This is a genomic window from Streptomyces sp. NPDC093018 (genome assembly GCF_040684035.1).
Classification (GTDB): domain Bacteria; phylum Actinomycetota; class Actinomycetes; order Streptomycetales; family Streptomycetaceae; genus Streptomyces; species Streptomyces murinus.
Genome location: NZ_JBFBFF010000019.1, coordinates 65,174 through 179,201 on the forward strand (window position 1 = coordinate 65,174; position 114,028 = coordinate 179,201).

Here is a 114,028-nt window from a genome sequence, read left to right on the forward strand (position 1 = left end):
AGCGGGACACCGGCCCATCAGCACAGTGAGCCGATCAGCGGGACACCGGCCCATCAGCACAGTGAGCCGATCAGCGGGACACCGGCCCATCAGCACAGTGAGCCGATCAGCGGGACACCGGCCCATCAGCACGGTGGGCCGGTCCGGGGCGCCGGTCGGCTGAGCCTGGCCGTCGGGGCAGGTTGCCAGAAAGGGCCGGGTGGGTTGTCGTACAAACCCGCCGGGCTGCCCCGCAGCGCAGTGATCCGACCGGAGCGGGCCGGCGAACGGACCGCGTGAGTCACGGCGCGTGAGCCGGCCAAGCCGCCCCAAGGACAAGCCTGCCCGGCCCACGCCCCTCAGATCAGCCTCACCCGAACCGCGCGGGGCAGGCCGATCCCGGTATGTCGAGATGCCCGAAAGGGGGCCAGGTCCACCCCGCCCGCCCCTCCCGCCCCGCGCGAACGGCTTCAGTCGATCCCGCACCGGCCGGGACACCCGCCCCGGCCGGCCACAGGCGTCACGCGTCGATCCGTGACCGGTCCAAGGTCGCCGCCGAGCCGGAGATGAACTCCTTGCGAGGGGCCACGTCATTGCCCATCAGGAGGTCGAAGACCTGTTCGGCGGCTTCGAGGTCGGAGAGGTTGATGCGGCGCAGGGTGCGGTGGCGGGGGTCCATGGTGGTCTCCGCCAGCTGGTCGGCGTCCATCTCGCCGAGGCCCTTGTAGCGCTGGATGGAGTCCTTGTAGCGGACGCCCTTGGTCTGGAACTCCATGAGCTTGTCGCGCAGCTCGCGGTCCGAGTACGTGTAGACGTACTTGTCCTGGCCCTTCTTCGGCTGGACGATCTCGATGCGGTGCAAGGGCGGCACCGCGGCGAAGACACGGCCGGCCTCGACCATGGGCCGCATGTAGCGCTGGAACAGCGTGAGCAGCAGGCAGCGGATGTGCGAGCCGTCCACATCGGCGTCGGTCATCATGATGATCTTGCCGTAGCGGGCCTGGTCGATGTCGAAGGTGCGGCCCGAGCCCGCTCCTATGACCTGGATGATCGCGCCGCACTCGGCGTTCTTGAGCATGTCGGTCACCGACGAGCGTTGCACATTGAGGATCTTGCCGCGGATCGGCAGCAGGGCCTGGAACTCAGAGTTCCGCGCCAGCTTGGCGGTGCCGAGCGCCGAGTCGCCCTCGACGATGAACAGCTCGCTGCGGTCGACGTCGTCACTGCGGCAGTCCGCGAGCTTGGCCGGCAGCGACGAGGACTCCAGAGCGGTCTTGCGCCGCTGGGCGTCCTTGTGCTGGCGGGCCGCGACACGCGTCCTGGCGGCGGCGACCACCTTCTCCATGACGACCCGGGCCTGGGCGGCGGCGTCCCGCTTGGTGGCGGTCAGGAACGCCTTCAGCTCCTTGGTGACCACCTGGTTCACGATGCGACGGGCCGCCGAGGTGCCGAGGACCTCCTTGGTCTGGCCCTCGAACTGCGGCTCGGCCAGGCGCACGGTGACGACGGCGGTGAGGCCCTCCAGGGCGTCGTCCTTGACGATGTTGTCCTCGGCCACGCGCAGCATCTTCTTGGCGCGCAGCACGTCGTTCATCGTCTGGGTGAGGGCCTGCTCGAAGCCGGAGACGTGCGTGCCGCCCTTGGGGGTGGCGATGATGTTGACGAAGGAGCGCAGGTTCGTGTCGTACCCCGTGCCCCAGCGCATCGCGACGTCGACGCCCAGTTCGCGGGCGACCTCGGTCGGGGTCATCTGGCCGTGCTCGTCCAGGACGGGGACGGTCTCCTTGAAGGTGCCCTTGCCGGAGAAGCGGAGCACGTCGCAGACCGGCTTGTCAGCCGCCAGGTACTCGCAGAACTCGCTGATGCCGCCGTCGAAGCGGAAGGACTCCTCGCCCTTGCTGCCGCCCTCGCCCAGGCCGTACTCGTCGCGGACGACGATGGTCAGGCCGGGCACCAGGAAGGCGGTCTGCCGGGCGCGCTGGTGCAGCGTGCCCAGGGAGAGCTTGGCGTCCTTGAGGAAGATCTGCCGGTCCGCCCAGTAGCGCACGCGCGTGCCGGTACGGGCCTTGGGGATCTTCTTGGCCTTGCGCAGACCGCTCTTGGCCTCGAACTTCGCGTCCGCCCCGGCGCCCGAGAAGGCACCCGGCACGCCGCGCCGGAAGCTGATGGCGTGGGTGTTGCCGTCGCGGTCCACCTCGACGTCGAGGCGGGCGGAGAGGGCGTTGACCACGGAGGCGCCGACGCCGTGCAGACCACCGGAGGCGGCGTACGAGCCGCCTCCGAACTTGCCGCCCGCGTGGAGCTTGGTCATGACGACCTCCACGCCGGACAGGCCGGTCTTGGGCTCCACGTCCACGGGGATGCCGCGGCCGTTGTCACGCACCTCCACGGACGCGTCGTCGTGGAGGATCACCTCGATGTGGTCGCAGTAGCCACCGAGGGCCTCGTCCACCGAGTTGTCGATGATCTCCCACAGGCAGTGCATCAGGCCGCGGCTGTCGGTCGAGCCGATGTACATGCCCGGACGCTTGCGCACCGCCTCCAGGCCCTCGAGGACGAGCAGGTGCCGCGCGGTGTAGTTGGAGCCGTCGCGGTCTGCTCCTGCCAGCAGCGCTGTGGACGGCACGGACGTATCGGCGGTCACGCGGTTCGCTCCTCGCTGAATTTCAGGTTGCCCCCTTCTGGGTAAGGGGGAGGCTTCAGTTGCCCGTCAGAGGGTACCGAGGCCTGGTAGAGCCGGTGTAACGCCACCCTCGTCGGCTACTCAGACTAGTCCAGACTCGTATACACGTTCGATCCCTCGTTGGGGTGAAGTGCATATCACGTTCCCTTGGAGGCATGAACCATTTAGGCTCCGGGCACGTCCTCATGAACAACCGGCAAGCCAGCCGGGAGGACCGAGATACTAGACAGCGCGAACCCGTAAGCATCCCCAACACGCACTACGGCACATTCGCCGCCAACCGGCAGCAGACAGCCGCCCCGGAAGATTTTTTCCAGGAAAAGCCACGAGCGGGAACGTTTTCGGGCTGGTTGGATGTTGACCCTGGTACGACAGCTCGTCGAGCTAGAGAAGAGGCGACGTGACTACTGTTCTGACCCCCGCGAGCCCGCTGACGGCCGCTGATCGCTGCGACCGCTGCGGCGCCCAGGCATACCTGCGCGTCGTCCTGCTCAGCGGCGGAGAGCTGCTCTTCTGCGCCCACCACGGTCGCAAGTTCGAGCCGGAACTCAAGAAGATCGCCGCTGAGATACAGGACGAGACGGAGCGGCTGACGACCGCGCCGAGCACCGCTTCCGAAGAAGAGCACTGAATCTCCTACGGACGACGAGCCAGCACCGGCACAGGCCGATGCACGGGCGGCCGCTCCTCTCGGAGCGACCGCCCGTGCTCATACCCTCATCACCCCCGCGCAAGGCCCTCAGGAGCTTCTGAGGGGCCTCTCGCGGGCTTTCGTGGGCGCTTTCCCGTCCCCGCCGTCGCCGCCCGTCCCGAGGGCGCGTACGACCTCGGAGACACGGGTGTAGACGCCGGGGCTCCCGGCCCGCCCGCAGCCGCTGCCCCAGGACACGAGCCCGATCAGCCGCCCGCCGGCCACCAGCGGGCCGCCACTGTCCCCCTGGCACGCGTCCGGGCCCCCGGCGGCCTCTCCCGCGCAGAGCATGCTGGTGGCCCGGTAGACGCCGTCCGGGCCGCCCGGATAGGCGCGGCCGCAACGGTCGTCGGCGAGCACATGCACATCCGCGGCATGGAGCCGGTGCGCGTAGGCGCCGCCGCCGGTCAGGTCACCCCAGCCGGAGACCAGGGCCTCGGTGCCCGGCGTGTAGGCCGGGTCGCCGGGTCCCGCCATGGCGATGACCGCGCTCTGCGGCAGCGGCTCGGCGAGCGTGACGACGGCGAAGTCGCCGGAGTTCGTCGCGCTGTCGAAGCCCGGATTGACCCGCACGTCCCGTACGGCGATCTCCTGCCCCTCGTCGGACAGCAGGTCCGTGCGGCCCGCGATGACCTTGAGGTCGCGCACATGGTCGGGCGGCGCCCCGAGGACGTCGTCGTTCATGCAGTGGGCGGCCGTGAGCACCGTGGTGCGGGCGATCGCGACGCCGCCGCAGAACTGGCCCGCGCGGGTGCCTCCGAACCGGTCACGGCTGGACAGCGCCACCGTCCACGGGGCCTGCGAGACATCGATGGGGAATCCCCCCACGACCACACTCCGGACCGCCGTGGGCGCCGCCGGGGACGCGCTCATCAGGGGTATGGCGGTGACGGTGGCCGCGAGGACGAGCGGCCGGATCAGTGCACGGCCGGGAAAACGGCGCATGTCGACTCCTCACTCAGGGTGGGAACTGGAAAACCCAGAGTGATCCACATGGTCTCCGCTCGCAGCACGAAGGCCCGGCTCCCACGAGGGGAACCGGGCCTTCGGTGTCGTACGACCGGCCCTGCCAGCCGAATCGCGGACCAGCCGGCCGGATCGCGGACTAGTCGAGGTAGTCGCGCAGCACCTGGGAGCGCGACGGGTGGCGCAGCTTCGACATGGTCTTGGACTCGATCTGGCGGATGCGCTCGCGCGTCACGCCGTAGACCTTGCCGATCTCGTCCAGGGTCTTCGGCTGGCCGTCGGTGAGGCCGAAGCGCATGGAGACGACGCCGGCCTCGCGCTCGGAGAGGGTGTCCAGGACCGAGTGCAGCTGCTCCTGGAGGAGGGTGAAGCTGACGGCGTCCGCGGGGACGACGGCCTCGGAGTCCTCGATGAGGTCACCGAACTCGCTGTCGCCGTCCTCACCCAGGGGGGTGTGCAGGGAGATGGGCTCGCGGCCGTACTTCTGGACCTCGATGACCTTCTCCGGGGTCATGTCGAGTTCCTTGGCCAGCTCCTCCGGGGTGGGCTCGCGGCCCAGGTCCTGGAGCATCTGGCGCTGCACACGGGCGAGCTTGTTGATGACCTCGACCATGTGCACCGGGATACGGATGGTGCGGGCCTGGTCGGCCATGGCGCGGGTGATCGCCTGACGGATCCACCAGGTGGCGTACGTGGAGAACTTGTAGCCCTTGGTGTAGTCGAACTTCTCGACGGCGCGGATCAGACCGAGGTTGCCCTCCTGGATGAGGTCCAGGAAGAGCATGCCGCGGCCGGTGTAGCGCTTGGCCAGGGAGACCACCAGACGGAGGTTGGCCTCCAGCAGGTGGTTCTTGGCGCGGCGGCCGTCCTCGGCGATGATCTCCAGCTCGCGCTTGAGCTTCGGGGCGAGCTTGTCGGCGTTCGCGAGCTTGTCCTCGGCGAACAGGCCGGCCTCGATGCGCTTGGCGAGCTCGACCTCCTGCTCGGCGTTGAGCAGGGGGACCTTGCCGATCTGCTTCAGGTAGTCCTTGACCGGGTCGGCGGTGGCGCCGGCCGCGGCGACCTGCTGCGCGGGCGCGTCGTCCTCGTCCTCGTCGGACAGGACGAAGCCCGCGTTCTCGGTGCCCTCGGGCTCGTCGCCGACCTTGGTGTCCTCAAGGACCTCGTCCTCGAGGATCTCGGCGTCGTCCTTCTTGCCCGAGGTCTTCTTGGCCGCCGTCTTCTTGGCGGTGGTCTTCTTGGCAACCGCCTTCTTGGCGGTCGTCTTCTTGGCCGCGGCCTTCTTGGCGGGCGAGGCCTCATCGGCGGGATCGGCCGGGGTGGCGGACGCCTCGGGGGCGGCCGTGGTGGCGGTGGCCTTCCTGGTGGTCACCGTCTTCGCCGCGACCGTCTTGGTGGCGGTGCGCTTGGCCGGGCTCTTCGCTGCGACGCTCTTTCGGGTGCGCTTGGGCTCTGCTGCACTGACCATCAGCGTCACACCCTCTTCCTCAAGAATCTGGTTGAGGCTGCGCAGTACGTTCTTCCACTGAGTGGCCGGAATCTGGTCAGCTTCGAAGGCCCGACGCACATCGTCGCCGGCGATCTGCCCCTCAGCCTTTCCCCGCTCAATGAGCGCCATGACAGAGACGGACTCGGCGATCTCCGGCGGGAGCGTACGGGATGTGCTGGCCGACACGAACAACCTCTCGGAACGTTGGAAAACGGCTTCCGGCACCGTCCACTGCGGACGGGAACCGACCACCGGCCTGGGGATGGGCCGACGGCGCGGGCGCGGGCCGGGAAGATGCACAGCGCCATGTCTGGCGTCCGTATTCCCTTCGCGGCTGTCACCTCTTAGGTCATCGCGCTGTTCCCATGAGTGTTACGCCCATTCTGCGTGGCCCGAGTCACACCCCGTAAGCGAACAAAGACGGTCAGACATGGGCAAAAGATATCGCCCGCCGCATCGCCGGACCCCGCCGGGCTCCTGAAGGGATCCGGCGGGGTCCGGCGATGGCGGGTACGACGGCCAGCACCCGGGCCGACGCGCCATGGGAACCGCGGGGACGCCGCACACCGGCGACCGCACCGCCCGTGGGGCGGGTCAGTGCTCGCGCGGGGCGGGGACCACCCGCTCCACCTCGGGGTGCGCCGTGAGCAGCTGGCGCATGGCGGCCTCCGCCGCGCCGCCGTCGCCGGTGCCGAGGGCGTCGACGATCCGCGCGTGCTGGGACAGGGACGCGTCGTTCGGCCGATCACAGGCCGTGACCGGGCCGCCGGAGACCTGGAGGGCGGCGCCGACGATGCCGGAGAGATGCTCCAGCATGCGGTTGCCCGCGAGCTGGATGAGCAGTCCGTGGAACTCGGTGTCGGCGCGCGAGTAGGTGAGCGCGTCGCCCTGCGCCATGGCGTGGCTCATGATCTCGACCATGTCGGACAGGCGCTGCTGCACCTCCTCGCGGCCGTGTCCGGCGGCGAGACGGGCGGCGAGCGGCTCGATGGTCCAGCGCAGCTCGCTGAGCTCGCGACGCTGGTCGTCGCGCTGGGGGCCGAAGGCCCGCCACTCGATGATGTCCGGGTCGAGGAGGTTCCAGTCGCTGACCGGACGCACTCGCGTGCCCACGTTCGGCCGGGCGCTGACCAGGCCCTTGGCCTCCAGGACGCGGAGGGACTCGCGGACGACGGTGCGGGAGACCTCGAAGCGCTGGCCGATCTCCTCGGGCACCAGCGGGCGGTCCGCGCCCAGGTCGCCCGAGACGATCATCTGACCCAGCTGCTGGACGAGTTGGCCGTGCAGCCCGCGGCCGCGGTTGCCCGCGGGCCGCCGGCCGACCCGGCCCAGCTCGGATTCGCCTCCGTCCCAGGCGGGCGTTCCGACGCGATCGCCCACCGGGGCGTCGCCGTAGGAGTAGCGGTCGAGTTCGCCCGGACCGACCAGACCGGAGTCGGTGGAACGGGCGGCGGTCATCATGGTGTGCGCAAGGGTACTCACGGATCCTTTGTCGGCGTCGCTTCCAACTCCCTTGAGGTCTTTGGTGAAAAGCACACGAAAGGGTGATCGCTCACCCCGTCGCAATTGACGCCTTATCGGAAAGAAACGAGCTGCCCACGGGGAGTTGTGAGCACAAGCGGCATCAGAACCGTAAGCACCCCGGTCATCAGGCCCTGGCGCGCAGGGTTGTGAACAGATACGCGCACAGCAGTGCCGCCAGGGACAACACCATTGCGCCGCCTACGGGTTGGACGAGCAGCCGCGCCACCGCGATCAGGTACCGGTCCCCTCCGAACGGCCACTGCAGCAGGAACACCTCCCGCATCCGCAGCGGAAGATCGGCCATCGTGCGCTCGGCCGGGCCCCGGAACGCCGTGTGCATGAGGGGTACGACGGCCACGGGTACGGCGAGGACGGCGGCGAGCCCGCCCGAGGTGGACCGGAAGACGCCGGCCGCGAGCACACCGGCCCAGGCGCACCCGATGACGAGTGCGATCCAACTCGCGCTCAGCGAGAGCCAGTCGTCGGGAACCTGGGTCAGTTCCCTGCCGTAGACGAGATAGAGCGCCTCGGCGTCGCAGCCGGCGACGAGGAAGGCGAGCAGCGCCGCGGTGGCGCCGGAGACGAGGAGTTTCGCGGTCAGCAGCCCGAGTCGGCGGGGCACGGTGCCGCGGTCCGCGGCGAGGGCGGGGTGGCGGAACTCGTCCCCGAAGGCCAGGGCTCCGAGCAGCCCGGCGGCGAGCGCGACGGGCGGCAGCGGCAGTTCCCGGGGCCAGGCCGCGAACAGCCGTGCCTGCGGGGTGTGGCCGATTCCGGCCAGCGCCACGGCGGTCAGCACGGACAGCACGAGCACCGCGCCGCAGATCAGGAACCCGGTGCCGACGCCTGCCGCTCGCCGGATCTCGTACCGCAGGGGCCGCAGCGGGGTGGGGGCGGGGCGGACGGAGATGGGGGGCGGGAGGGGTGAGTCCGTATCGAAGGAGTGAGCGCGGTCGTCGTTCCCGCCGGTCCGCGTCTCGGGGTCCACCGTCCACGACTGCCGGGCGAACGGTCTCCTGGCTCCGGGCAGGAGGGTGCGGAGGGCGGAGATGCGGGTCGTGGCGATGCGGGTGGTGGCGATGCGGGTCGGGACGATGCGGGCGTGGGTGAGGCGGGTCAGGCCGGTTTCCGGCCTTCCGGGGCGGCGGGCGGTGGTCTCGGCGTCGACGGCCGCACGTGCCTCGGCCCGGTGCGGGGCCTCGGCGGGTTCGGCCGGGGCCGAGGCGGTCGAGAGCGCCGGGGCTGCCGAGGAGCCGGACCGAGGCGGCTTCTGCGGGGTGTGGGCCGAGGCGGTGGACTCCGTGCGCGTCATGGTGGGCGGATCCGATGCGGAGAAACCGAACACGGTCTTCTCGCGCTCCGGTGGCGTACGACCGCCCGCCGGGCCGCCCGCGGTCGGCGTGCGCTCGGGCAGCGCGCCGTCCGCGGCGGAACCGGGCCCCATGTCGCCGATCTCGTCGGCGAGTTGATGGACGAGGATGCCGTGCCGGAAGGCCGTCTCGCCGATGACCGAGGTCGTGGTGCCGTACACGGAGAGGCGGTTGCCGCCCTCGCGCACGACCTCGACGGAACGGCGGCCGGTGCGGGCCTCCTTGGTGAGCGCGGCCGCGAGGCGCCCGGCGTACGGGCTGCGCACGGCCACGCGCGGGCGCAGCCGGGTGCGGGCGAACTCCCCGGCCGCCTGGTCGGCGACGAGCCTGCCCGCGTCGAGCGTGACGACCCGGTCGGCGATGCGCGCGGCCTCCCTCGGGTCGCCCGTGGTCGTCAGTACGGTGCCGCCCTGGTCGGCGTGGGCGCGCAGCATGCCGTGCAGCCACTGCGCCTCGCCGGGGGAGAGACCGCGGGTGGGGTCGTCCAGGACGAGCGTGTGCGGGTCGGGCAGCAGGGCGCAGGCCAGGCCGAGCCGGCGGTCCATGCCGCGTGAGAGTGTGCCGAGCCGTTCCTCACGGAAACTGACGAGGCCGACGGCTTCGAGGACCTCGTCGGCGCGGCACCCCGGGACGCCGGACGCCGCGCACAGCATGCGCAGATGTCCGCGGACCGAGCGGGCCGGATGCCCCGGTACGTCGCCGAGCAGCACGCCGACCTCGCGTGCCGGATGGGCGATCCGGTACAGCGGCCGTCCCCTGAAGTACGTGATGCCGCGACCGGGCCGCAGGGCGAGCATCAGCCTCAGGGCCGTGGTCTTGCCCGCACCGGCGGCTCCCAGGAGCACGGTGATCCGGCCGGCGCGCGCTTCGAAGGAGACGTCGTCGACGGCGGGCGGCCGCGCCTTGCGGGAGGTGCTGGTCAGTCCGAAGGCTTGGATCACCTGCAGCAAGATAGCGTGCGATGTCCGGTTTTTTGGTGTATGGGGCGGTTTGGCGATGCATGCCACGCCCCTGCGCCGGTCCCTGTCCACCGTTCGATGCAACGAAGACCCTGCCCCTGGGCTCGCGACGGGCTCAGCGGCGCGCCGGTCAGACCTCGGGGCGCAGCATCGGCGGGTTGAGCAGCGTGGCACCACCGGCCCTGAAGAGCTGGGCCGGGCGGCCGCCCTGGCGGGTGGTCGTGCCTCCCGTCGGGACGAGGAACCCGGGGGTTCCGGTGACCTTGCGGTGGAAGTTGCGCGGGTCGAGGGCCACCCCCCACACCGCCTCGTACACCCGGCGCAGCTCGCCGACGGTGAACTCGGGCGGACAGAACGCGGTGGCCAGCGAGGAGTACTCGATCTTGGAGCGGGCCCGTTCCACACCGTCGGCGAGGATCTGGGCGTGATCGAAGGCCAGCGGTGCGACGGGCTCGCCGTCGCGGCCGTGACCGCCCTGCTGGAGCAGTTCCTCGACCGGGGCCCAGCGCGCGTTGCTGGCGTCGCCGCCCGCGCGGGGTGCGGGCAGGTCGGGGGCGAGCGCGAGGTGCGCGACGCTGACCACGCGCATCCGCGGGTCCCGGTCGGGGTCGCCGTAGGTGGCGAGTTGCTCCAGGTGTGCTCCGTTGTCCTGGGCGGGGGTCGAGGGGTCGTGCGCGTGCAGCCCGGTCTCCTCGGCCAGTTCGCGCGCCGCCGCCTGGTTCAGGTCCTCGTCGGCCCGTACGAAGCCGCCGGGCAGCGCCCACCGACCCTGGAAGGGTGACTCGCCCCGGCGGACCGCCAATGCGCACAGCGCATGGCGGCGAACGGTCAGCACGACCAGGTCCACGGTGACGGCGAAAGGCGGAAAGGCTGACGGGTCGTAGGGCATGCCGCGATCATAGTCGTCTGCCTGACGATAAACACGCCCTTCGCCGGCGGCACCGCCGGTGCTTCCGCTTCGTCGTGTTATGGGAGGCGAGACAGGCCCCCGTCGGGTTCAGGTCGTGGTCTCCCCCGTCCTCTTGGTGGGCAGGCGGGTGCCCGCCGGGTGCCGGTTGCTCGCGCGCGGAGCCCGGCCGGCGGCCGGAGGGGGGCTCGCCGGACGGCGCCGTTGGCCGGGCACGCGGGCGGCGCGGGGGCCGTCCCCGGCAGCGGCGAGAGCGGATCGCAACCGGCGACGGCGGCGCATGCGCGCGGCCGGATCCGGTTCGCCCGCGGGTGTCGGGCCCGCCATGTTGTCCGTGCGTCCCGTGGGTTCGGTCGTCCCCGGTGCGTCTGCCGAAGGTTCCGCGCCCGGCGCTCCCCCCGGCCGTCCCGCCCGCAGGCACCGGCGGATCGACTCCACGTCCAGTCCCTCGTTGCACGCCTGGTGCAGGAGGCGGGCGAAGAGGTAGTCCGGGTCGGCGCCCAGCGCCATGGCCAGGGCCTCCCGGGCTTCGAGTTCGTCGCCCGTGGACCAGGCGACCCAGCCGGCCAGGGTCAGCGGAGGGGCGGCGTGCTCGGCGTACGGCCCGACGCAGCGGCGGGCGAGGGCGCGCCAGAGCCGGAGCGCGGGGGCCGCTTCGTCGCCCTCCATCCAGGCGGCGGCGCGGTCGCGGGTGTTGCGGTCCTGGAGGCCGAGGATCAGGCGTGCCGCCTCGTCGTGTCCGATCAGGCCGTCGTCGCGCAGGTCGGCCGGGAGGGCGCCCGCGACCGGGGTCGCCGCGGCGAGGCGGTGGATGGCGCGCTCGGCGAGGACGATGGTCTCCTCGGACACCTCCGCGCGGCCCGCCTCGTCGAGGATGCGGGGCACCAGAGCCAGCCCGCCCGCGTCGAGCGCGGCCTCCTGTTCCCGTGCCGCGGCGGCCTCCCAGGGCTGGAGGCGGGCGCGCAACTCCTTGAGGGTGCCCCGGACTTGGATGCCCGCGTAGGTGGCCGCGGCGGCGAGGACCGAGGTGCCGGGCAGGCCCATCGGCGTACCGTCCTCGGGGCAGCAGTCCTCGGCGGGGCAGCAGTACGACCAGTAGCGGCCGTCGGAGATGCAGAGTGCCTCGATGACCGGCACGTCGAGGTCGCCGCACTGGATGCGCAGCAGATGGGCGAGGCGGGCGAGACGGCGTTTGACGTCCCGGCCGCGTTCGCCCGGGGCGGGTTCCTGGCAGACGTAGGCCACCAGCTGTTCGGGTTTGGCGCCCCGCCGCTCGCTGCTGGCCACCAGGCCCCGGGCCAGCTGCCGAGCGGCCTCTTCCCAGTCCTCTTCGTGCGCGGGGATGCCGAGCCGGGCCCGGCCGCCGAACCTGCCCTTGCCCCCGCTGTCGTGCAGGGCGACCAGGACCATGCTGTCCTCCGGCCGGTAGCCCAGCAGATAGGGCAGAGCGTCGGCCAGTTCGGCCGGGGTACGCAGGGTGACCTGCGCGGTGGTTTCGCTGTGATTCGTCATGCGCCGACGATCTCGCGAATCCCTCGAACCCGCTCGGGCCTGTGGATAAGTCGAATCAGGGACACGACAAGCCATCGAGGGTTGTCCACAGATCCGCGGCCGGCCCGCCCGTTCGTCGGTCCCGTCCTGTTGTATGGAACGCATGGAGCACGAGCACACGAGCAACGCGGATCTCCGGGCAGGGGCGGATGCCGTCCTCGCCCGGCTCGTCGGGGACACCACGGGCGCCGCCCGGCTGCGCGAGGACCAGTGGCGGGCGATCGAGGCGCTGGTCGCCGACCGGCGCCGGGCGCTGGTCGTGCAGCGCACGGGATGGGGCAAGTCCGCGGTGTACTTCGTGGCGACCTCGCTGCTGCGGGCCCGGGGCAGCGGACCGACCGTGATCGTCTCGCCGCTGCTCGCGCTCATGCGCAACCAGGTGGAGGCGGCGGCCCGCGCCGGTATCCACGCCCGGACCATCAATTCCTCGAACACCGAGGAGTGGGAGGACGTGCAGGCCGCGATCGCCGCCGGCGAGGTCGATGTCCTGCTCGTCTCGCCCGAGCGGCTCAACAACCCCGACTTCCGCGACCAGGTCCTGCCCAAGCTGTCCGCGGCGACCGGACTGCTGGTCGTGGACGAGGCGCACTGCATCTCCGACTGGGGCCACGACTTCCGCCCCGACTACCGGCGGCTGCGCACCATGCTCGCCGACCTCCCGCCCGGCGTCCCCGTGCTGGCCACGACCGCGACGGCCAACGCCCGGGTGACCGCCGACGTCGCCGAGCAACTGGGCACCGGCGGCGGCTCCGACGCGCTGGTGCTGCGCGGCCCGCTGGACCGGGAGAGCCTGAGCCTCGGGGTGCTGCGGCTCCCGGACGCGGCGCACCGGATGGCCTGGCTCGCCGACCATCTCGACGATCTGCCGGGCTCCGGCATCATCTACACCCTCACGGTCGCCGCCGCCGAGGAGGTCACCGCGTTCCTGCGGCAGCGGGGCCACACCGTCGCCTCGTACACGGGCCGGACGGAGAACGCCGACCGGCAGCAGGCGGAGGAGGATCTGCTGGCCAACCGGGTCAAGGCGCTGGTCGCCACCTCCGCGCTCGGCATGGGCTTCGACAAACCCGACCTCGGCTTCGTGGTCCATCTCGGCTCGCCCTCCTCCCCCATCGCCTACTACCAGCAGGTGGGCCGCGCAGGGCGCGGGGTGGAGCACGCGGAGGTACTGCTGCTGCCGGGCCGGGAGGACGAGGCGATCTGGGAGTACTTCGCCTCGCTCGCCTTCCCCTCCGAGGAACTGGTGCGGCGCACCCTGGACGTCCTCGCCGGCGCGGACAAGCCCCTGTCCCTGCCCGCGCTGGAGCCACTGGTCGAGCTGCGCCGCTCCCGGCTGGAGACCATGCTCAAGGTCCTCGACGTGGACGGGGCGGTGCGCCGGGTCAAGGGCGGCTGGCTCGCGACCGGGCAGCCGTGGTCGTACGACGCCGAGCGGTACGCGTGGGTGGCGCGGCAGCGGGCGGCCGAGCAGCAGGCGATGCGCGCTTACGCGAGCACCACCGAGTGCCGGATGGAGTTCCTGCAACGGCAGCTGGACGACGAGGGGGCCAAGCCGTGCGGCCGCTGCGACAACTGCGCGGGGCCGCGCTTCACGGCCGACGCCTCCTCGGCGGCGCTCGACGCGGCACGCAGTGATCTGGGCCGCGCCGGGGTGGAGGTGGAGCCACGGCGGATGTGGCCGACCGGGCTCGGGGCCATCGGGATCGGCCTCAAGGGACGTATTCCGGCCGGTGAGCAGGCGGGGGCGGGGCGGGCGCTGGGGCGGCTCTCGGACATCGGCTGGGGCAATCGGCTCCGTCCGCTGCTCGCGCCGCGGACACCGGACGGGCCCGTGCCGGACGACGTGGCCCGCGCCGTGATCGAGGTGCTGGCCGACTGGGCCAAGGGACCCGGTGGCTGGGCGCCCGGGGCCGAGAGCGCCCAGGCGAGGCCGGTCGGGGTGGTCACCGTCGCCTCACGCACCCGGCCGCAGCTCGTCCACTCCCTGGGCGCGCGGATCGCGGAGACCGGGCGGCTGCCGCTGCTGGGGTCCGTGACGTACGACGAGGACGCGCCCCGGGTGTCGCGCAGCAACAGCGCGCAGCGGCTCAAGGCGCTCGACGGCGCGTTGGCCGTGCCGCCCGCCCTCGCGACGGCACTGGCCGAGGCGAACGGTCCGGTGCTGCTGGTCGACGATTTCACGGAGACCGGCTGGACCCTCGCGGTCGCGGCGCGTCTGCTCCGCCGGGCCGGTGCGAAGGGGGTACTGCCGCTCGTCCTCGCGGTGCAGGGGTGACGGGGGTGGGGGCGCGGCGCGCGGCTTCGGCTCGGTAGCGCCGGGTGTTCGACTCGGGGGGAGGGGTGAGCGGCTCGGGGGTCAGGGGTGCGCGGCTCTGAAGGGGGTGACCGGCTCGGAAGGTCGGGGCAGCTGGTGTCGGGTAGTCGGGAGCGTTCGGCCCGGTGGTCAGAGGGTGCGCCGCCCGGGAGGGGAGGTGACCGGCTCGGTAGCGCCGGGTGTTCGGCCCGGAGGCCAGGGGATGCGCCGCCCGGAAGAGGGGCACCGGCCCGGAAGGTCGAGGGCGGCCGGCTCGGAAGGTCGAGGGAGTTCGGCCTGGCGGTCAGGGGAAGTTCGGCCCCGGAAGGACGAGGGCGATCGCCTGGCAGGTCGAGGGGGACCAACCCCGAAGTTCCGGGGCGGCCAGCTCGGAAGGCCGGAGGCGGCTGGCTCGGAAAGCCGAAGGCGGCTGGCCCAGAAGGTCGGGGCGGCTGACCTGGCAGATCCGGGCGGCTGGCCCCCAGCTTGGCCGGTGTCGACCCGAACGCCGGGCGGTGTCGACCCGCAGCTCAGCCCGTGTCGGCCCGGGGGCCGGGCGGTGTCGAACCCAAACTCAGCCGGTGTCGGCCCGCAGCTCAGCCGGTGTCGACCTGAAGCTCGGCCGATGTCGGCCCGGAGTCCACGCGCTGACGGCCTACTGCTCGGCCCGTGCCGACCCGAAGTTCAGCTGATGTCGAACCGAAGGCCGGGCGGTGTCGCCGCGCAGCTCGGCCCGTGGCGGTCCGGAGGTCGGGTGATGTCGGCCCGGAGTCCACGCGCTGTCGGCCTACTGCTCGGCCCGTGCCGACCCGAAGTTCAGCTGGTGTCGAGCCGAAGGCCGGGCGGTGTCGCCGCGCAGCTCGGCCCGTGGCGGTCCGGAGGTCGGGTGATGTCGGCCCGGAGGCCGGGTGATGTCGGCCCGGAGGCCGGGTGATGTCGGTCCGGAGGCCGGGTGATGTCGGCCCGGAGGCCGGGTGATGTCGGTCCGACGGGCGAGGCGTGTTCGGGGTAGACGGTTGGGAGACGCGTGGGCGCTCTATGCGTCATCCGGCTGAGGCTTGGGTAGGGATATAAGCCACGCACCACCCGATACCCGGCGGCGGCCCCAATTGCTCGTTGCCGCATTCCAGTTCGACAGGAAGAATTGAGATCCGCTCCCCGCACGGTCGGTCCGTGATCCGGTTGGGCTTCGCTGCGGTGCGCGGTCCCCCGAATCCCACCTTGCCCGCTGTGTGGGCGCGTAGCCGAAGGGAGGAACGTGACCTTCGGATTCGCCTCGTCCCCGGCGGCCTCGTTGTCGACGTCCGCCGCTTCCGCCAGCCGTGTGCTGGAGCCGGCGGAGTGGGCCGCCGCGGGGATCCCGCTGCTGCGCAACCCCCGTGAGGTCGTCAGCGGACTGCACGCCCGGCATCATCCGCGGCCGTCCACGGCGGTCGTGGCCGTCCTCGATCCGGACGAACGGCTGTGTGCCAGCGCCTCGTTCACCCGCCGGGCCGCCCCGGCGGACGGCTGGATGTTCCGCAACGCCCTGCTGTCCCAGCTGCGCCGGGTCATACCGCACGACCTGCGCCGCCGTACCCCGGTGCGCACCGCCGTCCTGCTCTACTGCCGTGAGGGCGACGCGCGTTGGACCGAGGAGGACGGTGCCTGGATGTGGGGCCTGCGCGACGCCTGCACGCTGCACGGGCTGCGGTGCGGGGCGTACATCACGTTGACCCACGACGGCTGGCAGGTGCTGGGCGAGGGGCGCGGTGGCCGCCGTCCCCATGCGCACTCGGCGCCGGAGCCGTTCGCCACGGCGGATGCCCCGCCGCCCGTACCGCGCACCGGCGGACCGGTCTCGGAGGTACTGCGCCGCGCGGCCGCCCGCTGAGGGACGACGCGGGGCCAAGTGCCCCGGTACGGAGCCGACGGCAGGTCCGGCGGACCGGGCCAAGCGGCAAGCTCAGGCATAGGCGGGCATGGACAGGCCCTGCTCGACATGCCCTGCTCAAGCTCCACGGACCACCCGGCACCACGATCGACCCAGGCGACCGTGAGGCCCGGCCGGCCGGTCGGACGACCGGCCGTACTCCGCCGCAAGGCGTCCCGGGGCCTGCCAGGTGCCTCCCCCACAGGGATGTCCCCAGGCCCGTCAAGGCGCTGAGGGAGGCACACGACCGGCCGGCATGCCGAAGGGCGCACCCTGCGGTGCCCCCTCGGGCGGTTGCCGACTCCGGGAGCCCGGCGCGTGGTTCAGACGCCGGTGCCGAGGACCGAGTTGATCTGCTGCGGGTCGCCGCAGACGATCAGCAGGGCTCCGGCACGAGCGTGGGCCAGCGAGAGGACGTCGGCGGAGGCGGCGCCCCCGTTGACGGCCACGACGACCACCGGGCGGGAACCGGCGCGGGAGGCGATGGCGGCGTCCGTGTAGAAGACGTCGTCACCCGCGTCGTGCTGCGCCCAGTAGGCGGTTTCGCCGAACGACAACTCGTGGTCGGCCCACGGGTGCTGGGCACCCGTGGTGATCACCAGCACGTCGCCGGGGGCGCGGCCCGAGTCCAGCAGCAGGTCGACGGCCTCCTCGGCGGCGTCGATCGCACCCTCGGCCGAGGCCGGGATCAGCTGGATCTGCGGGCCCGCGGCCGCGGCGGGGACAGCCGGACCGGAGGGACCGGGCTTGGCCGGAGCCACGTCACGCGGCGTGCGCTGCACCGGCGGCACAGGCCGCTGAGGGCCGGGACGACCGGGGCGGGACGGCGCCGCGGGACGGGGGCCGGGTACGGGGCGAGGGGTCGGCGCGGTGCGGCCGCTGGCCGGCGTGACGCGGGGACCCTGGGCACTCTCGTGAATCTGAGGCTCCTCGGGAATGAGAGGCATGAGCTGATTTTTATCAAACGTTGAAGTGGCGCTGATGAACGGGGTGGCACATCAGTGCGATCGGAACCGTCAGAAGTCGAAGCCGAGCTGACCCTCGATCTCCGGAACGCTTCCGTCCGCCCAGTTGCGGGCCTTCTTGAGATGCCGCCACTGGGGCAGCGCATCAAGATACGCCCACGACAAACGGTGGTGCGGGGTGGGGCCCCGCTCTTCCAGTGCGGCCTTGTGCACGGGTGACGGATACCCGGCGTTGTCCGCAAACCCGAAGTCTGCATGGTCGACAGCCAGTTCGGCCATCATTTTGTCGCGCTGAACCTTGGCGATCACCGAGGCCGCCGCGACGGCGACGCACGAGCGATCGCCCTTGATCACCGTACGCACCTGCCACGGGGCACCGAGATAGTCGTGTTTCCCGTCGAGGATCACGGCGTCGGGGCGGACCGGCAGTGCGTCCAGGGCGCGGACCGCGGCGAGCCGCAGCGCGGCCGTCATCCCCATGCCGTCGATCTCCTCGGGGGAAGCATGCCCCAGCGCGTAGGCCGTCACCCACGCTCGCAGGATCTCGTCCAGCGCGGTGCGTCGCTTGATGGTCAGCAGCTTGGAGTCGGTAAGGCCCGCTGGAGGTCGACGCAGTCCGGTGATCGCCGCGCAGACGGTGACGGGCCCGGCCCAGGCGCCGCGTCCCACCTCGTCGACACCGGCGATGACCTTCGCTCCGGTCGTGGCGCGCAGGGAGCGCTCGACAGTGTGAGTGGGAGGTTCGTACGGCATGGCGCCCTTAGATTACGCCGCCGCGGGCGGTGGGCGACACCCCGGTCGGCCGGAGAGCGGCGGAAGCACCGGCGGACGGGGGGTCGTAGCGGAATCCGAATCGCCAGATTTGCTTGCGCATATTGATGGACGCGATCATCCGGCGACCTTCGGCGGGGCGAGGAGGAGGGAGCACCGGCCACACCCAGGACTCAAGTCTATTTTGCCACACCGAGCTTGCCTCAGAGGAAAGGTCCCGTCGCCCATCCCGACCTCACCCGCACCCACCCGCACACCTCACCGTGGATCGCAATCGCAAATCACACTCTACGATCCGCGAGGCGGGCCGGAGCAGGGCGGGCTCACGCGGTCTCGCTGCGCGGGACGTACCGCACGCTGAGGGCGATGACGGCGAAGAAGCAGGCCGCCACCAGGACGACGCCCAGGCGCAGGCCGAGCAGGGTGTCGCGCATGCCGATCAGGGAGCCGAGCAGGGCCACGCCCATCGCCATGCCCACCTGGCGGGCGGTGTTGAGAACGCCGGAGCCGAGGCCGGCGTAGGCCGGGTCGATGGCCAGCAGTGCGGCCGCGTTCAGGCTCGGGGCGAACACACCGCAGCCGAGGCCGGTCAGGCCGGTGCCGACGACGAACAGCGGCCAGGTGCCCCGGTCGGTGACGCCGAGGAGCAGGGCGCTGCCCACGAAGGAGGACAGCGCGCCGGTCCACAGCAGGAATCGGGGCCCGCGATGCAGGAAACGCCGATTGAGGACGATCGTGCCGAACACCCAGGCGACGGAGAAGGGCAGGAAGTACACGCCGGTCCGCTCCGCGCCGAGGCCCCACCGCTGCTGGAGGTAGATGGCGAGCATGAACTGGAGCCCGTAGCCGCCGAACTGGAACGCGAAGCCGTTGGCGACCGAGGCGGAGAAGGCGGAGCGGCGGAAGACGGCGAGCGGGAGCATCGGGTGCGGGGAACGGGCCTCGACCGCGACGAACGCGACGGCGGTGATCGCCGAGACCGCAAGCAGCAGGAGCGGTACGGGGGCGGCCCAGCCCAGCGAGCCGCCTTCGATCAGGTAGGCGACGCTCGCGGAGAGGGCGACGATTCCGGTCAGCTGGCCGGGCAGGTCGGCGGCGCGGGACTCGCGGCGGGGGGTCTCACGGGCGTGGCGCCGGGCGAGGTGGAGGGTGACCAGGCCGACGGGCACGTTGATGAGGAAGATCGAGCGCCAGCCGAGCAGTTCGGTCAGGGCGCCGCCGCCGAGCGGACCGGCGACGAGGGCGACTCCCCCGGTGGCACCCCAGACGGTGATGGCCTTGGCACGCTCCAGCGGGTCGGGGTAGGTGCGGGCGATGATGGCCAGCGTGGTGGGGAGCAGGCCACCGGCCGCGATGCCCTGGAGGAAGCGGCCCACCACCAGGACGGTCAGATTCGGGCTGAGCGCGCACAGCAGGGACGCGGCGGTGAACCCGGCGAGCGAGAGGACGAACAGCCGGCGCGCTCCCCAGCGGTCGCTGATGCTGCCCGTCGTGAGCAGGAGGGCGGCCAGCGGGATGGTGTAGACGGTGACGACCCACTGGAGGCCGGCCATTGAGCCGTGGACGTCGCGTTCGATGGCGGGCAGGGCGACGTTCAGCGCGCTGCCGTCCAGCAGGATCATGAAGAAGCCCAGGCAGACGGCGGCGAGGGCGAGAGCGGAGTGGCACACCGGAGCGACCGAGGGGGCCGACGGGGCCGACGGTAAGGATGGGGCTGCTGTCGGAGGTGGGGGCGGGGCTGTCGGCCGCCGGGTCGCGTTCGTCGGTGCGTCGGGGGCGGTGGTCATGGCACGGCCTTCTTTCGGTCGCGGTGCGGAGCGATGACAGGCGGGGGTGCGGACTGGACCCGGACCCGTTTCAGACCTCGATCCCGGCCAAGACACCCTTCGCCGCCTCGGCGGCCCGACGGAACGCCGCCTCGTCCCGCTGAGCGCGCGCGAGCACGTACCCGCCCTCGACCACGGCGACGACGAGCGAGGCCATGGCCGCGGCATCGGTGTCCGCGCGCAGTTCACCGTCGCGCACGCCCTCGGCGAGCACATCGGCGATGCGCTGGTGCAGCCAGGTGAAGAACTCCGCGACCGGAGCGCGGAGTCGGTCGTCGGCGACGACATCGGGGTCCTGGACGAGCCGGCCGACGCGGCAGCCGGCGAGCGGGGCGCGTTCCATGTCGAGGAAGGAGCCGAGGCGTTCCAGCGCCGTCGTGCCGCCGCCGAGCGCCGCCTCCGTGGCGCGGCGCAGCTGCTCCGCGGAGTGCCGGATGGCGGTGGCGGCGAGGTCGGCCTTGCCGGAGAAGTGGTGGTACATGCTCCCCTGGCCGGCGCGGGAGCGCTTCTGGATCATCGCCGGGCTGGTCGCCGCGTAGCCGCGCTCCCACAGCAGTTCTGCGGCGGCCTCGACGAGGTGGTCCTTCGTCGGGTTCACGCTCCGACCGTACATACTAGTAGGTACAGAACGCAAGGCGGTGCGGCGCGCGGCAGCGCAACGTACGACCGGCAACCCGATCTCGCATGCCAAGACGCCCGATGAGACGCCGTCATGACCCTCCGGGTCAATCTTGGTTCGCGGTGTAATTTTGCATCGCACTCGCACCACGCACCTCAAACCCGCCTCGCCCCCGCCACCCTGCCCTGCCCTCCCCCGGGCCTTGCCCAGGGCTCTGTTCCTGCCCGTTCCCGCTCGGCGAGGCGGTCGTGTTCTGTTCTCATCGGCTCTGATCGAAGGTGAACGTACGTGGAGCACTTCCCGTGCGCAGGTGGCGTCCCCATAGCCGTCGTCGGCATGGGGTGCCGCTTTCCTCGCGCCAACAGCATCGGGGAATTCTGGGATCTCCTGATGGCCAACTCCCAGGCCGTGTCCCGGATCCCCGAGGACCGATTCGACATCGACGACCATTACGCCGGGCGGCTCCCCGCCCCCGGCAAGACCGTCTCCCGGGACGGCGGTTTCCTCGATGACGCCTTCTCCTTCGACGCGGCGTTCTTCGGGATCTCGCCGGTCGAGGCCCGGAGCATGGACCCCCAGCAGCGGATCCTGCTGCACGTCGTATGGGAGGCACTGGAGTCGGCGGGGATCGCGCCGTCCGGTCTGGCCGGTTCCCGTACCGGCGTGTTCGTGGGCCAGGCGACCGCCGAGTACGGCGAATCCGGCCGCCCCGAGGAGGGCCCCGGCGTCCGCGACACGGTGGGCGGGCGCCTGCGCGCGGTCACCGCGGGCCGTGTCTCCTACGCGCTCGACCTGCGCGGACCGAGCCTGGTGCTGGACACCGCGTGCTCCTCCTCCCTGGTGGCGGTGCACACCGCCCGGCAGAGCCTGCTGACCGGCGAGAGCGCTCTGGCGATCGCGGCGGGCGTCAACATCATCGTGTCCCCGCAGGACTCCATCGCCTACTCGCAGGGCGGCATGCTCTCGCCGGACGGGCGGTGCCGGTTCGGTGACGCCTCGGCCGACGGGTTCGTACGCAGTGAGGGCGTCGGCGCGGTCGTCCTCAAACCGCTGCCGGACGCGCTGCGCGACGGCGATCCGGTGCTCGCCCTGCTGCTCGGCAGCGCGGTCACCAACGACGGTCAGGGCAGCGGGCTGTTGCTGAAGCCCGCGGTGTCCGGCCAGGCCCAGATGCTGCGCGACGCGTGCCGCAGCGCGGGCATCGAACCGGCCCAGTTGGACTACGTCGAGGCGCACGGCACCGGCACGCCGACCGGCGACACCGTGGAGCTGCGGGCGCTGGCCGAGGCGACCGGCGGCGAACGGCCGTTGCGCTGCGGCTCCGTGAAGACCAACATCGGGCACGCCGAGGCCGCCGCCGGTATCGCGGGACTGATCAAGACGGTGCTGATCGCCCGCCACGGCGTCATCCCCGCCTCCCTGCACCTGTCCGACCCGCACCCGCTGCTCACCGGTGAACGGCCGCCCGTCTCCGTCGTCACCGGGAACACCCCGCTGGCCAAGGCCGGTCCACAGGGGCTGCTGGGCGTCAGCTCCTTCGGCCTGTCCGGCACCAACGCCCATGTCGTCGTAGGGGAGTTCATCGACGAACGGGAAGCGGCCGAGCCGCCGGTGCCGGTGCCGGTGCCGGTGTCGATGTCGATGTCGATGTCGATGTCCGAAGGTCCCCGCCTCCTGGTCCTCTCCGCCCGTTCGGCCGCGGCCCTGCGCCGTCTGGCGGCGTCGTACGCGGACCACCTCGGACCGGACGGCGCGGGCCGCGGTCAGTCGCTCGGCGACATCTGCGCGACCGCGGCGACGCGTCGCGACGCGGGTCCGCACCGGCTGTGGGCCATCGGCGCCTCGCACGACGAACTCGCCTCCGTTTTGAGGGCGTTGGCGGCTGGCGAGCGGACGCCCGACGGCGGGTTCGGCGAGGCGGGGTTCACCGGTCCGCGCCGCCGCGTGTTCGTCTTCTCCGGGCAGGGCTCGCAGTGGCTCGGCATGGGCCGCGGTCTGCTCGCCACGAACGACGCCTTCCGTACGACGCTGCTTGCCTGCGACCGGGCCGTGCGCGAGGAACTCGGCTGGTCCGTGGCGGAGTTGCTGGCCCGGGACGCCGATCGCTTCCCCGGCGGGGTGGAGATCGTCCAGCCCACCCTGTGGGCGGTGCAGGTGGCCCTGGCGGCGGCCTGGCGGGACCTCGGTGTGGAACCGGAGGTGTGCGTCGGGCACAGCATGGGCGAGGTGGCGGCGGCCTGTGTCAGCGGCGCGCTGTCGCTGCGGGACGCGGCGACGGTGATCTGCCGCCGCAGCCGGCTGATGCGCCGGGTGGCGGGCGGCGGCGCGATGCTCGTCGTGGAGTTGTCCGCCGACCGCGCCCGTGCGGCCGTCGCCCGGATCCCGTCGGTGTGCGTGGCCGCCGAGAACTCCCCCACCTGCACCGTGCTCGCGGGCGATCCGGAAGCCCTCGCGGACCTCTCGGCCCGGCTGGAGGCGGACGGGGTGCTGTGCCGCCCGGTGGACGTCGATGTGGCCTCGCACTCACCGCAGATGCGCCCGCTGCACTCCGAACTGGCCGCCGCTCTCGCCGAGTTGTCGCCCCGGTCCGCCGACACCGCGCTGTTCTCCACCGTCCGCCGCGCCCCGGTGACGGGGCCCGAACTGGATGCCGGGTACTGGGCGGACAACCTCTGCGAACCCGTGCGGTTCCAGTCGGCCGTACGACAACTCGCCGCCGCGCCGGACGGGTTGGAGAGCGTCTTCCTGGAGATCAGCCCCCACCCGGTGCTCACCACCTCGGTCGCCGACACCCTCGCGGACGACGGGGCGCCCGGCACCGCCGTACCCTCGCTGCGCCGCGACACCGACGAGGCGGCCGAACTCCTGCGCGCGGCGGGCCGGTTCTTCGCGGCGGGCGGCCCGATCGACTGGTCGCGGTGGTACGGCCACCCGGTGCGACCGGTACCGCTCCCCCCTTACCCGTGGGAGCGCACCGAGTTCCGCCGGGCCCCGGCCACCGCGCGCCCGGCACCGAGCACCCTGGTCGGCCGGGTGGAGCTGGGCCCGTGGGGCATCGCCGCGTGGGCGGAACAGCTGAGCGTGGCCGGGACGACGGTCCTGCCGCCCGCCGTGCAGATCGCCGCCGTACTCGACGCGGCCGCGCGCCACGCCCCCGGGACGATGTTCGAGGTACGGGACGTACGGCTCGCCCCCGCCCCGGTCCCGCTCCCCGATCCCGAGGCGGCCGCACTCGCCGTCGCCCTGGAACGGTCCGGTGACGGCTGGCGGGCGGTCGTGGAGCTGGAACAGCCGGACGGCGCCGAAGGGATCTTCTGCTCCTCGGCGCGGCTGTGCCCGGTGGACGGCAGCGAGGGCCGCCGGGCGCCGGGCGAGCTGGACCGCGCCCTGGCCCGTTGCCACGGGTACCTGTCCGCCGCCGGGTTCCGCCGACTCGCGGACGGATATGGGCTGGAGCTCAGCGAGGCGTCCGGCGCCGTGGAGCAGCTGTGGCGTCGGCGCGGTGCGGCGGTGGCGCGGATCCGGCCGGCCAAACCGGCGCCGGGCCTGTGGGAGACGGCGCTGCTGCCGCTGCTGGCGGCCTGGCCCGAGGCGCGCAGGACCGGTGAGCAGGACCGCGGCTTCGTGCCGACCGGCTTCGAGAGCGTCCAGCTCTACGGCGAGCTGCCGGACGACTTCTGGAGCCTGGCCGCCGTCACCCCCGGGCCCGGCGCGGGCGAGGCGCGCGGTGAGGTGCTGGTGCTCGACGGGGACGGGCGGGTGCTGGCGGAGTTCCGCGGGATCACCCTGCGCCGCACTGGACACCCACGCCGCCCTGGGCATCCACGGCGTTCGGGACACCTGGAGCATTCGGAGCGCCCGGAGCACCCGGCCCGTCCGGACCGACCGGACCGTCCGGCGGCGTCCTCGCTGGTCCACGCGCTGCCGGTCCGGCTGCCCCTGCTCGGGCTGTCCCTGCTCGACGCCGCCCTGCCGGGTCCCGCGCGACCGCTGCTGTCCCGGTTCGCCGCCCTGATCCGGCCGCCGATGACCGGGTGGGGGCCCCGGCCCGACGAGCACCCGGTAGCGGGATCCGCGCCGGTCCGGGCGGAGCGTCGTACCGCACCCCCGGCGAGCACCGGCACGGCACCGAGGGCCGCCGCGGACACAGAGCCCGCGCCCACCGGCCCCGCCGACCTGGTGATCGCCGCCGCCTCCGAGGTGCTCGGCGTCGCCAGGGCGGATCTGGACCCGCGCCGGTCGCTGCGGGATCTCGGGCTCGACTCGCTCATGGCCGTGCAGTTGCGCAAGCAGTTGAAGACCGGATGCGGGGTGGACATCACCGCGGGTCGGCTGCTGGGCGGGGAGAGTCTGGAGCGGATCGTCCGGGATCTGAGGGTGGCGGCCGAGCCGGTGTGATCCGGGCCTGCGGGTCGATTCCGTTCCGCAGGGCAGGGGTTACGGGGCCGTCGCGCCGAACTGGCGTGTCGGCCCCGCGACTTGTCCGCGACGCCGAAGCCGCCCCCGCGCCTACGAGCCGCTCTCGCCCTCTCTCCAACTACCGCTGCCTGAAGACCACTTCAGCCCGTCAGGCCGTCCGTGTCACCCAGTCGGGCAGTGCCTCCGCCCGTCGCGCCCACTCGGCGGGCGGCGCCCCGGCCTTGCCCGCGGCGAGGACGCCGCCCACGATCGCGCAGGTGGTGTCGACGTCGCCGCCCACCCGGGCCGTCGTCCAGAACGCCGTCTCGAAGTCACCGAGGCCGCGCGCGGCGGACCACAGGGCGAAGGGCACGGTGTCATGGGCGGTCCTGCGGCGGCCGCAGCCCAGCACTGCGGCGACGGTGCCGGCGTCGCCGTAGTCGAGCATGTCGCGGGCGCGGCGCAGGCCCTGGCCGACCGCGCTCTTCGGGACGAGCGCGATCACGCCGTCGAGGAGTGCCTCGGCGGTGGGCGGGCCGTCCGGCGAACCGGCCAGGGCCGCGGCCGCCGCCACCGCCATGGCGCCGACCACCGCCTCCCGGTGCTGATGCGTGGGGTAGGCCGAGATCTCGGCCTGATGGGTGGCCTGCTCCGGGTCGTCCGCGTACCAGGCGCCCAGGGGTGCGGTCCGCATCGCCGCGCCGCTGCCCCAGGAGCCCCGCCCGTGGAAGAGGGCGGCGGCGGGCCCCCGCCAGTCCTCGCCCTGCCGGACGAGACTCAGCAGCCGGCTCGCGGTGGGGCCGTAGCCCCGGTCCGGGTCGTGGTGGTCGGCGAAGGAGCGGGCGAGGGCGTCCTGGTCGATGCGCTGGTGCGCGGCGAGCACGGCGAGCACGGAAGCGGCCATCTCGGTGTCGTCCGTCCACGGCCAGGGGCCGGGCGGCAGCTCGCGCCGCTTGAGCAGGGGGTGATGGGCCGGGACGAAGAACTGGGCGCCCAGGGCGTCCCCGACGGCCAGTCCGCGCAGGCTCGCCAGGGCGCGCTCATGGCGTCCGTGGGTGGAGAAGTGTGCGGTCATCGCTCCCCCATTCTATCCGGTGGCCCAGTCCGGCACCGGTTCACGCCAGCGTTCGAAGGGCCGGTCGAGTGTGTAGCGGCCGTCCTCGCCCAGTACGAGCATCCGCATCTCGGCGTTGTCCGGATTGGACAGGGATTCGAATTCGGCGACCGTCCAGTGGAACCAGCGCATGCAGAACAGCCGCATCGCGAGGCCATGGGTCACCAGGAGCACATTGGGCGGGTGGTCGGGTGCCTCGAAGCTGCGGAAGAGGCTCTCCAGGAAGCCGCCGACCCGGTCGTAGACGTCGGCGCCGGACTCGCCCTGCGGGAAGCGGAAGAAGAAGTGGCCGTAGGCGTCGCGGTAGGCCTTCTGCAGGCGTACGTCATCGCGGTCCTGCCAGTTGCCCCAGTCCTGCTCGCGCAGCCGGGGCTCCTCGCGGACGCGTATGAGGCCGGGGTCGAGCCCGAAGGCGCTGAGGGTCTCGTGGGTGCGGCGGTACGGGGAGACGTACACGCTCACGCGTTCGGGGCCGAACAGCTCCCGGAGCCGTTCGCCGGTCTCCTCGGCCTGCCGCCGGCCGAGGTCGGTCAGCGCCAGGGCGTGGTCCGGTTCGCGCTCGTACACGGAGTCGTCGGTGTTGCCCGTCGACTCGCCGTGCCGGACAAGGACGATGCGCCGTGGTCGTGCCATGCCGAAACCCTAGAGCGAGGGGCGGTGAACCGGGGAATCGTACGGGGTCCATACAGCGCACGTCACAGACCCGGTTTCCGGACCGACCGGCCGGTATCTCGCCGCTAGACCGTCCAGGACGGCTCCAGGTCGACGATGTCGCCGGAGAGGGCCGCGATGTCCGCCTCGGTCTGGGCACGCAGGGCGAGGCGTTCGATCCGTTCGGTGCGGTACTTGCCGTGTTCGGCGGCGGCCCGCCACATCGACAGGATCAGGAACTCCTGGTCGGGGGCCTCGCCGAACATTCCGCGGATCATGCCGGGCGATCCCGCCATGGCCGGGTTCCAGACCTTCTCCTGCATGAGGGTGAAGTGCTCCACCCGCTCCTCGTGGACCCGGCACAGGGCGAGTCTGAGCAGGTCGGAGTCGGTGAAGCGGGGTTCGAAACCGGTCTTCACGTCGAAGCGGTACTCGAACAGTCTGACCTGGGCGTCCTTGAAGGTGCCGGCCTGGGCGGCGGCGAGGCGGTCGTGGGAGCGGGCCATGAAGGAGTCGTAGAAGGCGCGGCTCTCCCAGAAGGCGACGATGTGCGCCACGTCGGGCCGCCGCCGGCTCCAGCCTCCGCCCTGTCCCCGGAAACCCGGCTCTCCCGGGAGCCCCGCCCATTTCCGCTGCCCCCGCTCGAACCCCCGGCGGTCCACCACGGTGCAGCGAATCCACTTGACCAGCACCGCGCCATCGTAAGGCCACCGGGCGTGGCGTCGGTCACGCTCCGGTGGAGTTCGTCCGCGCGCGCGGGGCCGGGTACATGGCACGATGGGCAAGGATCCTCGGCTGAACGGTAGTTGGGGACGCGGTGCCCACAGGGAAGGGGAGGCCCGGTGACCGGTTTCAGCAAGGGAATGCACAAGGTCGAGGTCGCGCTCAAGTGGGACCCCAGTCCCACGGGTACGGCGCCCACGGATCTCGACATCATCGCGGCGACCTTCGACGCGCGGGACCCGTACGGCGCGCCGGCGTATCTGGTGCACTTCGACAGCCGTTCGCCCGACGGCACCATCTTCCTCAACCGGGACAGCACGGACGGGCGGGGCTTCGGCTGGGACGAGGTCATGACCCTGGAGGTCGAGCGGCTCAGCGAGCGGTACGGCCGCGTGGTGGTGGGCGTCGTCATCCAGCAGCAGCCCGTCCGCCGTACGTTCTCCGGGGTCCTCAACCCCGCCATGCGCGTCCGCGAGGGCTACACCGTCCTGTCCGAGGACGACTTCACCGCCGTCCATGACGCTACGGCCGCCACCATCGCCGAGTTCGTTCGCAACGAGTCGGGCGAATGGATCTTCCATCCCGGCGTCCACGGCTTCCAGGAGGACCCGGAGAGCTTCACCCGGGTGATGGGGCGCGCGCAGTAGCGGGCGTAGGCCGGTCGTCGGTGCCCCTCGCTTCGGACGACGCGCGCTCGGCCGCCCACGGCACCGTCGCCGCGTCCCTCGCCCTGCGAAGTGACCGCCGTCTGGGCGAACTTGTCGATGCCGCCGTGCCGCTCGGAACCGGTATCGGTGGCAAGTGCGCGTTGCTGGAGGTCGAGGGCAAGCCGGTCTTCGTGAAGCGGGTGCCGCTCACGGAGTTGGAGCGACGGCCGGAGCATGTACGGTCCACCGCCAATGTGTTCGGGCTTCCCGGCTTCTGCCAGTACGGCATCGGCGGGCCCGGTTTCGGGGCGTGGCGGGAGCTCGCCGTTCAGATCATGACGACGAACTGGGTGCTCGGAGGGCGGTTTCGGGGGTTTCCGCTGATGTACCACTGGCGCGTGCTGCCGGACACCGCGCCCGTACCGGCCCCGGAACTCGCGGACGTGGAACGGGCCGTGGCCTATTGGGGAGGCGGGCCGGAGGCACGACGCCGTATCGAGGGCCTTCGGCAGTCGTCCGCGAGCCTGGTGCTGTTCCTGGAGCACATCCCCCGGACGCTCCACGAGTGGTTCACCGAGCGGGTGCGGGCCGGTGCGGAGGCCGCCGACCGGGCCTGCGCCCTGGTGGAGCGCGAACTGGCGGCCGGCACGTCCGTCCCGGTGCAGTCCGAGGAAGCCGGTCTCGGACCGTGAGAGATCGAAGCGGGAGGAGAGGGCGAGGCCGAAGTCGGCGAAGTAGAGGCGTCGGCCGTCGGTCAGGATGTTCTGGAAGTGGGCGTCGAAGTGCACGAGCCCGTGAGCGTTCATGAACCCTGCGCCCGGCCGGATCACGTGGGGACTGAGCGGACGAGGGTCAGGGGTGCGGCAGGCTGGACCTTGAAGCCACTGCGTCCAAGGCGATGTCGCCCGACTGGTTGCGCCGGGACGTCCGCCCTGGACATTCAAGGGTGACCGCCCCAGGCGCAGGCCTGGGGCGTGCGGCACTCGGCACACGAGATGCCGTCGGACACGACGACAGTGGGCGCCGGCCTTATGGTCGGCGCCCACTGTCGTCAGGGCTCAGTGGAGCGCGTCGGACCGGGTGGTCGACGCGGTCCGGTCAGGGTCAGCTGCAGCCGCTCGTCGAGCCGCAGCCCTCGCAGATGTAGCAGGAGCCGGCGCGCTGCATCTTGGTGCCGCAGGAGAAGCAGAGCGGGGCGTCGGCCTGGATGCCCAGCTGCATCTCGACCAGTTCGGCGCTGGTGTGAGCCTGCTTCGGGGCCGGCTCGGTGGCCTTGGGCTCGGCCTTCGGGGCGGCGGTGACGGCCGCCGGCTCCTGGGCGCGGGGCGCCGACTGGGCCAGGCCCTCGACGTCGACCTCGTCGTCGGCCGGCTCGTAGGAACCGGTCTCCAGGTGCCGCTGACGCTCCTCGGCGGAGTGGATGCCGAGCGCGGAGCGGGTCTCGAAGGGCAGGAAGTCCAGCGCCAGGCGGCGGAAGATGTAGTCCACGATGGACTGCGCCATCCGCACGTCCGGGTCGTCCGTCATACCGGCCGGCTCGAAGCGCATGTTGGTGAACTTCGAGACGTACGTCTCCAGCGGCACGCCGTACTGGAGGCCGACGGAGACCGCGATGGAGAAGGCGTCCATCATGCCCGCGAGGGTCGAGCCCTGCTTGGACATCTTCAGGAAGACCTCGCCGAGACCGTCGTCCGGGTAGGAGTTGGCGGTCATGTAACCCTCGGCGCCGCCGACGGTGAACGACGTGGTGATGCCGGGACGACCCTTCGGAAGGCGCTTGCGGACCGGGCGGTACTCGACGACCTTCTCGACCGCGGTACGGATCGTGTCCTCGGCCTTCTCGGTGATCTCGGCCTTCTCCTCCTCCTTCTTCTTGGCGGAGAGCGGCTGGCCGACCTTGCAGTTGTCCCGGTAGATCGCGAGCGCCTTGACGCCGAGCTTCCAGGCCTCGAAGTAGATCTCCTCGACCTCCTCGACGGTCGCCGTCTCCGGCATGTTGACCGTCTTGGAGATCGCGCCGGAGATCCACGGCTGGATCGCGGCCATCATGCGGACGTGGCCCATCGGGGAGATGGCCCGCTCGCCCATGGCGCAGTCGAAGACCTCGTAGTGCTCCTGCTTGAGACCGGGGGCGTCGATCACATTGCCGTGGTCGGCGATGTGGGCGACGATCGCCTCGATCTGCTCCTCCTGGTAGCCCAGGCGGCGCAGGGCCTGCGGCACGGTGCCGTTGACGATCTGCATCGAGCCGCCGCCGACGAGCTTCTTGAACTTCACGAGCGCGAGGTCGGGCTCGACGCCGGTGGTGTCGCAGGACATCGCCAGACCGATGGTGCCGGTCGGGGCGAGCACGGACGCCTGGGAGTTGCGGAAGCCGTTCTTGTCGCCGAGGCGGACCACGTCCTGCCAGGCCTCGGTGGCGGCGGCCCACACCGGGGTGTCCAGGTCGTCCATGCGGACGGCCTTGCCGTTGGCGTCGGAGTGCTGCCGCATGACGCGCTTGTGGGCGTCCGCGTTGCGGGCGTAGCCGTCGTACGGGCCGACGACCGCGGCCAGTTCGGCGGAGCGGCGGTAGGCGGTGCCGGTCATCAGGGAGGTGATGGCGGCGGCCAGGGCGCGGCCGCCCTCGGAGTCGTACGCGTGGCCGGTGGCCATCAGCAGGGCGCCGAGGTTGGCGTAGCCGATGCCGAGCTGGCGGAAGGCGCGGGTGTTCTCGCCGATCTTCTGGGTCGGGAAGTCCGCGAAGCAGATCGAGATGTCCATCGCGGTGATGACCAGCTCGACGACCTTCTGGAAGCGCTCGGCCTCGAAGGACTGGTGGCCCTCGCCGTCGTCCTTCAGGAACTTCATCAGGTTCAGCGAGGCGAGGTTGCAGGACGTGTTGTCCAGGTGCATGTACTCGCTGCACGGGTTCGACGCGGTGATCCGGCCGGACTCGGGGCAGGTGTGCCAGTTGTTGATCGTGTCGTCGTACTGGATGCCCGGGTCGGCGCAGGCCCACGCGGCCTCGGCGATCTTGCGGAAGAGCGACTTGGCGTCGACCTCCTCGATGACCTCGCCGGTCATCCGGGCGCGCAGCCCGAAGTCGCCGCCCGCCTCGACGGCCGTCATGAACTCGTCGTTCACACGGACCGAGTTGTTGGCGTTCTGGTACTGGACGGAGGCGATGTCGTCGCCGCCCAGGTCCATGTCGAAGCCCGCGTCGCGCAGGACGCGGATCTTCTCCTCCTCCTTGACCTTGGTCTCGATGAAGTCCTCGATGTCGGGGTGGTCGACGTCGAGCACGACCATCTTGGCGGCGCGGCGGGTGGCGCCACCGGACTTGATGGTGCCGGCGGAGGCGTCGGCGCCGCGCATGAAGGAGACCGGACCCGAGGCGTTGCCGCCGGAGGAGAGCAGTTCCTTGGAGGAGCGGATGCGGGACAGGTTCAGGCCGGCGCCGGAACCGCCCTTGAAGATCATGCCCTCTTCCTTGTACCAGTCGAGGATCGACTCCATGGAGTCGTCGACGGCCAGGATGAAGCAGGCGGAGACCTGCTGGGGCTGCGGGGTGCCGACGTTGAACCACACCGGGCTGTTGAAGCTGAAGATCTGGTGCAGGAGCGCGTAGGCGAGTTCGTGCTCGAAGATCTCCGCGTCGGCGGGCGAGGCGAAGTACTTGTGGTCCTCACCGGCCTTCCGGTACGTCTTCACGATGCGGTCGATCAGCTGCTTGAGGCCGGTCTCGCGCTGCGGGGTGCCGACGGCGCCCCGGAAGTACTTGCTGGTGACGATGTTGACCGCGTTCACCGACCAGAAGTCGGGGAACTCGACGCCACGCTGCTCGAAGTTGACCGAGCCGTCGCGCCAGTTGGTCATGACGACGTCACGGCTCACCCACTCGACCTCGTCGTACGGGTGTACGCCGGGGGTGGTGTGGATGCGCTCGATGTGCAGTCCCTTGTTTCCCGCCTTGCCGCCCTTGGCGCGGGAACCTCGTGCCGGACCGCTCGCCGTCTCTGTCATGCCGCCTCCCTGTAGGGCAAAAACGCCCAGAAGTGCCCCGTTTGTTCCCGTGGCACGGTGTTCTGTCTTGTGCTGCGGGCACCCTCACCAGCCGCCCGCAACAGGTCTTCGGTAGCCGCCTCGCGGCCGGGGTCCGGGCCCTCTCCCGGTCTCCCGCGCGCCGGTCAGTCGGCGGCTTGCGCGGGCTGGGGGACCTGGGAGGTCCCGCCGGTCCCGCGTTCGTCTTCCTGGCTCCCCGCGGCCGCGGCCGTCTCGTCCGCCGGGCCCGTCCCGTCAGCGGTGGGGCCGTGTGTCGCCTGCCGCAGTTCCGCGACGGCGGCCTCGAAGTCGTCGAGCGAGTCGAACGCCCGGTAGACCGAGGCGAACCGCAGATAGGCGACGAGGTCGAGCTCCTGCAACGGGCCGAGTATGGCCAGGCCCACGTCATGGGTGGTCAGCTCGGCGCTGCCGGTGGCCCGCACCGCCTCCTCGACCCGCTGGCCGAGCTGGGCGAGCGCGTCCTCGGTGACCGGCCGCCCCTGGCACGCCTTGCGCACGCCGTTGATGACCTTGGTACGACTGAAGGGCTCGGTGACTCCGGACCGCTTCACCACCATGAGCGAGCACGTCTCCACGGTCGTGAAACGACGGGAGCAGTCGGGGCACTGGCGGCGCCTGCGGATCGACGTGCCGTCGTCGGTCGTACGACTGTCGACCACACGGCTGTCGGGGTGCCTGCAGAAGGGGCAGTGCATGATCTCCAACCCTCCTCACAGCAGACTCGATGGCCTCGCCGAGCCCCAGGGGCCTCGCGAAGCAGCCCTAAGCATAGGCGATCGCAGAACCGTCTCCGACCCGGGTCACCACAACTTGTGGGCTGCTGTAGCCATCCAACCACTAGATGTGGGGATCGGCTTATTCATCGAGGCCGGGGCGCGTGTCGCGCGGGAACGGCGGTCCGGGGCGCCCCGCGGGGTCCGAGCGGGCCGGCCGGAAAGGACACGCGGGCGCGGAACCGTACCCCTGTGGCGCATACGGAGATACCGTGGGCGCCGCACGGAGGATGCGTAGGACTCCGGCGCAGAACGGACCCCGCGTCCCGGTGGGACGGGTTCCGGATGGCAGACTGGGGAAGCGCCCACGAGGTCGGCGACCCCGGCGGGAAAGAGTACAACGCACGACAAAGAGCACTTTTGCCCGCCCCGTGCCGCGTCAGCCCATACACCCAAACACGCGATCGCAACAGATGAATCGCACTTTTTCACTCGAACGTGTGTTTGGCGCAACCTTTCGAAAGCAACTACCGTTGTCCAGCAGGGAGACCATCGAGAGGGGCCGACGTGACCACCACCGCAGACAGTGCCACCATCACCGCCCAGGACCGCTCCCAGGGCCGGGTCGAGCCGGTACATGCGATGAACGAAGCCACGAATCCCGAGGGGCCCCGGCGCTCCCTGCCGGGCCGACCTCCAGGCATCCGGGCGGACAGCTCCGGACTCACCGACCGGCAGCGCCGGGTGATCGAGGTCATCAGGGACTCCGTGCAGCGGCGCGGATACCCGCCGTCCATGCGGGAGATCGGCCAGGCCGTCGGCCTCTCCAGCACGTCCTCCGTGGCACACCAGCTGATGGCGCTGGAGCGCAAGGGCTTCCTGCGCCGCGACCCGCACCGCCCGCGCGCCTATGAGGTGCGCGGCTCCGACCAGGCCGTGTCGGTGCAGCCCACGGACACCAGCGGCAAGCCCGCCGCGTCGTACGTCCCGCTGGTCGGCCGGATCGCCGCCGGTGGGCCGATCCTCGCGGAGGAATCCGTGGAGGACGTCTTCCCGCTCCCCCGCCAGCTGGTCGGCGACGGAGAGCTGTTCGTCCTCAAGGTCGTCGGCGACTCCATGATCGAGGCCGCGATCTGCGACGGCGACTGGGTCACCGTGCGCCGCCAGCCGGTCGCGGAGAACGGCGACATCGTGGCCGCCATGCTCGACGGCGAGGCCACGGTGAAGCGCTTCAAGCGCGAGGACGGCCATGTCTGGCTCCTCCCGCACAACGCGGCGTACGAGCCGATCCCCGGCGACGACGCCACCATCCTGGGCAAGGTGGTCGCCGTACTGCGGCGCGTGTGACGCCCGCGGCGAGCGGCCCCCCGCTCGCCCCCTGACCGGGCCCCGGAACCTCTGCGCCGGTTCCGGGGCCCTGCCTGTGCCTGGTGCCTGGCGTACGAGGGGCCTGGTGCCTGGTGCCTAAGAGGGGCCCTCGGCTTCCTCCGTCTGCTTCGCCGCTTCCTCCGCCTGCTTCGCCGCCGCGTCGATCGCCGAGAGCGACCTGCGGGCCTGGTTGCGGTCCGTGGTGTACCAGAACTCCGGCAGGGACGCCTTGAGGTACGAGCCGTACCGCGCCGTGGCCAGGCGCTGGTCGAGTACGGCGACCACGCCCCGGTCCCCCGACGCGCGCACCAGACGGCCCGCGCCCTGGGCCATCAGCAGGGCGGCGTGGGTGGCGGCCACCGCCATGAATCCATTGCCGCCCGCGTCCTCCACCGCCTTCTGGCGGGCGCTCATCAGCGGGTCGTCGGGGCGCGGGAACGGGATCTTGTCCATGACGACCAGCTGGCAGCTGGGTCCGGGCACATCCACGCCCTGCCACAGCGACAGCGTGCCGAACAGGCAGGTCTTCGGGTCGGCCGCGAAGTTCTTGATCAGCTCGCCGAGCGTCTCCTCGCCCTGGAGCAGGATCGGGTACTCGGGGATCCGCGCGCGCAGGTCCTCGGCGGCGAGCTGCGCGGCCCGCATGGAGGAGAACAGCCCGAGGGTACGGCCGCCGGCGGCCTGGATCAGCTCCGTCAGCTCGTCGAGCATGTCACCGCGATCGCCGTCCCGCGCGGGGCGGGACAGATGCTTGGCGACGTACAGGATGCCCTGCTTGCGGTAGTCGAAGGGGGAGCCGACGTCGAGGCCCTTCCACTGCGGGAGGTCCTCGCCCTCGACGCCCTCGGGGCCGAGCCCCAGGGAGGCGCCGACGCCGTTGAAGTCGCCGCCCAGCTTGAGGGTGGCGGAGGTGAGGACGACGGCGCGGTCGGCGAACAGCTTCTCCCGCAGCAGCCCCGAGACGGACATGGGGGCGATGCGCAGGGAGGCGCCGAAGCGGTCGTGCCGTTCGTACCAGACGACGTCCCACTCCGAGCCGTTCAGGACGCGTTCCGCCACGTCGTGGACCGTCTCGACCGAGGCCAGGGCCTGCTTGCGGACGGCGTCCTCGTCCTGGACGGACTTGTCGCGGGTGGTGCCGAGCGCGGAGATGACCGTCCGGGAGGCGTCCCGCAGTGTCATCAGGGCGTAGCCGAGGTCCTCCGGGATCTCCTCCAGACGGCCCGGCAGGGCCAGCTCCATCAGCCGCTCGAAGCCCTCCGCGGCGGTCTGGAGCTGGTCGGCCGCCTTCTCATTGACGAGTTTCGCGGCGCGGCGCACGGCCCGGTTGACCTGGCCGGGGGTCAGCTCGCCGGTGGCGACGCCGGTGACCCGGGAGACGAGTTCATGCGCCTCGTCCACGATCAGCACCTCGTGCTGGGGCAGCACCGGGGCGCCTTCGATGGCGTCGATGGCCAGCAGCGCGTGGTTGGTGACGACGACCTCGGCGAGCTTGGCGCGCTCGCGGGCCGCCTCCGCGAAGCACTCCGCGCCGTACGCGCACTTGGTGGCGCCCAGGCACTCCCGCGAGGACACCGAGATCTGCGCCCAGGCGCGGTCCGAGACGCCCGGGGTGAGATCGTCCCGGTCGCCGGTCTCGGTCTCGTCGGACCAGTCGCGCAGCCGCAGCAGGTCCTGGCCCAGCTTGCTGGTGGGCGCGGCGGCCTCGAACTGGTCGAAGAGGCCGTCCTCCTCGTCCTGCGGCATGCCTTCGTGCAGCCGGTGCAGGCACAGGTAGTTGGAGCGGCCCTTGAGCATCGCGAACTCGGGGCGGCGGCGCAGCAGCGGGTGCAGGGCGTCGACCGTGCGCGGCAGATCGCGCTCGACCAGCTGGCGCTGGAGGGCGAGGGTGGCCGTCGCGACGACCACTCTCTCCCCGTGCGCGAGCGCGGGCACGAGATAGCCGAGCGACTTTCCGGTGCCGGTGCCGGCCTGGACCAGTAGATGGGATCCGTCGTCGATCGCTTCGGCGACCGATTCGGCCATGGTCACCTGGCCGGGGCGCTCCGTGCCGCCGACCGCGGCGACGGCGGCATGCAGGAGTTCGGGGAGGGAGGGCTTTGTCATAGCCCGACCACCCTACGGCCCGGGACCGACAATCGGAGGCCGTTCACACCCATGGTGAGACCCCGCTCACTCGACGCTACAGCACATCGCGCAGCACCCGGTCCCGGATCATGAGCGCGGCCCGTTTGCCGGGCAGGTCGACCTCGGCCGCGTACCGGAATCCGGCGCCGAGGAACGCGGCGAGCGAGGGGGTGTTGCGGTGATCGGGTTCGGCCACGACGCGGGCGCAGGCGGGGCGCCGGTCCAGGACGAGGTCGGCCACGGCCCGCAGCAGCGCGGAGCCCAGTCCACGGCCCCGGTCCCCGGCGGCGCCGAGGAGCAGGTGGATGCCGGTGTCATGGGGCAGGACCGGGCAGTGGAGGGCCAGCGGGTCCAGGTCGGCGCGGTAGATCTCCCAGTAGCTCATCGGGGTGCCGTCCAGGACGCCGAGGCAGGGCACGCTCCGGCCGTCGCCGTCGAGTTGGGCGCGCAGATGGTCCGCGGTGCGGTGGCGGGGTCCGGCCAGTTCCCAGAACTCGGCGACGGCGGGGTCGTTCATCCAGGCGTGCACGAGGGGGAGGTCGCGGTCGAGGCGGACGGGGAGCAACTGGAAGGTGCCGACGGGGGTTCGCACCGGCTCCCAGGAGGCGTGGAGGCCGTCGAGGAGGTCGTCGGTGAGGTCGAGAGTCCTGGCGGTGGATTCGATGGTCCCGTCGGTGAATTCGACGGTCATGTCGGTGAATTCGACAGTCCCGTCGTTGAAGAGGTCCAGGAACTCGGTGGGGGCGGTGCGCACATCGGTGGGCGGCACGGCGGGTTCCTCTCTGCTCTGCCCAAGGGCCTTACGGGTGCAGGGGGTTGGCGATGGCGACGTACACGGACTGGGTGTCGACCGGGCCGACGAGTTCGTCGAGGCCGTGCAGCCGGGTCAGCAGGTTGGCCTTGCAGCGCAGGACGGGTGAGTCGAGCAGCCGGGCGGGCAGGGGGGTGCGCAGGGCGGTGGGGCCGGTGGCGAGGTGGGTGAGGAAGCGGCGGAACGCGGCGAGCAGCAGGCGCTCGTCGGCGAGGTGCTGGGAGCCGAGGGCGCCGATCAGGCCGAGGACGTTGTTGACGGCGAGGTAGTAGGCGAAGCGTTCGTCGGTGACCTCGTCGGGGACGAAGGTGTCGCTGTGCTCGCCGATGCCGGGCAGCCGGGCGTCGAGTTCGGCGCGGCGGGACGCGCGGAAGTAGTAGCCCTGGTTGTCCCGGTAGCGGCCGCCCCTGGGCCAGCCGTCGGGGTCGAGCAGGACGAGGGTGTTCTGCTGGTGCGCTTCGAGGGCGATGCCCGCCTCGGCGTCCAGCCAGAGAACGGGGCGGACGACCTGCTCCAGATAGCGCAGGAACCACTCCGTGGCGACGGCGGCGACGGGACGGCCGGTACGGGCGGCGAGCCGGGCGACGAGCAGGGCGAGCCGGGAGCGCATGGGTGGGAAGGGGGCGTCGGGAGCTCCGGGGGCACCGGAAGCACAAGGGGTGCCGGGGTCGAAGGGGGCGCCGGGGTCGAGGGCGGTGGCCTCGGTGAGCGGCCGAGGAGAGATCAGTCCCGCGAGGCAGCCGACGTCGTCGGCCGGGGTGAAGGGGTTGTGCCGGATCATCACGTCGAGGCCGGGCACCGGCCGCCCCTCGGGGTCGTCCACCGCGAGCCAGGCCGGGTCGCGCACGATGTCGAAGCCGGGGTGGGCGGCCCCCCACTGCTTGAACAGGCCCGCGCGCAGCAGCCGGTGCACCTCGACGCCGCGCCGCAGCTCCTTGCGCAGGTTCTCACGGCGGGAGTTGGTGATGCGCAGGCCCAGCGACAGCTTGAGCATCGCGGGGGCGCCGGAGCGGTAGACGGTGCGCACGGAGGAGGTGGGGTGCCAGGCGGGGCCGACCGGGCCGAGGTCCCTGAGGAGTCCCGCGTCGAGCAGCGCGGCGACGGGGGCGCGGTGCCGTACCTCGCGGGCCTGCCAGGGGTGCAGCGGGAGGGCGGTGTATCCGTCGGGCAGGGGCAGGGCGGTGCCCGCCAGGTGCCGGGTGAGGTGGTCGGCGGGGACGGGGCGGCCGCGCTCGGTCCAGGCCGAGTCGGTGGCGAGCAGCGCGGGGGCCACGGCCAGCCAGTGCAGTGCGAAGGAGCCGCGCGTCTCGGGCGAGTAGAGGCCGGCCTCGGCCTCCGTCAGGCCCTCGCGGCTCTTGGGGGTCGGGTGCAGGGGGTGGCCGAGGAGGAGGGCCTGTTCGGCGCCGAGGAAGAGGTCGGGGCCGTCGGCGGGGCGGGCGCGCCGGTCGCGGATGAAGACGGCGGTACGACGGAGGGAGTCGGCGACCCGGGCCACCAGGTCGCCGTCGTCACCGCCCGCGCTCTCCCTGGTGAGCAGCGCCGCGAGGGTGACGGCGTCGACGGGCGGGGCGGTCTCGGGCGCGTCGGCGAACCGGGGCGGTCCGAAGCGGTGCCAGCCGGCCGGGGACCAGTACCGGACCGGGGCGAGCAGACAGGTGCCGGTGGCGGGCAGCACGATGCGCAGGGTGCCGGTCGTCGGGGCGCGCAGGCCGGTCTCCCGCACCCAGCAGCGCAGCAGGTTCTCCGCGGCGGCGGCCTGCGCGGCGGCCGAGGCGTCGGGATCGTCCAGCGGCTCCGCGCCGGGCTCGGTCCACCGGCTCGGGTCCACGATCCGCCGGCGCTGCTGCGGAACCGCCTCGACGTACGGCGCGCCGGTCCCGGGCGCCCCGCGCTCGTCGGGACCGCCGAAGGGGCCGTCGGGTGTGGGGGTGGCGTTCAAGACGGCTCCTCGGGAGGGGTGCGGGGCCGGGGCGGCGGGACCGGTTCGGCGATGTCGGGGAGGGCGGCTGCTCTGAGGGGCGGGGCGGGTACGGCGGTGTGGCGTGGGCCGGGGCCCGTGCGGTGGCCGGAGGCGTCGCACGGGCAGCAGGTGGCGGCCCGGGGTCGTCGGCGGTCTCGGGGCGGTCGGGCGGGCGGCTGGGGCGGCCGGGGCGCGGCAGCCCGGCCGGTCAGTCCGTGCTCGTGCCCGGGTCCAGGTCGTGTCCGCGTCCCCCGTGGGGGCCGTGCCTCTCGTCGGACCGGGCCACCGCCGCCACCGCGTCCGTCAGCCGGTCCAGTACGGCCGCCGTCTGCTCGTCGCTGATCGTCAGCGGCGGCAGCAGCCTGACCACCGAGGAGTGCCGCCCGCCGAGCTCCACGATGAGCCCCCGGCGCAGGCACTCGCGCTGGACGGCGGCGGCGAGTCCGGGGGCGGCGGGACGAGGTGCGCGGACGGGCACGGTGCCGAAGTCGTAGGCGCCGGGCCGCATTTCAAGGGGCGCGGCGCCGGGGTCGTACGCCCCGCGCTCCCCACCGGAAGGCACGGCACCGAGGCCGTAGGCCACCCGATCCCCGCCGGAAGGCACGGCGCCCGGGTCGGGGGCCACCCGTTCCCCACCGGAAGACACGGCACCACCGCCCCGGCCGAAGGCGGCGCCGGGCCCTTCGCCGGTCCCCGGCGCCCCTGTCGTCCCCGTCCCCTCCGGTTCCACCAGCTCCACCCCGATCATCAGACCCCGCCCCCGGATCTCCCCCACGCACGCCAACCCGCCGATGTCCGACCGCAGTTGCTCCATCATCCGGATTCCGAGCCGTCCCGCCCGCTCCGCAAGGCCGTTCTCCCGGACGTACGCCAGCGTGGCCGTGCCCGCCGCCATCGCGAGCTGGTTGCCGCGGAACGTGCCCGCGTGGGCGCCCGGCTGCCAGACGTCGAGGTCGTCGCGGTAGACGATGACGGCCAGCGGGAGGCTGCCGCCGATGACCTTGGAGAGGACCATGACATCGGGGGTGATGCCGCTGTGGTCGACGGCCCAGAAGGCGCCGGTGCGGCCGACGCCGGTCTGCACCTCGTCGGCGATCAGCGGGATCGCGCGGTCCGCGGTGAGGCGGCGCATCCGGCGCAGCCAGTCGTCCGGGGCCGGGAGCACCCCGCCCTCGCCCTGCACCGGTTCCAGGATCATCCCGGCGGGCAGCGGCACCCCGGACTTGGGGTCGTCCAGGAGCGACTCGGTCCAGCGGGCGGCGAGTTCGGCGCCGTACGGGCCGCCGACGCCGAAGGGGCAGCGGTAGTCCTGTGGGTAGGGCAGCCGGGCGGCCTGGACCTCGGGCGCGCCCCCGGAGACGGCCAGCGCACCGGCCGTCATGCCGTGGTACGCGCCGGTGAAGGCGAGGACACCGCTGCGGCCGGTCGCGGTCCGGACCAGTTTGAGCGCGGCCTCGACGGCGTCCGTCCCGGCCGGTCCACAGAACTGCACCCGCGCCCGCCCGGCGAGACCCGGCGGAAGGGTGCGGAACAGCTCGGTGATGAACGCGTCCTTGACCGGGGTCGCGAGGTCGAGGACCGACAACGGGGCGCCGGAGTCCAGGACTTGGCGCACGGCCGCCAGGACCACCGGATGGTTGTGGCCGAGCGCGAGCGTGCCCGCGCCGGAGAGGCAGTCCAGATAGCGGCGGCCGTCCGCGCCCTCGATGGTCAGCCCGCGCGCCCGCACGGGCACGATGGGCAGGGCCCGTGCGTAGGTGCGCGCCGAGGACTCGCGCGCCGACTGGCGCCGCAGGATCCCCTCGTGCACGGCACCCGCCGGCCCGTGCGCTTCTTCCGCCAACGACTCGGTCACGGCCACGGCTGGCTGTCCTCCCGCTGTAAACAGGCGAGTTGATCCACGGGGACCAAGGACAGGCAGCGGGCCCCCCGCCGCCTACAACCGCTCACCGGGCGCCGGGGTCACGGCCTCGCCCCGGATCGATACGCCGGTCCGCGCGCCGCTCGTAGCGAAACCGTTGCCGTACCGGCAAAAGTCGGGGGCGCCGAACGCATAGGGTGTGATGCCGTTCCGAAAGGTCGAGGCACCGGCCCGAACTCTCCCTGAGGGGACCGCCGCTGTCCTGGCCGAGCGCCGAAGTTCCGTCACCACACGGGGAGTCACGAGCATGCGATCCATACGGCCGTCGTCCACCGACCGGCGAGGAAGGGGCATCCGCACCCGCCGCGCCTCGACCTCGCTGGCGGCGGTCGCCCTCGCCTCGGCACTGGCGCTGACCGCCACCGCCTGCAACGGCGACGACCAAGCCGACGGCAATCCGTCCGCCTCCGCGGCCGCGGCCGGCACCGGCGACGGAAAGATCAAGATCCCGGACGATGTGCGCCAGAAGCTCAAGGAGCACGGGATCGACATCGACAAGTGGAAGAACGGCGCCTGGAAGGACTGGAACCGCAAGGACTGGCTGCGCGAGGCCAACGACTTCATCAACCCGATCATCAAGGGCCTGTGGGACCCGGACCGGATGCGGCACGCGGGCGACCCGGACAAGGGCGTCCATGACAACGACATCTCCGGTGACCAGGGCGTGACCGACCCGACCCCGCAGCCGGTGAAGGCGCAGCAGGTCGCGGCGCCGTACCACGCCAACGCGGCCACCTCGGGCAAGGTGTTCTTCGACTCCCCCGAGGGCCACATGGTCTGCTCGGGCACCGTCGTGGAGGACCCCGCGCACCCCGGCAAGTCCAACCTCGTGTGGACGGCGGGCCACTGTGTGCACGCCGGCAAGAGCGGCGGCTGGTACCGCAACCTCGCCTTCGTGCCGTCGTACAACAACGCGGCCCAGTCGGTCGACCAGCTCCAGCACGCCTCCCGGGAGCAGATCGCCCCGTACGGCGTCTGGTGGGCGGACGCGGCGCAGACCTCCCAGCAGTGGATCGACAAGGGCGGCGAGACCGGTGGCGACGGGGCGCCGTACGACTTCGCGGTCATCCATGTGACGCCGGAGCAGGGCAACGGCGGCAAGTCGCTGGAGGAGACCGTCGGCGGGGCGCTGCCGGTGGACTTCGACGCGCCCGCCGTGCCGAAGGTGCGGGACATGACGGCCTCGGGCTACCCGGCGGCGGCGCCGTACGACGGTCAGCTGCTGTACCAGTGCCAGGACAAGCCGGGCCGGCTGTCGATGGACCAGGCCGACCCGACGATGTACCGGATCGGCTGCACCATGACCGGTGGCGCCTCCGGCGGCGGCTGGGTGGAGACCGGTTCGGACGGCAAGCCCGAGCTGGTGTCCAACACCTCGATCGGCCCGGTGACGTCCGGCTGGCTGGCGGGTCCCCGCTTCGGCGATGTGGCCAAGGGCGTGTACAAGTCGGTCAGCGACAAGTTCGCCGGACAGTAAGCCCTGCGGACCGTACGACGTGATCCTTCACGGCCGTAGCCTGTACGGCCGTGAGCCGGTACGACGAAGGCCCGCCGCCCCCGAGGGGGTGGCGGGCCTTCGTGCTGCCGTGGGTCAGGCCGCGGAGACCGGCGTGTACGGCGCCAGGTCCGCCGCCAGCTCCTCGTGCACCCGGACCTTGAGCAGGGTGCCCTCCGCGGTGTGCTCCTCGGAGATCACCTCGCCCTCGGTGTGGGCGCGCGCGACCAGCTTGCCGTGGGTGTACGGCACCAGCGCCTCGACCTCGACCTCGGGGCGCGGCAGCTCCTCGTCGATGAGCGCGAGCAGCTCGGCGATGCCCTGGCCGGTGCGGGCCGAGACGGCGATGGAGCGCTTCTCGACGCGCAGCAGCCGCTGGAGGACCAGCGGGTCGGCCGCGTCCGCCTTGTTGATCACGACGATCTCGGGCACGCCGGTGGCACCGACGTCCCGGATGACCTCGCGCACGGCGGCGAGCTGCTCCTCGGGGACCGGGTGCGAGCCGTCCACCACGTGCAGGATCAGGTCGGAGTCGCCGACCTCCTCCATGGTGGAGCGGAACGCCTCGACCAGGTGGTGGGGCAGATGCCGGACGAAGCCGACGGTGTCCGCCAGGGTGTACAGCCGACCGCTCGGGGTCTCCGCCCGGCGCACGGTCGGGTCCAGGGTCGCGAACAGCGCGTTCTCGACCAGGACGCCCGCGCCGGTGAGCCGGTTGAGCAGCGAGGACTTGCCGGCGTTGGTGTAACCGGCGATGGCGACGGAGGGCACCTTGTTGCGCCGGCGCTCCTGGCGCTTGATCTCGCGGCCGGTCTTCATGTCCGCGATCTCCCGGCGCATCTTCGCCATCTTCTCGCGGATCCGGCGCCGGTCCGTCTCGATCTTGGTCTCACCGGGACCACGCGTGGCGAGGCCGCCGCGACCGCCACCCATCTGCCGGGACAGCGACTGGCCCCAGCCGCGCAGCCTCGGCAGCATGTACTGCATCTGGGCGAGCGCGACCTGTGCCTTGCCCTCACGGGACTTGGCGTGCTGGGCGAAGATGTCCAGGATCAGGGCGGTGCGGTCGATGACCTTGACCTTGACGACGTCCTCCAGCTGGATCAGCTGGCCGGGGCTCAGTTCACCGTCGCAGATCACGGTGTCCGCGCCCGTCTCCATGACGATGTCGCGCAGCTCCAGGGCCTTGCCGGAGCCGATGTAGGTGGCCGCGTCGGGCTTGTCGCGGCGCTGGATGACGCCGTCGAGCACGAGGGCGCCCGCCGTCTCCGCGAGGGCGGCCAGCTCCGCGAGGGAGTTGTCGGCGTCCTGCACGGTGCCGGTGGTCCACACGCCGACGAGCACGACCCGCTCCAGACGGAGCTGGCGGTACTCGACCTCGGTGACGTCCTCCAGCTCGGTGGACAGACCCACCACGCGGCGCAGGGCCGCGCGCTCGGAGCGGTCGAACTGCTCGCCGTCCCGCTCTCCGTCGATCTCGTGGCTCCAGGCGACGTCCTCTTCCATCAGGGCATCGGCCCGAAGACCCTCGGGGTAGGCGTGCGCCGTGCGCTTGGCGTCCTGGGAAGGGGAAGAAGAGGAGGTCATTGGATCCTTACGTCGATGGGAGTGCCATGGCGGCGTCGGTACGGCGGCCCGGCAGGGCCGCTCGTCGTGGTCAACGCTCGGGTACCCCGGGAGATTCCCGTGTCCCGCGCGGCGCCGACCCGAAGATGGTCGCACGTGGCGGCGCGTCGCGTCACCGTGTTATCGCGGGGGCGGATCGTGACCGCCGCCCCGGTTTCCCGGGGCCGGGGCGCCGTCCGCCGGCTCACCTGTGGGCCGGTCGCTTGGCCGCCTTCGGGGACTTCGCGGGCGGGTCGGCCGGCTTCCAGTCCGGGTGGCCGGGCATCGGCGGGGTCTTCTCGCCGTACAGCCAGCCGTGCAGGAAGCCGCTGAGGTCCCGGCCCGCGACCTCGGAGGCCAGGGCGATGTAGTCCTCGGTGGAGGCGTTGGCGTCGCGGTGGTCGCGGACCCAGAGCCGTTCCAGGCGCTCGAAGGCCGGGCGGCCGATCTCCTGCCGCAGGGCGTAGAGGGCGAGGGCCGCGCCGTCGTAGACGCTGGGCCGGAAGATGCTGATCTTCTGGCCGGGCGCGGGCAGCTTGGGCCGGGCGGGCGGGCCGCCGGAGGCACGCCAGCCGTCGGAGGCGGCGTAGGCGGCCTTCATCCGGTCGATCATCGGCTGGTGGCCCTTCTCCTGCGCGTACAGGGCCTCGTACCAGGTCGCGTGCCCCTCGTTCAGCCACACGTCGGACCAGGTGGCGGGGCTGACGCTGTCGCCGAACCACTGGTGGGACAGCTCGTGCACCATGACCGACTCGACGTACCACTTGGGGTAGGCGGGCTCGGTGAACAGGTTCTTCTCGAAGAGCGAGAGGGTCTGTGTCTCCAGTTCGAACCCGGTGGTGGCGTTCGCCATGATCACGCCGTACGTCTCGAACGGGTAGGGGCCGACCTTGCTCTCCATCCAGGCGATCTGGTCGGGCGTCTTGGCGAGCCAGGGTTCGAGGGTCTTGCGGTCGGCGCTGGGCACGACATCGCGCAGGGGCAGTCCGTGGGGGCCCTCGCGGCGCGGCACGTCGGAGCGGCCGATGGAGACCTGGGCCAGCTCGGTGGCCATGGGGTGCTCGGTGCGATAGGTCCAGGTGGTGCTGGAGCCGGTGCGCCGCGATCCGGTGGGCAGGCCGTTGGCGACCACGGTGTAGGCGTTGGGCGCGGTGATGCGGAAGGTGAACATCGCCTTGTCGGAGGGGTGGTCGTTGCACGGGAAGACCAGGTGGGCGGCGTCGGCCTGGTTCGCCATGACGAGTCCGTCGGTGGTGGGCACCCAGCCGCCGTCGCCCTTCTGGTCCGCGGTGGGCCGGGGGTCGCTGGTGTGCCGCACGGTGATCCGTACCCAGTCGCCCCGGCGCAGCGGCTGGACGGGGGTGACGACCAGGTCCTCCCCGGCGCTCTGGAAGTCCGCGGGGACGCCGTCGACCTCGACGGAGCGGACGGTGCCGCGCGCGAAGTCCAGGTTGAGGCGGTCCAGGTCTGCGGTGACCCAGGCGTCGATGGTGGTGACGGCCTGGAGCGGCTTGTCGTTGGCGCCGGGGTAGGTGAGGTTCACGTCGTACGACGCGACGTCGTATCCGGGGTTGCCCAGCGTCGGGTACAGCCGGTCGCCGATGCCGAGCGGCTCGGGCGGGGCGGCGGCCCCGAGCAGGCACAGGGAGCAGACGGAGGCGGCGGAGGCGAGCAGGACGGCCTTGCGGCGGCGGGGGGCCGTCCGGCGCCGGGGGGCGGGGGCGGAGGCGGGGGTGGCCCAGTGGTGGGTGGCGGGGACAGGAGCAGGGGCAGGGGTGGCCCGGTGGCGGGGGTTGAGCAGCATGGACCACCGCTACCAGCGCCCGCCCACCACACGTCGGCGACGCGCGCCTGTCCCACCCGAACGGGTTGCCCGCGGTGGGCGGGGCGCCGGAACATCCGGCCCGGCCCTGAGCGGCCGCCCCGGCCGACCGAGCGGGCCCTGCGGGTCCGGACGCCCGGCGCACCTGGGAACGCTCGCCGAGAGGGTTCGCAGGCGCGGTGCGGCGGCCCGCTGAAGGGGTTCACGGGCGTGGTGCGGCGGCCCGCCGAGGGGATTCGCGGGCGCGGTGCGGCGGCCCTTCCGCTACGGCAGCCTCGGGGCCGGTGCCTGGTTCTGGGTGCGGCTCACGTCGTAGACGCCCGGGACGTCGCGCATGGCGCGCATGAGGGCGGGCAGGCCCGCGGCGTCGGGGAGTTGGAGGGTGTAGGTGTGGCGCACCCGCTGCTCGCTCGGTGGTTCGACCGTGGCGGAGACGATGTCGCCGCCCGCCAGCGCGATGGCCTCGGTGAGGTCGGCGAGCAGACCCCGGCGGCCGAACGATTCGGCGACCAGGGTGACCCGGCACGCGGTGCTCTCCCCCCAGCGCACTCCGATCTCCGTGCGCCCCCTGCTCTTCATGTGCGCCACCGCGACGCACTCCACCCGGTGCACGGTCACCACTCCCCCGCGTACCGGGAAGCCGGTGATCTCGTCGGGCGGCACGGGCGTACAGCATCCGGCGAGGCGTACGGCGGCGCCGGGGCGGTCGGTGCGGACGTCGGCGCCCTGCGGGCGTCCCCCGGGCCCGGACTCATGGCCGCGCCGTTCGCGGAAGTCGGCGTCGGCGCGATACCCGGCCGGCTCGTCGGCGGGGGCGCCGCCGCCGGGGTGCGTGGTCAGCCAGCGCTGGATGGCGATGCGGGCGGCCGGGGTGTGGGCGTGCTCCAGCCACTCGCGGGAGGGCTCCGAGGCGGGGTCCTGGCCCATGAGGAGTTCGACGGTGTCGCCGTCCTTCAGGACCGTGCTCAGCCTGGCCAGGCGGCCGTTGACGCGGGCGCCGATGCAGGCGTGCGCGTCCTCGCCGTACTGCCCGTAGGCGGCGTCCACGCAGCTGGCGCCCTCGGGCAGGCCCAGGGTGCCGCCGTCCGGGCGGAAGACGGTGATCTCGCGGTCCTGGGCGAGGTCCTCGCGCAGGGTCGACCAGAAGGTGTCCGGGTCGGGCGCGGCCTGCTGCCACTCCAGGAGGCGGGAGAGCCAGCCGGGCCGGGTGGGGTCGGCGCGCTCGCCGTCGGCGGGGTCCTCGGCGCCCGGACCGTCGGTGGTGGAGGCGTCGGTGCCGGAGGCGTAGGGGTTGCCGAGCGCGACGACACCGGCCTCGGCGACCTTGTGCATCTGGTGGGTGCGGATGAGGACTTCGACCACCTGCCCGTCGGGGCGGGCGACGGCCGTGTGCAGCGACTGGTACAGGTTGAACTTGGGCACCGCGATGAAGTCCTTGAACTCCGAGACCACCGGCGTCATACAGGTGTGCAACTCGCCCAGCACGCCGTAACAGTCGGCGTCCTCGCCCACCAGCACCAGCAGCCGGCCGAAGTCGGCGCCCCGCAACTGCCCGCGTTTACGGGCCACTCGGTGCACGGAGACGAAGTGGCGCGGGCGGATGAGGACTTCGGCGGAGATCCCGGCCTCGCGCAGCACCCCGCGCATCTCCTCGGCGACCACGGCGAGCGGATCGGCGGTGCGGGCCGCGTTCTCCGCGATGAGTTCCCTGGTGTGCTCGTACTCCTCGGGGTGGAGGATGGCGAAGACCAGGTCCTCCAGTTCGGTCTTCAGCGCCTGGACGCCGAGGCGTTCGGCGAGCGGGATGAGGACGTCGCGGGTGACGCCCGCGATCCGCTCCTGTTTCTCGCGGCGCATCACACCGAGGGTGCGCATGTTGTGCAGCCGGTCGGCGAGTTTGATCGACATCACGCGCACATCGCTGCCGGTGGCCACGAGCATCTTGCGGAAGGTCTCGGGTTCGGCGGCGGCCCCGTAGTCGACCTTCTCCAGCTTGGTGACGCCGTCGACCAGGTAGCGGACCTCCTCGCCGAACTGCTCGCGCACCTGATCCAGCGTCACCTCGGTGTCCTCGACGGTGTCGTGCAGCAGCGAGGCCGTCAACGTCGTGGTCTCGGCGCCGAGTTCGGCGAGGATGAGGGTCACGGCGAGCGGGTGCGTGATGTACGGCTCGCCGCTCTTGCGCATCTGGCCGCGGTGCGAGGACTCGGCCAATACATAGGCGCGGCGCAGCGGTTCGAGGTCGGCGTCGGGATGGTGGGCGCGGTGCGCCTCCACCACATGGCCGATCGCGTCGGGCAGTCTGTCCCGGGCGGTCGGCCCGAGCAGCGCGGCCCGGCCGAGCCGGCGCAGGTCGATCCTGGGCCGGGACTTCCGGCGCACCGACGCGGGTGCCACGGCGGCCGTCGCGGCCGTGGGCACTACCGGGACCGGGGTCGAAGGGTTCGTGGCCTCCGCACTCATGGGCACCTCCGGCTCGTGGACCGGCGGACGGAGCCCCAGGGCATGCGCGGCTCAGGGTGCCGACGCTCCCCCGTCCGTGCCGGTGCTTGATGCTATCGAGCCCACCACGTGTGACAGACCGCCTCTCGCCGAGCGTGAAACGGATCACCCATTCGAGCGACGAAAAGGAGGTTTAAGTTTTGCGCCACCTGCCCTGGCCTCGTCCGTGGATTCGATCCGGCCTCGGCCCCCGGAACCGCTGCTCCGGCTGCCCGAGGCCGTCACGAGGGCGGTTTCGGCAGGTCAGCGAAGCGCGTTTTCCAGCCACTCGCCGTCGATCACGCCTTCGGCGACGATCACCGCGGGGCCGGTCATCTCGATCTGTCCGTCCGTCCGTTCGGTGATGACCAGGCGGCCGCCGGGCACGTCCACGGTGTACGTCGCGGGGGTGCCGGTGACGGCCGGGTCGGCGCCGTCCCGGCGGGCGGTGGCCACGGCGACGGCGCAGGCGCCGGTGCCGCAGGAGCGGGTCTCGCCGGAGCCGCGCTCATGCACCCGCATCGCGACATGGCGGGGGCCGCGGTCCACGACGAACTCGACGTTGACACCGTCCGGGTAGGCGCCCTCGGGGCTGACCGGCGGCGGGCTGTACAGGTCACCGGCGTGCGCGAGGTCGGCCACGAAGGCGACCGCGTGCGGGTTGCCCATGTTGACGTTCCGCGCGGGCCAGCTGCGCTCGCCGACGCGCACCGTGACGTCCCCCTCGGGGAGGCGCGCGCCGCCCATGCCGACGGTCACGTCCCCGTCCTTGGCGATGTGCGCGCTCTTGACGCCGCCGCGGGTGGCGATGGTGAGGTCGCCCTCGGTGACATGCCCGGCGTGCTGGAGGTAGCGGGCGAAGACGCGGACGCCGTTGCCGCACATCTCCGCGATCGAGCCGTCGCTGTTGCGGTAGTCCATGAACCACTCGGCCTCGCCGGCCAGCTCCCGCGCCTCGGGGTGCGCGGCGGAGCGCACCACATGCAGCACACCGTCGCCGCCGATGCCGGCCCGGCGGTCGCACAGGGCGGTCACGACGGCCGGGGACAGCTCGATGGCGTTGTCGGGGTCCGGGACGATCACGAAGTCGTTCTCCGTGCCGTGACCCTTGAGGAAGGCGATCCGCGTGCTCATTCCTCGATCGTACGGGGTCGGTCCGACAGAGCTTCCACGACGACCACGGGGGCCGCGGCGGCATGGGCATCCTGCTCCGGGGGCCTGCTCCGGGCCCCGCCCCGAGGGGCTTGATTGATCCGGCGGTTCTGCTTCGGCGGGCCCGCTCCGAGGGGCGGGTTCTCCGGCTGGCTCGCTCCGAGGGGCTGGGCCTGCTCCGGCGGGCCCGCTCCGGCACGGTCAGCGCAGCCGGGCCACCCGCCATACGGCGAGTACGGCCACCACGGCGACCAGCAGGGCGTAGCCGAGAACGACGCGCCAGTCCGGGCGGCGGCCGGAGCCGCGCGGGGGCAGGCCGGGCCAGGTGTAGCCCACGCGGCGGGCGGCCATCATGCCCCAGCCGGCGGCGCAGCAGCAGATCAGCAGGCCGAGCATGGCGATGACGGCGCCGCTGTCGCCGTCGAAGGCGAGCGGGAAGGCGAACATCAGGGAGCCGACGGCGGACAGTCCCACGATCGGCGCGAGCTGCCAGATGCGCAGCCGGCGCTGCGGACGCAGTTCGACCTCGACCTCGGGGCCGCTGGTGTACATCTCCTCGGGCGCGGGACCGTCCTCGGTCACGCCGTCCGTAGTGTCGTCGGGCCCGTCGTCGGCGAGCCGGTCCTCGCCCTCGGGCACGAGACCGTCGTCGAGATCGTCCTGAGGACCTTCTCCGAGGTCCTCGCGCAGATCCTCTTGGGGACCCTCGTCCTGGTCCGGTCGGTCACCCTCGGTGGTGACGCGCTCGGCACCCGGTGCGGTGTCGCGAGGGCCGGCCTCCATCGCCACGCGCCCTCCCAACTAGGACTCCACTTGGTCGATCGAAGCACGATGATGGCACGGCGCCGAACGCGCCGATGACCGGCGGCGCATCCCGATGCCATCACGTGATCAGGCTGTGACCGGTCGTTCGACCAACGTCAGGGCCTGCCCCGGAAGTTCCCCCCGGTCGGCTTCGGCGCCGCTCAGCCAGTGCACACGGGGATCGCGGCGGAACCAGGAATCCTGCCGGCGCGCGAAGCGCTTGGTGGCGCGCACGGTCTCGGCGCGCGCCTCCGCTTCGCTGCACTCACCGGCCAGCGCCGCGAGCACCTGCTGGTATCCCAGCGCGCGCGAGGCCGTACGCCCCTCGCGCAACCCCCGCGCCTCCAGCGCGCGCACCTCGTCCACGAGACCGTCGTCCCACATCCGGTCGACACGGCGCGTGATCCGGTCGTCCAGCTCCGGGCGGGCCACATCGACACCGATCTGGACGGTGTCGTAGACCGAGTCATGGCCCGGGAGGTTGGCGGTGAAGGGCTGGCCGGTGATCTCGATCACCTCCAGGGCGCGGACGATACGGCGGCCGTTGCCGGGCAGGATCGCACGCGCGGCCTCGGGGTCGGCGGCGGCCAGGCGGGCGTGCAGGGCGCCGGAGCCGCGCAGCGCCAGCTCCTCCTCCAGGCGGGCGCGGACCTCGGGGTCGGTACCGGGGAACTCCAGGTTGTCGACGGCGCCGCGGACGTACAGCCCGGAGCCGCCGACGAGGATCGGCCAGCGGCCCTCGGCGAGCAGTGCGTCGATATGGCCGCGGGCCAGCTTCTGGTACTCGGCGACCGAGGCGGTGGCCGTGACGTCCCAGACGTCCAGGAGGTGGTGGGGTACGCCGCCGCGCTCCTCGGGTGTCAGCTTGGCGGTGCCGATGTCCATCCCCTGGTACAGCTGCATCGAGTCGGCGTTGACGACCTCGCCGCCGAGTCGCTGGGCCAGGAAGACGCCGAGATCTGACTTTCCGGCCGCGGTGGGTCCGACGACGGCGATGACGCGGGGGGCGGGGGATGCGCTGCTCACCGCACCAGTCTCGCAAACCTCGCGACGGGGTCTCGAACGAGTTAGGTGACGGAGCCTGTCGCCGGGTCGTTGCCCGGGGCGAGGTGGCCCGTGCGGGCCGTACGAGGCGGTGACCCGGGCGGCGTGGGCCGTGCGCACCGTGTGACGCGGGAATTCGCCCGCGCGAGTACCGTATGGAGTGGATATGGGCATGATTTCACGGCTCCTGGGCAGGTCGAAGACGACTCGGCAGGTGTCGGTGGAGGCGGCCGAGGCGGAGGAGACGGAGCCGGTGCGGGCGACCGGCGCGGACGAGCCGTCCGCGGCCACCCAGATCCCCCGGCAGCAGCCCGCCAAGGGCGTCAGCAAGTAACCCGCGAGGGAAGGTGGATCATGGGTCTGTTCGACAACATGAAGGCCAAGCTCGGCCCGGCCAAGGACAAGATGTCCGACCTCGCGCGCCAGCACGGCGACAAGGTGTCACAGGGCCTCGACAAGGCGGCCAAGGCCGTCGACGACCGCACCAAGCACAAGTACAGCGACAAGATCCAGGCGGGCACGGGCAAGGCGAAGGACGCCATGGACCGCCTGGCGCACATGGACGAGCATCCGGACGGCACGCCGGGCGCGCAGCCGAATCCCCCCACGCCGCCGCAGGGGCCGCCGCCGGCCTCGTGAGCGAGGACCTGGGCCAGGACCGGCTCGCGAACCTGGGCTAGGACCAGCTCGCGACCAGGTATCCCACCCCGTAGGGCGCGTCCTCGTACAGCAGGCTGCCGTCGAGGTCCGCGCCCTCGGCGGCACCGGCCAGGATCTGCCAGGGGGCGCGGCCCGATGACTTCAGGGTGCGGGCGAGGTCGGCGTCCAGGGAGAGCAGGGCGGGGAGGTCGGCCGCGGCCAGGGCGCGGGCCGCCGCGGCGTCGTACGGGGCGGCGCGTTCGTCCAGGTAGCCCGGGGCCTTGACCGTGCGGCACGCGCTCCCGTCACCCAGGACGAGGAGGGCCACCCGGTCGGCACGTCCGCCGAGTTCCCGCCCGGTCTCGGCGCACCGCTCGGGCGTGAGCGTCTCCTCCGCGCCGAGACCCTCGACCGGGGCGTCCGCCCAGCCGGTCCGCTCCAGCAGCCAGGCGCCGACGGCCAGCGAGGACGGCAGCCGGGGCGCCGTCGCGGCGTCGTGTGCGCCGTCCCCCAGGCGGACGTCCAGGTCGACGCCGTACCCCTTGAACGTCCCCCGGGCACCCCGCGGGAACACCCCGCCCTCGCCCGGTCCGGCGGGCCCGACGACGATCAGCAGATCCGGCCGGGCGGCCGCGAGCACACCGAGCGCGTCCGTACAGGCCGCACGCGCGGCGTCCATCTCGGGCGCGGCACCCACGGCGACCTCGGGCACGAGCAGCGGCGGACAGGGACAGACGGCGGCGGCGACAAGCATGATCGGCAGGGTAACCCGGCGGGGCCGCGGGCGGGCAGCCTGGCCGGGTGACCCTGCGGAGCCGCGGCGGCCGGCCTGGCAGAGGGCCATGGCTCCGCCGGTGTCGGCGCCCCACCTCACCGCCCGCCTCCGGGATGTCAGGGGCGGCCGGGCGGACGAGGGCGCGCGGGACGGCCTGTGAGGGCCGGACCGCGAAGCGAACACCGTACGGGGCGGCCCGTGCGGCGGCGGCCGGGACTACACCCTCAGCGGTGTCGGCTCGGCTTCACGGTCGCCCGAGGGCGGCGCCGGCCCACGGGTCCGGGCACCTCAGTCGCAGCCGCATCCGCTGGTCGCCGCCGGGAGCGGGGCCGGGGCGCCGATCTTCGGGATGCCCAGCATGACGCCGGCCGGCTTGGCGGCCGCCTCGGTGGTGCGCTTCTCCCAGGCGTCACCGGCGCGGGTGCGGCGCACGGCGAGGACCTGGCCCTCGGCGAGGAGGTGGTGCGGGGCGGCGTACGTCACCTCGACGGTGACCACGTCGCCGGGCCGTACCTCCTGCTCCGGCTTGGTGAAGTGGACCAGGCGGTTGTCGGGGGCGCGCCCGGAGAGCCGGTGCGTGGCGCCGTCCTTGCGGCCCTCGCCCTCCGCGACCATCAGCTCCAGCGTGCGGCCGACCTGCTTCTTGTTCTCCTCCCAGGAGATCTCCTCCTGGAGCGCGACGAGCCGCTCGTACCGCGCCTGCACGACCTCCTTGGGGATCTGGTCGTCCATGGTCGCGGCCGGGGTCCCGGGCCGCTTGGAGTACTGGAAGGTGAAGGCCTGCGCGAACCGCGCCTCGCGCACCGCGTGCAGCGTCTCCTCGAAGTCGGCCTCGGTCTCGCCGGGGAAGCCCACGATGATGTCGGTGGTGATCGCCGCGTGCGGGATCGCCGCGCGCACCTTCTCGATGATCCCGAGGTACCGCTCCTGCCGGTAGGAGCGGCGCATCGCCTTGAGGACCGTGTCCGAGCCGGACTGGAGCGGCATGTGCAGCTGCGGCATCACGTTCGGCGTCTCGGCCATGGCCGCGATGACGTCGTCGGTGAAGTCACGCGGGTGCGGGGAGGTGAACCGGACCCGCTCCAGGCCCTCGATGTTGCCGCAGGCGCGCAGCAGCTTGCTGAAGGCCTCGCGGTCGCCGATGTCGGAGCCGTACGCGTTGACGTTCTGACCGAGCAGCGTGATCTCCGAGACGCCCTCGGCGACCAGCGTCTCGACCTCGGCGAGGATGTCGCCGGGCCGGCGGTCCTTCTCCTTGCCGCGCAGCGCCGGGACGATGCAGAAGGTGCAGGTGTTGTTGCAGCCGACGGAGATCGAGACCCAGGCGGCGTACGCGCTCTCGCGGCGCGTCGGCAGCGTGGAGGGGAACGCCTCCAGCGACTCGGCGATCTCGACCTGCGCCTCCTCCTGGACGCGGGCGCGCTCCAGCAGCACGGGAAGTTTGCCGATGTTGTGCGTGCCGAAGACGACGTCCACCCAGGGCGCCTTGCGCACGATGGTGTCGCGGTCCTTCTGCGCGAGGCAGCCGCCGACCGCGATCTGCATGCCGGGCCGGGACACCTTGCGCGGCGCGAGCCGGCCGAGGTTGCCGTACAGCCGGTTGTCGGCGTTCTCCCGTACCGCGCACGTGTTGAAGACGACGACGTCCGCGTCGCCGTCGGCGTCCTCCGGCGCCCGCACGTACCCTGCCTCTTCCAGCAGCCCGGCCAATCGCTCGGAATCGTGCACGTTCATCTGGCACCCATAGGTGCGGATCTCGTAGCTCTTGGGTGCGGGCACGTCCACTGCGGGGCTCCGGTCGCTGCTGCTGGTCATGGCTCAAGGGTAGGCGGTCCCGGGAAGGGGTTCGCCGCCCCGTTCGCCAGGACCCGGTTCCGGCCGAGGGGCGGGCAAAGAACACCCCAGGAGACCCGGCCGCCCCTTCGGCGACGACCGAAAAGCGGAATGCCCCTTACCGGGATGCGCCCATCGCCTCTGAGGTGGCCTGAGGTGGCCTGAGGTGACCCGAAGTGACCTGAGGTGACCTGAGGTGACCTGAGGCAGATCAAGGCGATCCGGATCGGGCCGACCCGGCGCGATTCGATTCCATTCCATTCCATGCGATTCGATTCGATTCGATTCGGCCACCACCCCGGTCATCTGCGCCAAGGCCCGCGGCGAACTGGGCGTCCCGCTGCGGCCCAAGGATGCCTTCGACCACTTCACGGCCGACGCCCTCGCCGGCCATCCGGCCACCCGACGGCAAGCAGGAGTGCGAGGAGGCATGTGTCCGACTGGTTGCTCGGCGGCGCGCCGCGCGCCGCCGTCTGCGACCTGTACTGCTTTCCGCGCGGAGGCGGTACGGCCGCCGAGTATCCGCACTGGTCCCGCGACTGCGCACGGCGTGTGCACACGATCCAGCCGCCGGGCCGGGTGCCGCGGCTGACCGAGGCCGTACCCGCCTCGGTGCGGGAACTTGTAGAGGCGTTTCTCACCGAAGTGCCGCTCGCCACGGGCCGGTTCGCCTTCTTCGGGCGCAGCCTGCGCGCCCTGTTCGCCTACGAGGTGACACGCGCCCTTGTCGCAGCCGGACGCCCATTGCCGCCCGGCTGGTCGTCTCGGGCTTCCGGACACCCCATCTGCCGCATACGGGCGGCCGGTTGCTCCGGCTCCCCGACGACGAGCTGCCCGACACCGTCGCCGGGCTGCACGGTGGACTATCCGAGGAGGTGCCGGCCTCGGCCGAACTGCGGGAGCCGACCGCGGGCGCGCTGCGCGCCGACTACCGAGCGCTGCGTGTTCGGCGGCGAGGATCACCGGATCGCGACGGAGGAACTGGGAGCCTGGGGAGAGCGCACCTCGGCCGGGTCGAGCGTCCGCCGCTTACCTAGCTGGTCCGGACGGGCATCGCGACCATGCGCGGCGCCCCGCAGGACCCTGCGGGCGGCCCCGCCGGACGACGGCACCGAAGGCAGTACGACGACCCGGGCGGGCCGGAACCGCCGGGTGCTGCCCCGAGCCCTGCTGCTGTCCCTCGTCCTCGCGATCCTCTGCGCCGAGCGCGGCGCGCACCTAGCCCCGTCCCGGCACCGGCGCGAAAAGCCGGTGGAGAACCACACCCCGGCCTGCCTAAGGTCGTGGGATGAGCACCCGAACCTTCCGCATCACCGTGCGCGGTGTCTTCGACGGCCTCACCGACGACCAGCGCGCCGCGCTGCTCGCCGACGCCGCCGCCCACGACGTGCTGCGCGCCGCCTTCACCCCCGAGGGCAGCCTGACCTACGACATCGCCGCCCGCCCCGCCTTCGTCTTCCGCTTCTCCGACACCGGCGAGAAGGAGGAGGACATCCTGGACGCCACCGAACGCGCCGAGACGGCCGCCAAGACCTGGCTCTCCGAACACGCCTACGGCTTCAAGAACCTCCGCTCCTCCGCCGAAGACCTCTCCCAGGCCCCACTGGGCAAACGCCAGCGCCGGGCGGCACGTTCATCGTCCGAGGCGTGACGCCTTCGCGTTCATCCACCTCATAAACTTGACCACTCAAGAAACCCTCAAGGAGCTGCTTCCGGATGGACATGGACCATGAGTGACGCCCTGGACGCCACCCTGCGTCTCATACGGGCCCAAGCGGCGCTCGTCAGGCGGTTCGACGCCCGGCTCGGCGGGCTGCACGGAGTGAGCCTCGCCGACTTCATCCTGCTGCTCCGGCTGGGACAGGCGCCCGGCGGCCGGATGCGCCGGGTCGATCTCGCCGAGGCGCTGGGGCTGACGGCCTCCGGGGTCACCCGGGCACTGGCTCCCCTGGAGCGGATCGGACTGGTCGCCCGGGAGCCGGACGCCCGGGACGCGCGCGTGGCCTATGCGTCGCTGACCAGCACGGGCCGGGCCCGGCTGAAGGAAATGCTGGCCACGGCCGAGGAGACCGCCGAGGATCTCTTCGCCACCCCGGCCTGGGCAGAGGAGGAAGTCCCGCTTCTCGCAGGCATGTTGACCCGGCTGGGCGGTACCGGGCTGCGAGCCTGAGGCGAGGGCGTCGCGAACAAGGCGGCTCACTCCCCTTGCATGTTCTATGCCATACACCATAAGTTACCGGCGGGTAGTCCACCGGGATCGCACCGCGCCCCGGTGCCGGAGAGGCCCCGGTGCCGGAGAGGTGGTGGGTGGGTGAGTCCGCGTAAGGGTGGCAGCCGGGACCGGATGGTTCTCAGTGCCGTGACCCTGCTGCGTGAGTACGGTGCGGGCGGGACGAGTGTCGACAAGGTGCTCGCGCACAGCGGTGCTCCCCGGGGCTCGGTGTACCACCACTTTCCCGGCGGACGGGCGCAGCTCATCGACGAGGCGGTGGCGTTCGCCGGGGACTTCATCGCGGGGATGATCGACGCCGCCGCGCGGGCGGACGATCCGGTCGCGGCCGTGGACGCGTTCTTCGCGCTGTGGCGTGAGCAGCTGGTGGGCAGCGACTTCAGAGCGGGCTGTCCGATCGTCGCGGTCGCCGTGGAGACCAATGACGAGGCACCCGCTCCGGCCCGGTCCGCGGCCGCCGCCTTCGGGCGCTGGCAGCAGGCGCTCGCCGCCCTGTTCGTCCGGCACGGCCTGGCCGAGGAACGCGGCCGCAGGCTGGGCGCCTTCGTCATCGCCGCGGTCGAGGGCGCGGTGGTCATGTGCCGGGCCGAGCGGAGCACCGCCCCGCTGGACGCGGCCGCCGCCGAGATCCACGAGCTGCTCGTCCACGCCCTGCGCCCCGGGGCGTGACCCAGGAGCCGGCCGGGAGGTGATCCCGGCCGGCTCCGCGTGCGCCCAAGGTGCCAACCCCCTTCAGCAGTACGGCCGTTCAGTCAGAAGGAGTCGTCATGCCCTCGCTCGACCGTCAGGACAACGTCTTCGTCCTCGACCTCGGAGACGGAGAGAACCGCTTCCACCCCGACTGGCTCACCGCCGTCGACGCCGCGTTGACGGAGGTGGAGAAGGCGGAGGGGCCGCGCGCCCTGGTCACCGCGGCCACGGGCAAGTTCTGGTCCAACGGGCTCGACCTGGACTGGCTGCTCGCGCACGCCGACCGGCATCAGGAGTACGTCGTCTCCGTGCACCGGCTGTTCGCGCGGATGCTGTCGCTGCCGATCGTCACCGTGGCCGCGCTCCAGGGGCACACCTTCGCCGCGGGCGCGATGCTCTCCCTCACCCACGACCTGCGCGTCATGCGCGCCGACCGCGGCTTCTGGTGCCTGCCCGAGGCGGACATCAACATCCCCTTCACCCCCGGGATGTCCGCCCTCATCCAGTCCCGGCTGGCGCCCCCGACCGCCCACGAATCCATGGTCACCGCCCGCCGCTACGGCGGCCTGGACGCCGCTGCCGCCGGCATCGTGGACCGGGCGGTCGCCGAGGACGCGGTGCTCTCCACGGCCATCGAGACCGCCCAGGGCCAGGCCGCCAAGGCCGGCGACACCCTCGGCACCATCAAGGCCCGTATGTACGCCCCCGTCCTCGCCGCCCTGCGCGACACCGTGGCCCCGCTGGGCTGACCTCCGCGGCCGGTCCCCGCCCCTTCGACCGCTCCACCGCGCGCCCCGGAGCCATCTCGCCCGGGGTGTCCGCGACGACACCAGCCAAGGAGAACCGCCCGTGACCACCGTCGACTTCGCCGCCATGACCGGCCTGGAACTGATGCGCTGGGTGCAGAGCGAGCGCCCCGCCGACATCCCCTCCATCGGCCGGCTGCTCGGCATGCGCTTCGACGAGGTCGAGCACGGCCGGGTCGTCGTCTCCCTCGACACCCGCCCCGACTTCGCCAACCCCCTCGGCACCGTCCACGGCGGCATCGCCGCGACCCTCCTGGACTCCGCCATGGGCTGCGCCGTCCACACCACGCTGCCCGCCGGGGTGGGTTACACCACCCTCGAACTGAAGGTCAACTACATCCGCGCGGCCCGCACCGACGGACAGACCCTGACGGCCGAGGGCACCGTCATCCACGCCGGCCGCCGCACCGCGACCGCCGAGGGGAAGGTGCTGGACGAGCAGGGCAAGCTGATCGCCCACGCCACCACGACGTGCATCGTCCTCGGCACGGCCGCCTAGGGTCGAACGAGAGGCCCTAGGCGCCCGTCTCCACGGCACCGTCCTGCGCCGCCGGTATCCAGCCCTGGCGGCGCAGGACCGAGGACACGTCCGGCGCCCGGTAGTGCTCGCCCTTGAGGACCTTGCCGTCGGCGCGGCGGCTGATCTGTCCGTCGGGGCCGATCTTGCTCATGTTGGCGCGGTGGATCTCGGCGATCACCTGGTCCAGGTCGATGCCGTGGACCAGGGCGGTGCCGTACGCCACGTACACCACGTCCGCCAGTTCGTGTGCCAGTTTGTCCAGCGGGCCCTCGACCGAGACCTCGCCGACCTCGGCGGCCTCCTCGGCGAGCATGTCCCAGCGGTGGGCGGCCAGTTCGGGAGAGACCTCGGTGGGGGTGCTGCGGGCATCGAGGCCGAAGGCGCGGTGGAACTCACGGACGAGATCGACGGGCGAAGTGCTCATGCGTCGACTCTAACGGCCACCACCGACAACGCCCGCCGCCCGACCGCCACCCGGCCACGGACCGTCTTCCGGCCGCCGCCCGGTCATGGCCACCGTCCGGTCACCGACCGCCCTCCGGTCGCGGACCGCCTTCCGGACGCGGACCGGTCCGCCGGGCACCCCGCCCTCGTATCGCCGCACCCCCCACCCCCGTACCACCGCACGCCCCCCGTACCACCGCGCACCCCGCACCCGTACCGCCGCGCACCCCGCCCGTATGCGGTCTCCCGTCCGGCCTCCCGGCCCCGCCCGCGTCCCAGCTCACAGCCCCGGCCCTGGTCAGCGTCGTACCCCGCCTGGCAGGATCGCCGCATGTCCAAGCTGTTCCCCCGTATCGGCAGACGCCGGGCCGTGCCCGTCGCGGCCGCCGGTGTCGTCGTCCTCGGTCTGCTGGCGTGGTGGCTGCTGCCGCTGGGCGAGAGGCCGCCGAGCGGGACGATCGTCTTCAGCACCGGCACGCCCAAGGGCGTCTACCAGGAGTACGGCGAGCGGCTGCGCACCGAGTTGGCCAAGGACATGCCCGGTCTGAAGGTGAAGCTCCTCAACAGCGCGGGCTCCCAGGAGAACGTGCGGCGGGTGGCGACCGGGAAGGCCGACTTCACCATCGCGGCGGCCGACGCGGTGCAGACGTACGAGCTCGGGCACGGCAGCGGCGCCGGGAAGCTGCGCGGGGTGGCCCGGCTCTACGACGACTACGTGCATCTCGTCGTACGCAGCGACTCGGACATCCACGACATCGACGACCTGCGGCACAAGCGGGTCGCGACCGGGCTGCCCAACTCGGGGGTGAAGCTGATCGCCGACCGGGTGCTGCGGGCCGCCGGCATCGATCCGCGGACGGACATCACCCCCGCGGCCGACGGCATAGACACCGGACCCGACCGGCTGGAGCAGGGCGGGATCGACGCGTTCTTCTGGTCCGGCGGCCTGCCCACCAAGGGGTTGGTGACACCGGGGAAGAAGGGCGCCTTCCGGTTCATCCCGATCGACGCCGACCTCGTCACCGAGCTGCACGCGCAGGGCGAGGAGACGCGCTACTACCGGGCCACCAACATGCCCGAGTCGGCGTACCCCGGCATCCAGCACGGCGTCGAGGTGCCGACGATCGCGGTGTCCAACCTGCTGATGACCCGCGCGGACATGGACCCCCGGCTCACCGAGTGGGTGACCCGCACCGTGATCAAGAGCCGCGACGGCATCGGCGCCCATGTCCACTCCGCACAGCTGGTCGACCTGCGCACCGCCATCTACACCGACCCCCTCCCGCTCCAGGAGGGCGCCCGCCGCTACTACCGCTCGGTCAAGCCCTGAACCTCGGCACCGACACCGTCACCCGCAGCCCCCGCGGCTCGTGCGGGCCGTACGCTATCGAGCCGCCGCCCGCCTCCAGGAGGGCGCGGGTGATGGACAGGCCGAGCCCGGATCCCTTGACGTTCTGATGGCGGCCGCTGCGCCAGAAACGGTCACCCACGCGCGCGAGTTCCTCCTCAGTGAGGCCGGGCCCGGTGTCGGTGACGACGACCCTGGAGGTGTCCCCCTCGAAGGAGACGGAGACCTCGACGGCGCCGCCCTCGGGGGTGAACTTCACCGCGTTGTCGATCACCGCGTCCAGTGCGCTGGACAGGGTGATCGGGTCGGCCCAGCCGGTGGTGGCCGGGCAGTCGCCGGTCAGCCGGACCCCCTGGGCCTCGGCGGCCGGTGTCCAGGCGGCCAGCCGTTCCTCCGTGAGGGCGCCTATGTCGGTCAGGCTCAGATCGGCCTCGGCGTGCTCGGCGAGCGCCAGGTCGAGCAGGTCGTCCAGGACGTGGGCGAGGCGCTTGCCCTCGGTGCGCACCGAGGCGATCTCCTCGTTGTCCTCCGGGAGTTCGAGCGCGAGGAGTTCGATGCGCAGCAGCAGCGCGGACAGCGGGTTGCGCAGCTGGTGGGAGGCGTCCGCGACGAAGGCGCGCTGCTGTTCCAGCACCTCCTGGACATGGTCCGCCATCTCGTTGAACGAGTGGGCCAGGCGCCGGAGTTCGGGGGGCCCGCCGGCGGCCGCGACCCGGGACTTCAGGCGCCCGGTGGCGATGTCGTGGGTGGTGGCGTCCAGGATCCGGACCGGCCGCAGCACCCAGCCGGTCAGCCGCAGTGCCGCGCCGACGGCGAGCAGCATGGCGGCGATCTCACCGGCCCCGATGAGCAGCCAGCCGTGCAGGATCCGCAGCCGCAGCGGCCCGGTGGGCGAGTCGGTGACGACGACCGCGATCACGTCCCCGTCCCGGATCACCGGTGAGGCGACCACCAGCCGGCTGTGCTGCCAGGGCCACGCCTGCCGGGGGTCGTGGCTGCGCCGGCTGAGCAGCGCCTCGTCGAACGCTTCCCGGACCTCCCCCGATCGCGGTACGAACCAGTCGCCGGGCGCGTTGGCCATGGCGGAGCCGTTGCGGTAGAAGACGCCGGCGCGAATGCCGTAGACGTCGTAGTAGCTGTCGAGTTCGCTGCGCAGGGTCTCCCAGCGCTCGTCCGTGCCGGTGCGCCGGGAGCCGCCGGGGCCCTCGGTGACGAACTGGGCGAGCGCGGCGAAGCGTGCCGTGTCGTCGATCCGGTCGACCACGACCCGCTGTTGCTCGGAGGCGGCCATGCTGACGGCGAGCGGGACGCCGAGGGCGAGGAGTACGGCCGCCATCAGGACGATGAGCAGCGGCAGCAGCCGTGTGCGCACCCGGCCCCGCTAGGCGGCCGGGGCGACGAGCCGGTAGCCGACGCCGCGGACGGTCTCGATGAGCGCGGGCAGGCGCAGCTTGGCGCGCAGGGAGGCGACATGCACCTCCAGGGTGCGTCCGGTGCCCTCCCAACTGGTCTGCCACACCTCGCTGATGATCTGCTCCCGCCGGAACACCACACCGGGGCGCTGGGCGAGCAGCGCCAGCAGGTCGAACTCCTTGCGGGTGAGCTGGACGACGGAGCCGTCCACGCTGACCTGGCGGGTGGGCAGTTCGATCCGCATCGGGCCGAGGTGCAGCAGGCCCTCGGCGGTCTGGGCGGACTCCTCGTGGGCGGTGCGCCGGCTGACGGCGTGGATCCGGGCGAGCAGTTCGCCGGTGTCGTACGGCTTCACCACGTAGTCGTCGGCGCCCAGGTTGAGCCCGTGGATGCGGGAGCGGACGTCGGAGCGGGCGGTGACCATGATCACGGGGGTGCTGGTGCGCTTGCGGATCTTGCCGCAGACCTCGTAGCCGTCCTGGTCGGGCAGGCCCAGGTCGAGCAGGACCACGCCGAAGCCGTCGCTCTCGGGGACGAGCGCGCGCAGGGCCTCCTCGCCGTTGCGCGCATGGGTGACGTCGAATCCATGCCTGGTCAGCACGGCGGACAGGGCCGCGGCGACATGGTTGTCGTCCTCGACGAGCAGCAGTCTCATTCCGGCCCCCTCCGGTTCAGTGGTCGTACGGACATTGTTCATCCGCCTTGCAGATCATGTGCCCGCGCGCGTGCACCATGGCAGTGACGCCGATGGAGCAGGACGCCGTCAAGTGGCTTCCGGTTGCCCGTCGCTTCCGTTATGCGGCCGATACGCATCCTGACGGGTGTCGCTACGACTTGTGTACGGCGGCTACCGGATCGTGATGCTCAGATCTCCCTCAGATGTGATGACGCAGGTCACAGCCCGTCATTACTGTCCTCCGAAACCGAGGAGGACGGAGCCGTGAAGCGATGACCGAAGTATCGGTGGCCAAGGACGACAGGGCCGCTTCCGACGAACTGGTCGTCCTGAAGAGCGTCAACAAGCACTTCGGCGCGTTGCACGTGCTCCAGGACATCGACCTGACGATCGACCGCGGCGAGGTCGTGGTCGTCATCGGGCCCTCCGGGTCCGGCAAGTCGACCCTGTGCCGCACCATCAACCGCCTGGAGACGATCGACTCGGGCACCATCACGATCGACGGCAAGCCCCTGCCGCACGAGGGCCGGGAGCTGGCGCGGCTGCGCGCCGACGTCGGGATGGTCTTCCAGTCCTTCAACCTCTTCGCGCACAAGACCGTGCTCGAGAATGTCATGCTGGGCCAGATCAAGGTCCGCAAGGCCGACAAGAAGCAGGCCGAGGAGAAGGCGCGGGCCCTGCTCGACCGGGTCGGCGTGGGCACCCAGGCGGACAAGTACCCGGCCCAGCTGTCCGGCGGCCAGCAGCAGCGTGTCGCCATCGCCCGGGCGCTGGCGATGAACCCGAAGGTCATGCTCTTCGACGAGCCGACCTCGGCCCTCGACCCCGAGATGATCAATGAGGTCCTGGACGTCATGCGGCAGCTGGCGCGCGAGGGCATGACGATGATCGTCGTCACCCATGAGATGGGCTTCGCGCGCTCGGCCGCCAACCGGGTGGTCTTCATGGCGGACGGCCGGATCGTCGAACAGGCCGCGCCCGACCAGTTCTTCAGCAACCCGCGCAGCGACCGGGCCAAGGACTTCCTGTCCAAGATCCTGCACCACTGAGGCCGCGGGCGGCCGTCGCAGACGCCTGAATCGATTTCTCCCGACGGGCCTCGTCCCGCACCACTTCGAAGGATGTTCAGCATGCAGCTCCGCAAGGTCACCGCCGCCTCGGCCGCCGTGCTCGCCCTCAGCCTCGCCGCCACCGCGTGCGGCGGCGACAAGAAGGACGACAACGGGTCCTCCGGTGGCAAGAAGATCGCCATCGGCATCAAGTTCGACCAGCCCGGCCTCGGCCAGAAAACGCCGCAGGGCTACGCGGGTTTCGATGTCGACGTGGCCACCTATGTCGCCAAGAAGCTCGGCTACGGCTCGGACCAGATCGAGTGGAAGGAGTCGAAGAGCGCCGACCGCGAGACCATGCTCCAGCGCGGTGACGTCCAGTTCATCGCCGCCACGTACTCGATCACCCCGGAGCGCGAGCAGAAGGTCGACTTCGCCGGCCCGTACCTGCTGGCCCACCAGGACGTGCTGCTGCGCGCCGACGAGACGGCCATCAAGGCGCCGAAGGACCTGAACGGCAAGAAGCTGTGTTCGGTCTCCGGCTCGACCTCGGCCCAGAACCTCAAGGCCAAGCTGAACCTCAAGACCGACCTCGTCACGTACCCGACCTACTCGGCGTGCCTCTCCGGTCTCCAGAGCGGCGCCATCGACGCGCTCACCACGGACGACTCGATCCTCGCCGGTTACGCCGCCCAGGCCCAGTTCAAGGGCAAGTTCAAGCTCGGCAACTTCAAGATGACCAACGAGAACTACGGCATCGGCGTCAAGAAGGGCAGCGACCTCAAGGCGAAGATCAACACGGCCCTGGAGTCGATGGTCTCCGACGGCTCCTGGGCCGCGGCCGTGAAGAAGAACTTCGGTCCGGCCGACTACAAGAACGAGCCCGCGCCGAAGATCGGCGACGTCAAGAGCTGAGGCAACGCCCTGCCGGTGCGCCGCCTTTGACGAGGGCGGCGCACCGTGGGCATCCCTACACGCGGAAGCGCGGGAGATCGTGTTCGACTTTCTTGGACATTACGACGTACTGGGCGCCTTCTGGACGACGGTGCAGCTCACCCTGCTGTCGGCCGTGGGCTCCCTGGTCTGGGGCACCCTGCTGGCCGCCATGCGGGTGGGCCCGGTACCGCTGATGCGCGGTTTCGCCACCGCCTATGTGAACATCGTGCGGAACATCCCGCTCACGGTGATCATTCTGTTCTCCTCGCTCGGTCTGAACCAGACGCTGGGCATCAGTCTGGGCGCCAAGGGCTTCGACGCGATCAACTTCCGGCTGGCCGTGCTCGGTCTGATCGTCTACACCTCGGCCTTCGTGTGCGAGGCGATCCGGGCCGGCATCAACACGGTGCCGGTCGGCCAGGCCGAGGCGGCACGGGCCATCGGTCTCAGCTTCTCCCAGGTGCTGGGCCTGGTCGTGCTCCCGCAGGCCTTCCGCGCGACCGTCGGACCGCTGACCAACGTACTGATCGCGCTGACGAAGAACACGACGGTGGCCGCCGCGATCAATGTGGCGGAGGCGGCCCTGCTGATGAAGAAGATGATCGAGAACGAGGCGCAGCTGATGTCGATCTCGGCGGTCATCGCCTTCGGCTTCGTCTGCCTGACCCTGCCGACCGGCCTGATCCTCGGCTGGGTGGGCAAGAAGGTGGCGGTGAAGCGATGACTTCCGTCCTGTACGACGCTCCGGGGCCCCGCGCCAAGCGGCGCAACGTCCTGTACACGGCGGCCTTCCTGGTCGTCCTCGCGGCCCTCCTCTGGTGGGTTTACAGCGCCCTCAGCGACAAAGGCCAGCTGGACTGGGCCCTGTGGAAGCCCTTCTTCTCCGGCTCCGAGGCGTACACCACGTACATCTGGCCGGGCCTTCAGAAGACCCTGGAGGCGGCGGCGCTCGCGATGGTCATCGCGCTTCCGCTGGGCGCGGTCCTCGGCATCGCACGGCTCTCGGACCACGCCTGGGTGCGCGTGATCGCCGCGGTCCTGGTCGAGTTCTTCCGCGCGATCCCCGTACTGGTGCTGATGATCTTCGGTCTCGCGCTCTTCGCCCAGTACACCGATGTCAGTTCGGACGACCGGCCGTTCTACGCGGTCGTCACCGGACTGGTGCTGTACAACGCGTCGGTGCTCGCGGAGATCGTCCGCGCGGGCATCCTCTCGCTGCCCAAGGGCCAGTCCGAGGCGGCCCTGGCGATCGGTCTGCGCAAGGGCCAGCTGATGCGGCTGGTGCTGCTGCCGCAGTCGGTCACCGTGATGCTCCCGGCGATCGTCAGCCAGCTGGTGGTCATCGTGAAGGACACCGCCCTCGGTGGCGCGGTCCTCACCTTCCCCGAACTGCTGGCCTCGGCCAACACGATGAGCGGCTACTACGGCAACTTCATCGCCTCGCTCACCGTGGTGGCCGTGATCTACGTGCTCATCAACTTCTCGCTGACCTCCTTCGCACACTGGCTGGAGGGCCGGCTGCGGCGGGGCAAGAAGTCGACCGGCGCGGTGCTGGGCGCGCAGGACGTGACGGACATCGCGGGGACGGCGGCGACCGGCGCGGGTCCGGCCGGCTCTCTCTCCGGCATCGCTGACATCAACGACACCAAGAAGTGACGATCATTTAAGTCGCACGATTCGGCCGGGGGCAGTGGCATGATCGCCACTGCCCCCGAGGGTCACTTGACGCATACTCCCCCAATGGGTTGCATACGTTCTGTGATCGTGCACCCGGCCTCACCTTGCTGTTCACCCACTGCCGTCGAGGCATCGCCGCGGACAGGGGGCGCCGCGCCGTGGACCCGGTGATCATCGTCGGAGCGGGGCCCGTCGGGCTCACGCTCGCCCTGGCGCTGGCCCGCCAGGAGGTGCCGACCGTCGTCCTGGACGAGGGTCCCGGCAAGGAGGAACCCCGCCCGGCACGCACGGTCGTACTGCGCCCCGACACGGCCGCGCTGCTGGCAGGGCTGACCGGGACGGACCTCGGCCACCACGGCGTGCGCTGGGCCGGCTGGCGCTCGATGCGCCGCCGCCAGGTGGTGAGCGAGATCGCCTTCGCCCCGGACGAGCCCGCCCCGGTGCACATCGCCCAGCATGTGGTCTCGGGCCTGCTGCGGGCGGCCGCCGCCGGTCAGCCGCTGGTGGAGATCGCCGCCGACAGCCGCCTGGACGCGATCGAGCAGGAGCCCTCCGGCGTCACCGCGCACACCCGGGGCCCCAACGGCACCTATTGGCGCGGGAGTTACCTGGCGGGCTGCGACGGCACCCGCTCGACCGTGCGCAAGCTCCAGGACATTCGCTTTCCCGGCCGTACGGCGGTGGAGCGGCACGCGGTCGCCGCGCTGCGCGCGGAACTCCCCTGGGCGGACCAGGCGTTGCTGCACCGGATGCCGCCATGGCGGTCGTCCGGACCCTTCGCCGGGGAGGTGACCGCCCGCCCCCTGCCGGACAACGCCTGGCGGCTGGACTGGCTGCTGCCGCCCGGCAAGGACCTCGTCACGCCCGAACTGCTGGTGGCCCGGATCCGCGAGACCCTCGCGGGCTGGACCGACGGTTCCACACCGGCGTACGACCTGCTCGACACCGGCGTCCACACCGTGCACCACCGGCTGGCCCGGCGGTGGCGCGACGGCCGCGTCTTCCTCGCGGGCGACGCGGCGCATCTGCTGGGCGCGCTGGGCACACAGGGTCTCGACGAGGGGCTGCGGGACGCCGACAACCTCGCCTGGAAGCTGGCCTCCGCCTGGCACCACGGGCCACATGAAGCGCTGCTCGACAGCTACCAGGCGGAGCGGCGCGCGGTGGTCGCCGCCCGGCTGCGCGCCACCGACCAGGCGCTGCCGGGGCTGCGCGGCGGGGGCGGACTGCGGCACATCGTCCCGGGCACGGCCCGCGGCCATGACGCCCTGCTCGCCGACGGCCATCTGGGCCGCGGGACGCTCGGCGCGCCGGGCGCGTACACCGCCTCCCCGCTCGCGCCCCGCCACCTCCAGGGCGAGATCCCCGTCGACACCCCGCGCGGCGCCCCGGTGACCGATGTCCAAGTCACGGCGGAGGACGGCTCCTTCGTCCGCCTCCGCGACCGCCTCGGCCGCGGCACGCTGCTCGTCCTGCTGATCGCCCCCGGCACCGGCGTCTGGGACCGCAAGCACTGGGTCTCCGCGGGCGTGATGCCCCGTCTGGCCGCCGCGGTGACGGCCCTGCCGCACCCGGCCGAGCTGCTGGTCGCCGAGTCGTACCCGGGCGCCCCGGCACACAGCGTCCTGCTGGTGCGCCCCGACGGCCACCTTGTCACCGCCCTGACCGGCGTCCGCCCCGCCGACCTGTACGCGGCGGCGGAGGCGACGGTGGGGGGAGCGGTGGAGGAAGGGGCGGGGGTAGAGGCGGGGGTGCGTTGACGTCCGCGGTGGGGAGGGGACTCCCGGTGAGGGAGGCTCTGGGGTGCTCGTTGGGGGCGGGAAGGTTCACGGGGTACGGGGCCCTCGGCTGGCGGGGGCACGTAGGCTCCGGGCGCTGAGGTGGGGCCGGGGGCGTTGGCCAGGGGGCCTCGGGTCTGGGCACGCGGGGGACGGGGATCGGGGGCGCTCGCGGGGCCGGAGAGTTCCCCGGGAGGGGGTGCGGACTCTGGGCGCTCGATGGGGGCCGGAAAGTTCGCGGGCGCACGGGGATGGAGCTCGCGGGGCGCGTCGGTCGGAGCGCGCCGGTTCTGGGACACGCCGGTTCTGGGGCACGCGGAGCGCGGGACCGCCGGGGCGCTCGCGGGGCCGGAAGGTGGCCGGACGGGCGTGGGGAGCAGGCTGCTCGCGAGGTGGCATGACGGGCGTGGGGGCGGGTTACTCGCGAGGTGCCGTGGGGCTCATGGGTGGCGGAGGTTCCCGGGCCCCGTGGGGCCAAGGCGTCTCATGGTGGCCTGGGTCCTGAGAGGGGCCCACAAGGAGCCGTATGCTCCCGGAGCTCGTGGGGGTGGGTGCGTTTCGAGGTGTTGAGGCGCAGCCCGGGGGGCGTTGGCCAGGGCCAGCCCGAGGCATGTTGGCCGAGGTGCCGGCCTGGGGCGCGCACAGGACGCGCACTCGGGGCGTGCACGGCACCTGAGCCCCATGCGCTCCCGCTCCCCTCACTCCCCCTCACTCCCTCGCGCGCCGTCACCCTCCGTCCACATCGTGACCGTCTGTTGACCGCCTTTTCGCCGACGTGCTGTACTCCCGTCGTGACCGACACCTGTGTGCGCCTGTGGCGGAGGGTCCATATGGACCTCGTCCGCTACGCGGGCTGTGTGTGTCGGCCGTCCTGCTGAATTCGCATCCCCTCTTTTCCCCGGGCGCCGCCGTGCGCCCGTTCCGCGAACCCTCTTCAGGACGGTGCACGTGTCCCTCTCGTCCCCCTCGACGGCTGCTTCGGCGTCTCCCGCCACCGGCTCCGCGCCGACCCAGGCGGACCTCCTCGCATTCGTACGGCGCACGGCGGCCGACGCCGGGCTGCTCGCCTCTCTCCCGCTGGATCCGGAGGGCCGCACCTGGGTGCGGCTGGAGGGTCCCGGCGGCAGCGAGGCCTGGCTGATCGGCTGGCCACCCGGTACCGGCACCGGCTGGCACGACCACGCCGAGTCCGTCGGCGCCTTCCTCACCGCCTCCGGCGAGCTCAAGGAGAACTCGCTCGCCGCCCGGCTGCCCACCGACGGCTGGAAGACGCTGGAACTCACCGAGGGCGTCGACCGCGAGCGCCTGCTGCCCGCAGGACAGGGCCGCGCCTTCGGCCGCCACCATGTGCACGAGGTCCTCAACGAGTCCCCCGACCGACACGCGATCTCCGTCCACGCCTACCACCCACCGCTCCCCCGTATCCGCCGCTACAGTCGCTCGGGCCAGGTGCTGCGCCTGGAGCAGGTCGAACGCCCGGAGGACTGGCAGTGAGCGCCGCCCCACACCAACACCCGGTCGGCATCGACGAGTTGCTGGAGCGGGTCCGCACCGGCTACCGGCGCGTCGAGGCCCGGGAGGCGTATGACACGGCGCGCACCGGTGAGGCCCTGCTGGTCGACATCCGGTACGCGGCCCTGCGCGAGCGGGACGGCCTGATCCCCGGCGCCGTCGTCATCGAGCGCAACGAGCTGGAATGGCGCCTGGACCCCCAGGGCAGCCACCGCCTCCCCGAGGCCACCGGCCACGACCTGCGCATCGTGCTGATCTGCAACGAGGGCTACGCCTCCTCCCTGGCCGCCGTCTCCCTCCACCAACTCGGCCTCCACCGGGCCACCGACCTGATCGGCGGCTTCCAGTCCTGGCGCTCCACCGGCCTGCCGGTAACCCCGTCGGGGGCCCGACCCTGACCGCGCGCTCGCGACGACGGCGACGGCGACGGCCAGGAGCGGCACGGCGGTGGCCACCACCGTGCTCAGCGGGTGCCGTGCGGGGGCGGTCTGCGCAGTGCTCCGGTGGCGTGCCTCCAGCCGCTGGATCCGGGGGGACCGACACTTTGCGGCGATCCGTTAGCCCTGGACCCGGCCGTGCCCCCCCCCGCCGTCGCCCCCCGTGAATACGCCCAGTCGCCGCAACCATCGCCGTCATCCCCGGACGGCACACCTCGTCACCACGTCCCGTCGGCACGCCCGCCCGGGCTCTCACCATGCCCACCGCACCACCAACTCATCCGTCGGCCCCAGCCCGACGTAACGCCCCGTCCCCCCTCGCCCACCGGCCTCCCCCGCCGATGCGCCGTCAGAATCCGTCAGAAGCCGGACTCCTCAAGAAAGTCCCCGTCCTCGCCCTCCTCCTCCAACGCCCGGCGGACGACGCGCAGGGACATCCCCTCGGGATAGCCCTTGCGGGCGAGCATCCCGGCGAGGCGGCGGATGCGCTTGTCGCGGTCGAGGCCCCGGGTGGCACGCAGCTTGCGGGCGACGAGTTCCCGGGCGGTCTCCTCCTCCTGGTCGGAGTCGAGTTGTCCGACGGCCTCCTCGATCAGCGTCGAGTCGACCCCCTTGGTACGCAGCTCCCGGGCGAGGGCCCGCCGGGCCAGCCCCCGGCCGTGGTGCCGGGACTCCACCCAGGCGTCCGCGAACGCGCCGTCGTCGATCAGTCCGACCTCCTCGAACCGCGACAGCACCTCCTCGGCCACGTCCTCGGGGATCTCCCGCTTGCGCAGGGCGTCCGCGAGTTGCTTGCGCGTGCGCGGGGTCCCGGTGAGCAGGCGCAGGCAGATCGCCCGTGCCCGCTCGGCCGGGTCTCCCGAAGGCTCCCCCCGCTCGGCCCTCGACGAGGAGGGGCCGTCTTCGTCCTCACCGGCACCGGACGGCTCCCCGAAGCCGCGCCGTCGACGGCCCCGCCGGCCGCCCCGGGAGCCGGGACCGATCGAGCCGCCCCCGTACGGCTCACCGCTCCCGTCGCCCGGCAGGGCGCCGTCCCCGTATGCGTCGTCTCCACCGGCCGCGTACGCGTCGTCACCGCCCGGGGCATGCGCCGGGTGGTCCCCGGTGCCCCTCCCCCGCGAGGCACCGAGGGAGGCATGCTCGTACTCGGACCAGTCGGTTCGTCGTGTCACGGTCAGCTCTTGGCAGCGGCGGCCTTGGGCTTGGTGGCCTTGGCGGCCGGGGCGGCGGCCGGCTTGGCGGTGTCCTCGGCCGGGGCGGCACCCGCGGCGTCCGCACCGGGCTCGGCCGACGGCTCCTCCGGCCGGACACCCACGCCCAGCTTCTCCTTGATCTTCTTCTCGATCTCGTTGGCCAGGTCGGGGTTGTCCTTGAGGAAGTTGCGCGCGTTCTCCTTGCCCTGGCCGAGCTGGTCGCCCTCGTACGTGTACCAGGCGCCGGCCTTGCGGACGAAGCCGTGCTCCACGCCCATGTCGATCAGACCGCCCTCGCGGCTGATGCCCTGGCCGTAGAGGATGTCGAACTCGGCCTGCTTGAAGGGGGGCGCGACCTTGTTCTTGACGACCTTGCAGCGGGTGCGGTTGCCGACCGCCTCGGTGCCGTCCTTCAGGGTCTCGATGCGGCGGATGTCGATGCGCACCGAGGCGTAGAACTTCAGCGCCCGGCCACCGGTCGTGGTCTCCGGGGAGCCGAACATGACGCCGATCTTCTCGCGGAGCTGGTTGATGAAGATGGCGGTGGTCTTGGACTGGTTGAGCGCGCTGGTGATCTTCCGCAGCGCCTGGCTCATCAGACGGGCCTGGAGACCGACGTGGCTGTCGCCCATCTCGCCCTCGATCTCCGCGCGCGGCACGAGCGCGGCGACGGAGTCGATGACGATCAGGTCGAGCGCGCCGGAGCGGACCAGCATGTCCACGATCTCCAGCGCCTGCTCGCCGTTGTCCGGCTGCGACAGGATCAGGTTGTCGATGTCGACGCCCAGCTTGCGCGCGTACTCGGGGTCGAGGGCGTGCTCGGCGTCCACGAACGCGACCTGGCCGCCGGCCTTCTGCGCGTTCGCCACGGCGTGCAGCGTCAGGGTCGTCTTACCGGAGGACTCCGGTCCGTAGATCTCCACGACACGGCCGCGCGGCAGGCCGCCGACACCGAGAGCCACGTCGAGCGCGGTCGAGCCGGTCGGGATGACTTCGATGGGCTCCCTCGACCGCTCGCCCATGCGCATGACCGCGCCCTTGCCGAATTGTCGTTCAATCTGTGCGAGTGCGGCGTCGAGCGCCTTCTCGCGGTCGGTTCCTGCCATGGGTTCCACCCGGTTTGCTTGAGTCGATCGCTTCACGTCAAAGACGCTAACGCCTGCCACTGACAATGCGCCCCGACGCCGGCCCGGCCTGTGGATAACCAGGGTGCATATCTACCCGAACCACGACCAAATCCCCGGTCCACAGCCTCGCCGGAGCCTTCATAAGAATGGATGTTCGATTTTCGTGTCAAGCGACACCCCGTCGTGTCGGGGTGTCGCTTCAAGAGTCGCGGTGCGGGAGAGCGCCGGGGGCCCGCTACCGCCGAGCGCGCGCGGCCCTCAGCCGCGCGAGCATGCCGGAGCCGCCCTGAGCCCGCACGCGATGCCCGTTCACCCGGGGGTCGTCGGTGACGTCGTACCGCTTGACGTAGGCACCCAGGAACGCCTGGAGGGTGGCCACGGCGGGGATGGAGATCAGCGCACCGACGGCGCCCAGCAGGGCCGTGCCCACGATGACCGAGCCGAAAGCGACGGCGGGATGGATGTCGACGCTCTTGGCGGTCAGCTTGGGCTGGAGCATGTAGTTCTCGAACTGTTGATAGATCACGACGAAGACCAGCACCCACACCGCGTACCAGGGGGCGACGGTGAACGCGATCAGCATCGGCAGCGCGCCCGCGAGATAGGTGCCGATGGTGGGGATGAACTGCGAGACCAGCCCCACCCAGACGCCGAGCACGGGTGCGTACGGCACACCCAGGGCTTGCAGCAGGATGTAGTGCGCGACGCCGGAGACGAGCGCCATGAGGCCGCGCGAGTAGAGGTAGCCGCCCGTCTTGTCGACGGCTATCTCCCAGGCGCGCAGCACCTCGGACTGGCGCGCGGGCGGCAGCACCGAGCACAGGGCGCGGCGCAGCCGGGGGCCGTCGGCGGCGAAGTAGAACGAGAACAGCGCCACGGTCAGCAGCTGGAAGAGGCCGCCGAGCACCTGCTGGGAGACGTCGAGGACACCGGCCGCGCTGTTCTGCGCGTACTTGCGCAGCCAGTCGGAGTGCAGCAGTCCCTCCTGGACGTCGACCCGTCTGAGGTTGGCGTGGAAGGTCTGGTTGATCCAGTGGATGAGCGAGTCCAGGTAGTCCGGGAAGCCCTCGATCATCTTGATGATCTGACCGGCCAGCATCGACCCGAGCAGGGTGACGAACCCCGCGGCGGCGACGGTCAGGACGAAGAAGACCAGGAAGGTGGCGAGCCCCCTGCGCATACCGCGGGCGGCCATCCGGCTCACCGCGGGCTCGACCGCCAGGGCCAGGAAGAACGCGATCAGGATGTTGATCAGCAGCCCGGTGAGCTGATGGAAGGCCCAGCTGCCCAGCTGGAAGGCGGCGATCAGCGCGAGCGCGAGCACCATGGCGCGCGGCAGCCAGCGCGGCATACGGCCGTCCGGCATGCGGCCACCGGGCTTGCGGCCCTCCGGCGTACGGCCGTCCGGCGTGACGGCGTCGGCGACCGGTGGCCGGTCGGTCGTCGCCGTCGGGCCGGCCGGTTCCGCGGGCCGGGTCAGCTGCTCGGTGTCCTCGTCAGTGCGTGCCACGCGCCAAGTCTCGCCCACTCCACCGACAAGCGGCGCCCACCTGCGGCTTTCGTGACCGATCGGTGCCGTAGCGTCGACTTCACAACGGGCATACAGGGCATTTCAGTCACGATCACCGCGATGCCGGGCGGCTCCCTCAGCGCCGCTCCCCCGGCACGTCCATGACCGTGCACACCACGCGCCACACGTCCTTGGCCGCCCAGCCGGCGTCCAGCGCCTCGTTCACCGTGCGGCCGCCCAGCTCCGACATCACATGATCGCGCGCGAAGGTCTCGGCGTACCCAGGACCGAAGTGTTCCACCATCCGCTGCCAGAAGACCGTCAACCGCATGAATCCCGCTCCATACCCGCTATGACCTGCACGTTTCCCGCCTCTCGCACCCCGCCTGCCCACGTCGGGCGGAAAGCGCGTGTACGTAGGCAGCGTAGAACCAGGGCGGGCGCGCCCGGACGGGTGGGCGAGAGGGAGACGGTGCGGACGGCCGATCAGCGCGCCGGGGACGAGCGGGGCACCAGGAGTGGTTCCGGGTAGGAGCGGACCTCGCGGCGGATATGGCTCGCGGGGCCCAGGCCGTTCATGATCCGGCCGATCTCCCGCCGCCCGCGTCCGTCGGGCGTGGCGTCCACGAGGGTGATCGTCGCCGCGTCGATGTCCTGCGGGCGCAGGCTCGTCGGCGTCGTGACGTCATGGACCCGCAGCTTGGCCTCGGCGGCCTGGGAGACGGCCGTACGGACGGCGGGGGCCGAGCGGCGTCCGGCGACCAGCAGGGTGTCGGACTGGCTCAGCGCCGCGGCGACCGCCGTATGGAGGTCCTCCATGGTGTAGCACCACTCCGAGGGGTGCTGGCCGCGCAGCCGGGGGTAGCGGCGGCGCAGCACCTTGAGGATGGCCGCCACCTCGGAGACGACGGACCCGGGTGTCACCACGAAGGCGAGGCGGTCCGGATCGCCGACGGCGACGGACTCCGCCTCCTGCCGTGAGCGCACCGCGACCGGCGCGGCCCCGGTGGTCCGCGCCTCCCAGGGCGGCGGTCCCGCGGCCTGGGAACCCACGACGACGACTTCGTCCCCCCGGTCCGTGAACCGGTGCAGCGCGCTGTTCGCGTTCCGGGTCGCGGGGCACGCGCGGGCCGCGGGGCATCCGCAGGACTCCCAGGAGGGGGCGGCTGCCGTCTGCGCGGGCACGGAACCCGCGGCCGCCCGGCCGTCGGCGGTGGTCGTCGGCGCCATGACGTACAGCAGCCGGCGGGTGCGCAGCACGGCCCGGAAGGAGTCGATCTGCCGGCCCGCGAAGGCCAGCGCCGCCGAGTCCTTCGCGTCCGCCGCCAGGGCCAGTCCGTGATGGCCGCCTTCGGGTCTCTCGTAGGTGACGGCGAAGACCGTGGTCGCGGCGTCGGGCAGGTGCTCGTGCAGACACGCGGCGGGCAGGGCCCGGCTCCGCGGCGCGAGCCCGCTGTTGCGGGTCAGCGCGGCGAGCAGGCCATGGGCGGGGCAGTCGACCCGGCCACGCGCGGGATGCGTGAAGGACGTGGCGACCGTGAGGGTGCCGGGAGGGACGCGCAGGGTGGCGCGGAACACTTCGGACAGGACGCTGCGGTTCATTTTCCTGCTGTCATACGAAGGGAATGAGTGACCGGGTACGGCGCTGCCATCCAACCGGCGGGATCGTCCGTCCCTCCACCGCCGGTCCCGTTTTCACTCTGCTGGAGCAGTCGGGCCGGGACCCGGGCGGGTTCTCGTGCTATGGGATCAACGGTCGTTCCCAGAGGGGTCGTTGTCGCTGCCGTGCCGGTGATCGCGGTCGGCCCGGGAGTGCATCGCGCGGGCGCGGGCCAGGACCGCCGCGGCGGCGGGGTGGGCCGAGTGCGGCCGGAGCGAGGCGTGCAGAGCGCGCAGCCGGTCGTCGGCGCGGGCGCTGCGGATGTGCGGGTACACGTCGAGGAAGTCCTGCCAGGTGTGGCACGCCTGGTCGAGGTGGCCGGCCGAGAGCTGGGTATCGGCCAGTTCGGCGGCCCCCAGCGCCGCGGCACGCCACTCCTCGGCGGGCCGGTAACGCCGGGACAGCTGGAGGGCCCGGACGGCGCCGCTGAGATCGCCGGAGCTCCTGGCCACGACGGCCCGCTGGAGCGCGAGGGAGCCCTGGTGGAAGGCGCCTACGGAGGTGGCGCCGCTCGCGGATCTCTCCAGGCACCGTTCGGCCGAGGTGAGCAGGCCGATGGCCCCGGACCCGCCGGCCCCCGCGCGCGCCACCGCCAACTGGCCGTAGAGGAAGGCCTGCTGGTGCGGTGGCGTGTACCGGGCGCCGACGCGTACGGCGTCCTCGGCCAGGTCCTGGGCCTCCGCGAACCGCCCCAGGGCGTGCGCCTGCACACTCAGGCCGCGCAGACCGAGCGCCTGCCCTATCGGATCGCCCGCCTCGCCCGCGAGTTGAATGCTCGTCAGGTAGAGGCGCTGGGCTGCGGCCTGGTGGTTCATGTCGAAGTGGGCGAACGCGCACAGGTAGGCGAGCTGTGCGGCCACGGTGAACAACTCCCGTCGTACGGCGGGTTTCATGTCGCACCTCAGCCAAGGCAGCAGCGTGGTCGACAGGTACTGGCGCAGGGGGACGCGGACCGCGCCGGAGCCGAAGGTGCTGTCCGTCCGGGAGAAGAGGGTCAGGAGTTCCTGGGCGGAGGCCACCTGGCTCATGCCGATACGGGTCGGCGGGTCCGCCGCGGGGGCAGGGGGCCGCGATTCGGCGGGCGGGGACTCGTACGGTCCGCCCGCCGCCAGCAGAGCGTAGGGGTCGGCCAGGGCGAGTCCGCATCGGCAGGTGCCGTGCAGTGTCCGGTCCAGGCGTGCCACGGCGCCTCCTTCGCCCGTGCTCTCCCCGTCGGGGCTCGGCCGGCCGGGGGCGAGGAGCCCAGTGTCCTCCGCGCGCACCCGCCTGTCGAGGCGTCGTGAGAGGGCCTGCGCGACCAGTTGGGGCACGGGAGGGCGCGGCCGGCTGCCCGTCAGCCAGTGGGCGACCGTGGTGCGGTCGTAGTGGTACGGGGTTCCCTGGGCGGCACCCAGGGCGTTGACCTCACGGGCGAGCCGGGCGCCGCTCCAGCCTGCCTCGGCCAGCAGGATCCGCAGGGCCTGGTTCGGAGTACGGGGCGATCGCACATTGCTCTTCCTGTCCCGAGCGACCGGTCGTCAGTACGAACGTTCAACGCCATTTCGGGTTCAACAGATTCGCGCCCTTGCGGGGCCATATTCACGCGCCGGGTTCCGGCAGGCTCGTCATGCGCCAAGAGCCGCGGCGACCACAGCCCCGCGGGACCCCCCACCCCTCGTCCCGCGCGCATCGCCCCCTTGATCGAAGGAAAGTGCCCGATGTCCACCCGTTCCACCCATGGACTTCCTTCCCGGCCCTCAGGGAAGCGTCCCGTTCATCTGTTCCCTGGGCAAGGTGACTTCTCCGTCACTTCTCTGGTCCACGCCGTACGCACCGCGGACGTCCTGCGCGACGCCGTGGGCGAGGTTTTCGGACAGCTCGACGACATAGCCGCCGAACACGATCTGCCCCTTCTCGCGTCACGTTTACTGGGCTCCCGGCCGCCGAGCGCGCGCGAACTCGCCGAGGCACCCGCCGGAACCCTCCAACTCGCCATGTACGGCGCCTCGCTGGCGGTGCACCGGGCCCTGAGCCGTGCCTACGGGCCGCCGGCCGCGGTCGTCGGCGTCAGCTTCGGAGAGATCGCGGCGGTCGCCGCCGCCGGTGTGCTCACGGTGGCGGACGGGGCGCGCGCGGCCCTCGACCTCACGCGGGTCCTGGCCTTCTGCCCGGGCGGGCTGACCGTGCTCGGCTGCGCGGCGGACCACGCCGCCCGGCTGCTCGCGACGGCCGGCGCCGCGGACACCGTGGTGGCGGTGGTCAACGACGACCACACGGTGGTGGTCTCCGGCCCCACAGCCGACCTGATCCGGGTGGAGAAGACGGCCGGGGAACTCGGCACGTCCGCCGTCCGGCTGCGACTGCCGTTCTCCTCGCACCACCCCGCGCTCGCCCCGCAGGCCGAGGCGTTCGCCACCCTGCTGCGCGCCTACCCCTGGTCCAGGCCCCGCTGCCCGGTGTTCTCCGCCGTGGCCCGGCGCGCCTACCGCCCGGACGACGAGCTGCGCCTCGGCCTGGCCGACTGCCTGGTCAAACCCGCCGTCGTACCCACCGTGCTGCACCAACTGCACACCTGCCGCCCGGACCTGCTCCTCGAAGCGGGCACGGGGGACGCGCTGGCGACCGCGGCGCGCCGGGTGCTGGACCCGTGCGGCGGGCCGCCCGTGCACGCGCCGCTCGCGGACCCCGACTTCCTCTGGTGACACCCCCCTTCCCCCGGCAACGCCCGCTCCCCCGGTGACCCCCCTCTTCCCCCGGAGGCCCACCCATGCTCACCGACACCCTGCCCGTCACCGCCTGCGCCGAACTGCACCGGATCCTGCACGGCCCGTGCCCTCCCGAAAATCTCCGCAAGCCGCGCGCCGACACCGAGACCAACACCAACACCAACACCAACACCAGTGACGACGCCGACTCCCGCCCGTCCGGCGGCGCCCAACTGCTCCGGAAACTCGGCCTGATGGGTCAGGCCCTGCCCGCCCCGGAGAAGATCTTCGAGGACCCGGCGCGGCTCGCGGCCGTCCATGCCTGGGCCGCCGTCGCCGACCCGCCGCTGTGCCTGGCCGCGCTGGTGCACCACACGCTCTGCCTCGGCTCCATGGCCCAACTCGGTTCGGATCCAGCGTATCTGACGGAGCGTATGACGGCCCTGACCGCCGGCCGCGCCAAGGGCGTCTACCTGATCACCGAGGCAGGCCAGGCGAACAGCCATCTGGCGACCCGGACCCGTGCCGCGTACGACCCGGCCACCCGGGAGTTCGTCCTGGACACGCCGGACGCCGAGGCGGCCAAGTTCGGCAGCGCGGGCACGCCCGGCGTCCCCCAGACAGCGGTGGTGCTCGCCCGGCTGTTCACCGACGGCACCGACCGGGGGGTCTTCGGCTTCGTGGTCGACCTGACCGACCGCACGGGTCCGCTGCCCGGTGTCGAGCTGTCGTCGCCGATCGGCCTGGGCGCGCTGCCCCTGGACTACGTCCTCGTGCGGTTCCGGCGGCTGCGGGTGCCCGACGCCCACTGGCTGGCCGACGGAGCGGTCATCGGTGCGGACGGCACCTTCCACGACCCGGCCGGATCGGCCGAGCGCCGGCTCCAGCGCACCCTGCGGGTGGGTCAGGGGCTGTGGGCGCTCATGCCGGCCGTGGCCGCCGCGACCGCCCGCCAGTCCGCCGTACAGGCGGTCAACTACGCGCGGCAGCGCCGTACCCAGAGCCGGCTGGCGCCGGGCGTGCCACTGCTGTCGTACCGGACCCAGCAGCGCGCGGTCCTCGGCGCGCTGGCCGACGCCTTCGCGCTGACCTGCGCCGCGCACGGGGCGCGCGCCCTGTGGACGGAATCCCTCGGCGCGCCCTCGGCCGGCGACGACTCCGATGCGATGGGGTTTACTCCCTGGACGGCCGTCAACCGGCCGCTCGCCGCGTACAAGGCCGCCTCCGTACGGCTCGCCGCCGAGGTCAGCGCGGAATGCCAGCGCAGGTGCGGCTTCTCCGGTCATCTGGACGTCAACCGGCTGGCCGGGTACCACGGCTTCCACCACGCCTTCGACGCGGCGGGCGGGGACAGCCAGCTCATCCTGTACGACATCGGGCGCTCCCTGGTCGAGGAGAGCGCGGACGCGCCCGCCCCGACCGCGGGCGCGGCGGACGGCGCGGCGCGGCCCTCGGCCACCTCCCCCTCCTGGTGGCCGGAAATCGCCCGCACCCACCGGGCCGGGCTCGCCGCACACCTCGCGGCCCGACTGCGTGACGTGAAGCACGGCTCGCCGTTCGATGCCTGGAACCCGCTGCTGGAGGACGCGGGCCTCCTGGGCGAGCTGTACGCCGACGGCTTGATGGCCGAGGACGTCCTAAACGTGCTCGGCGAGGTACGCGACGCGAGCGCGCACGCCGTCCTGGGTTCGCTGGCCGCCCTGCACGGGGCCATGGCCGCCCGCCGCTGGTCCGCCTCGCTGCTCGCGCACGAGACCCTGCGGCCCGCGGACGTCCAGGCGCTCACCGATGTCATCGACCATCTCTGCGACGAACTGCGCCCCCATCTCCCCCTGCTCACCGAGGCGTTCGTGCACGGCGACGGGGCGACGGACGCCCCGCTGGCCGCGGCCGACTACAACGCCGCGCTGCGGGCCACGCTCACCTGGACCCGAGGAGCCATCACATGACGTACACCCGCCCCATCGGCGTCCTGGGCATGGGCACCTATCTGCCCTCCACGGTCCGCGGCAACGCGGAGGTGGCCGCGGGCGCCGGTGTCACACCGGAATGGATCAGCGAACGCACCGGCGTCCGTGAACGCCATGTCGCCGCCCCGGGCGAGGCCGCCTCCGACCTGGCGGCGCACGCGGTCCGTTCGGCGGTCCGGGCCGCCGGTCTCGACATGGCCGACATCGGCCTGCTGATCTGCGGCACCTCGACACCCGACGAGCTGGGCCCGGCCACCGCCTGCCGGATCCAGACGCTGACCGGGGCCGACCGCGCGGTCGCGCTCGACGTCAGCGCCGCCTGCTCGGGCTGGCTGTTCGCCGCCAAGGTGGCCCACGACTGGCTGCGTACGGCCGAGGAGGGCACCCGGTACGCGGTCGCCGTCGGTGTCGAGGCGTACTCCCGGTTCCTCGATCCGGCCGACCGGGGCACCGCCGTGCTGTTCGCCGACGGAGCGGCGGCCGCCGTACTCGGGCCGGTGGCCGAACCCGGGGGGTTCGCGCAGTTCAGCCTGGGCTCCGACGGCGCGCTCGCCGACCGGGTGCTCATTCCCGCGGGCGGCAGCCGCCGTCCGGCCAGCGCGGCCACACTCGCCGGGCGCGACCACTTCATCCGCATGGACGGCCGTGCCATCGGCCGGTTCATCACGGATGTCTTCCCCCGGCTGATCACCGACGCCCTCGACCGGGCGGGGCTGACGCTGGCGGACGTGGACTGTGTCGTCGCCCACCAGCCAAACCCCGTACTGCTGCGGCGGATCGGGGCCGACCTCGGCATCCCCGACGACCGCCTGGTGGTCGTCGGCGACGAGGTGGGCAACATCGGCGCCGCCAGCACGCCGTACGCCCTGGCGCGCGCCGTCGACACCCGGCCGCTGAAACCCGGCGACCGGATCCTGCTGGCCGCCTTCGGCGCCGGCATGACCTGGGGCAGCGCACTGCTCACCTGGAGCGGCGCGCCCACCGTCGCCGCGGACCCCGCGGCCGGCCCGCGATCCGTACCGTCCACCGACCGGACGGCCGAACGGTCCACCTCACAAGGAGCAGCCCGATGAACACCACGAACGCCGAGGGCCACTCGGTCAACGACACGAACCGCCCGACGAACGTCATGGACCTGTTCCGCCTGGACGACGCGCGCGCGTTGGTGACCGGCGCGTCCCGGGGCATCGGCAAGGCGGTCGCGGAGGCACTCGCCGACGCCGGATGCGATCTGGCACTGACCGCGCGGACCCTGCCCGCCCTGGAGGACACCGTGCGCGCCGTGGAGGAACGTGGCCGCAAGGCCGTCGTCCTGGACGGCGACCTCGCCCTGCCGGGTGTCGCCGAGGCGCTGGTCGACCGGGCGAGCGCGGCGCTGGGCGGCCTGGACATCGTCGTCCACAACGCGGGCACCCTGCCGACCGCGGCGGACGGCAGCCCCCTGATGGCCCCGCTCCAGCACGCCCGCCAGGAGGACTGGGAGGCGGTCGTCGCCGTCAATCTCAACGCCACGGCCGCGCTGTGCCGGGCGGCGTACCCGCACCTGGCCGAGTCCTCGCGCGCCAGTCTGATCCTGATGTCCTCGGCCGCCGGGATCGTCGGCGCCCCGATGATGGAGGCGTACGCCGCGACCAAGGCGGCCCAGATATCGCTGACGCGGAGTCTCGCGGTCGGCTGGGCACGGCAGGGGATCCGCGTCAACGCGCTGTGCCCCGGCTGGACCCGCACCGACATGACCGCCTTCGCCAGCGCGCCGGGCCCGGTGTCCGACTGGCTCACCAGCCATGTGCCGATGGGCCGTTGGGCCGATGCGGACGAGGTGGCCGGCGCCGCGCTGTTCCTCGCCGCCCCCGCCTCCTCCATCGTCACCGGGCACGCGCTCGTCGTGGACGGCGGACTGTCCGTCGCCGACGGCGGACTGGCCGGCCACCCCAAGCCCCCCTCGCCCTTCGCCGCGGAGTGAGTGGCCACCCGTGGACGAAACCCTCGACACTCCTGTGCGCCCACCGGTCCCCGGTTCGCCGGACGGCCCCACCGCCGTCATCACCGGCATCGGCGCCTGCCTCCCGCCGCGCGTGGTCGACAACGACACCGTGATCGCGCGCGGCGGACTGCGCACGGACGACGCCTGGATCAGGGAACGCACCGGCATCGCCCGCAGGCGCCACGCGGACGCCGGTACCAGCACCGGGGACCTCGCCGTCGGCGCCGGACGGGCGGCCCTCGCCTCCGCCGGGGACCGGCGCCCCCAGATGCTGCTGCTGGCCACCGGCACGCCCGACCACCCCTGCCCGGCCACCGCGCCCACCGTGGCGCACCGGCTCGGCCTGGACGGCATACCGGCGTTCGACCTCTCCGCGGTGTGCTCCGGCTTCCTGTACGCCCTGGCCATGGCGACCGCGCTGATCCGCGCCGGGACCTGCGCCACGGTGCTGGTGATCGCCTCGGACACCTACACCACCATCGTCAACCCGCTCGACCGGGAGACCGCGCCGATCTTCGGCGACGGCGCGGGCGCGGTCCTCGTCACCGCGGGCGACGCGGCCGAACCCGGCGCCGTGGGCGCCCTCGATCTGGGCTCCGACGGCAGCGGCGGCGATCTCATCACCATCCCCTACGGCGGCTCCCGGCACCCCCACCGGCTGCCCGGCACCGACCCGGACGGGCACTACTTCCGGATGCGGGGCCGCGCGGTCTACGCGCACGCGGTCCGCCGGATGACCCGGTCCGCCGAGTCCGCGCTCCGAGGGGCCGGCTGGGCACCGGAGACCGTACGGGCCTTCGTCGGCCACCAGGCCAATCAGCGCATCCTGGACTCGGTCGCGGACCGGCTGGGGATCGCGTCCGCCCACCGGTTCGGCAACATCGGGGAACTCGGCAACACCGCCGCCGCCTCCATCCCGCTGGTGCTGGCCGACCCTTCGGTCCACAAGTGTGTCGAACCGGGCGCACGCGCGCTGCTGACCGCGTTCGGCGGCGGACTCACCTGGGCCTCCGCCGCCCTCAACTGGCCCGATGTCACCCCCTTGTCCGAACGACCGCCGTCCGCCGACCACCCCTTCACATCGTCGAGGAGCGACTCGTGAACCGTGTCTACGACCGTCTTGTGACCCTGCTGCACAACAAGTTCGAGGTCCCCGCCGACCGCGTCGGGCCCACAGCCACCCTCGGCGAACTCGACCTGGACTCCCTTGCCGTGGTGGAGCTCTACGTCACCCTCCAGGAGGAGTGGAATATCGCCCTGGACGACTCGGCGGCGTCCGCGGAGCTGACCGTCGCCGAGGTCGCCCACTCGGTGAGCGAGCAACTGGCGCTGCCCACTGAGCCGGTGCCGCACGACGGCAGCGGACGGTGAGCGACCGGATCGCCGTCACCGGGCTCGGGCTGGTGGCCCCGGGCGGGATCGGAGTGGGCCCCACCTGGGAGCGCCTGTGCGCGGGCAGGCCTGCGGCACGCAGCGATCCCGCCCTGTACGACGGCCCGGTGACCATGTCGTGCCGCGTGCCCCCGCCGGACGCGCATCCCGGCCGGCTCTGGCGGTTCGACCCAGCCACCCGTTTTCTGCTCACCGCCGCCCAAGAGGCCCTGGCCGGCGCCGGTCTGGAGCCGGCGGAATGGGATCCGGCGCGGGTGGCGGTGGTCGTGGGCACGGCGGCGGGCGGGGTCGGCACGCTGGAGGCCCAGCACCGCAAGCTGCTCACCGCCGGTCACGGTGTCCTCTCGCCGATGACCCTGCCCGCGTTCCTGCCCAACATGGCGGCGGGCCAACTGGCCCTGGAACTGGGCGTAACGGGCCCCTCCCTGGGGACCTCCACGGCCTGCGCGTCGGGCGCCACGGCCGTCGTCACGGCCGCTCTGCTGCTGGCCTGCGGCGCCTGTGACATCGCCGTCGCCGCGGGGACCGACGCCATGGTGACCCCGCTGTGCGCGTCCGCGTTCGCCAAACTCGGCGCCCTGTCGCGCCGGGACCATGAACCCGAACGTGCCTCGCGCCCCTTCGACAAGGATCGCGACGGCTTCGTCCTGGGGGAGGGCTGCGGTGTGCTGCTCCTGGAGCGCGAGTCGCACGCACGGGCGCGCGGGGCCCTGCCGATGGCGCTGCTCACCGGCCACGGCAGCACCAGTGACGCCCACCATCCCACGGCGCCGCATCCCGAGGGGGCGGGGCTGCGGGCGGCCACCATGGCGGCCCTGGCAGCCGCGGGCGCGTGCCCCGAGGACGTCGACCACATCAACGCGCACGGGACGAGCACCCGCCTCAACGACGCGGCGGAGGCGGCCGTGATCAGGGACCTCTACCCCCGCAGGCCCCCCTCGGTCACCTCGGCCAAGGGCGTCCTCGGGCACACCATGGGAGCGGCGGGCGCCATCGAGGCCGCCGTCACCGTCCTGACCATCGCGCACGGGACCGTGCCGCCCACGGCGAACCATTCCGCCCCCGACGACACCACCGCCGGCCTGGACATCGTCACCCGCGCTCCCCGCGCGCAGGCCGTCCGCCTGGCCCTCAGCCACTCCCTGGGCTTCGGGGGCCACAACACGGTCCTCGCGTTCGCGGCGCCCTCGTACGCATGACGAGAAATCTTCGTACACGTGACGAGAAGTCTTCGTACACGTGACAAGGACCGTCGTACATACGACAAGGAAGGGAGAACACGCCCGAAGTCATGTCCTAAGAGACCGTCAACCGCGTGAACCCGGTATCCCGCCCCTGAGAGTGGGGCCCGCCCGGGACCGCTTGCCAAGGCCGCGTTCCGTCCTACGGTCTGACGCATGGCCGAAACCGGAGCTTCCCCACTCCCCTGCACGCCCCCGGCGCGCTCCCCGCTCTTCAGCGCCGAACAGTTCATGTGGCTCACCGCGCGCGTGCTGGAACAGCGCCTGTTCGCGTACCACTTCCTGCGCGGCGCCCCGGACGCGGTGGAGGCGGCGCTGGACGCCTATCGCAATGAGGACGGCGGGTACGGGCACGCCCTGGAGCCCGATCTGCGCGGACCGGTGAGCCAGCCCCTGCACACCGCGCACGCGCTGCGCGTCCTGGACGCCGTCGGGCGCTGCGGCGGGCAGCGCGTGGAGCGTGTGTGCCGCTATCTGACCTCCGTCTCCACGGCGGACGGCGCGCTGCCGACGGTCCATCCGAGCGGGCGCGGGTATCCGGCGGCGCCGCTCGTCCAGGGCTCTCCCACCGCCTCGGACACCCCCGCACCGACGGCCTCCCGCGGTTCGCTGGCGGCCACCGGTCCCGTGGTGGGGCTGCTGCACCGCAACGAGGTGTGGCACGCCTGGCTGTTCCGGGCCACCGACTTCTGCTGGCAGGCCGTCGCAAACCTGGAGCAGCCGCGTCCTTACGAGGTGCTGGCTGCCGTGGCCTTCCTGGACTCCGTTCCCGACCGCCCGCGCGCGGAGGCCGCCGCGGACCGGCTCGGCCGTCTGGTACGCGCACAGCGGCTCGCGGCACTGGGCCCGGACCGTCCGGCGGCGGGAGAGCGCCGGGTCCCCCCGCAGGTGGCGCACCGGGGTGACCCGGGGCCGGGTCCGCGCCACTTCCCGCACGACTTCGCCAAGAGCCCCGCCTCGCTCGCGCGCGCCTGGTTCACCGACGAGGAGATGGCCCGCTCCCTGGACCACCTGGCCGCCGGGCAGCAGGAGGACGGCGGCTGGCCGGTCCGGCGCCGACCCTGGGCACCGGTCCCCGCGTTCGAGGCGCGCGCCCTGACGACGATCGAGGCACTGTGCACGCTGCGGGCGTACGGCCGCTTCGTGGGCTGATCAGGTTCAAACGCGGTGCGGGTTCGGGTCCGATGCCGGTTCGGGTCCGATGCCGGTTTCGGTTCTGATGCCGGTTCGGGTCCGATGCGATGTACGACGGCTCAGCCGCCGAGGGCCCGGACGCCCGCCGTCACCAGTACGGCCGCGCCGACGACCACCAGGAACGGCGCCCGCAGCACCAGGGCCACGGCGGCCGCCCCGAGCCCCGCGGCCCTGGCGTCCAGCATCAGCGCGTGCCCCTGGGCGAACGTCTGCTGCGCGGTGAGCGCGGCGAGGAGGGCGACGGGCAGCAGCGCGGCGAGCCGCCGTACGAGGGGCCGCTCGATGACATGGGCCGGCACCAGCAGGCCGGCGAGCTTGACGGCGTAGCAGCCGAGCACGGTCAGACCGATCGCGATCCAGGTGTTCACCGGCCCTCCTCCATCGCCTCGGCCCTGGCCTCGGGGCTGCCCTTGGCCTTGCCCTTCGAGACCTTCTCCAGGTCCTGTGGGTCACGAGGCCCGCGCCGCCCGGACACGAACAGGGCGAGCGGCGCGGCCAGGGCTGCCGCCAGGACCGGCACGCCGGCCGGGAGCACGGGCAGCAGGCCGAGCCCCAGCAGCACCGCGAGGCCCGCGACCGCGCGTTCGGTGGACGTCTTCAGCATCGGCGCGAGCAGGGCCAGGAACACGGCGGGCCCTGCCGCGTCCAGCCCCCACGCGCGTGTGTCGCCAATGGCTTTGGCGCCCAGCGCGCCGAGCAGGGTGGTGAGGTTCCACAGCACGTAGAGGGTGACTCCGGTGACCGTGAAGCCGATCCGGGCGGCGCGCCGGGTCGGCTGCGCCAGGGTGACCGCCGTGGTCTCGTCGATCACCCACTGGGCGGCGAAGGGCCGCACCGCGCGCGGAAGGGCGAGGAGCTGGGAGAGACGCAGCCCGTAGAAGGCGTTGCGTACGCCCAGGAAGAAGGCCCCGGCCGCCGCGGTGTACGGGTTGCCTCCGGCGGCCAGCGCTCCGACCAGGGCGAACTGGGAGGCGCCGGTGAACACCAGGAGGCTGAGCGCGCAGGTCTGGAGGAGTCCGAGCCCGCCCCCGGCCGAGGTCACCCCGAAGGCGAACCCGGACAGTCCTACGGCGACGCCGACTCCGAGGGCGTCCCGTACGACCGCCGCGTCGGGCTTGGCCGCCCCGTCCGCCATGTCCACTGGTGCTGTCTGCTGCTGTGCCACGCCCGGAACGCTACGGGCGCACGTCAGTCCGCGTCTTGTACGTTCTTGCGCTCCCGTATGTCCGCACGCCCTTGTACCTCCGCACGCCCCCGTACCTCCGCGCGCCCGCGTACGACGTCGCGCTCCCGCTGGTAGGCGCCCGGGGGCACGCCGACGATCCGGGCGAAGTGACGGTTGAGGTGCGGCTGGTCGGTGAAGCCGACGGCGACGGCAGCCTCGGCGGGCCGGGTGCCGGTGTCCAGGAGGAGCCGCGCGCGCCGCACCCGGGCGTCGGTCAGCCAGGCGTGCGGTGGCATCCCGTAGCTGTCGCGGAAGGCCCGCAGCAGCGCGAACGGGCTGGTCCCGAGGTCGGTGGCGAGCCGCTCAAGGGTCGGCGGCTCGGCCATGCGTTCCTCCAGCACGGCCCGCGCGCGTGCCGCGATCCGGGCCCCGGCCGTGCGGGGCCGCCGCTCGGGCAGGGTGCCGCCGTTCAGCCGGAGCAGCCGTGTCACGGCGACCCGGAGCAGGGTGTCGGCGGCCAGCGCGTTGCCCTCCTCGGCGGCGCGGAGCACCTCGTGGACGAGGCGGACGGTCGCGGGGTCGTCGAGGACCGGGCTGACGAAGCCGGGGGCGCCGCGCAGGGTGCTGGTCTCCGCCGCTATCGCCGCCACCACCTCGGGCGCGGGGTAGACCGCGCCGTAGCGCCAGCCCTCCGGGACCCCGGCCCGGCCGGTGTGCGGGGTGTCCGGATTGACCAGCGCGAGGGCTCCCGCGCCCGCGCAGACGTCGGAGCCGCCGTGGTGGAACACCTCGACACCGTCGGCGATGGCGGCGATCACGAAGTTCTCGTGGGTGTGCCGGACGAAGGTCTTGTGGACGTACCGGGCGCGCAGCAGATCGACGCCGGGCAGTTCCTCGTAGCGCCAGTGCCGCGCCCGCTCCACCGCCCGCCCCGCCTGCCCCGCCCGGTCGCGGGTCGGGCGGTCACCCTGTCGTCCAGCCGTGCCTGCCATAGGCCCATTGTCCGCCGCGGCGGCCGCGTCCCGCCCCTCGCCCAACCCCGACGGCGGGGCATTTGCCCAGGTCAGCCCGATTGTCAGTGGTCGGGTGCAGGATGGACGCATGGTCAGCTCCGTACATCGGGCCCTCGACGGCTTCTCCCCCGCGACCCGCGGCTGGTTCACGGGGGCGTTCTCCGCGCCCACCGCGGCCCAGGCGGGCGCGTGGGGTGCCATCCAGGCGGGTTCGGATGTGCTGGTGGTCGCGCCGACCGGCTCCGGCAAGACGCTGGCCGCGTTCCTCGCCGCCCTGGACCAGCTGGCCGCGACCCCGCCCCCGGCCGACCCGCGAAAGCGCTGCCGGGTGCTGTACGTCTCGCCGCTGAAGGCCCTCGCGGTCGACGTCGAGCGCAATCTGCGCAGCCCGCTGACCGGCATCCGCCAGGAATCCGTCCGCCTCGGCCTGCCGGAACCCGAGGTCAAGGTCGGCATCCGCTCCGGCGACACCCCGCCCGCCGAGCGCCGCGCGCTGTCCACGCGGCCGCCGGACATCCTGATCACCACCCCCGAGTCGCTCTTCCTGATGCTGACCTCGGCCACCCGCGACGCGCTCACGGGCGTGGAGACGGTGATCCTGGACGAGGTGCACGCGGTCGCGGGCACCAAGCGCGGCGCGCATCTCGCGCTCACTCTGGAGCGCCTGGACGAACTGCTCCCCAAGCCGGCCCGCCGGATCGGCCTGTCCGCGACCGTGCGCCCGGTGGACGAGATCGCCCGCTATCTCTCGCCGCGCCGCAAGGTGGAGATCGTCCAGCCGGAGTCCGGCAAGGAGTTCGACCTCTCCGTGGTCGTACCGATCGAGGACATGGGCGAGCTGGGCGGCTCCCCGGCCACCGACGCGGCCGACGGCGGGGAGCGGCCGTCGATCTGGCCGCATGTGGAGGAGCGGATCGCCGATCTGGTCCAGTCGCACCGCTCCACCATCGTCTTCGCCAACTCCCGCCGCCTGGCCGAGCGCCTGTGCAACCGGCTCAACGAGATCGCCTACGAGCGCGCGACGGGCGAGCCGCTGGCCGAGCACCACTCCCCCGCCCAGCTGATGGGCGGCTCGGGCGCGGCCCAGGGCGCGCCCCCGGTGATCGCCCGGGCCCACCACGGCTCGGTGTCCAAGGAGCAGCGCGCACTGGTCGAGGAGGACCTGAAGGCGGGCCGGCTGCCCGCCGTGGTCGCCACCTCCAGCCTGGAGCTGGGCATCGACATGGGCGCCGTCGATCTCGTCGTCCAAGTGGAGTCGCCGCCCTCGGTGGCCTCCGGGCTCCAGCGTGTCGGCCGCGCCGGACACCAGGTGGGCGCCGTCTCCACCGGTGTGGTCTTCCCCAAGTACCGGGGCGATCTGGTGCAGGCGGCCGTGGTGACCGAGCGGATGCGTTCGGGCGCCATCGAGTCCCTGCGGGTGCCCGCGAACCCCCTGGACGTACTCGCCCAGCAGCTCGTCGCCATGACGGCCCTGGACACCTGGCAGTTCGACGACCTGCTCGCCCTGGTCCGCCGCGCGGCCCCCTTCGCCTCGCTCCCGGAATCGGCGTTCACCGCGGTCCTCGACATGCTCGCGGGCCGCTATCCCTCGGACGCGTTCGCGGAACTGCGCCCCCGGGTGGTGTGGGACCGCGTGGCCGGCACCGTCACCGGCCGCCCCGGTGCCCAGCGGCTGGCCGTCACCTCCGGCGGCACCATCCCGGACCGCGGTCTGTTCGGGGTCTTCCTCGTCGGCAGCGACCCCAAGAAGGGCGGCGGCCGGGTCGGCGAGCTGGACGAGGAGATGGTCTACGAGTCCCGGGTGGGCGACGTCTTCACCCTGGGCACGAGTTCCTGGCGTATCGAGGACATCACCCGCGACCGGGTCCTGGTCTCCCCCGCGCCGGGCGTGCCGGGCCGGCTGCCGTTCTGGAAGGGCGACCAGCTGGGCCGCCCGCTCGAACTGGGCCGCGCGGTGGGCGCGTTCCTGCGCGAGGTCGGCTCGCTGGACGAGGACGACGCCCGGCTGCGGCTGCTCGCCGCCGGACTGGACGCGTGGGCGGCGGACAACGTACTGGCGTATCTGCGGGAGCAGCGCGAGGCCTGCGGCCATGTTCCGGACGACCGTACGATCGTCGTGGAGCGCTTCCGCGACGAACTGGGCGACTGGCGGGTCGTCGTCCACTCCCCGTTCGGCGCCCAGGTGCACGCCCCCTGGGCGCTCGCGCTCGGCGCCCGGCTGTCCGAGCGGTACGGCATGGACGCCCAGGTGATGCACGCCGACGACGGCATCGTGCTGCGGCTGCCCGACGCCGACCTGTTGAGCCTGGACCTGCTCGACCAGGAGCCCATGAAGCCGGGCGCGCCCTTCCATGCGGACAGCGAGCAGCCGCCCGTGGGCGCGGCGGACGTCGCCTTCGACAAGGGCGAGGTCGACCAGGTGGTCACCGAACAGGTCGGCGGCTCGGCCCTGTTCGCCTCCCGGTTCCGCGAGTGCGCCGCGCGCGCCCTGCTGTTGCCGCGCCGCAGCCCGGGCAAGCGCACCCCGCTGTGGCAGCAGCGTCAGCGCGCGTCCCAACTGCTCCAGGTGGCGAGCGAGTTCGGCTCGTTTCCGATCGTCCTGGAGGCGGTGCGCGAATGTCTCCAGGACGTCTTCGACGTGCCGGGCCTGGCCGAGCTGATGGGCGACATCGAGTCCCGCAAGGTGCGCCTGGTCGAGGTCACCACCCCGGAGCCGTCCCCCTTCGCCCGTTCCCTCCTGTTCGGGTATGTCGCCCAGTTCCTGTACGAGGGCGATTCCCCGCTGGCCGAGCGCCGGGCCGCCGCGCTCTCCCTGGACTCCCATCTGCTGGCCGAACTGCTCGGCCAGGCGGAGCTGCGCGAACTGCTCGACGCCGAGGTGCTGACCGAGCTGGAGCGCGAACTCCAGTGGCTCACGGAGGACCGCCGGATCAAGGACGTGGAGGGCGTGGCCGATGTGCTGCGGCTGCTCGGCCCGCTCACCGAGGCCGAATTGGTCGCGCGGGGCGCCGATCCGCACTGGGTGCGGGAGCTGGCCGGGGCCCGCCGGGCGATCAAGGTCCGGATCTCCGGCGCCGACCACTGGGCGGCGATCGAGGACGCGGGCCGGCTGCGCGACGCGCTCGGCACCGCGCTGCCCGTCGGTGTCCCGGAGGCCTTCACCGAACCGGTCAAGGACCCCCTGGGCGACCTCCTCGCGCGCTATGCCCGTACGCACGGCCCGTTCACCTCGGCCACCGCCGCCGACCGCTTCGGCCTGGGCGTCGCGATCACCGACGGCGCCCTCCAGCGGCTCGCCGCGAGCGGCCGGGTGGTGCAGGGCGAGTTCCATCCGGCGGGCATCGGCCAGGAGTGGTGCGACGCCACGGTGCTACGGCGTCTGCGCCGCCGCTCCCTGGCGGCCCTGCGGCACGAACTGGAGCCCGTACCGCCCGCCGCGCTCGGCCAGTTCCTGCCGCAGTGGCAGCACATCGGCAAGGGACACGGGCTGCGCGGTGTGGACGGACTGGTGCGCGCGATCGAGCAGTTGCAGGGCGCCTCGGTGCCCGCCTCCGCGCTGGAGAAGCTGGTCCTGCCGTCCCGGGTGGCGAACTACACGCCGTCGATGCTGGACGAGTTGACCGCGGCCGGCGAAGTGGTGTGGGCCGGCGCGGGCGCGCTGCCCGGCAAGGACGGCTGGGTCTGCCTCTATCTGGCGGACGCGGCACCGCTGTTGCTCCCACCACCGCTCCCGCTGGAGCCGACCGCGCTCCACCAGTCCGTCCTGGACGCACTGTCCGGTGGCTACGGCCTGTTCTTCCGGCAGATCGCCGACCAGGTCCGCGCCACCACGCATCCCGACGCCACCGATCCCCAACTGGCCGACATCCTCTGGGACCTGGCCTGGTCGGGCCGGCTCACCAATGACACGCTGGCGCCGATGCGTTCCCTGCTGGGCTCGGGCCGTACGGCGGGTTCGACGGCCCACCGCGCCAAACGCGCCGTGCCGCGCGGACGCTACGGCTCCCTCACGGCCGCGGCGCGTACGGCCTCCCGTACCGGCCCGCCGACCGTCGCGGGGCGCTGGTCCCTGCTGCCCGCGGCCGAGCCCGACCCCACGGTGCGGGCGCACGCGCTGGCCCGCACCCTGCTGGACCGGCACGGCGTGGTGACCCGGGGCGCGGTCGCCGCGGAGGGCGTGGCAGGCGGCTTCTCGGCGGTGTACCGAGTGCTGTCCGCCTTCGAGGACAGCGGCCAGGCCAGACGCGGTTATGTGGTCGAGGGGCTCGGCGCGGCCCAGTTCGCCATGGACGGCGCGGTGGACCGGCTGCGCGCGGTGTCCAACGCGCGGGACCGGGGCGAGTCCCTGCCCGCCCCGGCGGGCGGCTTCCCGGCACCCGCTTTCACCGACCCGAACGGCTTCCCGGGCATCGACGGCGGCCCGCACGGCCGCAGCCCGTCCCCTTCCGGCGCCGACGCGGGCTTCGCCCACCCCGGTCTCGACGGCGACTTCACCTGGCCGCCGGCCGACCCCGGCGGCCATGACTCTCCCCGCGACCTCGCCGACCCCTTCTCCGCCCCCGGCTACGGCGGCCCTCGGGGCGGCGGGGGCGCCACCGGCCACGGCTCGGGCTCCCCCTGGAAAGACCGGGGCCCGCAGCCAAGCCGCGGCCGGGACCGTTCCCCCGACGCCCGTGCCGTCGTCCTCGCCGCGGCCGACCCGGCGAACGCCTACGGCGCGGCCCTGTCCTGGCCCGAGCCACCGACCGGCGCCGGACACAAACCGGGCCGCAAGGCGGGTTCCCTGGTCGTCCTGGTGGAGGGCGAGCTGACCCTGTACATGGAGCGCGGCGGCAAGACCCTCCTGGCCTGGCCGATCACCCCGGACACCGCGGCCATGGACGACCCCCGACTGCGAACCGCCGCCGAAGCCCTGGCCACCGCCGCTCGCGCCGGCTCCCTCGGCACGGTCACCGTCGAACGGATCAACAACACCCCGGCCCTGACCTCCCCCATAGGCACCCTGCTGGAATCGGCGGGCTTCGTGGCCACACCACGGGGGCTGCGCCTGAGAGCGTGAGCCGGAGCACGCGACGGGGCTCAAGACCGGGCGCGCCGGCCGACCTCCAGCCGCGCCGCCCGGCCAGGACGGACGGACTTCCCGGGCATGACGCCCGGAGCGGGCGCCACCGCCACACCGAGGCATCGCGGCGCGGGTCCGCCCCGCCCCGCCGCCGCGCCGAGGCACCAGGCCGGGGCCCGCCCTGCCCCGGGGCCTCCACCCATCCCGCCAACCCTCGCACCCCGCCTTCATCGATGCTCTGCCGACCACCCCGGCGGGCCCTCTCGCGCCCCCGCTCCCCCACGCCCGCCCCGCGAACGGACCGACCCCTCACACCGCACGCCCTCCCAGGTCCGGCCCCTCACACCCCACGCCGTCCCGGGTCCGGCACCTCACACGCCACCCCCTCCCACCCCCTCTCGGACCGCCCCACACCCCCTCGGGCCCGCCCCCCTCCACCAGGCCGCCCCCACTCCCGTCACCGCCCCCTGCCGACGCCCTCCCCCATCCACCCACCTCCCCCCATGGCACCCTTGACCCATGCCCGAAGGAGACACGGTCTGGCAGGCCGCGCGGCGGTTGCATGAGGCGCTCGCGGGTGAGGTGCTGATCCGTAGCGACTTCCGGGTGCCGAAGTACGCGACCGTCGATCTCACCGGCCGCCGGGTGCTGAGCACGGTTCCGCGCGGCAAACATCTGCTCACCCGGTTCGAGGGCGGCCTGACCCTGCACACGCATCTGCGCATGGAGGGCGCGTGGAAGGTGTACGACGCGGGCGAGCGCTGGCGCGGCGGCCCCGGGCACCAGATCCGCGTGATCCTCGGCACCGACCACCGCACGGCCGTCGGCTACCGCCTCCAAGTTCTCGAACTGCTGCGCAGCACCGAGGAGGAGCAGGTGGTGGGCCACCTCGGCCCCGATCTGCTCGGCCCCGGCTGGGACCCCGAACTCGCGCTGGCCAATCTGCGCACGGACCCCGCCCGTCCCCTCGGCGAGGCCCTGCTCGACCAGCGCAATCTGGCCGGGATCGGCAACATCTACAAGAGCGAGCTGTGCTTCCTGCTCGGCGCCACCCCCTGGCTGCCCGTCGGCGCGCTCCCCGCCGACCGCGCCGCGAAGCTGCCCGGCCTCGCACACCGGTTGCTGGAGGCCAACCGCGACCGCCCGGTCCGCCGGACCACGGGCCTGCGCCACCAGGACCTCTTCGTGTACGGCCGCGCACCCCGCCCCTGTCTGCACTGCCAGACCCCGATCCGCGTGGCCGATCAGGGCGACGGCTCCCAGGACCGCCCCACCTACTGGTGCCCCACCTGCCAGACCGGCCCCGCCCCGGCGCCGGGCGCCCCCCAGCGCTGGCGTGAGCGACATCGTCGTACCCCCACCTGACGCACCCGCCGAACCCGACGGCTCACGGGCCGGGGACTTCCCCCGAACGCCCTTGCGAAGACAGCCTGTCGGCATCGACACCGGTACCGGCAGCGGTCTCCCCCGCCCGCCATGCCGCCGCCCACCGCCCCGGGGCCAGCTCCCCCTCCGCCTTCCCCTTGGGCGCGCAGTGCACCGGCAGCACGCTGAGCCCCCATCCGCCCGCCGCGACGGCGGCCTCCAGCACGCCCGCGCCCTGCCCGAGGGCGAGCCGCAGCACGGCCCACCACCAGACCGCGCCGCATGCCAGCGCCAGCGTCCGGCGCACCGCCCGCCCCGTCATGCCCGCCACCTCCCGCCGGACGCCGGCTCGCACCCGCTGCCCGACGGCACCGGCGGACGCTACGCGTTCTCCGCCTGGAACATCCAGTGATGCTTCTCCAGGTCGGCGGTTATCGCGATGAAGATGTCCTGGGACACCGGGTCCGGCTCCTCGGTCGCGTGCACGCGCTCCCGCATCCGGGTGATGACGGAGCCGAGGGCGTCCACCATCGCACCGACCGCGTCCCCGTCCTTGATCCATCCGGACGGAGTCGTTTTGATGCCGCTGGTCGAGGAAACGGTGGCGGCGCGGCCGTCCGGCGGGACGCCCAGTGCCGAGGCGCGCTCGGCCACCGTGTCGGAGTGGGTGCGGGCGGAGGCGACGACCTCGTCCAGTTGGAGGTGGACGGAGCGGAAGCGGGGCCCGACGACGTTCCAGTGGATCTGCTTGGCGACCAGGGACAGGTCCACCAGATCGACCAGCGCGCCTTGCAGCGCCTCGGCCACGGTCTTCAGGTCCGCGTCGGCCAACGGGCTCTTCACGACGTACATCCGCTTCCTCCGGCGCTCCTGCGGCCCTCACGGCCGACATGTCCCTCCACCATGACCGCCCCACCGGGACCCGGCAAACGGACGCACAGGAGCGCATACATACACACATACGGATGTACAGCACCAGGCGCATACGGGCGCACAGCACGAGGCCCCGGCCACGCTCCCCGGGGATCTTCCCGAGAAGCCCGGCCGGGGCCTCGTCCATGTCTGGCTGTGTCTGGCTGTGCCCGTCGGGCGCGGCGCCGCGTCTGTCAGGCGGCGACCACGTCCACCGCCTTCGCGGGTGCCTTGATGGTCACCCGTTCCGGTGGCACACCGGTCACCGAGACGGAACCCAGCATCGGACGGACCGGCGTGGGTACGGGCTCGGTGGCCGCGGCGGACTGGGCCAGCTCGGCGAGCGCCAGTTCGTCGCTCACTTCACGCATGAGTTCCGACATCCGTACGTCCAGCGCGTCGCAGATGGCGGAGAGCAGCTCGGAGGAAGCCTCCTTCTGCCCCCGCTCCACCTCGGAGAGATAGCCGAGTGAGACTCGGGCGGACGAGGAGACTTCGCGCAGAGTACGGCCCTGGCGTTGGCGCTGCCGACGCAGCACGTCACCCAGCAGGCGACGGAGCAGAATCATCGGTGGCTCCCTCCTCGGACCGCGTAGCCGCATCCTTCACGCCCCACCGTACCGCCTCGCGCTGCGGCCGTGCGGGGAGCGATGTCGTGTTCACTCAGGGCTGCAAACATCAAAACCCCCCGTTCCGTTCCGTATCCTGTGCCCGCTCATTTCCGAACTGTTCGCCCGCGATCCGCTCCAGCAGCAGTGCGAGTACGCTCCGTACACTCTCTCTACGGATTTCCGTACGGCTGCCGTTCAACCGCAGGGCCTCCACTTTTCCGCCACCGGCGGAAGGCGGGGCCGGCGTCAGCGGTCCGTCAGCGGCCACGAAGACCGTGCCGACCGGCTGGCCGTCCTGCGGGTCGGGGCCGGCGACCCCGGTGGTCGCGATGCCCCAGTCGGCATCCAGAGCCTTGCGTACCCCGGCCGCCATCTGGGCCGCGACCTGCGGGTCCACCGCTCCGCGCCGCTCCAGCAGGGCGGCGTCGACGCCCAGCAGCCGGTGCTTGAGTTCCGTGGCGTAGGCGGTGACCGAGCCCCGGAACACCTTGGAGGCTCCAGGCACCGCGGTGATCTCCGCCGCCACCAGGCCACCCGTGAGCGACTCGGCGACCGCGAGGGTCTCGCCCCTCACTGTCAGTAGTCGCACCAGTTCGGTGGCCGGGGAACTCACGCTTTCGTCTCCTCCAACGCCGCCGCGCGCTCGGCGATTCCCTGCCTGCGCAGCACAATGGCTTGTCTTACGTAGTCGAGGCCGGTGACAACGGTCAGGACGACCGCCGCGGCCATCACCCAGAACCGGAGTGTGGCCAGCCATCCGGTGAGCGCCAGCACATACATGCCGACGGCCACGCCCTGGGTCAGGGTCTTCAGCTTGCCGCCGCGGCTGGCCGGGATCACGCCGTAGCGAATGACCAGAAAACGCATCAGGGTGATGCCCAGTTCCCGGCCGAGGATCACGATCGTCACCCACCACGGCAGATCGCCGAGGGAGGACAGACAGATCAGCGCCGCCCCCATGATCGCCTTGTCGGCGATGGGGTCGGCGATCTTGCCGAAGTCGGTGACCAGGTTGTAGGTGCGCGCGAGATGACCGTCGAACAGGTCGGTGATCATGGCGATGGCGAAGGCCGCCCAGGCCAGCGAGCGCCAGGCCGGGTCGTAGCCGCCGTCCGCCAGCATCAGCGCCACGAAGCCGGGCACCAGGACCAGCCGGAGCATGGTCAGCAGGTTGGCGACGTTCCACACACTCGCCTGGTTGACCGCAGCGGCCGTGATCTTGCCGCCGCGCGCGGGCCTGCCCTCGGCCGTGGCCTCGGCACCGGCGGCGGACCGGCCGGCAGCGGACTCGCCGCCGGAAGCGGACCGGCCGGGCGCGGCCTCACCGGGAGCGGACGCGGAACCGGAGACCTCGGACGCAACGCCGTCGGCAGCGGCGGCGGTGCCCCGTGCGCCCTGCGCGCCGGAGGAGCCGCCCGCGGCGGATGCCGGGACTCCGGTCATCTGCCCGCCTCCTCACTACACGCGAGCGAGCCGGTCAGCGGCTCGGCCACCAGGTCGACACCCTCCGTACCGACCACCTTCGCCTCGACCATACGTCCCACGGCGAGGCCCTCGCCGCTCGTGAGCAGCACCTGGCCGTCGGTCTCGGGCGCCTGGTGCGCGGCGCGGCCGTACACACCCTCTTCCTCGTCCACCGACTCGACCATGACGTGCACGCTCTCGCCGACGCGCTCCTCGGCGCGCTGCGAGACCAGCTCCTCGGCCAGCCGGGAGATGTGGGCCAGCCGCTCGGCCACGACGTCCTCGTCCAGCTTGTTGTCGTACGTGGCCGCCTCGGTGCCCTCCTCGTCCGAGTAGCCGAAGACACCGATCGCGTCCAGGCGGGCGCCGGTCAGGAAGCGCTCCAGCTCGGCGAGGTCCGCCTCGCTCTCGCCGGGGAAGCCGACGATGAAGTTGGAGCGCACACCGGCCTGGGGGGCCTTGGAGCGGATGGTGTCGAGCAGCTCCAGGAAGCGGTCGGTGTCACCGAAGCGGCGCATGGAGCGCAGCACGGCGGGCGCCGAGTGCTGGAAGGAGAGGTCGAAGTACGGCGCGATCTTGGGCGTCGAGGTCAGTACGTCGATCAGTCCGGGGCGCATCTCGGCCGGCTGGAGGTAGCTCACCCGGACCCGCTCGATGCCGTCGATCCCGGCCAGTTCGGGCAGCAGGGACTCCAGCAGGCGGATGTCGCCGAGGTCCTTGCCGTACGACGTGTTGTTCTCGGAGACCAGCATGATCTCCTTCACGCCCTGCTCGGCCAGCCAGCGCGACTCGTTGAGCACATCGCTGGGGCGGCGGGAGATGAAGGAGCCGCGGAAGGACGGGATGGCGCAGAAGGAGCAGCGCCGGTCGCAGCCGGAGGCGAGCTTCACCGAGGCGACCGGGGCGCCGTCCAGCCGGCGGCGCAGGGGCGCGCGGGGGCCGGAGGCGGGCGCCAGGCCCTCGGGCAGATCGGTGGGGCCGTGGCCGGGCAGCGCGACCGAGACGGCCGAGTCCTGGCGCTCGGCCGGGCTGATCGGCAGCAGCTTGCGGCGGTCCCGCGGGGTGTGCGAGGCGTGCACCCCGCCGGACAGGATGGTCTGGAGGCGGTCGGAGATGTCGGCGTAGTCGTCGAAGCCGAGCACACCGTCGGCCTCGGGCAGCGCCTCGGCCAGTTCCTTGCCGTACCGCTCGGCCATGCAGCCCACCGCCACGACGGCCTGGGTTCTGCCATGGCCCTTGAGGTCGTTGGCCTCCAGGAGGGCGTCGACGGAGTCCTTCTTGGCGGCCTCGACAAAGCCACAGGTGTTCACGACGGCGACGTCGGCGTCCTCGGCGTCCTCGACCAGCTGCCAGCCGTCCGCCTCCAAACGGCCTGCGAGCTCCTCGGAATCCACCTCGTTACGAGCGCAGCCGAGAGTGACGAGTGCGACGGTACGGCGTTCAGGCATGGGCTCAAGAGTACTTTGTCTCACCGACAGCCCATGTCGACGGGGTTGGCCGAGCTCGGCCGACCCCGTCGGCGGGGCGCGGGGCGGGCCGGATCAGCCCGCGACCGGGTCGCCCTTGGTGTACGTCAGGCGCTCCACGGCGCCGGGCTTGAAGTCGTCCTCGATCTTCTTGCCGTTCACATACAGCTCGATCGCGCCGGCGTCACCGAGGATCAGATTGATCTTGGCGCTGTCCTGGAAGGTCTTGGACTGGCCCTTGTCCAGCAGGCCGTCGAAGAGCATCCGCCCGTTGTGGTCCTTGGCCGAGATCCAGCTGCGTCCGTTGGGGGCGCTGACCTGGACGGTGACCTTGTCCTGCGGGGCGGCCGCGATGGCGCTGTCGGTGGGCTCCGGAGCCGGGTCGGCGGGCTTGTCCTTGGTGGGCGCGGGCGAGGCGGCCTTGCTGGTGGCGGGCGTGGCGCCCTCGGCGAGCTGCGACTTGGAGTCGCTGCCGCCGTCACCGCCCTTGACCGCGGTGAAGCCGACGAAACCGATCACCACGACGATCGCGGCGACCATCGCCGCGGTCCAGTTGGGGCCCCGGCGCTCGGGACGGATCCGCTCGGCCTCGAACAGGGGCGCCGCGGGAGTGGGCGCGGGCCGGCCGCCGTGCTCGGCGTCGTACTGGGCGACCAACGGCTCGGGATCGAGATGGACGGCCCTGGCCAGGTTTCGGATGTGGCCGCGCGCATACACGGCGCCGCCACAGGGGCCGAAGTCGTCCGCCTCGATGGCATGCACGATGGCGAGGCGGACACGAGTGGCGCTGCTGACGTCGTCCACGGTGAGCCCGGCCGCGATCCGCGCCTGCTGGAGGGCACGGCCCACGGGGATTCGGGCTTCCTGGGACTCGTCTGGGAAGGGACGCTCGTCTTCAGGGGAGTTGCCGATGGACACGGGGGCGCCTTTCGAGCGTGTAGCCACCTGTGCTGGAAGCTCAGTCTAGGGGGGGTACGAAAGGGTGGGGCAACCGGGCGGTAGGAACTTCTACGCCATCGGAATGGCCCGACACTCCGAGGGCTGGACAGGCGGATACCCCGAGAAGGGACGCTCACCTGTCCTCTCGCTCAACTTGACGTAGGACAAAGGGAAACGGTTGCCCGCCGCTCTCTAACGGGTGGATCACGGCGGGCGGGAACGCAGCACGACGGCACGGCTGGATCACGCCGGAACGAACGCATCACGGCGTACCTCCGCCCGGCGTTCGTCGTGCGGAACCGGGCGGCTCTTATTACTATCCCTCGGATTCGCCGCGAATCACGGCGAGCACGCCGTCCAGTTCATCGGGTTTCACCAGAACGTCACGTGCCTTGGATCCCTCGCTGGGCCCCACGATGTTGCGGGACTCCATGAGGTCCATCAGCCGGCCGGCCTTGGCGAAGCCGACGCGCAGCTTGCGCTGGAGCATGGAGGTGGACCCGAACTGGGTGGACACGACGAGTTCGGCCGCCTGGCACAGCAGGTCCAGGTCGTCGCCGATGTCCTCGTCGATCTCCTTCTTCTGCTTGGTGCCGACCGTGACGTCCTCGCGGAAGACCGGCGTCATCTGCTCCTTGCAGTGCCGTACGACCTCCGCGACCTCCTCCTCGGTCACGAAGGCGCCCTGCATACGGGTCGGCTTGTTGGCGCCCATCGGCAGGAAGAGGCCGTCGCCCTTGCCGATCAGCTTCTCGGCGCCGGGCTGGTCGAGGATGACGCGGGAGTCGGCCAGCGAGGAGGTGGCGAAGGCGAGCCGGGAGGGCACATTGGCCTTGATCAGACCGGTGACCACGTCGACCGAGGGGCGCTGGGTGGCGAGTACCAGATGGATACCGGCGGCGCGCGCGAGCTGGGTGATGCGCACGATCGAGTCCTCGACGTCGCGTGGGGCGACCATCATCAGGTCGGCCAGCTCGTCCACGATCACCAGCAGGTACGGATACGGCTGGAGCTCGCGCTCGCTGCCCTCCGGCGCCTTGGTCCTGCCCTCGCGCACGGCCCGGTTGAAGTCGTCGATGTGCCGGTAGCCGTAGGCCGCGAGGTCGTCGTAGCGCAGGTCCATCTCGCGCACGACCCACTGGAGCGCCTCGGCGGCCCGCTTGGGGTTGGTGATGATCGGCGTGATCAGGTGCGGGATGCCCTCGTAGGCGGTCAGCTCGACCCGCTTGGGGTCGACCAGGATCATCCGCACGTCCTCCGGGGTGGCGCGCATCATGATCGAGGTGATCAGGCAGTTGATGCAGGACGACTTGCCGGAGCCGGTGGCACCGGCGACCAGCATGTGCGGCATCTTCGCCAGCGAGTGCATGACATAGCCGCCCTCGACGTCCTTGCCGAAGGCGACCAGCATCGGGTCGTCGTCCTCGGCGGACTCCGCGAGCCGCAGCACGTCGCCGAGGTTGACCATCTCCCGGTCGGTGTTGGGGATCTCGATGCCCACCGCGGACTTGCCGGGGATGGGGCTGATGATCCGCACGTCCGGGCTGGCGACGGCGTACGCGATGTTCTTGGTGAGCGCGGTGATCCGCTCCACCTTCACGGCCGGGCCGAGCTCGACCTCGTAGCGGGTGACCGTCGGACCGCGGGTGAAGCCGGTGACGGCCGCGTCGACCTTGAACTCGGTGAAGACCTGGGTGAGCGAGGCGACTATGGCGTCATTGGCCTCGCTGCGCACCTTGCCGGGCCCGCCGCGCTGGAGCAGGTCGAGGGCGGGCAGCGAGTAGGTGATGTCGCCGGCCAGCTGCAGCTGCTCCGCGCGCGGGGGCAGGTCGCGCGGCTCCTCGGGGGCCTTCTTCGTGAGGTCGGGTACGACGGAGCCCTTGCCCTGCTCGGGGCGGGCGGCCGGGACCGGCCTGGCGGGTGCCGGGGCGGCCTTGGTGGCGGCCGGCTCCGGGTCCGCGGTGGCGGGCGTCTCGGGGGCCGGGACCGGGGTGGTCTCCTCGCGGTCGCCGACGCTGACGCCCTGGGTGAGGTCGGCGACCAGCGGGGAGGGCGGCAGGCCGTGCTGCACGGCGCCGTCGAGCGCGGCGGCGGCAGCGGCGGCCACGTCCACGGCGTCCATCCGGCGCCGCGGATCCGGCTGGGGCACCGCGGAGCGCCTGGGGCGGCCGCGGCGGCTGGAGAGGGCCTCTTCCTCGGCCTCGTCGGGCTCGTACGCCCGGGGACCGCCCGAGCGGCCGCGGGAGCGCGCGGGCAGCGCCTCGCGCCACTGCTCCTCGTAGCGCTCGTCGTCCTCGCCGAACTCCTCCGGCTCGTGTTCGTGCAGCACACCGAGGCGCACCCCGAGGGCGCGCAGCCGCTGCGGGACGGCGTTGACGGGGGTGGCGGTCACCACGAGCAGCCCGAAGACGGTCAGCAGTACCAGCAGCGGCACGGCGAGCATCTCGGTCATGGTGTACGTCAGCGGGGTGGCCGCCGCCCAGCCGATGAGACCGCCGGCGTCCCTTATGGCCTGCATGCCGTCGCTGCGAGCGGGCGAGCCGCACGCGATGTGGACCTGGCCGAGCACTCCGATCAGGAGCGCCGACAGGCCGATCACGATCCGACCGTTGGCCTCCGGCTTCTCCGGGTGCCTGATGAGTCGTACGGCGATCACCGCGAGCAGTATCGGCACCAGCAGGTCGAGCCGGCCGAAGGCGCCGGTCACCAGGACCTCCACCAGATCGCCCACGGGGCCCTTGAGGTCGGCCCAGGTGCCGGCGGCGACGATCAGCGCGATGCCGAACAGCAGCAGCGCCACGCCGTCCTTGCGGTGGGCCGGGTCGAGGTTCTTGGCGCCCTGCCCTATGCCGCGGAAGACGGCGCCGACCGCGTGCGCGAGCCCGAGCCAGAGGGCGCGCGCCAGGCGGTACACGCCCCCGGTGGGGCTGGGCGCCGGCTTCGGCGGCACCTTCTTGGCCGCGGTCTTCCGGGCGGGCGCCTTCTTGGCGGGCGCCTTCCTGGCCGGGGCCTTCTTCGCGGCGGCGGCCTTCTTCGCCGGACCCTTCGCGGGAGCGGCAGCCTTCTTCGCGGGCTGCTTCTTGGCTGCGGAGGGACGTGAGGCCATGGGTCTGAGGTTACCGGTGGAGACGACGGCGGACACGTGTGCCCACAGCTTCACCCGTTCGTGTCGCCCCTGCCGGGGCGCGGAACTGACGTGGGCTCATGGGCAACGGGAGCCTCGGGGCGCCTCAGTTGGCCGGTGACACCGCGGGGCCGCCCGCGCCGGTGCCCGGCTCCAGGGCGTCGAGCGCGCGGCGCAGTCCGGTGAGTTTGCGCTCCAGATGGGCCGCCGTGGCCACCGCGGCCGCGTCCGCGGAGTCGTCGTCCAGCTGCTTGGACAGCGCCTCCGCCTGCTCCTCGACGGCCGCGAGCCGCGCGGACAGCTCGGCGAGCAGCCCGGCCGACTCCTTGCCACCGACCGCGCCCTTGCCGCCGCCCTCCAACTGGAGCCGCAGCAGCGCCGCCTGCTCGCGCAGCTGGCAGTTCTTCATGTACAGCTCGACGAACACCGAGACCTTGGCGCGCAGCACCCATGGGTCGAACGGCTTGGAGATGTAGTCCACCGCGCCGGCCGCGTAACCCCGGAAGGTGTGGTGCGGGCCGTGGTTGATCGCGGTGAGGAAGATGATCGGGATGTCCCGGGTCCGCTCGCGCCGCTTGATGTGCGCCGCTGTCTCGAACCCGTCCATGCCCGGCATCTGGACGTCCAGCAGAATGACCGCGAAATCGTCCGTGAGCAGTGCTTTGAGCGCTTCCTCCCCGCTCGATGCCCGCACCAGCGTCTGATCGAGCGCAGAGAGGATGGCCTCCAGCGCCAGCAGATTCTCCGGCCGGTCATCGACCAGGAGGATCTTGGCCTTCTGCACCATGGCCCGCCCTCCTCGCCCCGGCGGTACACCGGGCGCCGCCCCAGGGGACGACTCCCTTTCGCCGCCCGTCCTTGTGCCGGTCATCGTAGCCGCACCCCGCTTGTCGCCACACCCTGTCACCGCGATGTCACCGTGCACACAGCGGAAACGCGGCGGGAACCCGGATGGTTCCCGGAACCCCACGTTCCCATACGTCCCCGACCACCTTAAGCGCACAACTCCGCGCACCGGCCGGGGGTTCCCCGGGTGTTCACACCATGGTCGGCCGATCCCGTCACTTCCCCCCCATCCACTGCTGGAGCACGCCCAGCAGATGGTCCGAATCCACCGGCTTGGTCACATAGTCGGAGGCGCCCGCCTCGATCGCCTTCTCCCGGTCGCCCTTCATCGCCTTCGCGGTCAGCGCGATGATCGGCAGCCCGGCGAACTGCGGCATCCTGCGGATCGCCGTCGTCGTCGCGTAGCCGTCCATCTCCGGCATCATGATGTCCATCAGGACGACCGCCACGTCGTCGTGCTGCTCCAGGACCTCGATGCCCTCGCGGCCGTTCTCGGCGTACAGCACCGAAAGGCCGTGCTGCTCAAGGACGCTGGTGAGCGCGAAGACATTGCGGATGTCGTCGTCGACGATCAGCACCTTCTGCCCGCCGAAACGCACCCCGCGCGCGGACTGCGGCGCCCCGTCCAGCTCGGGCACCGCCCACTGCTCGGCGCGCTGCTCGCCCTGCGGCAGGCTCCGCCTGCGGCGCCGGAAGAGCGCCGCGGGCCCGTTCTGCATCTCCAGGTACGACTTGACCTCGGCCGGCGTCTCGATCTCGGGGGCGGACAGCTGCGAGGCCTGCTCCGCCGCGGCGGCCGCCAGGTCGCCGGCCTCCAGCGGGGCCACCGACTGCTGGTAGCCCTGCGGCGGCAGCTCGCTCGGGTACAGCGGCAGGTACAGCGTGAACGTGGAGCCGCGGCCCGGTTCGCTCTGCGCGTGGATCTCACCGCCGAGCAGCTGCGCGATCTCCCGCGAGATCGACAGACCGAGGCCCGTGCCGCCGTACTTGCGGCTGGTGGTGCCGTCCGCCTGCTTGAACGCCTCGAAGATCACCCGCATCTTGCTGGCCGCGATCCCGATCCCGGTGTCCGTCACCGAGAACGCGATCAGCTCGCCGTCCGGATCGGTGAGCGACCCGGCCTCCAGCAACTGCTCCCGGATGTTGCGCGGCACATCCGCGCCCGCCGGCCGGATGACCAGCTCCACCGACCCGGAATCGGTGAACTTCACCGCGTTGGACAGCAGATTGCGCAGCACCTGGAGCAGCCGCTGCTCGTCGGTGTGCAGGGTCGCGGGCAGCTCCGGGGAGACCCGCACCGACAGGTCCAGGCCCTTCTCCGCGGTCAGCGGCCGGAAGGTGGCCTCCACGTAGTCCACGAGCTGGACGAGCGCGATCCGGGTCGGCGAGACGTCCATCTTGCCCGCCTCGACCTTCGCGAGGTCCAGGATGTCGTTGATCAGCTGGAGCAGATCGGATCCCGCGCCGTGGATGGTCTCGGCGAACTCGACCTGCTTGGGCGACAGATTGCCCTCGGCGTTGTCGGCGAGCAGCTTGGCCAGGATCAGCAGCGAGTTCAGCGGCGTGCGCAGCTCGTGCGACATGTTGGCCAGGAACTCGCTCTTGTAGCGCATGGACACCGCGAGTTGCTCGGCGCGCTCCTCCAGGACCTGCCGCGCCTCCTCGATCTCGGTGTTCTTCACCTCGATGTCCCGGTTCTGCCGGGCCAGCAGCTCGGCCTTCTCCTCCAGTTCGGCGTTGGAGTCCTGGAGCGCCTTCTGCCGGTTCTCCAACTCCGCCGAACGCTCGCGCAGTTGCTCGGTCAGCTCCTGCGACTGCTCCAGCAGCTGTTCGGTCTTGGTGTTGACCGAGATGGTGTTGACGCTGGTCGCGATCACCTCGGCGATCTGGTTCAGGAAGTCCTTCTGGATCTGCGTGAACGGCGTGAAGGAGGCCAGTTCGATCACCCCGAGCACGGTGTCCTCGAACAGCACCGGCAGCACGATCACCTGCGCGGGCGGGGCCTCGCCAAGCCCGGAGGAGATCTTCAGATAACCGTTCGGCGCGTCCGAGACCAGGATGGTGCGCCTCTCCTGGGCGGCCGTACCGACCAGCGCCTCACCCGGCCGGAACGACGTCGGCATGGAGCCCATCGAGTAGCCGTACGAGCCCAGCATCCGCAGCTCGTAGGCGTCCTTGCCGTCACCGGCGTCCTTGCCCTCCATGCGCGACATCGCCAGGAAGAACGCGCCGTGCTGCGCGGAGACCACCGGCGTCAGCTCGCTCATGATCAGCGAGGCCACGTCCTGGAGGTCGCGGCGGCCCTGCATGAGCGCGGAGATGCGGGCCAGGTTGCCCTTGAGCCAGTCCTGCTCCTTGTTGGCGATCGTGGTGTCACGCAGGTTCGCGATCATCTTGTTGATGTAGTCCTGGAGTTCCTGGATCTCGCCGGACGCGTCGACGTCGATCTTCAGGTTCAGGTCGCCGCGGGTCACCGCGGTCGCCACCCGCGCGATGGCGCGCACCTGCCGGGTCAGGTTCCCGGCCATCTCGTTCACCGACTCCGTCAGGTCCCGCCAGGTGCCGTCCACGTCCCGCACCCGCGCCTGACCGCCCAGCTGGCCCTCGGTGCCCACCTCGCGGGCCACCCGCGTGACCTCCTCGGCGAAGCTGGACAGCTGGTCGACCATCGTATTGATCGTCGTCTTCAGCTCCAGGATCTCGCCCCGGGCGTCGATGTCGATCTTCTTGGTCAGATCGCCCTTGGCGATCGCCGTGGTGACCATCGCGATGTTGCGCACCTGACCGGTCAGGTTGGACGCCATCTGGTTCACCGACTCGGTGAGGTCCTTCCAGGTGCCCGCCACGCCCGGCACATGCGCCTGGCCGCCCAGGATGCCGTCCGTGCCCACCTCGCGGGCCACCTTGGTGACCTGGTCGGCGAACGAACTCAGCGTCTTGACCATCGTGTTGATGGTGTCGGCGAGCTGCGCGACCTCACCGCTCGCCTCGATCGTCACCTGCCGCGTCAGATCGCCGTTGGCGACCGCCGAGGCCACCTGGGAGATGTTGCGCACCTGCATGGTCAGGTTGTTGGCCATCAGGTTGACGTTGTTGCTCAGGTCCTTCCAGATGCCCGTGACACCCGGCACATGCGCCTGGCCGCCGAGCATGCCCTCGGTACCCACCTCGCGGGCCACCCGGGTCACCTGCTCGGCGAACGACGACAGCTGGACGACCATGGTGTTGACGGTCGTGACCAGTTCCAGGATCTCGCCCTTGGCGTCGACCGTGATCTTCTTCGACAGATCGCCCTTGGCGACGGCGGTCGTGACCTCGGCGATGTTGCGCACCTGGATCGTCAGGTTGTTCGCCATGAAGTTCACCGACTGCGTGAGGTCCTTCCAGGTGCCGGAGACCCCCTGCACCTCGGCCTGACCGCCCAGGATGCCCTCCGTGCCCACCTCACGGGCCACCCTGGTGACCTCCTGGGCGAACGACGACAGCTGGTCCACCATCGTGTTCAGGGTGTTCTTCAGCTCCAGGATCTCGCCGCGCGCGTCCACGGTGATCTTCTGGGAGAGGTCGCCGCCCGCCACCGCGGTGGCGACCTGCGCGATGTTGCGCACCTGGGCCGTCAGGTTCCCGGCCATGCCGTTCACCGAGTCCGTCAGGTCCCGCCACACACCGGCGACACCGGGCACCTGCGCCTGGCCGCCGAGGCGGCCCTCCGTACCCACGTCCCGGGCCACCCGGGTCACCTGGTCGGCGAAAGCGGACAGCTGATCGACCATGGTGTTGATCGTGTCCTTGAGCTCCAGGATCTCGCCGCGCGCGTCCACGTCGATCTTCTGCGACAGATCGCCGTTGGCCACCGCCGTCGTCACCTGGGCGATATTGCGCACCTGGGACGTGAGGTTTCCTGCCATGAAGTTGACGGAGTCCGTCAGCTCCTTCCAGGTGCCCGACACGCCGTCCACCTGGGCCTGACCGCCGAGGCGGCCTTCCGTGCCCACGTCCCGCGCCATCCGCGTGACCTGGTCGGCGAAGCTCGACAGCTGGTCCACCATGGTGTTCACGGTGTTCTTCAGCTTGAGCATCTCGCCGGAGACGTCCACGGTGACCTTCTGCGACAGATCGCCGTTCGCCACCGCCGTCGTCACCTGGGCGATATTGCGCACCTGGCCGGTGAGGTTTCGGAACGCGGTGTTGACGGAGTCCGTCAGGTCCTTCCACGTCCCCGCCGCGCCCGGCACCTGCGCCTGGCCGCCCAGTTCGCCCTCGACGCCGATCTCCCGCGCGACCCGTGTCACCTCCGCGCCGAAGGACGACAGCTGGTCCACCATCCCGTTGACGGTGTTCTTGAGCTCCAGCATCTCGCCGGCCACGTCCACCGTGACCTTCTGCGAGAGATCGCCGTTGGCCACCGCGGTCGTCACGGCGGCGATGTCCCGCACCTGGGTCGTCAGGTTCCGGAACACCGTGTTGACCGAATCCGTCAGGTCCTTCCAGGTACCGGCCGCGCCCGGCACGTTCGCCTGCCCGCCGAGCCGGCCTTCCGCGCCGACCTCGTTGGCCACGCGCGTGACCTCGTCCGCGAAGATCCGCAGCGTCTCGGTCATCTGGTTGATCGTCTCGGCCAGCTGCGCGACCTCGCCGCGCGCCTGCACCGTCACCTTCTGCGACAGATCACCGTTCGCCACCGCCGTGGTGACCTGCGAGATCCCGCGCACCTGGGCGGTCAGGTTGCCCGCCATCGTGTTGACGGAGTCGGTCAGTTCCTTCCACACGCCGGCCACCTCGGGCACCTGCGCGCGGCCGCCGAGGATGCCCTCGGTGCCCACCTCCCGGGCCACCCGCGTGACCTCCGAGGAGAAGGCCGAAAGCTGATCCACCATCGTGTTGACGGTGTTCTTCAGCTCCAGCATCTCGCCCGCGACATGCACGGTCACCTTGCGCGACAGATCACCCTTGGCGACCGCCGTCGTCACCAGCGCGATGTCCCGCACCTGGGCGGTGAGCCGGTCCGCCATCGTGTTGACGGACTCCGTCAGGTCCTTCCAGGAACCCGACATGCCCCGCACCCGGGCCTGACCGCCGAGCTTGCCCTCGGTGCCGACCTCGCTGGCCACCCGGGTGACCTCGTCGGTGAACGTCGACAACTGGTCGACCAGGTTGTTGACGGTACGGCCGACCTTCAGGAACTCCCCCCGCAGCGGATGCCCGGTGCCGCCGTCCGGCGCCTGCGTCCGCAGCTCCATGCGCGGCGACAGATCGCCCTCCGCGACCGCGGTCAGCACCCGGCCGACCTCGGAGACCGGTCGTACGAGATCGTCCACCAGCGCGTTGGAGTGGTCGATCGCCGTCGCCCAGGAGCCCTCGCAGGCCCCCGTCTCCAGTCGCTCCGTGAGTTTTCCCTCACGACCGACCATGCGCCGTACCCGGGACAGCTCGCCGGTCAGATGCAGATTGCGGTCGGCCACCTCGTTGAAGACCGCCGCGATCTCCGACATCACGCCGTCACCGGAGACCGTCAGCCGTTTGCGGAAGTTCCCGTCACGCATCGACACAAGGGCCGCCAGCAGCCGGTTCAGGGCAGCGGTGTCCACCTCGGTGGTACCGCCGCTCCTGCCCAGGGACGGTCCGCCCTTCGCGCGCGTCTTCGTGCCACGCGTCGCTGCGCCAGACTCCACTGTGTCCCTCCCGGGGGATCGACCCTTGCTGCCCTAGCGGGACGCTTCCGTCCGGCATACCGGTCTTCGGCATACCGGTTACTTCCGCGTACCGGTTACTGCTGCGTATTTCTGCCAGATGAGATCCGGCCACACCAAGAGCTGCTGCCCGCCGTTCACGGAACACACGCGGCGCGACCCGACCTTCATCAGAAGCCTGCCCAGTGTTTCACCCTGCCCGAACCAGGCCATAACAGTTCGGCAGCTTCGCACATCGTCCGCACACCCTGGGGGGTAAACACCGGCGACCGGCACCCGCTCGGACGGCGAAGGTAAGTAACCTTGCACCCGGCTGTCCAGCCGCACCGGTCCCGTCCGGCCTGGGCGGTGGCACCAGTACGAGCGGGCATCGGAGGGGCGGCCGCAGACCATGACCACCGGACTGATCCCGGGGGGACAGCCCCCGGAGCAGCGGCCGACCGAGGCGCCGATGCCGCAGCAGCGGCTCGACCCGGCCGGCCCGTCCGCCCTGCCCGCCCTGCCCGCCCTGCCCGCCGACAACCGGCCGAGGAGTTCTGTGATCACCGCGCGCGCGGCCGCCAGTTTCGAGCCCGTCGGACGATCCGTGGCGACCGCCCGGTCCTTCGTCCGCGACACACTCCAGGGCTGGGGCTTCGCCGACATCGTCGACGACGCCGTCGTCCTCACGAGCGAACTGGTGACCAACGCGGTCGTGCACGCCGGCACCCATGCGGAGGTGCTCTGCCTGCGCACCGACGACGGGGTGCGCATCGAGGTCTCCGACCACTACCCCGAGCGCGAGGTCCCGCTCCAGACCTCCGCCAGCCCCATGGCCAGCCCCGACCGCGAGGGCGGCCGCGGCCTCCAGCTCTGCGCCGCCCTGGCCACCCGCTGGGGCGTCGACTACACGCCGACGCACAAGCACGTCTGGTTCCAGCTCAACCTGCCCGAGCGACCGGTCGGCACCCGCACCGCAGGACCCGCCCTCCCCGCCGACCTGCTGCCGGTGGCCGACGGCCGGGTCCGCGTCGCCGTCCTCCAGGTCGACCGCAAGGGCACCCTCACCTCCTGGAACGAGGACGCGGAGGACCTCTTCGGCCACCCCGCCGCCGAGGCCGTCGGCAGGCCGCTGACCGAACTCGCCGCCTGGCCGCACACCCCCGGCACCAGCACCGGCGTCGCCGAGGCGCTCCAGCTCTCCCGCTGGGAGGGCAGCTACGGCATCCGCGGCGCCGACGGCCGCGTCGTCCAGGTGTACGCCTCCCACCTGCGGGTCCGTGACACCGGTGGCGAGCCCTCCACCGTGTGCCTGCTGGTGCGCGACCACGAACGCGCCGTACTCCAGACACCCACCCGGGTCCCGGCCGGCGACCAGAGCAGCGCGCAGGACGGCCAGAGCACCGACCCCTTCGAGGTCTTCATCGGCTCCCCCGCCCCCGACGACCTCGACGGCCTGCTCCAGCGCACCGTGGAACGCGCCCGCGACATGCTCGACGGCGACTCCGCGTTCCTGCTGCTGGCCACCGACGACGAGACCGAGCTGGAGGTCCGCGCCTCTACCGGGCTGCCCTCCGCCCGCCAGCGCTTCGCCCGCGTCCCCGTGGAGGCCGGCCCCGGCCGCTACGGCTCCGCGCGCATGCCCGCCGTCCACGACGACCTCAGCGCCGTCCCCGGCGCCGTCCCGCTGCTCGGCGGCACCGGCATGCGCTCGGTCGTCACCGTCCCGCTGAAGGTCGAGGGCCGCCTCACCGGCTCCCTCGGCGTCGCCGCGGAGGCATCGGGCCGGTACTCCAACGAGGAGGCGCTGCGCCTCCAGTTCGCCGCCGACCGCATCGCCCTGGCCGTGGAGTCGGCGCGCCTCGGCGAGCTGGAGCGGCTGCGGCGCGGCTCCCTGAGCTTCCTGGTCGAGGCGTCCGACCTGCTGGCCGGCACCCTGGACCGCGACCAGACGCTGGCCCTCATGGCCCAGATGACGGTCCCCACCCTGGCCACCTGGTGCGCCGTCTACACCATCGCCGACCAGGCCTCCGACCCGTATCTGTCGTACGTGCTGCACGAGGACGAGGAACTCATCGACGGCATCAAGTCGTTGCTGTCGAAGATCGCCCCGCCGGACCCGGTGCCCACGCCCGGCGCGCGTGTGTGGACGACCCCGGGCGAGGTCGCCCACCAGGCCGCCCTGCGCACCTCCATGCGCACCCTGGGCCTGGCCGGCGGGCCCACGCACCGGATCACCGGGGGCATCGGCCCGACCCTCGCCACGGCCTCCGCGGTCGGTGGCGAAACGGTCGTCCTGCCGCTCGTCGCCCGCAACCGGGTCATCGGCATGCTGGTCCTCGGCAAGCCCACCGACGAACACTTCCGCCAGGAGATCCTGGAACTGGCCGAGGACCTGTCCCGCCGGGCCGCCCTGGCCCTGGACAACGCCCGCCTGTACTCGGAGCGCACGGCCATCAGCCAGGCCCTCCAGCGCAGCCTCCTGCCGCCCGGCACCCCGCACATCGACGGCGTCGAGGTGGAGGTCATCTACCGCGCGGCCGGCGAGGGCAACGAAGTGGGCGGCGACTTCTACGACCTCTTCCCCATCGGCAACGGCGCCTACGGCTTCGCCATTGGCGACGTCTGCGGTACGGGTCCCAACGCGGCCGCGGTCACCGGCCTCGCCCGGCACGCCCTGCGCCTGCTGGCCCGCGAGGGCCTCAGCGGCCCCGCGGTTCTTGAACGGCTGAACTCGGCCATTCTCGACGAGGGCGACCGCAGCCGGTTCCTGACGCTCCTTTACGGCGAGCTGCGGCCCCAGCCGGACGGCAGCGCCGAGCTGAAGGTGGTCTGCGCCGGTCACCCGCTGCCGCTGCGCCTGCGCCAGGACGGCACGGTCACCCCGGCCGCCGAACCGCAGCCCCTGCTGGGCGTCATCGAGGACCTGGAGCTGTACGAGGAGCGGGTCACCCTCGATCCCGGCGATGTGCTGCTCTGTGTCACGGACGGCGTCACCGAGCGCCGCGAGGGCTCCCGCATGCTGGGCGACGACGGCCTCGCCGATGTCCTCACCACCTGCACGGGTCTGACGGCGGGCGCGGTCGCCGCTCGCATCATGCGCGCGGTGGAACGCTTCGCGTCCGACGCCCCGTCCGACGACATGGCCATTCTGGCGATGCGGGTCCCGGGCCTCCACCACAACGAGGGCTGAGCCGGGGCGGCTTGGGGCCGCCCCGGACATACGAAGAAGGCCCCACCCGAAAGGGTGGGGCCTTCTTTCTTTTGAAGAGCCCCCAAACGGAATCGAACCGTTGACCTTCTCCTTACCATGGAGACGCTCTACCGACTGAGCTATAGGGGCCTGTCGCTTTCGAGGTTTCCCTCGCGGCGACAAAGAAACTGTACCCCGAACCGGCCCGTGTTCCCAAATTCGTTCGGGAGCCGGTCAGAAGGCGGGCTGGAGCAGTCCGCCAAGGGCGTTGCAGGCCGCGGCGACGCGCTGCATCTCCCGCTTGGTCAGCGAGGCGTCGACGGGCAGCGCGAGCGTCTCGTCGGCGGCCCGTTCGGTCTGCGGCAGGGACACGCAGCGGCGGAACTCCGGCAGCCGGTGCACGGGCGTCTTCACCGGTACCCGGCAGTCGACTCCCTTGGCCCGTAGGGCGCGTGCGAAGGCGTCCCGGTCCGGCCGGCCGTTGCCGGGCACCCGCACCACGTACTGCTGGTAGGTGTGTCCGTCCCCGCCGTCCGGGGTCCGCACGCCCTTCAGCTTGGTGTCCAAGTAGGCGGCGCGCTCGCGCCGTTGTGCCGTCTCGTCGAGCGCGACCTCGGACTCGCCCTGCTCCAGGACCAGCAGCTCGTGCCGCTGTCCCAGGGCGTGCAGCCGTCCGATGTCGGCCCGCCGGCCGAAGCGGTGGACGACAACGACGGCCGCGGTGCGGGGAGTTACGGCCGCCTCGACCGCCTCGGGGTCCAGGCAGTAGGTCACGGGGTCTATGTCGGCGAACACGGGGAGCGCGCCGGCCAGGGTCACTGCCTCGGCGACCTCGACGTTCCCGAAGGCCGGTACGACGACCTCGTCACCGACTCCGACGCCGGCCGCCCTGAGCATTGCGGAGGTTCCCATGTACGGGATGCTCGGCGCACAGGGTGAACGACACGTTACGCAGAACAAAAAAAGGTCGGACCCTGAACCGAAGTTCAGGATCCGACCTTTTGAAAAATTGTTCGGCGGCGTCCTACTCTCCCACAGGGTCCCCCCTGCAGTACCATCGGCGCTGAAAGGCTTAGCTTCCGGGTTCGGAATGTAACCG

General features: G+C 72.1%; 85 protein-coding genes, 1 tRNA gene, 1 rRNA gene and 3 pseudogenes. 36 read left to right on the forward strand and 54 right to left on the reverse strand.

From position 1 onward, the window contains the following. Nucleotides 1–499: 499 nt before the first annotated feature. Entirely contained in the window at nucleotides 500–2,623 is a 2,124-nt protein-coding gene (locus AB0N90_RS31645) for a DNA topoisomerase IV subunit B (protein WP_361677742.1), read from the reverse strand. 439 nt (nucleotides 2,624–3,062) lie between these two features. Between AB0N90_RS31645 and AB0N90_RS31650 the strand changes: the two genes are divergently transcribed. Then, nucleotides 3,063–3,293 carry a hypothetical protein gene (locus tag AB0N90_RS31650; RefSeq protein WP_037654102.1) on the forward strand — a complete coding sequence of 77 codons (231 nt, stop codon included), beginning with the start codon at nucleotides 3,063–3,065 and terminating at the stop codon, nucleotides 3,291–3,293. A gap of 108 nt (nucleotides 3,294–3,401) precedes the next feature. Here AB0N90_RS31650 and AB0N90_RS31655 read toward each other — a convergent pair whose 3' ends face one another. The 6 genes from AB0N90_RS31655 to AB0N90_RS31680 all read right to left on the reverse strand — a co-directional run bounded on the left by AB0N90_RS31655 (nucleotide 3,402) and on the right by AB0N90_RS31680 (nucleotide 12,077). After that, nucleotides 3,402–4,298: a serine protease gene (locus tag AB0N90_RS31655; RefSeq protein ID WP_365202415.1), complete on the reverse strand. Its 897-nt coding sequence runs from the start codon at nucleotides 4,296–4,298 to the stop codon at nucleotides 3,402–3,404. A 160-nt stretch (nucleotides 4,299–4,458) separates the two neighbouring features. Then, nucleotides 4,459–5,994: an RNA polymerase sigma factor gene (locus tag AB0N90_RS31660; protein ID WP_037654354.1), complete on the reverse strand. Its 1,536-nt coding sequence runs from the start codon at nucleotides 5,992–5,994 to the stop codon at nucleotides 4,459–4,461. A gap of 408 nt (nucleotides 5,995–6,402) precedes the next feature. Beyond that, a complete protein-coding gene (locus AB0N90_RS31665; RefSeq protein WP_361677732.1) occupies nucleotides 6,403–7,290 on the reverse strand; it encodes a FadR/GntR family transcriptional regulator in 888 nt (295 codons plus the stop codon). A 166-nt stretch (nucleotides 7,291–7,456) separates the two neighbouring features. Then, complete coding sequence (locus AB0N90_RS31670; protein WP_365202418.1) at nucleotides 7,457–9,640, reverse strand: ABC transporter ATP-binding protein; 2,184 nt, start codon at nucleotides 9,638–9,640, stop codon at nucleotides 7,457–7,459. Between the two features lie 148 nt (nucleotides 9,641–9,788). After that, on the reverse strand, nucleotides 9,789–10,547 hold the full coding sequence (locus AB0N90_RS31675; protein WP_361677726.1) for an NUDIX hydrolase: 759 nt from the start codon (nucleotides 10,545–10,547) through the stop codon (nucleotides 9,789–9,791). 108 nt (nucleotides 10,548–10,655) lie between these two features. Beyond that, nucleotides 10,656–12,077, reverse strand: coding sequence for a DUF4192 domain-containing protein (locus AB0N90_RS31680; protein ID WP_365202420.1), 1,422 nt, complete (start codon nucleotides 12,075–12,077; stop codon nucleotides 10,656–10,658). 133 nt (nucleotides 12,078–12,210) lie between these two features. Here AB0N90_RS31680 and AB0N90_RS31685 point away from each other — a divergent pair, with 133 nt between their 5' ends. Together AB0N90_RS31685 and AB0N90_RS31690 are read left to right on the forward strand one after the other, a co-directional pair. Beyond that, on the forward strand, nucleotides 12,211–14,391 hold the full coding sequence (locus AB0N90_RS31685) for a RecQ family ATP-dependent DNA helicase (protein WP_365202422.1): 2,181 nt from the start codon (nucleotides 12,211–12,213) through the stop codon (nucleotides 14,389–14,391). A 1,276-nt stretch (nucleotides 14,392–15,667) separates the two neighbouring features. Beyond that, entirely contained in the window at nucleotides 15,668–16,282 is a 615-nt protein-coding gene (locus tag AB0N90_RS31690; protein WP_085566913.1) for a hypothetical protein, read from the forward strand. A 362-nt stretch (nucleotides 16,283–16,644) separates the two neighbouring features. Here the strand turns inward: AB0N90_RS31690 and AB0N90_RS31695 are convergent, their stop codons facing one another. The 4 genes from AB0N90_RS31695 to AB0N90_RS31710 form a co-directional block, all read right to left on the reverse strand. Next, nucleotides 16,645–17,268 (reverse strand): hypothetical protein, encoded by a 624-nt coding sequence (locus tag AB0N90_RS31695; protein WP_361677717.1) that lies wholly within the window; start codon nucleotides 17,266–17,268, stop codon nucleotides 16,645–16,647. A gap of 69 nt (nucleotides 17,269–17,337) precedes the next feature. Beyond that, nucleotides 17,338–18,039, reverse strand: coding sequence for a ribonuclease HII (locus AB0N90_RS31700; protein WP_256641381.1), 702 nt, complete (start codon nucleotides 18,037–18,039; stop codon nucleotides 17,338–17,340). A 341-nt stretch (nucleotides 18,040–18,380) separates the two neighbouring features. Continuing rightward, entirely contained in the window at nucleotides 18,381–19,727 is a 1,347-nt protein-coding gene (locus AB0N90_RS31705; RefSeq protein WP_365202426.1) for an MFS transporter, read from the reverse strand. Between the two features lie 187 nt (nucleotides 19,728–19,914). Continuing rightward, nucleotides 19,915–20,481: a TetR family transcriptional regulator gene (locus tag AB0N90_RS31710; RefSeq protein ID WP_365202427.1), complete on the reverse strand. Its 567-nt coding sequence runs from the start codon at nucleotides 20,479–20,481 to the stop codon at nucleotides 19,915–19,917. A 309-nt stretch (nucleotides 20,482–20,790) separates the two neighbouring features. Between AB0N90_RS31710 and AB0N90_RS31715 the strand changes: the two genes are divergently transcribed. Continuing rightward, nucleotides 20,791–24,900: an acyltransferase domain-containing protein gene (locus AB0N90_RS31715; protein ID WP_365202429.1), complete on the forward strand. Its 4,110-nt coding sequence runs from the start codon at nucleotides 20,791–20,793 to the stop codon at nucleotides 24,898–24,900. A gap of 169 nt (nucleotides 24,901–25,069) precedes the next feature. Here AB0N90_RS31715 and AB0N90_RS31720 read toward each other — a convergent pair whose 3' ends face one another. From AB0N90_RS31720 to AB0N90_RS31730, 3 genes are all read right to left on the reverse strand, one after another. Further along, nucleotides 25,070–25,975 carry an ADP-ribosylglycohydrolase family protein gene (locus tag AB0N90_RS31720; protein ID WP_365202430.1) on the reverse strand — a complete coding sequence of 302 codons (906 nt, stop codon included), beginning with the start codon at nucleotides 25,973–25,975 and terminating at the stop codon, nucleotides 25,070–25,072. Nucleotides 25,976–25,987: 12 nt separating this feature from the next. Then, nucleotides 25,988–26,647 (reverse strand): histidine phosphatase family protein, encoded by a 660-nt coding sequence (locus tag AB0N90_RS31725; protein WP_365202432.1) that lies wholly within the window; start codon nucleotides 26,645–26,647, stop codon nucleotides 25,988–25,990. A gap of 104 nt (nucleotides 26,648–26,751) precedes the next feature. Then, nucleotides 26,752–27,357, reverse strand: coding sequence for a YdbC family protein (locus AB0N90_RS31730; protein ID WP_365202434.1), 606 nt, complete (start codon nucleotides 27,355–27,357; stop codon nucleotides 26,752–26,754). A gap of 150 nt (nucleotides 27,358–27,507) precedes the next feature. Between AB0N90_RS31730 and AB0N90_RS31735 the strand changes: the two genes are divergently transcribed. Further along, the gene (locus AB0N90_RS31735) at nucleotides 27,508–28,035 is read left to right on the forward strand and encodes a TerD family protein (protein ID WP_361677693.1); all 528 of its coding nucleotides are present in this window, start codon (nucleotides 27,508–27,510) and stop codon (nucleotides 28,033–28,035) included. Nucleotides 28,036–28,055: 20 nt separating this feature from the next. Continuing rightward, nucleotides 28,056–28,688 (forward strand): annotated as a pseudogene (locus AB0N90_RS31740) (protein kinase family protein); the annotation flags it as partial. A gap of 15 nt (nucleotides 28,689–28,703) precedes the next feature. On the opposite strand, the pseudogene AB0N90_RS31745 reads toward AB0N90_RS31740, so the two are convergent. The 3 genes and pseudogenes from AB0N90_RS31745 to nrdR form a co-directional block, all read right to left on the reverse strand. Then, nucleotides 28,704–28,853 (reverse strand): annotated as a pseudogene (locus tag AB0N90_RS31745) (protein kinase family protein); the annotation flags it as partial. A 286-nt stretch (nucleotides 28,854–29,139) separates the two neighbouring features. After that, nucleotides 29,140–32,040, reverse strand: a complete 2,901-nt coding sequence (locus AB0N90_RS31750; RefSeq protein WP_361677688.1) for a vitamin B12-dependent ribonucleotide reductase — start codon at nucleotides 32,038–32,040, stop codon at nucleotides 29,140–29,142. Between the two features lie 164 nt (nucleotides 32,041–32,204). After that, nucleotides 32,205–32,774, reverse strand: coding sequence for a transcriptional regulator NrdR (nrdR, locus tag AB0N90_RS31755; RefSeq protein WP_361677685.1), 570 nt, complete (start codon nucleotides 32,772–32,774; stop codon nucleotides 32,205–32,207). Between the two features lie 585 nt (nucleotides 32,775–33,359). Between nrdR and lexA the strand changes: the two genes are divergently transcribed. After that, nucleotides 33,360–34,139 (forward strand): transcriptional repressor LexA, encoded by a 780-nt coding sequence (gene lexA / locus AB0N90_RS31760; protein WP_037663236.1) that lies wholly within the window; start codon nucleotides 33,360–33,362, stop codon nucleotides 34,137–34,139. 117 nt (nucleotides 34,140–34,256) lie between these two features. Here lexA and AB0N90_RS31765 read toward each other — a convergent pair whose 3' ends face one another. From AB0N90_RS31765 to AB0N90_RS31780, 4 genes are all read right to left on the reverse strand, one after another. Then, nucleotides 34,257–36,266: an ATP-dependent DNA helicase gene (locus AB0N90_RS31765; RefSeq protein WP_365202436.1), complete on the reverse strand. Its 2,010-nt coding sequence runs from the start codon at nucleotides 36,264–36,266 to the stop codon at nucleotides 34,257–34,259. 76 nt (nucleotides 36,267–36,342) lie between these two features. Further along, complete coding sequence (locus AB0N90_RS31770; protein ID WP_361678164.1) at nucleotides 36,343–36,978, reverse strand: GNAT family N-acetyltransferase; 636 nt, start codon at nucleotides 36,976–36,978, stop codon at nucleotides 36,343–36,345. Between the two features lie 109 nt (nucleotides 36,979–37,087). Beyond that, the gene (locus AB0N90_RS31775; protein WP_365202438.1) at nucleotides 37,088–39,037 is read right to left on the reverse strand and encodes an IucA/IucC family protein; all 1,950 of its coding nucleotides are present in this window, start codon (nucleotides 39,035–39,037) and stop codon (nucleotides 37,088–37,090) included. A 229-nt stretch (nucleotides 39,038–39,266) separates the two neighbouring features. Next, the gene (locus AB0N90_RS31780; protein ID WP_365202439.1) at nucleotides 39,267–40,919 is read right to left on the reverse strand and encodes a diaminobutyrate--2-oxoglutarate transaminase family protein; all 1,653 of its coding nucleotides are present in this window, start codon (nucleotides 40,917–40,919) and stop codon (nucleotides 39,267–39,269) included. Between the two features lie 307 nt (nucleotides 40,920–41,226). On the opposite strand from AB0N90_RS31780, the gene AB0N90_RS31785 reads away from it, so the two are divergent. Next, a complete protein-coding gene (locus tag AB0N90_RS31785; RefSeq protein ID WP_365202440.1) occupies nucleotides 41,227–42,456 on the forward strand; it encodes a hypothetical protein in 1,230 nt (409 codons plus the stop codon). A gap of 114 nt (nucleotides 42,457–42,570) precedes the next feature. Here the strand turns inward: AB0N90_RS31785 and hflX are convergent, their stop codons facing one another. The 6 genes from hflX to miaA form a co-directional block, all read right to left on the reverse strand. Beyond that, the gene (gene hflX, locus AB0N90_RS31790; protein WP_148026251.1) at nucleotides 42,571–44,061 is read right to left on the reverse strand and encodes a GTPase HflX; all 1,491 of its coding nucleotides are present in this window, start codon (nucleotides 44,059–44,061) and stop codon (nucleotides 42,571–42,573) included. Between the two features lie 223 nt (nucleotides 44,062–44,284). After that, nucleotides 44,285–45,883 carry a M1 family metallopeptidase gene (locus tag AB0N90_RS31795; RefSeq protein WP_365202441.1) on the reverse strand — a complete coding sequence of 533 codons (1,599 nt, stop codon included), beginning with the start codon at nucleotides 45,881–45,883 and terminating at the stop codon, nucleotides 44,285–44,287. Between the two features lie 282 nt (nucleotides 45,884–46,165). Continuing rightward, a complete protein-coding gene (locus AB0N90_RS31800; protein WP_365202443.1) occupies nucleotides 46,166–48,364 on the reverse strand; it encodes an HD domain-containing protein in 2,199 nt (732 codons plus the stop codon). Nucleotides 48,365–48,646: 282 nt separating this feature from the next. Beyond that, nucleotides 48,647–49,516 carry a diaminopimelate epimerase gene (dapF, locus tag AB0N90_RS31805; protein WP_365202444.1) on the reverse strand — a complete coding sequence of 290 codons (870 nt, stop codon included), beginning with the start codon at nucleotides 49,514–49,516 and terminating at the stop codon, nucleotides 48,647–48,649. A gap of 219 nt (nucleotides 49,517–49,735) precedes the next feature. Next, nucleotides 49,736–50,317 carry a hypothetical protein gene (locus tag AB0N90_RS31810; RefSeq protein ID WP_365202509.1) on the reverse strand — a complete coding sequence of 194 codons (582 nt, stop codon included), beginning with the start codon at nucleotides 50,315–50,317 and terminating at the stop codon, nucleotides 49,736–49,738. A 108-nt stretch (nucleotides 50,318–50,425) separates the two neighbouring features. Next, a complete protein-coding gene (gene miaA, locus AB0N90_RS31815; protein ID WP_361677659.1) occupies nucleotides 50,426–51,364 on the reverse strand; it encodes a tRNA (adenosine(37)-N6)-dimethylallyltransferase MiaA in 939 nt (312 codons plus the stop codon). Between the two features lie 190 nt (nucleotides 51,365–51,554). Here miaA and AB0N90_RS31820 point away from each other — a divergent pair, with 190 nt between their 5' ends. Both AB0N90_RS31820 and AB0N90_RS31825 read left to right on the forward strand, forming a co-directional pair. Next, nucleotides 51,555–51,716, forward strand: coding sequence for a hypothetical protein (locus AB0N90_RS31820; protein ID WP_365202446.1), 162 nt, complete (start codon nucleotides 51,555–51,557; stop codon nucleotides 51,714–51,716). Between the two features lie 20 nt (nucleotides 51,717–51,736). Further along, nucleotides 51,737–52,021: an antitoxin gene (locus AB0N90_RS31825; protein WP_365202447.1), complete on the forward strand. Its 285-nt coding sequence runs from the start codon at nucleotides 51,737–51,739 to the stop codon at nucleotides 52,019–52,021. Nucleotides 52,022–52,058: 37 nt separating this feature from the next. Here the strand turns inward: AB0N90_RS31825 and AB0N90_RS31830 are convergent, their stop codons facing one another. Beyond that, nucleotides 52,059–52,775, reverse strand: coding sequence for a class III extradiol dioxygenase subunit B-like domain-containing protein (locus AB0N90_RS31830; protein ID WP_365202448.1), 717 nt, complete (start codon nucleotides 52,773–52,775; stop codon nucleotides 52,059–52,061). Nucleotides 52,776–53,084: 309 nt separating this feature from the next. Next, a complete protein-coding gene (miaB, locus tag AB0N90_RS31835) occupies nucleotides 53,085–54,611 on the reverse strand; it encodes a tRNA (N6-isopentenyl adenosine(37)-C2)-methylthiotransferase MiaB (RefSeq protein WP_365202450.1) in 1,527 nt (508 codons plus the stop codon). A 282-nt stretch (nucleotides 54,612–54,893) separates the two neighbouring features. Between miaB and AB0N90_RS31840 the strand changes: the two are divergent. The 6 genes and pseudogenes from AB0N90_RS31840 to AB0N90_RS31865 all read left to right on the forward strand — a co-directional run. Continuing rightward, a pseudogene (locus AB0N90_RS31840) lies at nucleotides 54,894–55,313 on the forward strand (thioesterase domain-containing protein); the annotation flags it as partial. Between the two features lie 604 nt (nucleotides 55,314–55,917). Beyond that, nucleotides 55,918–56,280, forward strand: coding sequence for a DUF6204 family protein (locus AB0N90_RS31845; protein WP_365202452.1), 363 nt, complete (start codon nucleotides 55,918–55,920; stop codon nucleotides 56,278–56,280). Between the two features lie 78 nt (nucleotides 56,281–56,358). Further along, a complete protein-coding gene (locus tag AB0N90_RS31850) occupies nucleotides 56,359–56,799 on the forward strand; it encodes a MarR family transcriptional regulator (protein WP_365202454.1) in 441 nt (146 codons plus the stop codon). A gap of 141 nt (nucleotides 56,800–56,940) precedes the next feature. Continuing rightward, entirely contained in the window at nucleotides 56,941–57,528 is a 588-nt protein-coding gene (locus AB0N90_RS31855) for a TetR/AcrR family transcriptional regulator (protein WP_365202456.1), read from the forward strand. 98 nt (nucleotides 57,529–57,626) lie between these two features. Next, entirely contained in the window at nucleotides 57,627–58,298 is a 672-nt protein-coding gene (locus AB0N90_RS31860; RefSeq protein ID WP_365202457.1) for an enoyl-CoA hydratase-related protein, read from the forward strand. 100 nt (nucleotides 58,299–58,398) lie between these two features. Further along, on the forward strand, nucleotides 58,399–58,854 hold the full coding sequence (locus AB0N90_RS31865; RefSeq protein WP_365202459.1) for a PaaI family thioesterase: 456 nt from the start codon (nucleotides 58,399–58,401) through the stop codon (nucleotides 58,852–58,854). Between the two features lie 16 nt (nucleotides 58,855–58,870). Here the strand turns inward: AB0N90_RS31865 and AB0N90_RS31870 are convergent, their stop codons facing one another. Then, on the reverse strand, nucleotides 58,871–59,299 hold the full coding sequence (locus tag AB0N90_RS31870; protein WP_037663265.1) for a MazG nucleotide pyrophosphohydrolase domain-containing protein: 429 nt from the start codon (nucleotides 59,297–59,299) through the stop codon (nucleotides 58,871–58,873). A gap of 351 nt (nucleotides 59,300–59,650) precedes the next feature. Between AB0N90_RS31870 and AB0N90_RS31875 the strand changes: the two genes are divergently transcribed. Beyond that, on the forward strand, nucleotides 59,651–60,649 hold the full coding sequence (locus tag AB0N90_RS31875) for a TAXI family TRAP transporter solute-binding subunit (RefSeq protein WP_365202460.1): 999 nt from the start codon (nucleotides 59,651–59,653) through the stop codon (nucleotides 60,647–60,649). Here AB0N90_RS31875 and AB0N90_RS31880 read toward each other — a convergent pair. Both AB0N90_RS31880 and AB0N90_RS31885 read right to left on the reverse strand, forming a co-directional pair. Then, nucleotides 60,639–62,039 carry a HAMP domain-containing sensor histidine kinase gene (locus tag AB0N90_RS31880; protein WP_365202462.1) on the reverse strand — a complete coding sequence of 467 codons (1,401 nt, stop codon included), beginning with the start codon at nucleotides 62,037–62,039 and terminating at the stop codon, nucleotides 60,639–60,641. The two genes, AB0N90_RS31875 and AB0N90_RS31880, sit on opposite strands and share 11 nt — an antisense overlap. Before the next feature lie 9 nt (nucleotides 62,040–62,048). Continuing rightward, nucleotides 62,049–62,735 (reverse strand): response regulator transcription factor, encoded by a 687-nt coding sequence (locus tag AB0N90_RS31885; protein WP_361677616.1) that lies wholly within the window; start codon nucleotides 62,733–62,735, stop codon nucleotides 62,049–62,051. Nucleotides 62,736–63,028: 293 nt separating this feature from the next. Here AB0N90_RS31885 and AB0N90_RS31890 point away from each other — a divergent pair, with 293 nt between their 5' ends. The 8 genes from AB0N90_RS31890 (at nucleotide 63,029) to AB0N90_RS31925 (ending at nucleotide 70,106) form a co-directional block, all read left to right on the forward strand. Further along, nucleotides 63,029–63,805 carry an amino acid ABC transporter ATP-binding protein gene (locus AB0N90_RS31890; RefSeq protein WP_361677614.1) on the forward strand — a complete coding sequence of 259 codons (777 nt, stop codon included), beginning with the start codon at nucleotides 63,029–63,031 and terminating at the stop codon, nucleotides 63,803–63,805. Between the two features lie 81 nt (nucleotides 63,806–63,886). Next, nucleotides 63,887–64,720, forward strand: coding sequence for a glutamate ABC transporter substrate-binding protein (locus AB0N90_RS31895; RefSeq protein ID WP_086812144.1), 834 nt, complete (start codon nucleotides 63,887–63,889; stop codon nucleotides 64,718–64,720). 79 nt (nucleotides 64,721–64,799) lie between these two features. Next, nucleotides 64,800–65,465, forward strand: coding sequence for an amino acid ABC transporter permease (locus AB0N90_RS31900; RefSeq protein ID WP_037663273.1), 666 nt, complete (start codon nucleotides 64,800–64,802; stop codon nucleotides 65,463–65,465). Further along, nucleotides 65,462–66,397: an amino acid ABC transporter permease gene (locus AB0N90_RS31905; protein ID WP_365202465.1), complete on the forward strand. Its 936-nt coding sequence runs from the start codon at nucleotides 65,462–65,464 to the stop codon at nucleotides 66,395–66,397. The genes AB0N90_RS31900 and AB0N90_RS31905 overlap by 4 nt, the downstream gene beginning before the upstream one ends. A gap of 179 nt (nucleotides 66,398–66,576) precedes the next feature. Continuing rightward, nucleotides 66,577–68,178, forward strand: coding sequence for an FAD-dependent monooxygenase (locus AB0N90_RS31910; RefSeq protein WP_365202467.1), 1,602 nt, complete (start codon nucleotides 66,577–66,579; stop codon nucleotides 68,176–68,178). 824 nt (nucleotides 68,179–69,002) lie between these two features. Continuing rightward, on the forward strand, nucleotides 69,003–69,074 hold the full coding sequence (locus AB0N90_RS31915) for a putative leader peptide (RefSeq protein WP_309544753.1): 72 nt from the start codon (nucleotides 69,003–69,005) through the stop codon (nucleotides 69,072–69,074). Between the two features lie 64 nt (nucleotides 69,075–69,138). Then, the gene (locus AB0N90_RS31920; RefSeq protein ID WP_365202469.1) at nucleotides 69,139–69,690 is read left to right on the forward strand and encodes a cysteine dioxygenase; all 552 of its coding nucleotides are present in this window, start codon (nucleotides 69,139–69,141) and stop codon (nucleotides 69,688–69,690) included. Continuing rightward, a complete protein-coding gene (locus AB0N90_RS31925) occupies nucleotides 69,687–70,106 on the forward strand; it encodes a rhodanese-like domain-containing protein (RefSeq protein WP_365202471.1) in 420 nt (139 codons plus the stop codon). The genes AB0N90_RS31920 and AB0N90_RS31925 overlap by 4 nt, the downstream gene beginning before the upstream one ends. Before the next feature lie 398 nt (nucleotides 70,107–70,504). Here AB0N90_RS31925 and recX read toward each other — a convergent pair whose 3' ends face one another. The 6 genes from recX to AB0N90_RS31955 form a co-directional block, all read right to left on the reverse strand. Continuing rightward, nucleotides 70,505–71,317: a recombination regulator RecX gene (recX, locus tag AB0N90_RS31930; RefSeq protein ID WP_365202472.1), complete on the reverse strand. Its 813-nt coding sequence runs from the start codon at nucleotides 71,315–71,317 to the stop codon at nucleotides 70,505–70,507. Nucleotides 71,318–71,319: 2 nt separating this feature from the next. Further along, entirely contained in the window at nucleotides 71,320–72,444 is a 1,125-nt protein-coding gene (gene recA / locus AB0N90_RS31935; protein WP_365202474.1) for a recombinase RecA, read from the reverse strand. Between the two features lie 256 nt (nucleotides 72,445–72,700). Continuing rightward, the gene (locus AB0N90_RS31940; RefSeq protein ID WP_365202510.1) at nucleotides 72,701–73,831 is read right to left on the reverse strand and encodes an AI-2E family transporter; all 1,131 of its coding nucleotides are present in this window, start codon (nucleotides 73,829–73,831) and stop codon (nucleotides 72,701–72,703) included. Between the two features lie 280 nt (nucleotides 73,832–74,111). Continuing rightward, a complete protein-coding gene (locus AB0N90_RS31945) occupies nucleotides 74,112–74,306 on the reverse strand; it encodes a DUF3046 domain-containing protein (RefSeq protein ID WP_365202475.1) in 195 nt (64 codons plus the stop codon). Between the two features lie 155 nt (nucleotides 74,307–74,461). Then, nucleotides 74,462–75,577, reverse strand: a complete 1,116-nt coding sequence (locus AB0N90_RS31950) for a 4-hydroxy-3-methylbut-2-enyl diphosphate reductase (protein WP_361677592.1) — start codon at nucleotides 75,575–75,577, stop codon at nucleotides 74,462–74,464. Nucleotides 75,578–75,724: 147 nt separating this feature from the next. After that, nucleotides 75,725–77,122 carry a hypothetical protein gene (locus AB0N90_RS31955; protein ID WP_365202477.1) on the reverse strand — a complete coding sequence of 466 codons (1,398 nt, stop codon included), beginning with the start codon at nucleotides 77,120–77,122 and terminating at the stop codon, nucleotides 75,725–75,727. Nucleotides 77,123–77,332: 210 nt separating this feature from the next. Between AB0N90_RS31955 and AB0N90_RS31960 the strand changes: the two genes are divergently transcribed. From AB0N90_RS31960 to AB0N90_RS31995, 8 genes are all read left to right on the forward strand, one after another. Beyond that, on the forward strand, nucleotides 77,333–78,316 hold the full coding sequence (locus AB0N90_RS31960; RefSeq protein WP_365202479.1) for an acyltransferase domain-containing protein: 984 nt from the start codon (nucleotides 77,333–77,335) through the stop codon (nucleotides 78,314–78,316). Nucleotides 78,317–78,381: 65 nt separating this feature from the next. Further along, on the forward strand, nucleotides 78,382–80,268 hold the full coding sequence (locus tag AB0N90_RS31965) for an acyl-CoA dehydrogenase (protein WP_365202480.1): 1,887 nt from the start codon (nucleotides 78,382–78,384) through the stop codon (nucleotides 80,266–80,268). Further along, nucleotides 80,265–81,362, forward strand: a complete 1,098-nt coding sequence (locus AB0N90_RS31970) for a ketoacyl-ACP synthase III (RefSeq protein WP_361677580.1) — start codon at nucleotides 80,265–80,267, stop codon at nucleotides 81,360–81,362. Before AB0N90_RS31965 ends, AB0N90_RS31970 begins: the two co-directional genes overlap by 4 nt. Next, entirely contained in the window at nucleotides 81,359–82,252 is an 894-nt protein-coding gene (locus AB0N90_RS31975) for an SDR family NAD(P)-dependent oxidoreductase (protein WP_365202482.1), read from the forward strand. The genes AB0N90_RS31970 and AB0N90_RS31975 overlap by 4 nt, the downstream gene beginning before the upstream one ends. Before the next feature lie 10 nt (nucleotides 82,253–82,262). Next, nucleotides 82,263–83,375 carry a beta-ketoacyl-ACP synthase III gene (locus AB0N90_RS31980; RefSeq protein WP_365202483.1) on the forward strand — a complete coding sequence of 371 codons (1,113 nt, stop codon included), beginning with the start codon at nucleotides 82,263–82,265 and terminating at the stop codon, nucleotides 83,373–83,375. Then, nucleotides 83,372–83,644 (forward strand): acyl carrier protein, encoded by a 273-nt coding sequence (locus AB0N90_RS31985; protein ID WP_365202484.1) that lies wholly within the window; start codon nucleotides 83,372–83,374, stop codon nucleotides 83,642–83,644. Before AB0N90_RS31980 ends, AB0N90_RS31985 begins: the two co-directional genes overlap by 4 nt. After that, nucleotides 83,641–84,864 (forward strand): beta-ketoacyl-[acyl-carrier-protein] synthase family protein, encoded by a 1,224-nt coding sequence (locus AB0N90_RS31990; RefSeq protein WP_365202486.1) that lies wholly within the window; start codon nucleotides 83,641–83,643, stop codon nucleotides 84,862–84,864. The genes AB0N90_RS31985 and AB0N90_RS31990 overlap by 4 nt, the downstream gene beginning before the upstream one ends. A gap of 198 nt (nucleotides 84,865–85,062) precedes the next feature. After that, nucleotides 85,063–86,058, forward strand: a complete 996-nt coding sequence (locus AB0N90_RS31995; RefSeq protein ID WP_365202488.1) for a hypothetical protein — start codon at nucleotides 85,063–85,065, stop codon at nucleotides 86,056–86,058. 101 nt (nucleotides 86,059–86,159) lie between these two features. Here AB0N90_RS31995 and AB0N90_RS32000 read toward each other — a convergent pair whose 3' ends face one another. The 3 genes from AB0N90_RS32000 to AB0N90_RS32010 are packed head-to-tail and all read right to left on the reverse strand — an operon-like array spanning nucleotide 86,160 to nucleotide 88,257. Continuing rightward, entirely contained in the window at nucleotides 86,160–86,468 is a 309-nt protein-coding gene (locus AB0N90_RS32000; protein WP_361677562.1) for an AzlD domain-containing protein, read from the reverse strand. Further along, nucleotides 86,465–87,235, reverse strand: coding sequence for an AzlC family ABC transporter permease (locus AB0N90_RS32005; protein ID WP_365202511.1), 771 nt, complete (start codon nucleotides 87,233–87,235; stop codon nucleotides 86,465–86,467). The genes AB0N90_RS32000 and AB0N90_RS32005 overlap by 4 nt, the downstream gene beginning before the upstream one ends. Before the next feature lie 53 nt (nucleotides 87,236–87,288). Next, entirely contained in the window at nucleotides 87,289–88,257 is a 969-nt protein-coding gene (locus AB0N90_RS32010; protein WP_365202489.1) for an AraC family transcriptional regulator, read from the reverse strand. 109 nt (nucleotides 88,258–88,366) lie between these two features. On the opposite strand from AB0N90_RS32010, the gene AB0N90_RS32015 reads away from it, so the two are divergent. Together AB0N90_RS32015 and AB0N90_RS32020 are read left to right on the forward strand one after the other, a co-directional pair. Further along, nucleotides 88,367–93,337, forward strand: coding sequence for an ATP-dependent helicase (locus tag AB0N90_RS32015; protein ID WP_365202491.1), 4,971 nt, complete (start codon nucleotides 88,367–88,369; stop codon nucleotides 93,335–93,337). Between the two features lie 522 nt (nucleotides 93,338–93,859). Beyond that, nucleotides 93,860–94,705 carry a DNA-formamidopyrimidine glycosylase family protein gene (locus AB0N90_RS32020; protein WP_365202492.1) on the forward strand — a complete coding sequence of 282 codons (846 nt, stop codon included), beginning with the start codon at nucleotides 93,860–93,862 and terminating at the stop codon, nucleotides 94,703–94,705. 22 nt (nucleotides 94,706–94,727) lie between these two features. On the opposite strand, the gene AB0N90_RS32025 is transcribed toward AB0N90_RS32020, so the two are convergent. The 10 genes from AB0N90_RS32025 to AB0N90_RS32070 form a co-directional block, all read right to left on the reverse strand. Next, nucleotides 94,728–95,027 carry a hypothetical protein gene (locus AB0N90_RS32025; protein WP_365202494.1) on the reverse strand — a complete coding sequence of 100 codons (300 nt, stop codon included), beginning with the start codon at nucleotides 95,025–95,027 and terminating at the stop codon, nucleotides 94,728–94,730. A 59-nt stretch (nucleotides 95,028–95,086) separates the two neighbouring features. Next, nucleotides 95,087–95,557 (reverse strand): DNA starvation/stationary phase protection protein, encoded by a 471-nt coding sequence (locus AB0N90_RS32030; RefSeq protein WP_361677547.1) that lies wholly within the window; start codon nucleotides 95,555–95,557, stop codon nucleotides 95,087–95,089. Nucleotides 95,558–95,811: 254 nt separating this feature from the next. Further along, nucleotides 95,812–96,186, reverse strand: a complete 375-nt coding sequence (locus tag AB0N90_RS32035; protein WP_070026017.1) for a helix-turn-helix transcriptional regulator — start codon at nucleotides 96,184–96,186, stop codon at nucleotides 95,812–95,814. A 109-nt stretch (nucleotides 96,187–96,295) separates the two neighbouring features. After that, nucleotides 96,296–96,841, reverse strand: a complete 546-nt coding sequence (locus tag AB0N90_RS32040; protein ID WP_365202496.1) for a CinA family protein — start codon at nucleotides 96,839–96,841, stop codon at nucleotides 96,296–96,298. Next, complete coding sequence (pgsA, locus tag AB0N90_RS32045) at nucleotides 96,838–97,671, reverse strand: CDP-diacylglycerol--glycerol-3-phosphate 3-phosphatidyltransferase (RefSeq protein ID WP_365202498.1); 834 nt, start codon at nucleotides 97,669–97,671, stop codon at nucleotides 96,838–96,840. The genes AB0N90_RS32040 and pgsA overlap by 4 nt, the downstream gene beginning before the upstream one ends. Then, nucleotides 97,668–99,140 (reverse strand): 30S ribosomal protein S12 methylthiotransferase RimO, encoded by a 1,473-nt coding sequence (gene rimO, locus AB0N90_RS32050; RefSeq protein WP_365202499.1) that lies wholly within the window; start codon nucleotides 99,138–99,140, stop codon nucleotides 97,668–97,670. The genes pgsA and rimO overlap by 4 nt, the downstream gene beginning before the upstream one ends. Nucleotides 99,141–99,233: 93 nt before the next feature. Next, on the reverse strand, nucleotides 99,234–100,076 hold the full coding sequence (locus AB0N90_RS32055) for a RodZ domain-containing protein (protein ID WP_365202501.1): 843 nt from the start codon (nucleotides 100,074–100,076) through the stop codon (nucleotides 99,234–99,236). Nucleotides 100,077–100,413: 337 nt separating this feature from the next. Next, nucleotides 100,414–103,203, reverse strand: coding sequence for a DNA translocase FtsK (locus tag AB0N90_RS32060; RefSeq protein WP_365202502.1), 2,790 nt, complete (start codon nucleotides 103,201–103,203; stop codon nucleotides 100,414–100,416). A 124-nt stretch (nucleotides 103,204–103,327) separates the two neighbouring features. Continuing rightward, nucleotides 103,328–104,008, reverse strand: coding sequence for a response regulator (locus AB0N90_RS32065; RefSeq protein ID WP_085566856.1), 681 nt, complete (start codon nucleotides 104,006–104,008; stop codon nucleotides 103,328–103,330). Between the two features lie 274 nt (nucleotides 104,009–104,282). Then, nucleotides 104,283–109,739, reverse strand: a complete 5,457-nt coding sequence (locus AB0N90_RS32070; protein WP_361677529.1) for a HAMP domain-containing protein — start codon at nucleotides 109,737–109,739, stop codon at nucleotides 104,283–104,285. 409 nt (nucleotides 109,740–110,148) lie between these two features. Here AB0N90_RS32070 and AB0N90_RS32075 point away from each other — a divergent pair, with 409 nt between their 5' ends. Beyond that, the gene (locus tag AB0N90_RS32075) at nucleotides 110,149–112,929 is read left to right on the forward strand and encodes a SpoIIE family protein phosphatase (protein WP_365202503.1); all 2,781 of its coding nucleotides are present in this window, start codon (nucleotides 110,149–110,151) and stop codon (nucleotides 112,927–112,929) included. A gap of 77 nt (nucleotides 112,930–113,006) precedes the next feature. On the opposite strand, the gene AB0N90_RS32080 is transcribed toward AB0N90_RS32075, so the two are convergent. The 3 genes from AB0N90_RS32080 to rrf all read right to left on the reverse strand — a co-directional run. Further along, a tRNA-Thr gene (locus AB0N90_RS32080) sits at nucleotides 113,007–113,079 on the reverse strand. A gap of 84 nt (nucleotides 113,080–113,163) precedes the next feature. Further along, nucleotides 113,164–113,826, reverse strand: coding sequence for a DegT/DnrJ/EryC1/StrS family aminotransferase (locus tag AB0N90_RS32085; protein WP_361678149.1), 663 nt, complete (start codon nucleotides 113,824–113,826; stop codon nucleotides 113,164–113,166). A 114-nt stretch (nucleotides 113,827–113,940) separates the two neighbouring features. Continuing rightward, a 5S ribosomal RNA gene (gene rrf / locus AB0N90_RS32090) occupies nucleotides 113,941–114,028 on the reverse strand; the annotation flags it as partial.

What these genes read in the sequence shown, in the direction of transcription:
- AB0N90_RS31945 (WP_365202475.1), bottom strand. Translation starts at nt 74,306, where the DNA reads ATGCGGTTGACGGTCTTCTGGCAGCGGATGGTGGAACACTTCGGTCCT.
- AB0N90_RS32060 (WP_365202502.1), bottom strand. Translation starts at nt 103,203, where the DNA reads ATGGCCTCACGTCCCTCCGCAGCCAAGAAGCAGCCCGCGAAGAAGGCT.
- AB0N90_RS31970 (WP_361677580.1), top strand. Translation starts at nt 80,265, where the DNA reads ATGACGTACACCCGCCCCATCGGCGTCCTGGGCATGGGCACCTATCTG.
- AB0N90_RS31750 (WP_361677688.1), bottom strand. Translation starts at nt 32,040, where the DNA reads ATGACAGAGACGGCGAGCGGTCCGGCACGAGGTTCCCGCGCCAAGGGC.
- AB0N90_RS31830 (WP_365202448.1), bottom strand. Translation starts at nt 52,775, where the DNA reads ATGCTTGTCGCCGCCGCCGTCTGTCCCTGTCCGCCGCTGCTCGTGCCC.
- AB0N90_RS31950 (WP_361677592.1), bottom strand. Translation starts at nt 75,577, where the DNA reads ATGAACCGCAGCGTCCTGTCCGAAGTGTTCCGCGCCACCCTGCGCGTC.
- AB0N90_RS31845 (WP_365202452.1), top strand. Translation starts at nt 55,918, where the DNA reads ATGAGCACCCGAACCTTCCGCATCACCGTGCGCGGTGTCTTCGACGGC.
- AB0N90_RS31795 (WP_365202441.1), bottom strand. Translation starts at nt 45,883, where the DNA reads ATGCTGCTCAACCCCCGCCACCGGGCCACCCCTGCCCCTGCTCCTGTC.
- recA (WP_365202474.1), bottom strand. Translation starts at nt 72,444, where the DNA reads ATGGCAGGAACCGACCGCGAGAAGGCGCTCGACGCCGCACTCGCACAG.
- AB0N90_RS31720 (WP_365202430.1), bottom strand. Translation starts at nt 25,975, where the DNA reads ATGACCGCACACTTCTCCACCCACGGACGCCATGAGCGCGCCCTGGCG.
- AB0N90_RS31875 (WP_365202460.1), top strand. Translation starts at nt 59,651, where the DNA reads ATGTCCAAGCTGTTCCCCCGTATCGGCAGACGCCGGGCCGTGCCCGTC.
- AB0N90_RS31975 (WP_365202482.1), top strand. Translation starts at nt 81,359, where the DNA reads ATGAACACCACGAACGCCGAGGGCCACTCGGTCAACGACACGAACCGC.
- AB0N90_RS31890 (WP_361677614.1), top strand. Translation starts at nt 63,029, where the DNA reads ATGACCGAAGTATCGGTGGCCAAGGACGACAGGGCCGCTTCCGACGAA.
- AB0N90_RS31685 (WP_365202422.1), top strand. Translation starts at nt 12,211, where the DNA reads ATGGAACGCATGGAGCACGAGCACACGAGCAACGCGGATCTCCGGGCA.
- AB0N90_RS31800 (WP_365202443.1), bottom strand. Translation starts at nt 48,364, where the DNA reads ATGAGTGCGGAGGCCACGAACCCTTCGACCCCGGTCCCGGTAGTGCCC.
- AB0N90_RS31765 (WP_365202436.1), bottom strand. Translation starts at nt 36,266, where the DNA reads ATGACAAAGCCCTCCCTCCCCGAACTCCTGCATGCCGCCGTCGCCGCG.
- dapF (WP_365202444.1), bottom strand. Translation starts at nt 49,516, where the DNA reads ATGAGCACGCGGATCGCCTTCCTCAAGGGTCACGGCACGGAGAACGAC.
- AB0N90_RS31995 (WP_365202488.1), top strand. Translation starts at nt 85,063, where the DNA reads ATGGCCGAAACCGGAGCTTCCCCACTCCCCTGCACGCCCCCGGCGCGC.
- AB0N90_RS31785 (WP_365202440.1), top strand. Translation starts at nt 41,227, where the DNA reads ATGCGATCCATACGGCCGTCGTCCACCGACCGGCGAGGAAGGGGCATC.
- AB0N90_RS31695 (WP_361677717.1), bottom strand. Translation starts at nt 17,268, where the DNA reads ATGCCTCTCATTCCCGAGGAGCCTCAGATTCACGAGAGTGCCCAGGGT.
- hflX (WP_148026251.1), bottom strand. Translation starts at nt 44,061, where the DNA reads ATGACCTCCTCTTCTTCCCCTTCCCAGGACGCCAAGCGCACGGCGCAC.
- AB0N90_RS32035 (WP_070026017.1), bottom strand. Translation starts at nt 96,186, where the DNA reads ATGATTCTGCTCCGTCGCCTGCTGGGTGACGTGCTGCGTCGGCAGCGC.
- AB0N90_RS31885 (WP_361677616.1), bottom strand. Translation starts at nt 62,735, where the DNA reads ATGAGACTGCTGCTCGTCGAGGACGACAACCATGTCGCCGCGGCCCTG.
- AB0N90_RS32065 (WP_085566856.1), bottom strand. Translation starts at nt 104,008, where the DNA reads ATGGTGCAGAAGGCCAAGATCCTCCTGGTCGATGACCGGCCGGAGAAT.
- AB0N90_RS31860 (WP_365202457.1), top strand. Translation starts at nt 57,627, where the DNA reads ATGCCCTCGCTCGACCGTCAGGACAACGTCTTCGTCCTCGACCTCGGA.
- AB0N90_RS32005 (WP_365202511.1), bottom strand. Translation starts at nt 87,235, where the DNA reads ATGGCGGACGGGGCGGCCAAGCCCGACGCGGCGGTCGTACGGGACGCC.
- AB0N90_RS32020 (WP_365202492.1), top strand. Translation starts at nt 93,860, where the DNA reads ATGCCCGAAGGAGACACGGTCTGGCAGGCCGCGCGGCGGTTGCATGAG.
- AB0N90_RS32015 (WP_365202491.1), top strand. Translation starts at nt 88,367, where the DNA reads ATGGTCAGCTCCGTACATCGGGCCCTCGACGGCTTCTCCCCCGCGACC.
- AB0N90_RS31825 (WP_365202447.1), top strand. Translation starts at nt 51,737, where the DNA reads ATGGGTCTGTTCGACAACATGAAGGCCAAGCTCGGCCCGGCCAAGGAC.
- AB0N90_RS31965 (WP_365202480.1), top strand. Translation starts at nt 78,382, where the DNA reads ATGCTCACCGACACCCTGCCCGTCACCGCCTGCGCCGAACTGCACCGG.
- AB0N90_RS31770 (WP_361678164.1), bottom strand. Translation starts at nt 36,978, where the DNA reads ATGACCGTCGAATTCACCGACGGGACCATCGAATCCACCGCCAGGACT.
- AB0N90_RS31905 (WP_365202465.1), top strand. Translation starts at nt 65,462, where the DNA reads ATGACTTCCGTCCTGTACGACGCTCCGGGGCCCCGCGCCAAGCGGCGC.
- AB0N90_RS32075 (WP_365202503.1), top strand. Translation starts at nt 110,149, where the DNA reads ATGACCACCGGACTGATCCCGGGGGGACAGCCCCCGGAGCAGCGGCCG.
- AB0N90_RS32025 (WP_365202494.1), bottom strand. Translation starts at nt 95,027, where the DNA reads ATGACGGGGCGGGCGGTGCGCCGGACGCTGGCGCTGGCATGCGGCGCG.
- AB0N90_RS31675 (WP_361677726.1), bottom strand. Translation starts at nt 10,547, where the DNA reads ATGCCCTACGACCCGTCAGCCTTTCCGCCTTTCGCCGTCACCGTGGAC.
- AB0N90_RS32010 (WP_365202489.1), bottom strand. Translation starts at nt 88,257, where the DNA reads ATGGCAGGCACGGCTGGACGACAGGGTGACCGCCCGACCCGCGACCGG.
- AB0N90_RS31940 (WP_365202510.1), bottom strand. Translation starts at nt 73,831, where the DNA reads ATGCCGGACGGCCGTATGCCGCGCTGGCTGCCGCGCGCCATGGTGCTC.
- pgsA (WP_365202498.1), bottom strand. Translation starts at nt 97,671, where the DNA reads ATGACCGGAGTCCCGGCATCCGCCGCGGGCGGCTCCTCCGGCGCGCAG.
- miaB (WP_365202450.1), bottom strand. Translation starts at nt 54,611, where the DNA reads ATGACCAGCAGCAGCGACCGGAGCCCCGCAGTGGACGTGCCCGCACCC.
- AB0N90_RS32085 (WP_361678149.1), bottom strand. Translation starts at nt 113,826, where the DNA reads ATGCTCAGGGCGGCCGGCGTCGGAGTCGGTGACGAGGTCGTCGTACCG.
- AB0N90_RS31960 (WP_365202479.1), top strand. Translation starts at nt 77,333, where the DNA reads ATGTCCACCCGTTCCACCCATGGACTTCCTTCCCGGCCCTCAGGGAAG.
- AB0N90_RS31725 (WP_365202432.1), bottom strand. Translation starts at nt 26,647, where the DNA reads ATGGCACGACCACGGCGCATCGTCCTTGTCCGGCACGGCGAGTCGACG.
- AB0N90_RS31700 (WP_256641381.1), bottom strand. Translation starts at nt 18,039, where the DNA reads ATGCCGTACGAACCTCCCACTCACACTGTCGAGCGCTCCCTGCGCGCC.
- AB0N90_RS31655 (WP_365202415.1), bottom strand. Translation starts at nt 4,298, where the DNA reads ATGCGCCGTTTTCCCGGCCGTGCACTGATCCGGCCGCTCGTCCTCGCG.
- AB0N90_RS31680 (WP_365202420.1), bottom strand. Translation starts at nt 12,077, where the DNA reads ATGACGAATCACAGCGAAACCACCGCGCAGGTCACCCTGCGTACCCCG.
- AB0N90_RS31810 (WP_365202509.1), bottom strand. Translation starts at nt 50,317, where the DNA reads ATGGAGGCCGGCCCTCGCGACACCGCACCGGGTGCCGAGCGCGTCACC.
- AB0N90_RS32030 (WP_361677547.1), bottom strand. Translation starts at nt 95,557, where the DNA reads ATGTACGTCGTGAAGAGCCCGTTGGCCGACGCGGACCTGAAGACCGTG.
- nrdR (WP_361677685.1), bottom strand. Translation starts at nt 32,774, where the DNA reads ATGCACTGCCCCTTCTGCAGGCACCCCGACAGCCGTGTGGTCGACAGT.
- AB0N90_RS31820 (WP_365202446.1), top strand. Translation starts at nt 51,555, where the DNA reads ATGATTTCACGGCTCCTGGGCAGGTCGAAGACGACTCGGCAGGTGTCG.
- AB0N90_RS31870 (WP_037663265.1), bottom strand. Translation starts at nt 59,299, where the DNA reads ATGAGCACTTCGCCCGTCGATCTCGTCCGTGAGTTCCACCGCGCCTTC.
- AB0N90_RS31850 (WP_365202454.1), top strand. Translation starts at nt 56,359, where the DNA reads ATGAGTGACGCCCTGGACGCCACCCTGCGTCTCATACGGGCCCAAGCG.
- rimO (WP_365202499.1), bottom strand. Translation starts at nt 99,140, where the DNA reads ATGCCTGAACGCCGTACCGTCGCACTCGTCACTCTCGGCTGCGCTCGT.
- AB0N90_RS31895 (WP_086812144.1), top strand. Translation starts at nt 63,887, where the DNA reads ATGCAGCTCCGCAAGGTCACCGCCGCCTCGGCCGCCGTGCTCGCCCTC.